The following is a 97605-nucleotide window of genomic DNA, read 5'->3' as shown; positions in this document are numbered from 1 at the left end:
CCCGCTCACGCCCCGACCGCCTGACCCCGACCGCCACCGGCGGCCCGGCCCCGACCGCCCGGCCCCGACCGCCACCGGCGGCCCGGCCGACGAACCCGCCCGTCCACGCCCCGACCGCCCGGCCTCGACCAGCACCAACGACGGCCCGGCCGGACGAACCGACCCGTTGCCCGTCGTGGGCCACCACATCAGCCACCCACGACCCGACCGCGCGAACCACCGCACCGGCCACGAGCCACCCGCGGTTCAGCCGGTCAGCGGTTCACCGATCGACCGGTGACGGCCCAGCGCGCCACCACGCCATCAGCGGCGAGCGTCCGCGCAAACCCGCCGACCCCACCCGACAGTGACGACCCACCGGGCCACCACGCCGTCAGCAACGAGCAACCCCACGAACCCGCCACACGACCCCGCCCGACGGCGACGGCCCAGCGCGCCACCACCCCATCAGCGGGCGAGCAACCCCCACGAACCCGCCACACCAACCACCCAACGGTGACGGACCGCCCGTGAGCGGCCCGTCACCAGGGCACCAGCGCGGCCCGCGGCTCTAGCTGTAGGCCGAGAGAGGAGGGCAGGAGCAGACCAGGTTGCGGTCGCCCTTGGCACCGTCGATCCGCCGCACCGGCGGCCAGATCTTCGGCGCGTCGACACCGGCCGGGAAGACGGCGGTCTCGCGGCTGTACGGGTGGTTCCACTCGCGGGCGACGGAGGCCGCGGTGTGCGGCGCGTTGCGCAGCGGGTTGTCGTCGGCGGGCCACTCGCCGGAGGCGACCTGGTCGATCTCGCGGCGGATGGCGATCATCGCGTCGATGAAGCGGTCGATCTCGCCGAGGTCCTCGCTCTCCGTCGGCTCGACCATGAGCGTGCCCGGAACCGGGAACGACATGGTCGGGGCGTGCAGGCCGTAGTCGGCGAGGCGCTTGGCCACGTCGTCGACGGTGACGCCGGTGGCCTTGGTGATGCCGCGCAGGTCGAGGATGCACTCGTGGGCGACGAAGCCGCCCTCGCCGGTGTAGAGGACCGGGTAGTGCTCGTCCAGGCGGCGGGCGACGTAGTTGGCGGCGGCGACCGCGGTCAGGGTGGCGCGGCGGAGGCCGTCGGCGCCCATCATGCGGACGTACGCCCAGGAGATCGGCAGGATCGACGCGGAACCCCACGGGGCGCCGCTGATCGGGCCGACGCCGGTCGCGGGACCGGCCAACGGCTGGAGGGGGTGGTTGGGCAGGTACGGGGCGAGGTGCGAGCGGACGCCGATGGGGCCGACGCCGGGGCCACCGCCGCCGTGCGGGATGCAGAACGTCTTGTGCAGGTTGAGGTGCGAGACGTCCGAGCCGAACTTGCCGTACTGGGCGAGGCCGATGAGGGCGTTGAGGTTCGCGCCGTCGACGTACACCTGGCCGCCCGCGTCGTGCACGAGGGCGCAGACCTCGCGGACGGTGTCCTCGTAGACGCCGTGCGTGGACGGGTAGGTGATCATGATCGCGGCGAGGTCGTCGCGGTGCTCGTCGACGGTCTGGCGCAGGTGGCCGAGGTCGATGTTGCCCTTGTCGTCGCACTTCACCACGACCACGCGCATCCCGGCCATGACGGCGCTGGCGGCGTTGGTGCCGTGGGCGCTGGACGGGATGAGGCAGACGTCGCGGGCCGCTTCGCCGCGCCCGCGGTGGTAGGCGCGGATCGCGAGGAGTCCGGCGAACTCGCCCTGGCTGCCCGCGTTCGGCTGGATGCTGACCGCGTCGTAGCCGGTGACCTCCGCGAGCCAGTCCTCCAGGTCCTTGACCAGTGCCAGCAGGCCTTCGGCGTCCTCGGCCGGGGCGAACGGGTGCAGGTCGGCGAACTCGGGCCAGGTGATGGGCTCCATCTCGGCCGTGGCGTTCAGCTTCATCGTGCAGGAGCCGAGCGGGATCATGCTGCGGTCGAGCGCGACGTCCTTGTCGGACAGCGCGCGCAGGTAGCGCAGCAGCGCCGTCTCCGAGCGGTGCAGGTGGAACACCGGGTGCGTCATGAACTCCGAGGTGCGGCGCAGCTCGGCGGGGATGCCGTCGGCGGTGTCGGCGTCGAGCGCGTCCACGTCCGGCACCTGCACGCCGAAGGCCTGCCACACGTCGACCAGGTTCGCGCGGGTGGTGGTCTCGTCGCACGCGATGGCGACGGTCGAGTCGTCGACCAGTCGGAGGTTGATGCCGAGCGCTCGCGCGGCGTCGACGACCGCTGCCGCGCGCTCGGGCACGTGCGCCTGCACCGTGTCGAAGAACTCGCCGTGCAGGACGTCCACGCCGCCCTCGACCAGGCCGGCGGCCAGCACCGTGGCCATCCGGTGGGCGCGCGTGCCGATGGCCCGCAGGCCGTCGGGGCCGTGGTAGACGCCGTACATCGAGGCGATGACGGCGAGGAGCACCTGCGCGGTGCAGATGTTGGAGGTCGCCTTCTCGCGGCGGATGTGCTGCTCGCGCGTCTGGAGGGCCAGCCGGTAGGCGCGGTTGCCGTCGGCGTCCTCGGACACCCCGACGAGCCTGCCGGGGAGCTGCCGCTCCAGGCCGGTGCGCACGGCCATGTAGCCGGCGTGCGGTCCGCCGAACCCGATCGGCACGCCGAAGCGCTGGGTCGTGCCGACGACGACGTCCGCGCCGATCTCGCCGGGCGGGCGCAGCAGCGTCAGCGCGAGCAGGTCGGCGACGACGACCGCGTTCGCGCCCGCCTTGTGCACCTCGGCGATCACCGACTCGTGGTCGCGGACCACGCCGGACGCACCGGGGTAGGACAGCAGCACGCCGAAGAAGTCTCCGCCCAGGCCGAGTCCTTCGATGCCCTGCGACAGGTCCGCGACGACGATCTCGATGCCCAGCGGCTCGGCCCTGGTCTCGATCACGGCCAGCGTCTGCGGCAGCGTGTCGGCGTCGACCACGAACTTCGTCGACTTCGACTTGCCTGCGCGGCGCACGAGCGTCATCGCCTCGGCGGCGGCGGTGGCCTCGTCCAGCATCGACGCGTTCGACAGCGGCAGCGCCGTCAGGTCGCCCACCATCGTCTGGAAGTTCAGCAGCGCTTCGAGCCGCCCCTGCGAGATCTCCGGCTGGTACGGCGTGTAGGCCGTGTACCAGGCCGGGCTCTCCAGCACGTTGCGGCGGATGACCGGCGGCGTGATCGTCCCGTAGTAGCCGAGGCCGATCATCTGCGTCATCGGCCGGTTGCGCCCGGCCAGCTCGCGCAGCTCGGCCAGCGCCTCGGTCTCGGTGGCGGGCGCGGGCAGGTCGAGCACCAGGTCGCCCTCGCGGATCGACGGCGGGATCGCCCGCTGCGCCAACTCCTCCAGCGAGCCGACACCGATGACATCGAGGATCCGGGCCAGCTCGGCGGGCCGGGGGCCCACGTGGCGGTCGGCGAACGGGGTGCCGTGCTCGAGAGCGGCGAGAGGAATGCGGTCCTGCGTCATGGAAGGCGCCTCCGGCGAGGGTTGGGCTACGGACACACTTCTGCCGTCTGCCCTCCCCCTCTGTCTCCAACCCGCTCGGCGGGCGCCTGAGAGCTTCACCCGGCCGAAACCGGGCTTTCACCGTCGGCGGGACCGAAAAACCGGCCCACTTTCCAGAGGCGTCTATCCCGTGCGGTCCTTGCGCCTGAGAGGTTCCGGGGAGGATTTGCTCCTTCGGCGCCGAACCTCGCCGGGTCCGGACTCTCCCGCACGGGGTCATGCGACTACCGGCCGATCGTACCGCCTGGCACCGCACGGGTAGCGCGGGCGCGACGCGGATCACCGCACGTCACACCCGGACGCGGCGGGACGAGGGGGTGGGCGGGGCGTTGGACGGGGCTCGGCGGCGGCCACCGCGGACGGGCTCACCGGCCGAGGGGCCACCGCGCCCCGGCCTCACCGGCGAGTGCGATGGTCCCCGTGAGCGGGTCCACCGGGCGAGGAGCCGTCGACTCAACCCGACCACGCGGGGCCACAAGAAGCCGTCGGGCTCGACCGCGCGGGGCGACAAGAAGCCCCCGGACTCGACCGGCCCGTACTGGGCCACAAGAAGGCGTCGGGCTCGACCGCGCGAGGTGACGAGGAGCGGCGACGACACTGCTTCCACGAAGCGGAAGGACTCCGGTGCGTCAGCGGACGCGCGACACCGGAGTGGTCGTTCGATTCGTGACGAAACCATCCGCGGTCGACCCGGTCCGGATCGACCGTTCCCCCTGGGACGAGCGGGCCGCGGCGGTGTGGGGAGCCACGGCCGCGGTCGTGAAGACCAGCGGCGTTCGGGCGCTTCCGACACCACCGCGGTCCGACGGGTTCCGGACAGCTAGCCGATGGCCCGGTTGCGCCTGCGCTGGGACAGTTCGTCGTTGCCGACGGCGTCGACCTCCACGCCGTCCGCGCGTTCCGCGGGGAACTCGTGGATGGTGCCGCTGATCTCCCGCATGGCGCCGCTCACCGCGATGCCGAACACGCCCTGACCGCCCTGGAGGAGGTCGACGACCTCCTCGGGGGACGTGCACTCGTAGACCGTCGTGCCGTCGCTGAACAACGTGATCCTGGCCAGGTCCTGCACGCCGCGCTTGCGGAGGTGGTCTACCGCGACCCTGATGTTCTGCAACGAGACACCGGTGTCCAGCAGCCGCTTCACCACCTTGAGGACGAGGATGTCCTTGAACGAGTACAGCCGCTGGCTGCCCGACCCCTGCGCACTCCTTATCGTCGGGTTGACCAGTCCGGTGCGCGCCCAGTAGTCGAGCTGGCGGTAGGTGATGCCCGAGATCTGGCACGCGGCGGGCCCGCGGTAGCCGACGTACTCGTCTGGCAGCGAGGAGTCCGGGAACAGCTCACCTTGTTCCCCGGATCCGGCCCGGATGGGCGCTTCCTCTGCCACGCCTGCCTCCCCTCGGCCGGCCTGACGACCGGCGACCGTCACCGGCGGTCCCGTGGTCGGGGAACACCGGCCGTGAAGGGCCACGCTGTGGAATCACACCGTCGCAATTCACTCGAGTTCGACGGTAGGACCGGGTTGAGGGCAGGTCAACGCGACGCGCGGTACACGAATTTCCTCACCCTCAACCAGAGGGTGAGAGAAAGCGCTCGCATGACCCGTTCGAGTGACGTTTAGTGATCGTTTAGCCCAACGCCCATGACCTTGGGTAGCACGGCCGTGGGACACCTCAAAGTGCGGTCTCCCCCACGGTTGTCACGGTGCGTCGCGACCCAGGACGCACGAAGGGCCACTCACCAGACTGGTGAGTGGCCCTCTCGGCACGAACAGGTCGTGTGCTCAGGTGTCCGCCCCGCGGAAGTCCTCCGGCGAGATGGAGTCGAGGAACTCGCGGAACTTCTCGACCTCGTCCTCCTGCTCGTCCGGGATGATGAGCCCCGCTTCGGCGAGCACGGACTCGTCGGCGTGGATCGGCACCCCGACGCGCAGCGCGAGCGCCACCGAGTCGCTGGGCCTGGCCGACACCCGCACGTCGCCGTCGAACACCAGCTCCGCGAAGTAGGTGCCCTCCTGGAGGTCCGTGATCCGGACCTGTTCGAGCTGGCGCCCGAGTGCGCCGATGACATCTTTGAGGAGATCGTGGGTGAGGGGGCGGACGGGCCGCACGCCCTGCTGTTCCAGCGCGATTGCGGTGGCTTCGACCGAGCCGATCCAGATCGGCAGGTAGCGTTCGCCCTCGGTTTCACGCAGCAGCAGGATCGGCTGGTTGGCGGGCAGTTCCACCCGCACTCCCACGACGCGCATTTCGCTCATCGGGTATCGCCTCCCTCAGCGCGCTGAACCACGGCGTCCCCGTACGACTACGAGGATCCTCCACGTACATCCTCGACGCTACCCGCCAAGCGGGCCCAGTGCTCCACCGGTATCCCCCCGGACATCACGATGCGGACACCGGCGACGAATCGCGGCGAGGCCTATCCACCTGCGACTCCGCGCAGTCCGGCCTTGACCAGCAGCGTGTGCAACGTGACGGAGAGCACCGCCAATTCCCGGAGCACCTCCTCCGCGCGACCGCGCGAATCCGGACCGCGCTGCCGGTAGAGCGGCGTGACGATCTGCTCCAGCAGACCGACTTCGCGATCGGCGGACGCCCGAAATGCCCTGAGATGTCGGGGTTCGATACCGAATTCGGCCATCGCCCGCACGGTTTTCGCGACGAGCACCGCTTCGGGGTCGTAGAAGCCCGCGGCACCGGGGCGCACGACCCCGTACTGCTCCAGGTCGGCGAGCATCGTCTTGCTGATGCCCGACTGCGCCAGCAGTTCCTCGCGGGTGAGGCGGCGAGTGGTCGCGGCCTGGTCGAAGTGCTCGACCGTCGGAACGCCCTCGACGGCGGCCAGCGCCCGTCTCGGCGGTTCGTCAGCCGAGTCGAGCTGCTGCTTGATGACCTTCAACGGGAGGTAGTGGTCCCGTTGGGCGGCCAGGACGAAGCGCAGGCGCTCGACGTCCGCTGAAGCGAACTGCCGGTAGCCCGAGGCAGTGCGTGCCGGGCGGACCAGTCCTTCGGATTCCAGGAAGCGGATCTTCGAGATGGTCACGTCGGGGAACTCGGGACGGAGCTGTGCCAGCACCGCCCCGATGCTCAACCCACCGCGCTGTGGCCGCCCGGCAGCCGTCACTGCTGCCCCTGGCCCCCGGCTCCCGGACCGGTCAGGAACACGAGGCGGAACTTGCCGATCTGCACCTCGTCGCCGTTCGCGAGAACGGCCTGGTCGACCGGCTCGCGGTTGACGTAGGTGCCGTTCAGGCTGCCGACGTCGATCACCACGAACTCCCCGCCTTCACGGCGGAACTCGGCATGGCGCCGGGAGACCGTCACGTCGTCGAGGAAGATGTCGCTGTCGGGGTGCCGACCCGCGCTGGTGGTGTCGCGGTCGAGCAGGAACCTGGACCCCGCGTTGGGGCCGCGCTTCACCACCAGGAGGGCCGACCCGGCCGGGAGAGCGTCGACTCCCGCGACCGCGGGTTCCGGCGCTGGTGCCTCGGCACCCTCCACGTCGGCGAGGAAATCCGCCCGGAAAACGGAGGTCCGCTCCGGGGACTGCTCTGGCGGAACGCCTGGCCCGTCGTTCGTGCTCACCTGAGCTCTCCTCCTGCTGCTGGAACCGTCGAGACCACTAGAACCTATCGTGCCCGATTCCTCACGCGAGGAGCGGCTCCCGAACAGGCCGAGAAGACGTCGGAAGATCGTCGTCACTCCCCCGCCGCCAGCTCCTGGTACGCGGCCGCGTCCAGCAGGTCGTCGACCGCGGTCGGGTCCGCCAACCGCAGCTCGATCATCCAACCCTCGCCGTACGGATCGCTGTTGACGAGGTCGGGCTGCTGGTCGAGCGAGTCGTTGCGGGCGACCACCTCGCCGGCGAGCGGCGCGTAGATGTCCGAGACGCTCTTGGTGGACTCGACCTCGCCGAGCGTCTGCCCGACGTCGACGGTTTCGCCGAGCTCGGGGAGCTGGACGAACACGACGTCACCCAGCTGCTCCTGGGCGTAGTCCGTGATGCCGATGCGCACGGTGGCCTCACCTGTGCGCTGCACCCACTCGTGCTCCTCGGTGTACTTGAGCTCCTCGGGAATCACCGCGGCGCGCTCCTTCATGGTGGTCTTCCCCGCTCGCCCGGATGGACGAGTCCGTCATGTCGAAGGGTGATCTTCGCACGCAGGATCTTCCCACGTGGCTCACCCGTTCAGGCAGCCACCACCCCTGGGGATCGACGCATGGCGAGCACCAGTTGCCAGAGGTACAGGCCGGCGGACCACAGGTACAGCGCACCACCCCAAAGCATGAACGCGTACGCGATCGGCCGGGCGATCTGCGCGGCGGTCGACCCGCCCTGCGCGAGCAGCAGGACCGGGAACGCGTAGAGCAGGTTGAACGTCGCCGCCTTGCCGATGTAGTTGACCTCGAACGGCCCGTAGCCGTGGTGGCGGAGGACCAGCAGGAAACCCCCGACCAGCAGTTCCCGGCCGACCAGGATCGCCGCGAGCCACAGCGGCACGATGTCGCGGACCACGAAGGCGAGCAGGGTCGCGAAGATGTAGAGCCGGTCGGCCGCCGGGTCGAGCAGCTTGCCCAGGTCGCTCGTCTGGTCGAGCCACCGCGCCAGCTTGCCGTCGAGCCAGTCCGACGCGCCCGCGAGCGCGAGCACCACCACCGCCCACCCGTCGGCACGGGGGCCGAGCAGCAGGTAGAGGAACACCGGCACCCCGAGCAGGCGCAGCACGCTCAACGCGTTCGGAACGGTCACCCACCGGTCACCCGGATCCTGACCTGTCTCGGCCACGTCACTCACACTCCCCCGTCGGCGCGCCGCCCGCACCGGGTGGTCACGCGGGAATGCTAATGCCGCAGGTCGAACGTCACCCGGCCATGTCGGCCACGGGTGGTGCCGGGTGCTTCGGGTGAGTGGGTGGCGGAACCCACGACGGGTCCTACCTGCTGAGGGACGACGAACGCCCCGGAACTGCCGGACCCCGGTCGCGGTGGTGAACTCCGGGGCCTACCCGGTCGGGGGACCTTGGTTCGGCTCCGACAGCCGACTCGGGCGGCGAGTTCCAGCGGTCGGCTCGGGCATCACCTTCGGCAGCGGGCTGCTCGGGCGTCAAGTTCCGGCGGTCGGCTCGGGCGTCACCTTCGGCAGCGGGCTCCAGCGGTCGGAGTTGTTCGTCCAGACTCGGCACGCCCGTGAGAATCGGCGAACCGGTCGACTCGCGCGGGTGGGGAATCGACTCCTGGAACAGCCGGATGTCGACAGGCGGGCCGGCGTCCGCAACCTCGGCTCTCGGACACTCGATCGTCCGAGAGCGGCCCGTTCGCGTCCAGGGCCCGACCGACGCGCCCCGTGGCGCATCCCCTGGCGCGACCCATCGATCCGCGGCCCGACCAGAACGGTCAGTTGCTCCGCGTGTACGTCCAGCCGCGGCGCTGGAGGTCCGCCCCGGTGAACGCCTGCGGGCGGCCCCGGTCGTCGACTCCCACCCAGCGGGCGCGGAAACCCTCGAGCACGTAGGCGTGGCCCTTGCTCCAGACGACGCTGCACGGTGCGGTGGGCAGCGCGCTGGTGCTCGTCGTGCGCGCCGCCCTCGGCATCGCGGGCTCGGGCTTGGTTTCCGTGGTGGTGCTCATCTGTATCCCTCCACTGGGACTGTCGTCGACGTGGTGTTCGGCGTTATCCACGTCTCACTGATTCTGCGGGACTGTGGCGGGGGACACCCGTTGTTCCAGGGGGTCGCGCGCCCACCGAGCACCTGTCGGCGCTGAGCTGTCGGCCGATTACGCCGGGCCGTCGGCAGACCGGTCGAGCTGACAACCGTTCACCGCGCGGGGAGCGCCGCACGTCGTTCGACGAACTACACCCGCACTGATCAACTTCACCATCACCGCAGGTCACGGCATCAAGCGGCGGACAAACTCGATCGCCGCGACACCGGTGAGGGCGACCACCAGGGCCGTCGAGACCGAGCCGGCGTTGGTCGGGTCCAGCTCGAAGAACGAGCGGCCGAGCGGGGTCAGCAGGGCGGTGAGGAACAGCGCGGCCATGGTCGCGACGAGCGCGAACTTCCACCAGACGAGTGGTCGTGCGACGACGAGGAGGACCCACAGCGCGAGGGTGAAGAGGGTGATGACGGCGGTCGTGCTGTCCTGCGCCTGGGTGGTGCCGTTGTCGACCGCGCGGGAGGTCCAGTAGGCCGCGAACGTCGCCACGGCGGCGATCGAGCCCACCGGGGCGGCCGTGCGCAGCACCCGGCGGACGAAGCCGCCGCGGGCGCGGTCGCCGTTCGGCGCGAGCGCGAGGAAGAAGGCGGGGACGCCGATCGTGAGGCCGCCGATGAGGGTCAGGTGCAGCGGCTGGAACGGGAACGGGAAGCCGACGACGCCGATGAGGATCGCGAGCAGCACCGAGTACACCGTCTTGACGAGGAACAGGGTGGCGACGCGCTCGACGTTGCCGATGACGCGGCGGCCCTCGGCGACGACGAACGGCAGCGTGGCGAACCGGTCGTCCAGCAGCACGATCTGGGCCACGGCCCGCGTCGCCGGGCTGCCGGAGCCCATCGCGACGCCGATGTCGGCGTCCTTGAGCGCGAGCACGTCGTTCACGCCGTCACCGGTCATCGCGACGGTGTGGCCGCGGGCCCGCAGGACGCCGACCACGTCGCGCTTCTGCGCGGGGGTGACGCGGCCGAACACCGCGCCCTCCTCGACCTCGTCGCCGAGGGAGGCGGGCAGCCGCCGCGCGTCCACGGGCGCGGTGGCCCCGACCAGCCCGAGGGACGCGGCGACGGCGCCGACGGCCACCGCGTTGTCGCCGGAGATGACCTTGACCGCCACCCCCTGCTCGGCGAAGTACGCCAGGGTCTCCGCCGCGTCCGGCCGCACGCGCTGCGCGAGGACGACGAGCGCCACCGGCTCGACCCCGCCGGGCGCGGTGGGGGCGTCGACCGGCACGGACGCGCGGGCCAGCAGCAGCACCCGCAGGCCCCGCGCGCCCAGGTCCTCGGCGGTCGCCAGCGCGGCGGAGCCGGGCGGCAGGAGGACGTCGGCGGCCCCCAGCACCCAGTTCCCGGCGGGGCCGAAGCTCGCGCCGCTCCACTTGCGGGCCGAGGAGAACGCGGCGAACGCCGTGACCGGCCACCCAGGGGGGCGCGGACAGGCCTCGGCGACGGCCTGGAGGCTGGCGTTGGGGCGGGGGTCGGCCGCGGCGAACGCGGCCAGCACCTCCTCGGCGTCGACCCCGGCGAGCAGCGGTCGCACCTCGGCCAGCCGCATCCCGTTCTCGGTCAGCGTGCCCGTCTTGTCCGCGCACACCACGTCGACGCGCGCCAGTCCCTCGATGGCGGGCAGCTCCTGGACCAGGCAGTCGCGCCGCCCGAGCCTGACGACGCCGACGGCGAAGGCGACGCTGGTCAGCAGCACCAGGCCCTCCGGGATCATCGGCACGAGCGCCGCGACCGTCCCGCGCAGGGCGGAGCGCAGGTCCTCCTGGCCGTGGAGCTGGCTGTAGGTGATGAGCGCGCCCGCGGGCAGCAGGATCCACGTGACGAACCGCAGGATGCGGTCGATGCCCGTGCGCAGTTCGGAGCTGACCAGGGTGAACCGGCTCGCCTCCTCGGCGAGCTTCGCGGCGTAGGCGTCGCGGCCGACCCCGGTGGCGCGGTAGCGGCCGGTGCCCGCGACGGCGAAGCTGCCGGACATGACCCGGTCGCCGGGCCGCTTCACGACCGGGTCGGCCTCACCGGTCAGCAGCGACTCGTCGACCTCCAGCGCGTCCGCGCCCACGACCACGCCGTCGACCACGACGGTGTCGCCCGCGCCGAGTTCGAGGACGTCGTCGAGCACGACCTCGTTCGCCCCGACCTCGACCTTCGCGCCGTCGCGCCACACCACGGGCTTGGCCTCGCCGAGGACCGCGAGGCGTTCCAGGGTCTGCTTGGCCCTCAGCTCCTGGACGATGCCGATCAGGCTGTTGACCACGATGAGCAGGCCGAACAGGCCGTCCTTGAGGGGGCCGACGACGACGATCACGGCGAACAGCGCGCCGAGCACCGCGTTGAAGCGGGTGAGGACGTTGGCGCGGACGACGTCGCCGAGCGTGCGCCCGGCCCGTGCAGGCACGTCGTTGGTCCGGCCGTCCGCGACGCGGTCCCGCACCTGCGCTGCCGTGAGCCCGTGGTCCAGGTGCGTCGCGTCCGGCATGGGCCGAGCGTAGATCCGCTCCGGCGCCCCGGCCTGCCGGACGTGGACGGGTGGAAACCGGTGCCCCCTGCCCGTCGGGAGGGCCACCCGGCCGCGGCCCACGCCCGTGTCGATTCGTCCTACGGGTGTCAAAACACACACCTTGACCAGCGAGGACGGTCGGCGTGGCGGCGCGCGGGACCGGGCCGGACCGGGCCTCGAAGGCCCGACCTCGGCTACCGTGGGTGTCGACCGCTGGACACGGGGCCGTCCCCCGTGCGGACCGCGGTCAGGCTGATGAGGTGCTGCGTGACCGGTGTCAGACGGTTGAGCACGACCGACCACTTGGAGATCCGCCGCTGGGCGGAGAGCAGGGAAGCGGCGCCGATCGCGCACCGCGCGAAGGGCCTCGGGTTCGACTTCCCCGACTACGACGACGACATCGACCCGATCACCTGGGACCGGTGGTTCGAGGAGTTCGACGCCCGTGACCTGGAGTTCGTCTACCAGGTGAGCGAGACGGACCGGCCGACGAACCACTTCCAGCTCAGGCCGAGGGACCCGGACCGCGCACCGACCTCACCGGACTCGCGGGTACCCCGGTCCTTGTGATGGTTCATCACGTTACGTACGGTAGGTCTCGCAGCGGTTGAGCCAACAGCCGCGCCGGGGAGTTCCGGCGGGCCCGCACGGCCATTTTTCGCTGCACACACGCGTAGCGTCGCGTCGCTTGTGCCCCCAGGACTCCCCACACCATCCACACGGGCACAACAAGAGGGAGATCCCACGTGACGGTCCAGGATCCGAACGTCGTGGACGCGAGCCGCAACGAGCAGGCCATCGGCCTCGCGGTGAGCCACCCGGCGCAGGATGTCACCGTCGTGTCGGTCTCGGGCGAGATCGACATGCTGTCGGCTCCGGCTCTGCGCACGTACGTCCACACCAACCTCGTCGACGAGGGCACGTTCGTGCTCGACCTGTCGGGGGTGTCGTTCCTCGGATCGGCGGGACTGGCCGTGCTGGTGGAAGCCGCGCAGGAGAGCAGAACCAGGCGGATCGCGTTCCGCGTCGTCGCCGCCGACCGCGCCGTGACCAGGCCCATCGTGGCCACCGGTCTCGGTGAGGTGTTCGCGGTGCACGCCTCGCTCGACGAGGCGCTCGGCTGACGCGTCACCTCCCGGTGGGCGACACCACGTCCGCCACGAGCGGCACCCCGGACTCCGCGAGCGCCGTCCACGCGGGGGTGCCCGGCTCGGCGAGCACGACGAGGCGGTTGCCCGCCGCGCACGCCGCGTCGGCGACGGAGAACACCGCGTGCACGGCCCCCGCCGTCTCCGCGCCGATCCCGCCGAGGTCGACCACGACGGGCACGCTGCCGCCGCGGGCCGCGGTGAGCAGGGAGCGGCGCAGCGCGGCGCCCGCGCTCGCGGGCACGTCGCCGCGCACCGTGACGCGCACGCCGGACCCGCGTTCCTCGACCAGCACCTCGTGGCCGTCCGGCGGGGCTTCCAGTGCCTCGGAGCGCCGGGGGCGCGGCGAGCGGCACAGGCTGACCGACGTGCCCGCCGAGGTGCGGTCGACGACGACCTGGTCGACGTTCTCGCGCATCAGGAGCAGGCCGCGGCCCCGGCCGGACAGGGCGGCGGGTGGCACGCGCCACCGGCCGTCGTCGGACACGACCACGCACACCGCGCCGTCGGACGCCAGGGTGGCCTTGACCAGCACCGTGCCGTCGACACCGGGCGGGTAGGCGTGCTCGATCGAGTTGGACACCGCCTCGTTGAGGGCGAGGAGCAGGTCGTAGGCGACGTCGTCGTCGACACCCGCACCGGTCAGCCAGGCGTCGAACGACCGCCGCATCCGCGCGAGGCTGTCGGAGCGCGTCCGGAAGTCGAGGGCGAAGCGCTCGGCGGCGCCGTCGACGTGGTCCACGGATCGCTCGGCAGGCGGTTGGGCGCGCATCGAAACGGGCTTCCCGCGCGAGACCGTTCTTACACGTGTGAAACGGGTCGGATTCGGGTAGTGCTAGGACCATGGCCAGAACTACAGGACGGACTACGAGGTGAGCGTGTCGCAAACGGAGCCGCACCGCGGTGAGTCGGAAAGCACCTTGCAGGGCGTTGAGCTGCGCATGGCGGCCAACCCCACGCAGCTGTCGATCGTGCGGGCGGTGGCCGCTGACATCGCGATGCGGCAGGACTTCGACCTCGACTCCATCGAGGACCTCAAGCTCGCCGTGGACGAGGCGTGTTCCACGCTGATCGCGCTGGCCGCGCCGGACGCGGTGCTGAGCGCGCGGTTCGTGGTGACCGACGGTGTCGTCCAGGTGTCGACGCAGGTGGCGTCGAAGCGGTCGTCCCCGCCGGACCGCGACAGCTTCGGCTGGCGCGTGCTGAGCGCGCTGGTGGACTCGGTGACGACGTGGGTCGCGCCGCAGGCCGGTGAGGACGAGTACGTGGTGCACATCGACCTGGTCAAGCGCGGGTTGGTGGATGCGTGACCGAAACCGGCGCGGAGACCACTCCGGAGACCGCGGTCGCGGTCTCGACCAGCGGGGACGCGACGCCGTCCTCCAGCACACGGGGTGACTACGACCACCTGGCACCGCTGTTCGTGACGCTGGCGGCGACGCCCGCGGACGACCCCCGCCGGGAGCGGCTGCGCGATGAACTGGTGACCGAGCACCTGCCGGTCGCCAAGCACATCGCGCGCAGGTTCGGCAACCGGGGTGAGCCGCACGACGACCTCGTGCAGGTGGCGACCGTGGGTCTGATCAACGCGGTCGACCGGTTCGACCCGGAGCGCGGCAGCGACTTCCTGTCGTTCGCCGTGCCGACGATCATGGGTGAGGTCCGGAAGTACTTCCGCGACTCCAGCTGGTCGGTGCGGATGCCCAGGCGGCTCAAGGAGCTGCACCTGGCGATCAACGCGGGGTCGTCACGGCTCTCGCAGACGCTGGGCAGGGCGCCGACGCCCAGCGAGCTGGCCGCTCACCTCGGCTTGACCCGCGAGGAGGTCCACGAGGGGCTGGCTGCGGGCAACGCCTACCACAGCGCGTCGCTGGACGACATGCTGCTGGCGGACGACAGCTCGATCTCGCTCGGCAACACGCTCGGCGCCGAGGACCCGGAGATGGAGGTGATCGAGCAACGGGAGGCGCTGCACCCGCTGCTCGAACAGCTGCCGGACCGGGAGCGCAAGATCGTGGTCATGCGGTTCTTCGGGAACATGACGCAGACCCAGATCGCCGACAAGATCGGCATCTCGCAGATGCACGTGTCGCGGTTGCTGGCGAAGACGCTCCGCCAGCTTCGCGACGGCCTGGAGGAATAGCGGGAACAGCCTGGACGGCTCAGGCGACACGGAGGCGACGACGGGTCGACGCGATGATCTTGCGTCGCTCGTCCTCGCCCATCCCGCCCCACACGCCGTACGGCTCCTGCGCCTCCAGCGCGTGCTGGCGGCACTGCTCCAGCACCGGGCACGCGGCGCAGATGCGCTTCGCGTGGTCCTCGCGCGCGGAGCGGGCGGAGCCCCGCTCGTTGTCCGGGTGGAAGAAGATCGCGCTGTTCGCGCCCCGGCAGTGTCCTTCCATCTGCCAGTCCCACACGTCGGCGACCGGCTTGGGCAGGCGGGTGGTGCAGGTCATCACGGTCTCCTCAGCGGTAACTGTTCGGCGACCCTGAACTACCCGGCGCCCGCCGGGGCGCAAACCTGTCCCATACCGCTTTTTGCCGGTTCTCACCGATCGGGCTACGGGTGACGTTCGGTTCCTCCCGCCTCAACCGTTCGACCAGGGAGTTTTCCGCCCGCCGCCGAACCGCCCCGATCCCGCGGTGACGAAGCGGACCCCGGCGGTCACACGTCGAGCAGGAGCAGCCCGCCGAAGTAGAGGCAGGCGAGGGCGACCGCGCCGAACACCAGCACCCACAGGGTTCCGGGGACGCCGGTGAGGCGGGCCAGCTGGTCGGCGTCCGAGCTGGGGGCCCGGCCGCGCACGCGCTTGCGCTGGAGCTCCCACACGGGGCGGACGCCGCCGAGCAGCAGGAACCAGCAGAACAGGTAGCCGAAGGCGTTCTGGACGTCCACGGTCGCGAACCAGGACACGGCGAACACGATCGCGCCCGTGACGACGACGGAGATCACGCCGAAGACGTTGCGGATCATCACCAGCATCGCGATCAGCAGTGCGGTGCTGCCCCACAGCATCGGCCGGATCTGGTCGACGGCCACCAGCGCGGCGCCGCCCAGGCCGAGCAGCGACGGGGCGACGTAGCCCGCGAACCCGGTCAGGACCATGCCGAACCCGGTCGGGCGACCCCTCGACACGGTGACGCCCGAGGTGTCGGAGTGCAGCGTGATCCCGGACAGCCTCCGACCGCTGAGCAGCGCGAACAGCGCGTGTCCGCCCTCGTGGGCGATGGTCACGACGTTGCGGCTGATCCGCCAGATCCCCCTGCTGAGCACGAGCACCAGCGCCACCAGCGCTGACCCCAGGACGACCGCGGCGTCCGGCTTGTCCCACAACTCGGTGATCGTCGGCACCGGACCAATACTGCCAGTCAGCACTCGCGGGCGGCCCGGCGGACGATGTCCAGGGCCTCCTCGACGTGCGTGCGGTGCGTGCGGTGGCTGAGCACGCACAGCCGCAGCGTGTGCTTCCCGTCCAGGCGGGTGCTGGACAGGAAGATCCGCCGGGTGCCGTTGATGCGCTCCAGCAGCCGCTCGGTGGTGGCGTCGCCGAACGGCGAGCGGAACACCGTCACGGTGAGGTCGGGCGCGAGCGGCACCTCCAGGTTCCGGTCGGCCGACAGCTCCCGGTGCACCAGCGCGGCCAGGTCGAGCTTCTCGTCCAGTTCGGCGCGGAACGCGGCCACGCCGTGCAGGTGCAGCGGCAGCCACAGCCGCAGCCCGCGGTACTCCCTGGTCAGCTCGGGCCCGAGGTCGGCGTAGTCGGGCAGGTCGTGCTCGCGGTCGAGGTCCTGGAGGTAGTGGCCGTCGGCGGCGTGCGCCCTCCGCAGCCGGTCCTCGTCGCGGACCAGCAGCAGCCCGGTGCCGTAGGGCAGGAACAGGCCCTTGTGCGGGTCGAGGGTGATCGAGTCGGCCCGGTGCACGCCGCGCAGGACGGCCCGGCCGCGGTCGGTGAGCTGGAACGAGCCGCCGTAGGCGCCGTCGACGTGGAACCACAGGTCCTCGCGCCGCGCGAGGACCCCCAGCCCGTCCAGCCCGTCCACGGTGCCGGTGCTGGTCGACCCCGCCGTGCCGACCAGGAAGAACGGCTTCAGCCCGCGCTCGCGGTCCTCCGTGATCAGGGCCCGCGCCGCGGCGAGGTCCATCCGCAGGCCCTCGTCGACCGGCACCACGCGCACCTGGGCCGAGGTGAACCCGGCGATCCTCGCGGCCTTCGCCACGCAGTAGTGGGTGTGCTCGGTGACGTAGATCGTGCCGAGCGGGTCGGGTCCGCCGAGCCGGTCCTCGCGGGCGGCGGTCAGCGCGGCCAGCGTCGCGATCGACGCGCCGGACGTGATCACGCCGCCCGCGCCGTCGGGCAGGTCGAAGCGGCGGCAGAACCAGCGGACGACCGCCTGCTCCATCGCGACCAGGGCAGGCGCGGTGTCGGCCACGCCGGTGAAGCGGTTCACCGCCTGGGCCAGCGTCTCGGCGAGCACGGAGCTGAGCAGCCCGCCCGCCGGGAAGTAGCCGAGGTAGCCGGGACCGGCGGTCTCCACCGCGTAGCCCGCCGCCCGGCCGAAGGTCGCGAGCAGCTCGTCGAAGGTGCCGGGCCGCTCCGCAGGCTCCGCGAGGAACTCGCGCAGGTCCGCGGGCCCCGGTTCGGAGGCGGGCGCCTTGGCCAGCCCCGCGACGAAGTCCTCCACGAACGCGCCCACCGCGTCGGTCCACGCACGCCGGGTCTCCCGGTCCGGTTCCAACATGGCGGCAGGCTAGGTCGGGGCGTCAGGGCCGATCTTGTACGTTCTTGCGCCGGTAGTGGCCGGGCGGGACCCCGACGATCCGCCGGAAGTGCCGGGCCAGGTGCGACTGGTCGGTGAACCCGACCTCCACGGCCGCCCGCGCGACGGGCGTGCCCTGGTCGAGCAGCGCGCACGCCCTGCGGACCCGCAGCTGGTTGAGGTACGCGTGCGGCGGCAGCCCGTGCCGGGCGCGGAACGCCCGCAGCAGCGCGAACTGCCCGGTGCCGACCTCGGCCGCCAGTTCCGCGAGGCTGGGCGGCTCCGCCAGCCGCTCGTGCAGGATCTCCCGCGCCGCCTCCACGTCCCGGCCCCCACCCGCGGGCACCGGCGACCGTTCGCCGCCGTACGCGCGCAGCAGGGTGGACAGGGCGTGCCCCAGCAGGGAGCCCGCGGCCAGCGGGTCGGCCGACTCGGCGGCCCGGTGGGCGGCGACGAGCGCGGCGGCGGCGTCCGCGTCGTAGACGACCTGCTCGGTGAACCACGGGTTCGGGGTCCCCGCGACCTCGGCCACCACGTCGACGTCCGGGTAGAAGACCCGGTACGCCCACCCGCCCTCGTCGGCGGGCCGCCCGGTGTGCACGACGCCGGGGTTGATCATCACGAGCCCGCCCGGCCGCACCCGGTGCACCTGCCCGCCGAGCCACAGCTCCTCCACGCCGGTGGTCGCGACGCCGAGGACGAACGTGTCGTGGCTGTGCCTGCCGAAGCCGTGGTTCACGTAGTGCGCGCGCAGCAGGTGCACGCCCGACACCGCGGGGTGCCGCCAGTAGCGCACGTCGTCGACAGCGGTCATCCGGCCACAGTAGGCGGCGGGAGCTGCCGTGCCGCGGTACCGGACGAGGGCATAGGGCTGCCCTATGGGCCTGGGCGGACGGGGTGATCGGTCAGGCTGCGCCGAACGCCTCGACGCGCCGCGCCAGCTCCCTGGCGCCGTCGTGGTCGGGGCGCGCGCTCGCCGCCCTGCGCAGCGGCGCCATCCGGTCGGCGGTGCGCGCCGAGCGGATCGGGACCGCCTGGCCCACGGCCTCGTTGCCCGCTTCGACGCCCGCGTCGACCTCGCCCGCGAGGAGGGTGCTGACCGCGAGCTCGATCATGCCGAACACCCGGCTGCGGGCCATGTCCTCGCCGTAGCCGTTCACGGCCTCCCGCAGCGCGGGCACGGCCTGCTCGACGTGCCGGACGTCGCCCGCCTCGGCGAGGCTCGCGTGCACGGTGCCGGTCATGCCGGTGAGGTCGGCGGCGCTGAAGAAGCGGGCCCAGTCGGGCGCGCGCTCCGGCTCGGCCGCCGCGAACGCGTCGTGCGCGCTCGCCAGGAACCGCTCGGCCTGCTCGGCGTCACCGCGCTTGGCGTGCGCCCAGGCGCGGTTGGCGTCCACGATGGCCAGTTCCAGCTCCGCGCCGGAGGCACCGGCCACCCGCGCGGACGCGTCGAACTCGCTCAGCGCGTCGGCGATCCGGTCGTGGTGCAGGTGGACCCGGCCGAGCCGGTAGTGCACGTTCGCCGCGAGCGACTGGTTGTCCGCGGCGTCGGCCAGGTCCAGCGCGGCGTGGAAGTGGGCCTTGGCGGCCTCGGCCCGACCGAGGTCGAACGAGATCCAGCCCGCGAGGTTGTGCAGGTCCGCCAGCGCGAGCTGGAGCCGCGCGGCCACGTCGGGGGACACGGTGTCGCCGAGCAGCCGGCGGCCGGTCGTCAGCTGGGCGAGCACGGCGGAGGCGCATGCGCCTCCGCCGTGCTCGTAGTCCAGCGCCCTCAGGGTGCGGGTGGCCGCTTCCAGTCGGGCCGCGTCCGAGGCACCCAGCCGGGTCAATGACCCACCCGGTGGCTCTTCACGTCCGTCGGGGTGGTCGGGATCGGCTTGGTGCCGTGCTCGGGGGTGTGCTGCACGGGCACGGGGTCCGCGTGCGGCTCGGTGACCGCGTGGCGGTCGCGCACCGCCGGGTCGTGCACGTCGTGGTCGGCAGGACGCTCGGGCACGATCCGGTCGTGCGCCGGCTCGCCCGCGGGCCGCTCGACGAACTCGGGCTCGGGCTCGTCGACGATGACCTTGCGGCGGGCCGGGAGCACGGCGATCAGCAGGCCGACCGCGGCGAAGCCGAGGTGCAGCCAGTTGTCGTTGGAGTTGAGCGCCAGCGGGTTGCCCAGCCCGGACACGGGGTTGGACGAGATGACGCCCGCGAGCATCAGGCCCCAGACGAACACCGCGCCGTAGGCGATGAACAGCACCCAGCCGTACGTGCGGGCCAGGGCGGAGCTGCCCGCCAGCAGCAGGCCGAGCACGCCGAACGCCAGGTGGACGACGTTGTGGAGTGGGTTGACGGCGAACCCGAGCAGCATCGCGTGGTCCTCACCCGCGAAGTCGCCGAAACCCGTGCGAAGGAAGCCCACCACGCCCGCCGCGATGAACAGCAGGGACATGAGCGCCACCAACACCTGTGCCGGTTGCAGGCCGGCGACCTTGACCTTGACACGCCCAGCAGTCGAGTTCCTCATGACGGGCGGTTACCCGGATCACACACCGAACAAACACGCTGGGTGAAACCGGGTGAATCGATGTTTGGGGAGATCGGTGGGACTCGAACCCACTCGCACCGGGCTCACAACCCGGCCCCTCGTCCACTTCGGGATCGATCTCAGCACCTCCGGCGCGAGTCGAACGCGCACCGCCCACCCCTCCTCAGGGGCCGCGGAGGCCTGGTCCGGACGGGGAGCGGGCGAGCACGGACCCGCTCCCCGCCGGTACCGGACAGGAGTTCAACCAGCAGACCTCGCCGTGCCGAGGTGTACCCGACCCACCCCATGAAGGCCGGGCAGCAGCGCGTACGGGAGTCGAACCCGTGTTTCCGGAGTGAGAGTCCGACGTCCTGACCACTGGACGAACACGCCTGGTCGCCGAACCCGCGAAGAAGGAGCGGCTGATGACGCCCGCACCCCTTCCCCGAACTCGTCGGCAGCATCCCAACCTGGATTCGAACCAGGGACCTCGGCATTCGTAGTGCCGCGCTCTGTCCAGCTGAGCCATTGGGATATCCGAATTGTCACGAATGCAGAAGAGCCGCCGACCGGTTTCCCGATCGACGGCTCCCCGTCGCGACCTAACCGCAGGTCACCACCGGAAGCGCCGATCGCGAACGAGATGCCGGAATCGCGTCGCCGCGCCGGTCCACTCCTCTTCCCGCTGCTTCATGATCCCCACCTCCGTTCGTCGTGTGGCACAACTATGAACGACGTCCGCGCTATCGGCAAAGCATTTATTCAGCCTGTTCCGGAACGGGCCAGCCGGGTGGCAGCCAGTTGATCGCGCACCACAGGTCGGTGCGGTGCTGGGCGAGCGAGAGGTCCAGCCCGAGCGCGCGTTCGACGTGTCCCATGCGGTGCCGGACGCTGTTGCGGTGCACGCCGAGCGCGGCGGCGCTGCGGTCCCAGTTGCCGTGCTGGGCGAGCCACGCCCGCGCCGTCTCGACGAGTTCGGCGGCGGACGGCGAGCGGTGGTCGGCCAGCGGCGCGAGGAGCCTGCACGCGAACCGCTGGGCGCTGGCCGGGTCGACCAGGGTGGCGATGCCGGTGCCCTCCCGCGCCCACTCGGACCGGCCGGTGGCGCGGGCCTGGCGCAGCAGCGCGGCCGCCTCCCGCTCCGCGGCGGGGAGTTCGGCCGCGGTCGCGGGCGCGCTCACGCCGACGACCAGGTCGGGGCCGGTCACCGAACCCGAGGCCACGACGGCGCGGAACCCCTCGGGGAGCACGTCGACGAGCGGGGTGCCGAGGGTTTCGGCCAGCCGCTCGTACCGCTCCTCCCCCGCTCCGGCGACGACCTGGAACGACGAGTCGCCCACCAGCCGCTCCAGCAGCTCGGCCGGGTCGCCGCCGAACACCAGCCTGGCCGCCAGCCGGGCGGCCGGGTCGGGGTCGTGGCCCAGCAGCGCGAGCAGGGCCAGCGCCACCGCGACCACGGCCCGGTCGGCCACCGACAGCGCCCGCGCCCGACCGATCACCAGCACCGACGGGCGCCGCCCGATCTGCTCGACCGGGGTCAGCACGACGTGGTCGGCGTCGACCCTGGTGCCCGCGCTGCGCGGTCCCCGCCCGGCGCCGACCCGGTCGGCCAGGCCCAGCACGTCGTCCGTGGGCGCGGGCGCCCCCGAGGTCCTGGCCAGCACCTCGCCGTCGGCGTCGAGCAGCAGCGCCCAGCACCCCAGCGCCTCGGCGAGCGCGGCGAGGGTGCCGTCGACCGGCCCCGGCCGGACCGCGGCCCTGGTCATCGCGCGCTGGCTGTCGGCGAGCAGCCGCAGCTCCGCGTTCTGCGCCTCGGCCAGCGCGGCGCCCACGGCCTGGCTGACCGCGAGGAACGGCGTCCCCGGCGGCACGGCGACCAGCGGCAGCCCGTGCGCGCGGCACGCGGCGACCAGGTCGGCGGGCACGGCGTTGTGGACCGGCGTGACCCCGAAGCCGAGCGCGGAGACACCGCGGCCGACCAGCCCCGACACGTAGGCGTCGAGGTCGTCCGGGAGGGTCACCCCCGCGGTGAGCAGCAGTTCCTGCCCCAGCAGGTACGGCACCGGGTCGACGAGTTCGCTGACGTGCGCCCAGCACACCGGGCGGTCCAGGTCGTCCTCGCCGACGAGCACGGTGAGCCCGAGGTCGGCGCGGTCGACCAGTGCGGCGAGCGGGACGGTGCGCATGACCATGGCTTCCTCCGAAGTGCACAACGGACTGCTCCGCGTTGTGCGAATGGTCCACTTACCGCCCAAGCGTGCGCTTCCTATGGTCTGGAGCACAACGGTTCAAGGGGAGGACTGCGACGTGGTTCCGGTGCACGGCACGGCGCGGCCCCCCCTGGGTCCGGTGGACTCCTCGGTCGTGCCCCGGTTCGCCGGGCCCGCCACGTTCGCCCGCCTGCCCCGCCTGGACCAGGTCCCGCGCGCGGACGTCGCGGTCGTCGGCGTCCCGTTCGACACCGGCGTCTCCTACCGCCCCGGCGCCCGCTTCGCCCCCACGGCCGTGCGCGAGGCGAGCCGCCTGCTGCGGCCCTACCACCCCGGTCTGGACGTGTCGCCGTTCGAGGCGTGCCAGGTGGTCGACGCGGGAGACATCGCCTGCACCCCCTACGACATCGGCGCGGCCGTCGCCGAGATCGAACTCCAGGCGTCCGGTCTGATGGACGCGGGCGCGACGCTGGTGACGATCGGCGGCGACCACACCGTCGCGCTGCCGCTGCTGCGGGCCGTGGCGCTCCGGCACGGCCCGGTGGCGCTGCTGCACTTCGACGCGCACCTGGACACGTGGGACACCTACTTCGGCGAGCCGTACACGCACGGCACGCCGTTCCGCCGCGCGGTGGAGGAGGGCCTGCTGGACACCGAGGCCCTCTCCCACGTCGGCACGCGGGGACCGCTGTACGGCAAGCGCGATCTGGACGAGGATCGACGGCTCGGGTTCGGTGTCGTCACGTCCGCCGACGTGATGCGACGAGGGGTGGACGAGGTGGCGCACGCCCTGCGCGAGCGGATCGGCGACCGGCCGCTGTACGTGTCGGTCGACATCGACGTGCTCGACCCCGCCCACGCCCCCGGCACCGGGACACCGGAGGCGGGCGGCCTGACGAGCAGGGAACTGCTGGAGATCCTGCGCGGCCTCGCGGGGGCGAACGTGGTCGGCGCGGACGTCGTCGAGGTCGCGCCCGCCTACGACCACGCCGACATCACGTCGGTCGCCGCCGCGCACGTCGCCTACGACCTGGTGTCCCTGGTGGCGCTGAACGAGATGGGGAGGTGCCGGTGAGCGAACGCACCGGAGGGGACGTGCTGGCCGAGGCGCTGGTGGCGCTGGGAGCCCGCACCGTGTTCGGCCCGCTGGCGCTCGGGCCGTTCGAGGCGGTCGGGCGGTCGAAGCTGCGCTACGTGGACGGCCCCGACCCGGCGTTCACCGCCGACGGCCACGCCCGCCTCACGGGTGACGTGACCCCGCTGCTGCTGCCGGGGACCGTGGACGCGCTCATCGGGTCCGCGGCCGTGCTCGCGGTCGGCGTGCGGGAAGCGCCGGTGCCGGTGAAGCACAGCGAGACCGTGGCGAACGCCGCCGAGATCGCGGAGGCGGTGGCGCGCGCGTGGGACGTGGCCGCGACCGCGCCGTTCGGCCCGGTGTGGGTGCGCGTGCCCGAGGAGGTGCTGCGCGGACGGGCCTCGACCCCGTCGGTCGCGGCGATCGTGTCGTGCCCGGACGCGGTCGTGCCCGAGCCCCGTCGGGTCGAGGAGGTGGCGCGGCGGCTGGACGGGGCGGAGCGGCCGGTCGTGGTCGCGGGCGGCGGCGTGCTGCGCGGGGACGCGCGGACGGAGCTGCTGGCGCTGGCGGAGACGCTGGGCGCGCCCGTGGTGACGACGTTCGGCGGCAAGGGCGCGTTCCCCTGGGAGCACCCGCTGTCCGCGCAGTCGTGGCTCTCCGACGAGCACACCACCCGGTTCCTGGAGGAGGCCGACCTGCTGCTCGTGGTCGGGTCCGGGCTGGACACCCCCCGCGACAACGTCGTCCGGGTCGACGTCGACCCGGAACGGGTGGGCGAGAACGGCGTGCACGGCGACGCGCGGTTCGTCCTGGCGGGACTGGCGGAGACCGTGCGGCCCAGGACCGGCGACGCCGGGGAGGCCGCGGTCCGGGCCCTGCTCCACCTGGTGCGGCGGCCGGAACCCGAGCTGGAGGCGATCCGGGCCGCGGTGCCCGACGACTCGCCGACCTTCTGGGACCGGACGGTGTTCGGGGACAGACCCTGGTCCGCCTGGGACCCGCGGGACTCCGCGATGTGCGGGACGCCCGACGGCGTGGGCTACGCCCTGCCCGCCGCGCTGGGGGCCGCGGTGGCGCTGGGGGACCACGTGCCGGTGCTGGCGGTGTCCGGGGGCGACACCGCCGCCCTGGGGTTGAGGGAACTCGCCACGGCCCGGCGGCACGACCTGCGGGTGACGTGGCTCGTGGTGGACGGGGAAGCGGACCTGCTCGGCATCTCGCACGCGCTGGGCGTGCCCGCGACCGGCAGCACCCCCTCGACGGTGCGCGAGGACCTGGCCGAGGCGCTGGCCTGGCAGGGGCCCCACGTCGTGGTGCTGGGGCTCCCCTGGGGCGTGGACCGGTAGGCCGTGACGCGTCCGACGTCGTGGTGGCCGCGGGGGCGGCCGTCTTACGCTGCACCGGAGTGGTCCACGCCGAGGAGGCACCCCGTGACGCCGAGTGCCGAACTGCTGTCCCGTCCGCTGCTGGACCACACCTCCGTGGACCTGGAGGGTGCCGAGCGCGTCACCTACGTGCTGGAGCAGAGCTTCCACTACGGCTACGACCGGCCGATCGACCGGCTCGACCACCGGCTCGTGGTCGTTCCGCCCGCCCGGCACGGGAACCAGCACCGCCGCGCGCACCGGCTGGACGTGACGGGCGCGGCCGTCCGGCGCCGGTCCCGGCGGGACGGACACGGCAACACCGTGGTGCGCGTCCGGGCCGACCGCGTCGAGGAGGGTGTGCGCTTCGGCGTCGTCGCGCTGCTGGAGCGGGTCCGGTCGGACGGTCCGGTCCACCTGCCCGCGTCCGTGCTGCACGACCCCCGCCTGCTGCGCCCGACCCGGCTGACCGCACCCGACGACCGCCTGCGCGACCTCGCCGCGGGCGTGGGCGGGGGCACGCCGCTGGAGCGGGCCGAACGCGTCTGCGCGCTGGTGCACGAGGCCCTGCGCTACGAGCCCGGCACGACGACGGTCGAGACGACGGCAGCCGAGGCGCTCGGCGGCGGTCGCGGCGTCTGCCAGGACTCGGCGCACGTCATGATCACCCTGTGCCGCCTGCTCGGCGTGCCCGCGCGGTACGTGTCCGGCCACCTGCTCGGCGAGGGCGGGACCCACGGCTGGACGGAGGTCGTCGTGCGGCACGGCGACGCCGCCGTGGCCGTCCCCTTCGACCCGTGCAACGGCGGGCGCGCGGGCGCGGACTACCTGACCGTGGCGACCGGCCGCGACTACGCGGACGTGCCGCCGACGTCGGGCAGCTACACGGGCACGCCCGGCAGCACGCTGACGACGAGCAGGCGGGTCGGGGTGCTCAGCGCGGCCTGACGGCGTCGGGGGATCCTTGACCTCCACTTGACTGGAGCTCCTACGTTCGGGCGACCACCGGACAGAGGAGACCTCCGTGCACGCCATCCGCCAGCACGCCTTCGGCCCCGCCGAGAACCTGCGCCTCGTCGAGGTGCCCGACCCCGTGCCCGGTCCGGGCCAGGTGCGGATCACCGTGTCCGCCGCCGGGGTGCACGTGGTCGACACGACGATCCGGGCCGGGGTGGGTCGGGGTCCGTTCCCGCCGCCCGCCCTGCCGATGACGCCGGGGCGGGAGGTGGCGGGTGTCGTGACCGCGTTGGGCGACGGCGTCGACCCGGCGTGGCTGGGCGGCAGGGTCGTGGCGCACCTCGGCCTCGCGAGCGGCGGGTACGCGGAGCTGGCGGTGGCGAACGTCGAGGCGCTGCACGCCCTGCCGGACCACGTGTCCGACGACGTGGCGGTGGCGATGATCGGCACCGGCCGGACCGCGATGGGCGTGTTCGACGGCGCGGGGATCCGGCCGGACGACGTGGTGCTGGTGCTCGCCGCGGCGGGCGGGATCGGGGCCCTGGCGGTGCAGGAGGCGCACGCCGTCGGGGCGCGGGTGGTGGGCGCGGCGGGGGGACCGGAGAAGGTCGAGCTCGTCCGGAGCCTGGGCGCCGACGTGGCCGTCGACTACACCGAACCCGGTTGGGACCGCGACCTCGAAGGGGTCACGGTCGTGCTCGACGCCGTCGGCGGGGCGATCGGCCGGGCCGCGTTCGACCTGCTCGTGCCCGGCGGCCGGGTGGTGCTGTTCGGCTGGGCGCTGGGGTCGGAACCGACGAGGTTCACCAGCGACGAGCTGTTCACGCGCAGCCTGACGGCGGTCGCGGCGCTCGGGCCGAACGTCCTGGGGCGCCTGCGGGAACTGGAGGAACGGTCGCTGGCCGCCGCCGCGAGCGGCAGGCTCACGCCGGTGGTCAGCTCGACCTTCCCGCTGGCCGACGCCGCCCGCGCCCACCGGGCGCTGGAGAACCGGGAGACCGTCGGCAAGGTCGTGCTGAAGCCCTGAAGCCCTGACGCCCTGAAGCCCTGACGCCCTGACGCCCTGACGCCGTGGAGCCCGGTGCCCCGTGCCGCCTCCCCTGCAGAGGCGGCACGGGGCGCCGGGCGGTCCGCGCCCGAGAGCGCGGTTGCCGTGCGCGCCGCCTCCCCTGCGGAGGCGGCGCGCACGTGGCCTAGACCTTGACGCTGACGAACTTCTTGCCGTCGAAGTTCTCGACCTCGACAGCGGCCACGTCGTCCGGGGCGATGAGGGCGGAACCGTCGAGGTTCGTGCCCTCGGCCTCCCCGGCCTTCGAGACCAGCCAACTACCAATCTCCTCGCGGTGGCCGTCCTTCGCCACGACGAACAACCGGCACTTCTCGTTCTGCGGGATCCCGCCGATGCCCGCGTTGACCCGGACCCAGCCCGCAGCGGGCTTGACCTGGACGGTCATCCGGGCGCCGGTGGACGGGTCGGCGAACGTGGCGACCTTCGTACCCGCGGGGGGCGTGGCGGCCGACGACGTCGGACCGGGCAGCGCCTCCGTGACGGGAGCGGTGCTGCGGCCGACCACGACACCGCTGCCGAGGACGACCGCGGCGACGACGGCCGCCGCCGCGCCGAGTGCGAACTGCCTGCGCCGGACCGCGCCACCGCGTTCCGTCCGCATCTGCCGCAGCGTGCGCTGGAGCAGCAGGTCACCGCCCTCGGGCGGTCCGTCGAGCAGCGCCTCCGGCGGGACGTCGCCGAGCGTGGCCTCGATGGCCCTCAGCTCGTCGAGCTCGCCCCGGCACGCCGGGCAGCGGGAGAGGTGGTCCTCCACGGCCCGCGCCTCCTGCTCGTCAAGGGCTCCCAGCACGTAGGCGCCCAGCAGTTGTGGTTCGTGCTGCGTGGTCATCCGGCCACCCCCTTCAAGGCCACCTGTTGTCCGGCGAACGTCTCGCGCAGGGCGCGCAAGGCGTAGTGCGATCTGGATTTGACCGTTCCCGGTGGCACGCCCAGCGCCTGGGCGGCCTCCGAGACGCTGCGCCCGTTGAAGTAGATCTCCCGCAGGACGTCGCGGTGGTCGGAGGAGAGCTGGTCGAGCGCTTCGAGCACCACGACGGAGTTCACCACCGACTCGGCGTGGTCGCGCTCGACCGGCGGTGTCGCGGGCGATTCCGCGACCTCCTGCGGTCGGGCGGCCTTCGCCCTGATGCGGTCGGTCACGATGTTGCGGGCGACGGTGAGCAGCCAGCCGCGCACCGATCCCTTCCCGTTGACGAGCGCGTCGGGGTGGCGCCAGGCCCTGAGGAGGGTCTCCTGGACCACGTCCTCGGCAGCCGCCCGGTCGCCGGTCAACCGCGTCGCGTAGGCCAGCAGAGCCCGACCGTGCTCCTCGTAGAGCGATCGGATCAGCGCCTCGTCGGCCGCGGCCTCCCGTTTGCGGGACCACAGTGCCGCCATCCACCCACTCCTCTCATCAACCCTGTCCCCGCACACACGGCTGCGGGGCCGCCGTGGTTCACGGGATCGGCGAGAACTTCCCGGATCATTCTGGGCCGCACGCGCGCCCCTCGTTCACACACCCCGCCAGGCGGGTCATCGCGTCGTCGGGGAACACGTTCACGAACATCGCGTGGTCGGTGATCGGGTCGCGGTGCTCGTCGGGGAAGCTGTCCACGGCGAACGGCCTGCCGGACGGCACGTCGTAGGAGACCACCAGCCGCAGGCGCGGCACCGGGAACGTCGTCGGCGGGCACGCGCCGTTCGCCGAGGCGGGCACGAGGTGGTCGCGGTGGGAGGTGCTGTCGACGTTGCGGCCGTCCCAGCAGCCGGGGAAGTCGAACGTGCGCAGCACCCTGCTGCCCGCCGGGCAGCGCGGGTACTTCGCCGTGAACCGGTCGACGAACCCGGAGCAGCCCCACTTGGCGTTGGCGTTGAGGCCGCCGCTGGTGGCGGCGGACGGGTTGCCGGTGATCGTGCGCAGGAACCGGGGCAGGGGCACGACCTTGCTCACCGGGTTGCCGCTGAACGTGATGGTCACCGACTCCGGCGGCAGCACCTCGCCGGTGTTGCCGTGCACCCCGCCGCCCTCGGCGTGGTCGTCGTGGCCGACGACGTCGGTCAGCCGCAGCACCGGCCAGAAGTAGGAGGACAGGTCACCGCCCGCGCACGTGGTCGTCGCGGCGGCGAGGCTCTCGGGCGTGGAGAACGCGTCCGTGGACAGGTTGCCGACGTACTCGTGGGTGTGGTGCGCGCCGTTCGGCAGACCGGGCGAGATGACGGCGTTGTCGGCGTTGAGGTGGCGCTCGGCGTTGCGCCCGCACGACGACGTCACCACGCCCGTGGACGCGTCGGGGCCGGGAGCGGCCCCACCCGAGGAGGCCTGGACCTGTTCGATCCGGACGAAGTGGTCGTCGGCGGGGGTCGTACCCCGCGTCGTGCACGCCGCCAGCAGGACCACGGCCAGGAGCGGCATCGTTCGGAACACCACGACAGCTAACCAACACGCCGCACCACCGCCCCGGCTACCCCCGACGGCGATCCGCGACCTACGCGCGGGCGGTCACCAGGACCCGGCCGTCGACCGACTCGACGTTCACGGCCTCCAGGTCGTCGGCGGCGACCAGCGCCGACCCGTCGAGGGTGACGCCCCGGCCGGGCTCGCCGGTCCCGGCGATCCAGCTGCCCACGACGAACCGCCCGCCGTGCACGTCGGTGACCACGAGCCTGCACCACTCACCCGCGCGCACGCCCTTGACGGTGACCCGCAGCCGCGACCAGCCGTCGGCGGGCGTGACGACGGCGCTCAGGCTCGCGCCGTTCGCGATCCCGCCGACCACCAGCGCGGTCGGCTCGCCGGCCAGGTGCCTGCCGATCACCACACCGCCCGCGAGCGCCGCGGCCAGCAGGCTCGTCGACACCACGACGGCGAAGGTCTGCCGCCGTCTGCCCTCGCGCGCCTTCTCGTGCCGGACGCGGCCGAGGGTGCGCTGGAGCAGCAGGTCGCCGCCGTCGGGGCGGCCGTCGAGCGCGGCCTCGGGCGGCAGGTCGAACGGTGGGTCTCGATGCATCGTCGTCTCGTTCAGCTCGGGCTCCTGGGGTGACCACGGCGGCACGCGGACGTCAACGGCCATGGTCGGGGACGATCGCGACGGCCGCCGGTTCGGGTAGATCGCGGTTCGTGCGCACGAGCGGCCCTCCTGGACGTTCGGGAAGGCCCGCGGTTCCACGTGACCTGCACCTGGGAAACGGGGCTCCCCCGGATTCGGTTCAACGGCACCCCAATCGCGAGCTTTCGTCACAATTGCGGTTGGATGGGCGACCGTGACGATCACCATCCGCGATGTGGCACGCCGGGCTCACGTGTCCGTGGCGACGGTGTCGCGCGCGCTGTCCTCCCCCGACCTGGTCCGCCCCGACACGAGGTCGCGGGTGCTGGCCGCCGCCGCGGAACTCGGCTACCAGCCCAACCGCGCGGCCCGAGGACTGATCACCGGCAAGACCGGCAACATCGGCATCGTCGTGCCCGACCTCGACAACCCCTTCCACACCGGCATCCTGAAGGCGGCGCAGGCCCGCGCCGCCCAGACCGACCACGCGGTGTTCGTCGCGGACAGCGACGAGGACCCCGCCGCCGAGATCAAGCTGGTGCGGGCCATGGCCAAGCAGGTCGACGGCCTGCTCCTGTGCTCACCGGGCCTGACCGACGCCCAGATCACCTCGGTCGCGGCCACGACACCGCTGGTGCTGCTGAACCACCGGCTGCCCGGCGTCCCCAGCACCGTGATGGACGGCGCGGACGGCGTGCTCCAGGTGGTCGCGCACCTCGTCGCGCTCGGCCACTCGCGCGTGGCCTACCTCAACGGCCCGCGCACGGCGTGGTCCAACGCCGAACGCCGCCGCGGTCTCGCGGACGCCGTGGCGGAGCACCGCGTCGACCTCGTCGAGCTGGGCCCGTTCGCCCCGCGCTACGAGGGCGGTCTCCAGGCGGCCGACCTGGCGCTGGCCGCCGAGGTCACCGCGATCATGGCGCACAACGACATCATGGCCCTCGGCGTGCTGGCCAGGCTCCGCGACCGGGGGGTCTCCGTGCCGGGTGACGTCAGCGTGACGGGCTTCGACAACCTGACCTACGCGGCCCTCACGTCGCCCGCGCTCACCACGGTCCGGATGCCGCTCGCCCCCGCGGGCAGGACGGCGGTGAACATGCTGCTCGACTGGCTCGACACCGCGGGCGACCCCGCGCCGCGGGTCACGCTGCCGACGCAGATCATCGTCCGAGGCACGACCGCGCCACCGCCGGGGAGGACGTGAGCCCGCACTAGGCGTCCGCCCACATCCTCGTCAGCGCGGCGTGGGCCTGCGCAGCCGCCTCGCGCAGCTCGCGCCACTGGGCCGCCTCGCCGAGCGCGGACTCCGTCCACAGTGGACCTGGACTGGGCGGCAGGGCGTCGACGTGCTCGCCCACCCGTTCGATGAGCCGGAGCTCCTCCTGGCCCAGCAGGCCTTCCCGGTTCTTGGCCTGGGCGGTGACGACGGCGTCGTCCAGCTCCAGCACGAGCTCGTCCACCCCCACCCCGACGGAGCGGAGGTAGCGGATCTGGCGGATGGAGTCGGCGCCGACGCCGTCGAGGACGGCGAGGATCCAGCGGCGGAACTCGGTCAGGTCTTCGGGCATGGTCACGCGACCGTACCCGTGTGGTCCTCGAAGGACGGCAGGAACGACAACTTCGGCCCCAGGCTCTCGGCGCGCGTCCCCCCGGACGCGCGGACACCCGAGCATCCCCCGTTGATCAACTTCGCACAACGGTGACGCTGGGCACACCGGCGTGCGCCCAGCGTCCGCGCGACTACGAGTACAGCTCCTGGTACAGGCCTTCGTGGACGGTGTGGACGACCTTGCGCTTCACCTTGAGGGTCGGCGTCAGCTCACCGTCCTCCTGCGACAGGTCTCGGTCGAGGATGGCGAACCTCCTGATCTGCGAGTCCTTCACGAAGTGGGAGTTGGCCTCGTCGACGATCCCCTGGACGAGGGTGACGACGTCGGGGTGGCGGACCAGGTCGGCGTAGCCGCCGACGATCCCCTGCTTCTCCGCCCACGGCAGCAGTTCCTCGGGGTCGAGCGTGATGAGCGCGACGAGGTAGGGGCGGCGGTCGCCGAAGACCACGGCGTGGGAGATCCAGCGGGACTGGCGGAGCTGGTTCTCGACGTTGGCGGGAGCGATGTTCTTGCCGCCCGCGGTGATGATGATGTCCTTCTTGCGGCCGGTGATCCGGACGAAGCCGTCCTCGTCGATCTCGCCGAGGTCGCCGGTGTGCAGCCAGCCGTCCCGGAGGACCTCCGCGGTGGCCTCGGGGTTGCGCCAGTACCCGGCGAACAGGTGCGGGCCGCTCATCAGGATCTCGCCGTCCTCGGCGATCCGGACGTCGAGACCGCCGACGCCGAACGCCCCGACCGAGCCGATGCGGTAGCGGGACAGCGTGTTGGTGGTGCCGACGCCGGTGGACTCGCTCATGCCGTAGCCCTCCAGCACCGGGACGCCCGCGGCGAGGAAGAAGTCCAGCACCTCCGGCGAGATCGGGGCCGCGCCGGACAGCGCCTGCCGCAGCCTGCCGCCGAACACGCCGCGCACGCGGGCGAAGACGGCGTCGACCTGGGCGAAGGCCGCCGCCAGCTCCGGCGGGACCGGGTGGCCCGCCTCGACCAGCGCCCGGTGCTTCAACCCCACGCCCACGGCCTGCTGGAGCTGCTCGGCGGGGATGCCCGCGGTGGCGATGGTGTAGATCTTCTCGAAGATCCTGGGCACGGACGGCAGGAACGTCGGCCTCACCTCGGCCAGCTCCGGCACGATCCGCTTCGCGTCACCGCCGTAGAACGCCAGCGTGGCGCCCATGTAGAGCGCGGAGAACTGGACGATCTGCGCGAACACGTGGGCCAGCGGCAGGAAGAGGTAGACCGTGTCGTCCGCGACGACGTAGGACAGCTCCTCCGTGAGGTGGCACATCGCGAGCCAGTTGCGGTGGGTCAGCACGCAGCCCTTGGGCGGGCCGGTCGTGCCCGAGGTGTAGATGATCACGCTGGGGTCGTCGGGGGACTGGCCCGCGCGCCGGGTCTCCAGCTCCTCCGCGGCGGGAGTGGCCCTGCCCTCCGCCGCGAGGTCGGCGGTGGTGCGGCCCTCCCCCTCGATCAGCACGATCCCGCGCAGGTCCTCGACGGAGTCCACGTCGACCTTCGCGGCCTGCGCGGGGTTCTCGGCCACGAGCAGCACCGCGCCGGAGTCGCCGAGGATGTAGGCGACCTCCTCGGGCGAGCTGCTCGCGTAGATCGGCACCACCACACCGCCCGCGGCGAGGATCGCGAGCCCCGCGGTCGACCACTCGTAGCGGGTCTCGGAGAGCACGGCCACCCGGTCGCCCGCCCCGACGCCCGCGAGCACCAGGCCGGAGGCCAGGTCCCCCACCGACGTCGCGATCTCGACGAACGTCTTCTCGTGCCAGGAGTCGTCGGCGCGGTAGCGCCAGGCCACCCGGTCCCGGTGGACCTCGGCTGCCACGAACGGGAGTTCCGAGACGACGCGCGCGGAACCGACCGTGGGGACGGACATGGGCTCTCCTCTTCAGATGGCGGCGGGGCTGACGGTCACGCGAACGCCGTTGAGGACGGCGGTTCCGGACAGCGGGTCGATCCTGAGGTCGTCGGTGAGCAGGTTGACGTTCACGCCCGCGTGCGCGGCGGCGGTGGTGAGCCGGGTGCCGGGCTGGTCGTGGCCCCAGCCGTGGGGCAGGCTCACGACGCCCTCGGCGATGTCGTCGGTGACCTCCACGGCCACCTCGACCTTGCCGACCCGCGAGGACACCCGCGCCACGCCGCCGCCGACCAGTCCGAGCCTGCTCGCGTCGGCGGTGTTGACCAGCAGCGTGCAGAGGTCCTTGCCCTTCACCAGCGCAGGCACGTTGTGCATCCAGGAGTTGTTGGTGCGCAGGTGCCTGCGGCCGACCAGCAGCAGGTCGTCGTGCCGCTCCTCCAGCGCCGCGAGGACGCGCGGGACGTCGGCGGCGATCTGCTCGGGGCACAGCTCGACCCGGCCGGACGGGGTGCGCAGCACCTCGGGGAGGCGCGGCTCCAGCGGACCGAGGTCGACGCCGTGCGGGTTCGCCAGGAGCCTCGCCATCGACAGGCCGTCGGGCACGGCGCCGAACCAGTCGCCGTAGGCGCCGGTGCGCAGCTTGAGGTCCAGCAGCCGTTCCTCGCGGGTGTCGCCGACCAGCGCGGCCCGCAGCTCGGCGACGTCGCGGCCGTGCAGCGGACCGCCCTGCTGCCCGACCAGCGCGGCGAGCTGGGCGGTGAGCTGCTCCTCGGCCAGCTCGTCGAGGTCGGTGTCGGGGTCGAGACCGCCGAGGATCGCGGTGAGGCGCAGCAGGATGTCGGCCTCGGGCACGGAGCCCTCGTCGAGCGGGATCACCGGCGGGGAGAACTTGGCGACGTTGCGGACGGCGAACCCGAGGAACGCGATGTCGTAGTGCGGTCGCCTGCTCGGCGGCGGGGGCGGCAGGACCACGTCGGCGTGCCGGGTGGTCTCGTTGAGGTACGGGTCGACCGACACCACGAAGTCCAGGGTGGACAGAGCGGCGCCGAGGCGGCCGGAGTTCGGCAGCGACAGCGCGGGGTTGCCCGCGATCGTCACGAGCGCCCGCACCCGCCCCTCGCCGGGCACCTCGATCTCGTCGGCCAGCGTCACGGCGGGGAACTCGGCGGCCACCTCGGGCAGGCCGCGGACCCGGCTGTGCCAGCGGCCGGTGGTGAAGCCCCGCCCCGATCCCCGGCCCCTGCCCAGGTGCGCGGGCATCGGGAACATCGACCCGCCCGGCCGGTCCAGGTTGCCGGTCAGCACGTTCAGCACGTCCACCAGCCAGCTCGCCACGGTGCCGAAGTCGACGGTCGTGGTGCCGATCCTCCCGTACACCGCGGCCCTCGGGGCGGCGGCGAGGCGGTGGGCGAGGTCGCGGGTGGTCGCGGCGTCGATCCCGCACCTGGCCGCCACGGCCTCGGGGGTGAACGGCTCGACCAGGGTCCGCACGCGCTCCACGCCGTTCACGTGCCGCTCCAGCCCGCCGAGGTCGACGAGCCCGGCGGCGAACAGCTCGTTCGCCAGCGCCAGCAGCAGGAACACGTCCGTGCCCGGCGTGATCGGCACGTGCTGGTCGGCCGCCGCGGCGGTCCGGCTGCGGCGCGGGTCGACGACGACGAACGACCCGCCGCGCGCCCGCAGCGCCTTGAGCCGCTTCGGCATGTCCGGCGCGGTCCACAGGCTGCCGTTGGAGGTGTAGGGGTCCGCGCCCAGCATCAGCAGGAAGTCCGTGCGGTCGATGTCCGGCACGGGGATCGTGTAGATGCCGCCGTACATCAGGCCCGACGACACGTGCTTCGGCATCTGGTCCACGGTGGACGCGGTGAAGACGTTGCGGGAGCCGAGCGCCCGGCGCAGCGCGCCCGCGTACAGGCCGCCGGCGAGCGAGTGCACCATCGGGTTCCCGAGGTACATCGCCACGGCGTCGCGGCCGTGCTCGGCGATGATCCCGGTCAACCGGCGCCGCACGACCTCGAACGCCTCGGCCCAGCTGACGGGCACGTGCACGCCGTCGCGCTTGAGCATCGGGGTCGTGAGCCGGTCGGGGTCGGCGTCGAGGGCGCCGAGCGACGCGCCCTTGGGGCAGAGGAACCCGCCGCTGAACTCGTCCTCGCGGTCACCGCGCACACCGGTGATCCGGTCGTCGGTGATCGTCAGTTCGAGGCCGCACGTCGCCTCGCAGAGCGGACAGGTGGTCAGTGCGGTCCTGATGGTCATGCGGGCCTTCCACTACGGGCGCGGTTCGACCGCGCGCCTCCTGACAACGGGTACTCGTCACCGACGGGTGGCCGCAAGCGGCCTGCCGAGGTCAACCCCATCAGCTCACTGAGCGCGCGGGCCACCATCTCAGGTCGCCCGAGGCAATCGCCCGACCAGAAGCCGATGACGGCGCGGGAACCCTCGATCGGCCCAACGGCCTCGGTCACCGGCGACTCCCCGTGCACGACGATCCGGCCGAACGGCGCAAGGGCCGCCAACGACCGCCGGAACACCGCGCCGCCGACCGGGCACAGCACGACGTCGACCGGGTGGCCGCCGTTCACGGCGAGCAAGCGCTCGCGCAGCCCGTCCGGCTCGGCGTCCACGGCCACGTCCGCGCCGAGCGCGAGGGCGTGCTCCCGCCGCGCCGCCGTGTCGGCGACCGCGACGACCCGGCCCGCGCGGAAGTGCCGGGCCAGCTGCACGGCCAGCGCGCCGACCTCGCCCGCGGCCCCGTGCACCACGACCGCCTCGTCCGGCCGGAGGTGCGCGCACGTGCGGAGCAGGTGCCACGCCGTCACGCCCGGCCCGGCCAGCACCAGCGCCTGGACGTCGCTGATCCCGTCCGGCACCGGGAACAGCAGCCGCTCCGGCGCGCTGACGACGTCCTCGGGCTCGGCGGCGACCCCGAGCGCCACGACCCGGCGCCCGTCGGAGGCGGTCCCGACGACGCCGTGGGGTCCCACCGAGCCGACCAGGACCACCTCGTGGCCGGGCGTCGTCGCCCGTGTCGCGCACATCCCGCGAGCCAACCGCGTGACCGGCGCCACCGTGAAGTACGGAGACCACGACAACTAAGGCATCGCGTCCAGGACGCGGGCGAGTTCGAGGCGGGAGGAGACGCGCAGCTTGCCGAAGACCCGCGACAGGTAGACCTCGACCGTCCGGGGGCTGTAGTGCAGCGCGGCGGCGATGTCGCGGTTGCGCATCCCCTGCTGCACCAGCCTGGCCACGTTGTCCTCGGCCGGGGTCAGCAGGCCCGGCGCCCTGGTCCGCGCCCTCGGCACCTTCGCGCCCAGCTCGCGCAGCCGCGCGCCCGCCCGCCTGCGCGGGCCGTGCACGCCGAGCCGCTGGAACGTCGTGTACGCCTCGGTCAGGTCGTCCACCGCGGCGCCGTCGACCAGGCCGAGCGCGAGCTGCGCGCGGGCCTTCTCGAACTCCAGCCCGCCCGTGGCCGCCTCGTCCACGGCGCCGCGCAGCAGGTCGGCGTCCCGCTCGACCGTTCCCGTGACGCGCAGGAACGTCGTCCGCGTCCACGGCGCGCCGCGCAGTTCGGAGACCTCCCGGAAGCGGTCCAGCACCCGCCGGGCGCCGTCGGCGTCGCCGCGCGCCAGGTCGATCTCCATCATCCGGCCGAGCAGCACGCAGCTGTAGGCGGCCTTGCCGAGCGCGTCCACGGCCGTCTCGACCACGTGCCGGGCGCCGTCGACGTCGCCGCGCGCGGCCAGGTACCCGGCGAGCGCCATCGCGTAGAGCCGCGACATGGTCGGGCTGACCGGTGGGGCCGTGGCCGCCAGCCGGGCGGCGAGGTCGAGTTCACCGCGCCACGTCCTGATCTCCAGCTCGATCGCCCGCACGCCCTCCAGCAGCATCAGCTCCTGCCGGGTGCCCAGCTCCGCGGTGGCGCTCCCCAGCCGGTCGACGCACGCGTCCCACCGGCCGCCGAGCCAGTCGAGCGCGACCCCGGTGACCTGGAGCTCGCCGCGGAACGCCGTCTCGCCGATGTCGTCCACCAGCAGCTCGGCGCGGCGCAGCCGCCAGTCCGCGTCGTGCACCAGCCCGGACAGGGCCGCCGTCGACGCGCACACCGCGAGCGCCTGGAGCTCCAGCACCGGCTGGCCGTCGCTGGCCCGCAGCGCGCGGTTCGCGTACTCCACCGTCTTCTCGTGCTGGAACAGCATGGACGCCACCATCGCCAGCTGCTCGAACACGACCACGCCCTCGGCAGGCGCGAACGCGGGCAGCGCCTCGATCCGCTCGCTCTCGGCCAGCGCGTCGTCGTAGCGGCCGGTGAACACCAGCAGCAGCGCCCGCTGCGCCAGGATCGCGGGCGCCGCGGCTCCCGCGCGGATCTCGTCGTCGGCGAGCGCCAGCGCCTCGTCCAGCCTGCCGACGGCGAACAGGCTGGAGAGGACGGCGGTCGTGACCCGGTCGCGGTCCGGACCGGCGGGCAGCGCGGCGAGCGCGGCCAGTCCCGGTTCGACCGCCGCCGCGGGCCGCGACGCCCGCGCGAGCACCCGGCACCGCAGCGCCAGCAGTTCGGCGTGCCGCGGTGAGCCCGCGGGCACCAGCGGCAGGGCGCGCTCGCACAGCGAGGCCGCCGTCTCCGGTGCCGTCGCGCGGGCCAGGGCCGCCGCCTCGGTCAGCACCCGCACGGCCACCTCGTCACCGGGGTCCGCGGACTCGGCCAGGTGCCACGCGAGCCGCACGAGGTCGACCGGCAGGCCCCTCTCCCGGTCGGCCAGCAGCCGCGCGCCGACCAGTCCGTGCAGCCGACGCCGTTGCGCCGGACCGACCTCCTGGTACAGCGCCTCGCCGACCAGCTCGTGGGAGAAGCGGTAGCCGCGGTCGTCGTCGCGCACCAGGACGTGCGCGCGCAGCAGGTCGTCGAACGCCCGCGCCACCGTCGCGCCCGGCAGGGACGCCACGGTGGCCAGCAGGCCGATCTGGTCCAACCGCACGCGCCGCAGGATCGACACCGCCCTCGCCACCGCGCGGGTGTCCGGTTCGAGCGGCGCGACCCGGCGCAGCACGGCGTCCGCGCGGGTGAGCCGGATGTCGTCCGGCGCCGCGGTCAGCCGCGCGGTGTCGCCGTCGATCGCGACGAAGTCCAGTTCCCGCAACGACCTCGCGATCTCCGTGGCGAAGAACGGGTTGCCGTCCGCGCGCTGCCGGACCTCCCGCGCGAGCGCCTCGTCCACGGGCGAGTCCAGCACCTCCTCGACGACGTGGCCGATGTCGTCGTCCGACAGCGGTTCCAGCGCGAGCGCGCGCACCTCGGCGTGCCGGTCGAGGCGGTCCACGAGGTCCGAGCGGTCGTGGGAGCGCGCGGCGGCCAGCACCGCCAGCGGCGCGGACGACAGCCTGCGCAGCACCACGGCGAGCAGGGAGAGCGAGTCGTCGTCCACGTGGTCCAGGTCGTCCAGCACCAGCGTGACCGGTCCCGAGCCCACCAGCAGCCGCTCCACCAGCTCGCACGAGCGGCCGAACGTGCTCGGTTCGGTCAGGTCCATCGCCGCCAGCGCGGCCCGCCGCACCTCGTCCAGCTCGGCGGGCAGGTCGTCCGCCGCGCGCAGCGCGCTGGTCAGCGCGGCGTAGGGGATGCGGCGGCCGAGGTCGTCCGACTCCGCCACGAGCACGCGGCGGCCGTCCTCGCGCAGCCTGCGGACGGCCGCGCCGAGCAGGCTGGACTTCCCGATGCCCGCCTCGCCGGACACCAGCACGGCGATCACGCCGGTCGCGGGCACCCGGTCGACGGCGTCGAGCAGCACCGCCAGCTCGGCTTCCCGACCGAAGATCGACGGCACGACGACGACACCTCCCAGCTCCGCTGACGGGCACTCACACCCTACGGCCTCGTACGATGGTCGCCGAGGCGGTGAGGCCGGTGATCGAAGTCGTGCGCAGCGGGCGGGTGGCCGCGTCGCCGGAACGCGTGTGGCGCCTCGTGTCCAGGCCGGAACGCGCTCCGGAGCGGCTCAGCCCCACCGAGGGCGTCGACATCATCTCGGGCAGCGGGTGCGGCCAGCGGTGGCGCGGGCACGGCCGGTGGGGCGAGCGGCCGTCCGAGGTCGACGCCGAGGTGGTCGAGCACCGCAGACCCCTGGTCGTGGCGTGGCGGCACCTCGCCGAACGCGTGGACGGCGAGCCCGCACCCGTGTTCGCGGCCAGCACGGTGTTCCGGGTCGAGCTGGAGCCGTCGGGCGGGGGAACGCTGGTGCGGCCGCGGTCCGTCCAGGAGCCCGCGTCGGCGGTGCGCGGGGTGCTGGTCAAGCTGTTCGGCAGCAAGGAGATCGCCTGCGGCGTGGAACGCGCGCTCGCGCGGCTGGCGGACGTTCTCCGACCACCGGGCAAACTGGTCCCGTGATCCCTCGTGGGGCAAAACCCTTCTGAGCACAGCGTTCCACGGACGGGACCACGAGCGTCGACGGCGTGGAGGGCACCGCGCGCCGGACACCGCGCTTCCCGCGCACCGGGCGGTGGTGCGCGGCTCGACGTGCGTGACCGGGCCGGTGCCTGCGTTCCCGGCGCTCCGGTGGACGACGTCCCTACCGACCCCGCGCTGACGCGGTGCCGTAGACCGACCGCAGCCAGACCGTCGTCAGCGTGTCGACGAGCCTGCGGTCCCGCACCGGCGAACGGCGGGACAGCGACTGCGCGTAGCAGGCCTGCTCGTTCATGTGCTCCAGGACGGTCACCAGCGACCGCGCGTCCGGCGGTCCCGGCAGGGCGACCCCGGCCGCGCGTTCGCGCTCGATCTGCTCGGCCGCGGCGTCGACGAAGCGGCGGCCGACGTCGGACCAGAACTCCTGCATCCGGGGGTTCACGTCGCGGGCGCGCATGGCGGCGCGCAGCACCGGGCCGTGGTGGCGCCACAGCGCGACCGTGGCGGTGAGAGCCCGGCGGATCGCGTCCTCCGGCGGCTCGCTTCCGCGCCGCAGCCACAGGCCCGCGCACCCGTGCAGCTCGACGGCGACCTGTTCGGACAGCGCGTGCAGCACGGCCTCGCGCGACTCGAAGTGGAAGTAGAACGTGGACCGGGACACGCCCGCGCCCGACGTCAGCTCGTCGACCGCGATCTCGTCGAGCGACCGGGACTCCAGCAGCCGCTCCGCGGTGTCGAGGATCGCCTGCGACGTCAGGTCGCCCTTGCTGCGCTTGCGTCTCGACGCGACCTGGTGCACGGGTGTGCGTGGGGGCATGGCGGCCATCCTGGTCCACTCGTCGCGGCACGGCAACGGTTTCACCAGCACGTTCGATTCAGAAGGCCTGGCGCGGCCACAGGAGACGGAGCGGTCGTCCCGAGTGGATCCCGGCGCGTGGCCGACGACGTCAGACGTGGGCGGGACTTCTCGGTTCCGCCACGGTGAAGCGGACCTCCGTGGCGAGCACCAGGTCGCCTTCGGACGACCGCGCCGCCTCGATCTCGGCGAAGGCCGCGGCCCGCGCGCGGGGCAGGTGCCCGGCGGGCACGCGGGCCAGCAGGTCGCGGCCCCCGTTCGCCCACACCCACTCCAGCCAGTGCTCCGGATCGCGGAACCTGATCTCCCGCACGTCCTCGGTGATCACCACCCGCTCGTACCCGTGCCCGGTGACGAACCCGCGGATCGACGCCTCGTCGTGGAACGGTCCGCGCCGCGCGCCCACCTCCGGGGCGAAGCGGCCGATCGCGGCGAGTGCGCGGGTGAAGGCGGGGTCGGGCGCGGCGACGGTGCTGAACGCGATCCGCCCCGCGGGCCGCAGCAGGGTCGCGTAGTGGCGCAGCGCCGCAGCCGGGTCGGACAGCTGGACGATCATCAGGTCGGCCAGCACGACGTCGAAGGAGCCCGGCTGGAAGTTCGGCTTCCCGGCGTCGTCCAGGCGCACGTCCGACCCGTTCCAGTGCCGGGCGCGGACGCGGGCGCCCGCGAGCTGCACCATGCCGGGCCGGTGGTCGACGCCCATCACCGAGCCGTTCTCCCCCACCGCGTCCAGCGCGGCCAGCAGCGTCGAGCCCCGGCCGCAGCGGACCTCCAGGACGTGCTCGCCGTCCCGCAGCCCCGCGCGCTGCACGAGGACCGCGCCCATGGCGGGGGAGCTGTCGACGGCGAAGCGGTCGTGCCCGCGCGCCGACAGGTCGAACGCCGCGACGGTCGACGACTCCAGCAGCTCGGACGGTCCCACGGACCGATTGTCCCGCTCGCACGTTTCGGGCGTGTTGCCCGCGACGGGTGCGCCCTGCCGCCGAACGGGTGGACACTGGGGGTGTGGATCCCCTCCGGGCACTGCGTCAGGTCGCGTTCCGGCTCGAACGCGCGGGCGAACCCACCTACCGGGTGCGGGCGTTCCGCCGGGCCGCGGACATCGTCGCCGGGCTCCCCGCCGGTGAGGTGGACCGCCGGGTCGCCGCGGGCACGCTGACCGACCTGACCGGCATCGGCAAGGCCACCGCGAGCGTGATCGTGGACGCCGTGGAGGGCCGGGAACCCGCCTACCTCGCCAAGGTCGGCGCTCCCGAGCCGGTGTCCGGCGGCCACGAGCTGCGCGCGGCGCTGAAGGGCGACTGCCACACCCACTCCGACTGGTCGGACGGCGGCAGCCCGATCCGCGAGATGGCCGAGGCGGCCCGCGACCTCGGTCACGAGTGGGTGGCGCTGACCGACCACTCGCCGAGGCTGACCGTGGCGAACGGCCTGACCGCCGACCGGCTGCGCAGGCAGCTGGAGGTCGTGGCCGAGCTGAACGTGGAGCTGGCGCCGTTCCTCGTCCTCACCGGCATCGAGGTGGACGTCCTCGACGACGGCTCGCTGGACCAGACCGACGAGCTGCTGGAGCGGGTCGACGTCGTGGTCGCCAGCGTGCACTCGAAGCTGCGGATGCCGGAGCCGGAGATGACCGAGCGCCTCCTGACGGCCGTGGCGAACCCGCACGTCGACGTCCTGGGCCACTGCACCGGCAGGCTCGTGGTCGGCAAGGGCCGTCCCGAGTCCACGTTCGACGCCGACGCGGTCTTCGAGGCGTGCCGCGAGCACGGCACGGCGGTCGAGATCAACTCCCGCCCCGAACGCCGCGACCCGCCGACGCGCCTCCTGCGACTCGCGGTCGCCACCGGCTGCGACTTCGCCGTCGACAGCGACGCCCACGCCCCCGGCCAGCTCGACTGGCTCGTCCACGGCTGCGAGCGCGCCGAGGCCAACGGCGTCACCGCCGACCGCGTGATCAACACGCGGTCGGCCGCCGACCTGCTGGCCCGCTGACCCGCTACCCCCGCAGCGGCACCCGTGCCCGGACCTCGGCGAGACCGGCGAGCGGCCAGGAGACCAGCAGGTCGAGCACACCGCCGTCGGGCCGGGTCACGACGAAGGTGCTGCGGTCGTGGAACCGGCCCGGCCCGCTCCCACCGCCGACGGAGCCGCCGTGGGGTCGGAGCAGGTGAGCGCCCCGGCCGCGCACCTCGGCGACGGACGCCCGCACGCTCGCGCCCTCCTCGCGCGGCGGCGGACCGGTTCCGGGGAAGGCGCGCAGGCCGACGGCGACCGCCGTGGTGCCCCGCGCGATGCTCAGCACGTCCAGGGTCAGCACCGGACCGACGACCGTCACGCCGGCGAGCACGACGACCGCGTCGGCGGAACCGTGCAGCACGACGGGCGCCGCCACGGCCACGCCCTCCTCGACCGCCAGGTCGAGCGGACCGGCGTCGGCGAGGTGGCGCTCGAACTCCTCCGCCACGGGCACGCCGACCCGCGGCCCGTCCCAGACGGACGTGCCCGCCGCCGCCACCAGTGCCCGCGACGGCAGGGGCAGCGGGAGCACCGCCTCCGGAAAGCCGATCTCCGGCCAGGCCAGCACCAGCGACACCTCGTCGAACAGCGGCGGCAGCAGGTAGACGCCGCGGTGGACGGCGGGAGCGGTGGGCGAGGTCGAGCGCGTCTCGGACACCACGTACTCCCACCGCGCCCGATCGTCCGGCCCGAGCCACCCCACCCGCAGGTCGAGGCCTTCGTCGTAGGCGGGCAGCAGGTGCCGCGGCGCCACCGGGGGCCGGACCGCGACCTCCCGTGCGACGCGCGAGAGCAGTTCCAGCGTGAGCCCGGTCGGTCTGGCCACCGCCCGCACCACACCGACGCTCAGCTCCGGCCGCCGCACCAGCACCCCGCCGGGGTGCGCCACCACTCCCAGGACCTCGATCGGTTCCACCCGTCCACCTTGCCCGCCGGCAGCACCCGGCGGTGTCGCCCGACCGTGCGACAGCGGGCGTCGTGGTCGCCACCGGCCGACCGTGGTCCAGACCCTTCGCGACCGACAGAATCCGCTCACGCTCCGTGACAACACCTCGGGCCTGCCACGACTGGGTCGTCACGTCCTGTGTGGACCTGATCAGGTCGATGTGTAGACGTCGAACCTCTGGGTACTCCGCTCCCGACGGCAACCGAATCCCCAGGAGGTTCTGGTGACCACCATCGAGAAGTCGGTCGGCGTCCGGGGCCCGGCGAGCACCGTCGAGCACACCGCGGAGGACACCCCGCACGACGGCGTCGTGACGTCCAACCGACCCGGCGAGCGGACCGACGAGGTGAACCCGACCACGACGGTGCCCGACGTCGTCGCGCACGACCGCACCGGACCCGGCGTCCTGGGCGGACCGGGATCGCCCACCGCGGGCGGGCCCAGAGAGCACCGCGCCGACGACGGACAGCACATGGCGTGATGAACGCACAGGAGCAGGGCCCCGCCACGACGTCGGACCTCGACGTCCGCGTCCCGGCGGGGCCCGCTCATCTCCCCAGCATCCGGATCGTCACGGCGGGCATGGCGGATCGAGCGGCGTTCGACGCCGACATCGTCGCCGAGCTCGTGCTGGCGGTCGACGAAGCCTGCTCGCTGCTCATCCGCCGGGCCGCCGAGGGCGCCCGGCTCACGTGCCACTTCGCCGTCGAGCACCACGTGCTGCTGTTCCGCGCGCAGGTGTCCTCGCCCAGCACCTGGGTGCCGAAGACGACGTCGTTCTGCTGGCGCGTGATCAGTTCGCTCGCCGACTCGGCGTCCACGATGGTCGACGCGGACGGCGTGCTGCACATCGAGCTGCGGCGGCGGGAAGCGGCGTTGCGATGATCCAGTACCCCGCCATGGAACCGGTGTTCCGCGAACTCGCCAAGACCGACCCGGAACGACCGAGGTTCCAGGAGCTGCGCGACCTGCTCGTCACCTCCCACCTGCCGGTCGCCGACCACATCGCCGACCGCTTCGCCGACCGCGGCGAGAACCCCGAGGACCTGCGGCAGGTCGCGGCGGTCGGCCTGATCCACGCGGTGGACCGGTTCGACGTCGGCCGCGGCATCGAGTTCCTGGCGTTCGCCGTGCCGACCATCACCGGCGAGATCCGCCGCTACTTCCGCGACCTGTGCTGGACCGTCCGCGTGCCGCGCAAGCTGAAGGAGCTGTGCCTCGCCATCGACGCCGCCCGAGCCGAGCTCGGTGAGCTGCTGGGCCGCGCGCCGACCCCGAGCGAGGTCGCCCGGCACCTCGGCGTCAGCGTCGAGGACGTCTACGAGGGACTGCACGCCGGCAGCGCGTACCACCTGCTCTCCCTGGACGACCTGCCGGACGAGGAGCTGGACGACCAGCTCCAGGCGGACGACCACGAACTGGAGATCGCCGAACTCCACCACGCCCTCAACCCCATGCTGCGCGGCCTGCCCAAGCGCGAGCGCCGCATCGTGATCCTGCGGTTCTTCGAGGACAAGACGCAGACCGAGATCGCCCGCACCGTCGGCGTCTCGCAGATGCACGTCTCCCGCCTGCTGGCCCAGTCGCTGGAGAGGTTGCGGAACCTGCTGGAAGAAGGATGAGCGCTGGTGGTCCCCTGGTGGTAGGACTGGGGTTCTCCTCCAGGATGGGGTGGTGGCCGTGGCGGACTCCCGGTTGACCGAGTTGGCGTGGCCGCAGCGCGCGGCCCTGGGGCTCAGCGTCCTGCTGCTGCTGTTCGGCCTGGCGGGCTTCGCCGTCACGGGCTTCGACGACTTCACCGGCGCCGGCCCCGACTACGTGCTCGGCCTGCGCGTGAACCCCTTGCAGAACACCATCTACCTGATCACCGGCCTGATCGGCACCACCATGTGCTGGCGCCCCCGCTCGGCGCGCGTGTTCGGCGCCCTCATGGCACCGGTGTACCTGGTCGTGTTCGCGATCGGCGCCCCCTCGGGCGAGGTCGCGGGCACCGGCCCGTTCAACGCCAACAGCGCGGCCGGGTTCGTCCACCTGGCGATAGGGTTCGCCGCCGTGGTGATCGCCCAGGCCTGCGTGCGCGTGGAACAGCTCAAGCGCCATCACGAAGCGTGAACACCCACCCCGCGGGGTACCTCACACGGGAACCGATCTGAGGAGCACCGCCATGGACACCGGAGATCTACGAGGACTGGTCCACGGCAGCGGACCGTTCACCTCCGTGTACTACGACGCGTCGAGCCTGGTCGACCTGCGCTGGCGCGCCATGCGAGACCAACTGGAAGCGCAGTCCGCGACCGACCAGACCCTCGCGGTCCTCGCGGAAGCCGTCCTGACCACCCCCACCCCGCAGGGCTTGGCGGGCCGGGCCCTGATCATCGCCGACGACGGCATCGTGCTGGACCGCTACCTCCCCCTCCCCCCGAACGGCTACACGGCCCGACTCTCCCCCCTCCCGTACCTGCTGCCCCTGGTGGACCTGGCGGAACCGATGGTCCCCCACGTGATCGTGCACCTGGACCACCTGGGAGCGGACCTCAGAGGCGTCGACCACTCCGGCCGCTCGGTCGCGGTGGCCACCGTGGGCGGCAGGATCCCCCCGACCGGCGAACGCCTGCGAGCGGCCGAACTGTCGGACATCACGGAGGAAGCGATCCGCCTGGTGACCTGGCTGCACGCCCCGCTGCTGATCCTCGCGGGCCCGCTGCGCGCACGCCGCACCCTCAGGAACGCCCTGCCGGCGGGCCACAACCACATCATCGTGGAGGTCGAAGCCACTCCCCGCTCCGGCAACACGAACCTGGACAACGTCGTCCACCACCTGGCCAGCCGCCGCAACCACGACCAGCACAGGACCATCGTCGACCGCTTCCGCGACGAGTCGAGCCGCCTGACGGGCACAGCGGTGCACGGCCTGCGAGCCGTCTCGGCGGCACTGAGCGCGGGCGCGGTGGACACGCTGCTGCTCAGCGACACGGTGGTGGGCGAACGAACACTGTGGGTGGACCCGGCAGGCAACCAGATCTCCGCGACCCCGCACACGGGCTTGATCAAACAACGAGCAGACGAAGTACTCCCCCACGCGGCAGTGGCCACGCACGCGGACATAGTCCTGGTGGGCGACCGCCTCAACCTGCACGAGGACGTAGGCGCACTACTGCGCGACTGAAGCAGTCCAGAACCACAACGCACGCAAGACGCGAGAAGACCCGCCCCACAACGAAATCGAGACCACTGCCCGAAACCGTGGCCGATTCTACTCGGGGGATTTGCCCCTTGCGCTGGTGGATCGGGCAGGCCACCGCCTCTGCCCGCAAGCCCGATCAAGGGGCGAACCGAGGGGCCCCCGAGTCAAATCGGCCACCCCGCTGGAACCAGCGGCCACCCCGTCCAACGGGACCGGCAGCCACCCCGACCGACAGACCCAGCAGCACCGCCCTCCGACAGGACCGGCAGCCACCCCATCCAACGGGACCAGCAGCCACCCCGACCGACAGACCCAGCAGCACCGCCATCCGACAGGACCGGCAGCCACCCCATCCAACGGGACCAGCAGCCACCCCGACCGACAGACCCAGCAGCACCGCCCTCCGACAGGACCGGCAGCCACCCCATCCAACGGGACCAGCAGCTACCCCATCCGACGGGACCAGCAGCTACCCCATCCCCGAGGACCAGCACCACCCCGACCCGGCAGCCGCGCGACCCGACGGACCACCTCACCCCGACCCGACGGGACCAGCAGCCGCACCACCCGACAACCTCACCCCTTCAACAACCGCACCACAGCCCTCTCCACCGCACTCCGCCCCTCCCCCGTCTCCCACTCCCCACCAACCTCCCGCACGACGTCCCCCACGGTCCGCCCCTCCTCGAACCCCTCCACCACCCGAGGATCCACATAGGACTTCCGAGCCACGGCGGCCGTGTTCCCCAGCTCCTCGGCCACTTCCCGCATCACGGCCGCCTCCACCCTGGCCACCCCCCGCCCGGACCCCGGCCTCTCCACCCGCCCGAACGCCACAGCGGCCAACACCGTCGCGTGCCACGTGCGGAGGTCCTTGACCGAGTACCCCTCCCCCACCATCTCCTTGAACCGCTCGTTCACGTCGTCCGACCGCACCTCGCACCAGTCCCGCCCGCTCCGGTGCACCAGCAACCGGTCCGACCCCGACCGGGACCTCCGCAACGACCGGACGACAGCGGCCAACGCGGAATCCTCCAGGCACCGCGCGAACTCGACGCCGCTCTTGGCCGGGTAGCGGAACTCCACCACGTCCTTCCGCACCGCGACGTGCGACCGCAGCAGCGTGGCGACGCCGTGCGACCCGTTGTCCTGCTGGTAGCTCTCCCCACCGACCCGGAAGATCCCCCGGTCCAGCAGGTGCAGCGCGACCGCCAGCACCCGGTCGCGCCCCAACCCGGAACCGCCCATGGCACGGGCCACCTCCTCGCGGAACGCGGGCAGCGCGGGCGCCAGCTCCAGCACCCTCGCGTGCTTCTCCGCGTCCTGCTGCTCCCGCCACGCGGGGTGGTAGAGGTACTGCCGCCGGCCTGCGTCGTCGGTGCCCACCGCCTGGATGTGCCCGTTGGGGTGCGGGGAGATCCACACGTCCCGCCACGCGGGCGGGATCGCCAGCGACGTGACGCGCTCGCGGGCGTCGGCGGCGACGGTCGCACCCGCCTGGTCGGTGTAGGTGAAACCGCGACCGCGCCTGGCCCGCCGCCAGCCGGGACCGGTCACGTCGCTGCGCCGGAGTCTCATGATCGACCTGTGCCCACCCGTGCGGGATCCAAACCCGGATCGGGGGTTGGCGGTCCACCCGAACGGGTACAGGCAACCATGACCCCCCTTTGGACCGTCGGTGTCGAACAGGAACTCTTCCTGGTGGACCCCGTGTCTCGACGTCCGGTGCCCCTCGCGCCCGAGGTGGTGGCCCAGGCCGGTGACACCTTCGACGTGCAGCGCGAGCTGACCCCGTTCCAGATCGAGGTTGCCACACCGGTCTGCGAGACGCCTGGCGAGCTGCTCGACCAGATCCGCGCCGGGCGTGAGCACCTCGCGAAGGCCGCGAAGTCCGCGGGCTGCCTGCTCATGGCCTCGGCGATCCCGCCGCTCGGGAAGGCGGGCCCGCCGCCGGAGTCCGACGACCCCCGCTACCGGCTGATGGAGGCCTCGCACCGCAAGCTCCTGGGCGGCCAGGGCGTGTGCGGGTGCCACGTGCACGTCGGCGTGCCGGACGCGGACACGGCGATCACGATCTCGAACGCGATCCGGCCGTGGCTGCCGACGCTGCTCGCCCTGACGGTGAACTCGCCCGTCATGGACACCGAGGACACCGGCTACGCGAGCTGGCGCGCGATGATCTGGTCGAGGTGGCCGGGAGCGGGCGCGCCGCCGCACTTCGAGTCGGCCGCGCACTACGAGCGGCTGGTGCGGGCCCTGATCGCCTCGGGCGCGCTGCTGGACAAGGGGATGGTGTACTGGGACATCCGCCCGTCCGCCAACCACCCGACCGTGGAGGTCAGGGTCGCAGACCTGCCGCTGACCGTGCGGGAGGTCGCCGTGTTCGCCGAGCTGGTCAGGGCGCTCGCGATGACCGCCGCGGAGAACCCCCCGCGGGACGAGCCGGTGGACCCGGTGCTGCTCCGGGCGGCGACGTGGCGCGCGGCGCGGGACGGCATCGACGGGCGGGGCGTCGACACCCGCACCGGCGAGCTGGTGCCCGCGCACGACCAGGCGGCGCGGCTCGTCGCCCACACGGCGGACGCGCTGCGCCGGACGGGTCAGCTGTCCACTGTGGAAGAGCACCTGGCGTGGTTGCGCGCCAACGGTTCCGCGGCCACGAGGCAGCGCGCGGCGCTCCGGCGCGACAGCGACCCGCGAACGCTGGTGGACCAGTTGGTCTCGTGGACCCTGGACTAGGGATGACCACCCGCCTCCAGCGGGTCTACCGTAGGTGGACTGCCGGAACCGGCAGCCCGAACTGAGAGGAGACCGGTGTGCCCGACCCCACAGCGACGGGAGCGACCGCGCCTCAGCCCGCCGTCCTGGCTTCTGTGCGGCTGAACAGCGCGGAGCCCGGAATGGTGGTGCTGCACGTGTCCGGCGAGCTGGACACGACGAGTGCCCAGGAGCTCGCCCTGCCGCTGCAGGACCAGTTGACCGAGGGCAACAGGACCGTGGTCGTCGACCTCGGTGGTGTGCGCTTCCTCGGCTCGGCCGGACTGGAGGCGCTGGTCGTCGGCCAGCAGCGGGCGTCCGAGCTCGGCATCGCGTTCATCGTCGTCGCGTCCAGCCGCGCCGCACTGCGGCCGATCGAGGCCACCGGCCTCGATTCCGTGTTCACGCTGGTCAGCAGCGTCGAAGAGGCCGCTGCGAAGCACTCGCGCTAGACCAGCGAGCGCCTGACCGTCCGGATGGCGCAGCGCACCGCCCCCACCGTGGGCAGTGCGCTGCGCCCCGGCTCGACCACCCAGCGCGCCGCGCCGGTCTCGATCCGCCGCGGCCCGTCCCAGCAGCGCACCGCGGGCGGCAGGACGTAGCGCTGCCGCGGCTCCGGCTCGGGGTCCGCGAGGAACAGCCAGCGGGACCGCGCCGCCGCCAGGATCGGCCCGAGAGGCCCCGCGAACGTGAGCTGGTGACTCACCTCCCCCGCCCACCCGGCGGGCACCTCGACCGCCACCACGCCCTCGTCCAGCAGCAGTTCCCCACCGTGCCATCTCCACATGCCGGGTGATCTTCACCAGGGCACGTGTCCGGAACGTGTCGTGCCGCGACGCGGCGTGTTACGGGGTGTTTCAGCCCGTCCCGCCGTCCTCGCCGATGTCCTCGAACCACAGCTCGGGCCGCTTCTCGATGAAGTCCGTCATCAGCGCCACGCACTCCGGGTCGTCCAGGACAGCGATGTCGACGCCGTGCTCGGCGAGCCAGTCGTGGCCGCCGGAGAACGTGGTCGCCTCGCCGATCACGACGCGCGGGATGCCGAACTGGCGCACCAGCCCGCTGCAGTACCAGCACGGCGACAGCGTCGTGACCATGATCGTGTCGCGGTAGCTCGCCCGCCGCCCCGCGTTGCGGAACGCGGCCGTCTCGCCGTGCGTGGACGCGTCGCCGTCCTGCACCCTCCGGTTGTGACCGCGGCCGAGCAGCGTCCCGTGCGCGTCGAACAGCGCCGCGCCGATCGGGATCCCGCCCTCCGCGAGCCCCGCCCTGGCCTCCTCGACGGCTACCGCGAGCATCTCCTGTGCGTCCATCGGCCCACGCTAGCGCTCACCCGGCGCCGAAGCAGACGAAGCCGACGCTCGCCGAGTACGCCGTGTCGCCGCCGTCCGAGTGCTCCCGCTGGGCCTGGGCGAGGGCCACGGCCGGCGACACGCCCTCGCCGAGCCTGCGGTGCAGGTCGACCATGAGCGGCGTGGTCATCTCGGTCGGCACGGGCATGACCGGCGCGATCAGCGTCGCCGTGCCCAGACCGAGGAGCGCGGCGGTGAACCCCATCAGCTCGTCCCCCGGTCGCACCGCGGACATCCCCGAGTCGCACGCCGACAGCACCACCCGCGCGGGCGGGGTGCGCAGCCGTTCCAGGTCGTAGACGGTCAGCGGTCCGTCGGCCAGCTCCAGCGCGGAGAACAGCGGGTTGTCCGCGCGGAACGAGCCGTGCGCGGCCACGTGCGCCAGGGGCGCGCCGTCCATCGCGGCGGCGACCTCGTCCACGGTCGCCCTCCCGTCCACCAGCACCCGCGCGCCCGGCACGTGCTCGGCGACGGCGCCGATCTCGGTCGGCGCGGCGGGCAGGCGCGGCCCGGCGGCCAGCACGGACCGGTCGGACGGGCGCGGCACGCGCGACTGCGTGGCCGCCCGCAGCCACACCGTCGCCGACGGGGCCACGGTCACCGAGCGGCCCTCGTTGCCCGGCAGCACGGACCACGGCAGGCCGTTGAGCACACCGGTCGGCGCGATCACCAGCGCCCGGCCGTCGACCCGGCCGCGCAGCGGCGCGAGCAGCCGGTCCGCGAGCCGCCGGGCGGCGTGCGCGGAGGTCGACCGCAGGTGCGACCGGTCGACCGACGTCGGCAGCGTCACCATGCGGTGCAGCGCGAAGCGCAGCAGCCGGATCTCCCGCACCGCGCCCTCGACGTCGCCGATGCGGTGCAGCGACGCCCGACCGCCCGCCACGACGACCGCGAGCAGCTCGTCGTCGAGGTGCACGTACTCCACCAGCGCCGCGTCGCCCAGCGCCCACGCCAGGTCCCGCACGGCGGGTGGCCGGTGGATCGCCCCTCCGCCGCTGACCTGGCGGCTCAGGTCGCGGACCCGCTGCTCCATCCGCACCTGCCGCTGCCGCAGCGCCCCCGACGCCCTGCCCGCCAGCAGCGCGCCCTCCAGGTCGGCGGTCACGGCCCGCAGCTCGGCCAGCGCGTCGGCCACCGCCGAGTCCTCGGGGGGCCGCGCGGGCGTCATCCGCAGCGCGCCCGCCCGCCAGCTCTCCGCCCAGCTCAGCACCTTCGCCGCGTGCCCGGTCGAGACCGCTCCCCGCAGCCCCGCCAGCGCCAGCTCCTTGCCCTGCGCCCCGGACAGCGCCCGCAGCTCCGCCGCGCCGAGGGACACCCGGTACTCGTCGAGCAGCGCCAGTCCCCGCCGCAGCGCCGTCTGCGCGCCGCGGGTGTTGCCGTCCAGCTCCCGGCGCAGCGCCTCGGCGTACCAGCCCTGCGCGCGGTTGGCCGCCGTGCCGCCACGCCGGGCCGCGCCCGCGACCTCCAGGTGCTCGCGCGCCAGCGCGGTGTCGCCCAGGTCGCGGGCGATCAGCGCCGCGTCGACCCGCGCCTCCAGGCCCGGTGTCCGCCAGCCGAGCCCCTCCAGCCGGTCGGCCACGGTCGCCATCGCCGTGCCCAGCCGCCGCGACCTCCTGCCGCTCAGGTACGCCGCGTGCAGCTCCGCGTGCCGCGCGCCCGCCTCCCAGACCTCGCGCTTCTCCCGCCGGAACCCCTTGCGCGCCTGTGCCGCGAACTCGACGGCCTGGTCGAGGTCGCCCTCCAGCAGGGCGATGCGGGCCCGGTAGAACAGCGCCTCCGACCGGCCCAGCACCAGGTTGCGGCCGCTCATCTCGGCCAGCGCCCGGTCGGCGGCGGCCCGCGCCTCCTCCACCAGCGGCACCGACACCAGCAGCTCCAGCCGGTTGATCAGCAGCAGCGGCCGGGGCACCTCCAGCCGCCGGTACTCCAGCTCCGCCTCGGCGAACATCGTCAGCGCGCGCGGGATGTCGCCCGCCCGGACCGCGGAGATGCCCGCGTTCCACCGCACGTCCGCGACCGCCAGGTCCTGCCCCAGCTCCCGGTAGAGCAGCGCGGACCGGTCGAAGTCCTCGTCCGCCGCCCGCAGACCACCGGTGTACGCCCGCAGCAGGCCGCGGTTGTTCAGCACGCGCGCCTCGGTGAGCCGGTCGTCGAACCGCCGCACGACCTCCACGGCCGCGTTGTACTCGCGCAGCGCCTCGTCGTAGCGGCACAGGTAGTGCAGCACGATCCCGCGGGTCGTCCGGCCGCTGCCCGCGTCCTGCCCGTGCAGGTCCGGCAGCGCCGCGGTGATCGCGCGCAGCGCCTGGGCGTGGCGGCCGGTGTTGGACAGCACGAACGCCAGGCTCATCCGCGCCAGTGCGGTCAACCGCGCCGAATCCGCATTTTTCGCGATCCGGATCGATCGCCTCAGGTGGCGTTCGGCGGCGTCGAAGTCGTGCAGTTCCCGGAACGACAGCCCGATGGCGCGTTCGGCCAGCGACGCCTCCTCGGCGTCCCCCTCCGTTCGTGCGCGACGCAGCGCCGAACGGCCCATCTCGATTGCCGCGTGCGGATCACGTTGTCGCGCGTCCAGCGCATCAGCGGCGGAAACATCGGCCACCCGCGTACTTTATCGGTCCCATGATTGGGAACGTCGTTGTGGTAGCTTGATCACGCTGTTCGGTTGCCGCATGTCCACCTCCGCGACGTTGTTGTGAGGCTTTGGTGTCAAAATCGTCGGACCGCGCCGAGCTTTACCTGAAAGCACTTGACCAGCTCATCGCCAAGGATGAACGCATTCGGCTGCACGCCGAGCCGGGTCGGGAGTTCCTGTTCCGTCCGGGCCAACTGCTGGTCACCACCGAGGACCTCCAGCGGGTAATCGCCAAACTCCGCGAAAACGGGTTCCGATTCGAATTGGGCAAGGGCTTCCTCGGTTTGGAACGGGTGATTCTCCCCAACAATCGCGACGACATTCCGCGGATCGTGCGACTGCTGCGGGACCCGAAGACCTGGCCCGGCGAGCGCATCCCGCTGGTCCAGCCGCACCACCTCACCGTCGGGCACGGCGGCAACATGCACGGCTGCCCCGGCGACCGCCCCCGGCCGACCGACCCGCTGCCCAAGCCGGGCAAGCCGGACCGCGGCAAGGGCGTGACGATCGGGGTGATCGACACCGGCATCTCCGCCACCGCCGCGACGGACCACCCCGACTGGCTCGCGGGCTGGTACACCCCGCAGGCCGACGACGTCGACACGGCCTACGACCACGGCGACTTCTTCGCGCTCCAGGGCGGGCACGGCACGTTCGTCGCGGGCGTCGCGCGGCAGGCCGCTCCGGGGGTCCGCTTCGACCCGGAGGTCGCGCTCGACCCGAACGGCCTCGGCGACGAGGAGTCGCTCGCCACCGCCATCACCGGGCTCGGCCAGGGCGTGCAGATCGTCACCATGTCGCTGGGCTGCTTCACCCTGGACAACGTGGCGTCCGAGCCCGTCCGGCGCGCGGTCAACCTGCTGCCCAAGGACGTCGTGGTCGTCGCGTCCGCGGGCAACCAGGGCACCGAGCGGCCGAGCTGGCCCGGTGCGCTGGCCAACGTCGTCGGCGTGGCCGCGCTGGCCCAGAACGGCGACGGCTCGATCGTCCCGGCGTGCTACAGCAACCACGGCCACTGGGTGGACCTGTGCGCGGTCGGCAACCGCAGCAGCACCTACCTCAAGGGCGAGTGGCAGCTGCCCGGCGAGCCGACGCCCGAGGTGTTCGACCGGTACGCCTACTGGGCGGGGACCTCCTTCGCGACCCCGCACGTGTCCGGGACGATCGCCGCGCTGATGACCGCGAACGGGATCAGCGCGCCGCAGGCCCGCGACCTGCTGCTGGCGGGCCCGGAATTCCACCCCGGCTACGGCGTCCAGGTCCCCTGATCGGTCGAAAGACGACACCGACGTGTATCTGACGAGCGCTTGGGCGCTCCGCACCCTGTGGCAGCATTTCGAAGGTCCCCGGCTGCGGAGCCGGCCATCAGACAGGCACGTCAGTCCCTGCTGAACAAGAGGAGGGGACGTGACCCCTGCATCCCCGATCGCCGCGCTCGTCGAGGCGGCGAGCGCGGGCGACCAGCGTGCCTGGAACGAGATCGTCGACCGCTACACGCCGCTGGTGCTGTCGGTGATCTACCAGCACCGGTTGCGCCCGGCGGACGCGGCGGACGTGAACCAGACGCTCTGGCTCCGGCTCGTGGAGCAGATCGGCAGGCTCCGCGAGCCGGACGCGCTGCCCGGCTGGATCGCGACCACGACCCGCAACGAGTGCCTGCGCATGCTGAAGCTCCAGCAGCGGACCCAGCCGTTCGACCCCCAGGCGACCGACGAGCAGTCGGTGGCCGTGGACCAGGGCGACGTCGAGGCCGAGCTGCTGGCGGCCGAACGGCGGCAGGCGCTGCGGGACGGGTTCCGGATGCTGTCCGAGCAGTGCCGGGAGCTGCTGGCGAAGCTGATGGCCGACCCGCCACCGAGCTACGCCGACGTCAGCGCCCAGCTCGACATGCCGATCGGCAGCATCGGGCCCACGCGGATCCGCTGCCTGAACAAGTTGCGCAAGACGCCCGCGATCCTCGCGTTCACGGGCGCCACCCCGGAGGGAGGTGTGCTCGGTGCAGCACTGGGACAGCGATGAACGCCTGCTGGGGGACCTCCACGCCGCGCTGACCGAAGCGGCCTCCGTGCCCGCCTCGTACCTGGAGGCCGGCCGGGCCGCGTTCGCGTGGCGGACGATCGACGAGGAGCTGCTGCTGCTCACCAGCTACGACTCGATCCTCGACACGGAGCTGGCGGGCCGGGCGCGGGCCGTGCTGACCGCCAGGCAGCTCGTGTTCGACGCGGACGGCTTCTCGTTGCAGGTGGAGGTGACGGAGGCCGGGATCGCGGGCCAGCTCATGCCGCCGAGCCGGGCCGTGGTCGCGCTGCTCACCCCCGGCGGTCCCGCCGAGGAGACCACGGCCGACGAGTTCGGCTCGTTCCTGCTGGGCCCGCCCCCGCCCGGCCCGATCCGCCTGCGCTGCACCGTCGACGGCACCACCGCGCAGACCGACTGGATCTGCGTCTAGCCCCGTCGTGTTCCCCCCGCGGTCCACGACGGGGCTGCCGTGCTCCTCGACCGCGTCAGCCGGTGTTCTGCCGCGCAGAAGGGTGAACCGCCCTGTCATCCGTTCGGGCGATGGAATTGGTCAGTAAGGTGATTCCCGTTCGCGATATCCGGGTGAGGGTGGGCGGTGCGGGATGGTCGACCGGGTGAGCTGGGTGCCCGAAGGGGTCAACGTCGATCTGCCCAGTTCGGCGCGGATCTACGACTACCTCCTCGGCGGCGGCCACAACTTCGCCGCCGACCGCGACACGGCCGAGCAGCTCATCAGGGTCCTCCCGGTGCGGGACATGGCCCGCCTCAACCGCGCCTACCTGCGCCGCGCGGTCCTCGAACTCGTGGACCTCGGCATCCGCCAGTTCCTCGACCTCGGCTCGGGCATCCCGACCGTCGGCAACGTGCACGAGGTCGCCCAGGAGGCCGACCCGACGTGCCGCGTCGTCTACGTGGACTTCGAGCCGGTCGCGATCACGCACGCCGAACTGCTGCTCGCCGACGACCCGAACGCCACCGCCGTCCTCGCCGACCTGCGCGACCCCGCCGCGGTCCTGTCCGCGCCGGAGACGCGGCGGACGCTGGACCTCGACCAGCCGATCGGGCTGCTCGCGGTCGGCGTGCTCCAGTTCATCCCCGACGAGGACGACCCGTGGGGCGTGCTGGCCCGCTACCGCGACGCGCTGTGCTCCGGGAGCTACCTGGCGCTGTCGCACTTCACCCCGGACCGGATGCCCGAGGCGATGGCCGCGGGCGCCGGTGTCTTCCGGAACACCGCCGAGCCGATCACGCCGCGCACCGCCGAACAGGTGCTGCGGATGATGGACGGCTTCGACGTGATCGAACCCGGTCTGGTGATGACGCCCGAGTGGCGTCCCGAATCACCGGACGAGGTGGGCGACGACCCCGGTCGCGCCAACCTCTACGCGGTGGTCGGCCGGAAGCCCTGACACCCGGCCGCTCCTCCCCGCCAGTCCGGACGACGCCCACCGAGAAACGACGATGAGCACGATCCCAGGTGCTGCGCAGCCCTCGGACGGTCCGCCCCCGCCCGAGGTCGGCCCCGCTCACCCGCCCACGGGTGAGCGGTGGTCCAGGGCGCTCGCGCGCACGGCGTACTCGCCCACGTCGCGCCGGAGGATCCGGCGGCACGTGGACGGCCACGTGACCGCGCTCGTCGCCCTGCTCGGGGCCGAGGACTTCACCGCCGAACCCGCGCACGCCATCGGCGCCTGGCTGGTGGAGTCCCGCTACACCGGGCCGCACAGCCTCCAGACCACGGTGGACGTCCTGGGGCCCGCCCTGCGCACGCACCCGGACCTGGTGGACGTGCCCGACCTGGAGGACCGCGTGGTGTTCGTCCTGGGCGCGCTGGCCGCGGGGTACGCGAACGCCGTGCGGGAGCAGATCTTCGAGGAGCAGGAACGGGTCCGCAACGCGCTGCTGCTCACCCTCGGCGAGACCCAGCAGAGCCTGCACGACAGCGAGGCGCGGTTCCGGCAGGTGTTCTCCAGCTCCGCCGTCGGCATCGCGATCCTGGACCTCGCGGGCGCGCTGGTCGAGGCGAACCCGGCGCTGGCGCGGATACTGGGTCACGAGGTCGACGCCCCCGACGAGGTGTTCGCCCCCGAGGACCTCGACGCGCTGCGGACGTCGAGCCACGCGATGCTGGCGGCGCTGGACGACACCACCAGGTCCGAACGCCGGTTCACCGGTCCGGCGGGCGACGAGATCTGGGCGAACGTGGTGCTGTCGGTGGTGCGCGACAGCGACGAGCGGCCGAAGTACTTCGTGGCCGTGCTGGAGGACGTGACCGATCAGCGACAGCTCCGGGAGTACCTGCGGTTCCAGGCGCTGCACGACGTGCTGACCGGTCTGCCGAACTGGCAGAGCTTCCTGCCGCACCTGGAGAAGGTGCTCGGCAAGCTCCGCACCCCGAACACCGTGACCCTGTGCTACCTCGACGTGGACAGCACGGCGCTGCTCAACGACGGCCTCGGCTACCGGGCCGGGGACCGGGTCCTCACCGCGGTCGCCCGCAGGCTGAGCGCCGCCGTGGCGGACGAGGCCGCGATGGTGGCCAGGGCGGGCGGCGACGAGTTCGTCGTGCTGATCGAGGACTCCCCCACCACACCGAGCATCTCCGAGCTGGCCGCCCGGATCGACGCCGCTCTCACCGAACCGGTCGAAGTGGACTCGACGCGGACCACCGCGGTGTCCGCGGGCATGGGCTTCGTCCGCACCTCGGCGCGCGGCGCGGACGCCATGACCCTGGTGCGCCAGGCGCACAGCACCCTGCGGCGCGCGGAGGCCAAGGGCAAGCGCCAGTGGGCGTACTACGACCACGACCTGGACGCGCTGGACCGGCCGCGCCTGGAACTGGTCGCCACGCTGCCCGGCGCGCTCGCGGCGGGCGAGGTCTACACCGAGTTCCACGCCGTCGACGACGTGGTGCTGACCGCGCGGCTCCGCTGGGAGCAGCCGGACGACACCGTCGTCACGCACAGGGAAGTCCTGCTCCAGGGCGATGAACTGGGCCACACCATCCCGCTGGGCGACGCGCTCCTGACGCAGGCGTGCGCCAGGGCGGCCGAGCCGGGCGAGCACCTCCCGGTCCTCGTCCGCCTGTCGCCCGACCACTCCCGCGACCCCGACCTGACCGCCACCGTCGGCCGCGCGCTGACCGGCTCCGGTCTGGCCCCTGACCGGTTGTGGCTCAGCCTGTCGCTGCGCGGGCTCCACGGCGAGGAGGGTCAGGACAACCTCGCGGTGCTGGCCGACCTCGGCGTGAAGGTGTTGCTGCACGACCTTTCCGGCGCACTGGCCGAACTGTCCACAGTGGAGTCGTCGAGACCGCACGCCGTGGCGCTCGGCCCGGTGCCGGAGGGCGCGCTGGCCAGGGCCGCCGCGACGGCCCTGGTCCCGCTGCTGCGCGCGACGGGCGCGCTGGTGATCGCCGACGAGACGACCGGCGAGCAGGACGAGTGGCTCCGCTCGGTCGGCGTCGACCTCCTGCTGCCACCGCAGCCGGAGATCGAGGAGTACTAGCCGGGAGCGTGCTCCACCTGTTCGGCGGACGGCCGGCCGGGTGGCCGCGTGGACCGCTCCCGCGGAATACCGCGACCGCGAGACGCCTGCCAGGGCCCGGAAAAGCCCCGGCGCCCCGCTCCGCAGGAGGAACGGGACGCCGGGGCGGTGGGACCGGTTAGTCCACGAACTCGCGAGCCCAGTCGGCGGTCGCGCCGATCCTGGCGGTGCTGAAGGCCGCCTCGACCTCCGACTTCTCCCGCGCGTTCGGGTACGGGTTCGTGCAGGACACACCCGCGCTGCTGCCCGACATCAGGCTGGTGCACGGGCCGGGCTTGCGGTCCGGCTGGCCCAGGATGTGGCCCAGTTCGTGCGAGGCGATGCGGATGGCGTTGTAGCCCTGGTCGGTGGCCTGGCGGCCCATCCAGACGCGGCCGTTGCCGAGGCTGGTCGTCTGCGCGCGCGGCCAGCCGTCGTCGGCGATGATGCGGATGTTGGCGGAGCTGGACGTGGTCGACACGAGCCGGACGTTGACCACGCTGGAGTTCCAGATCTGGGCGCCCTGGTCGACGGCGGCCTTGAACTCCGCGGCACCGCTGGCGTTGTAGGTCAGGGTTCGGACAGCGGCTACCTCGACGTCCGGCGTCGCGGAGGCGGTCGGGGCGTGCAGGCTGATGAGCCCGACGGCGACCACCAGCGCACCCGTGAGTTTGCGCAGCACGGTGATTCTCCTCGTTGCAGGGTGGATCATGCAGGGAATTCGACCGTAACGACGTCGCGGAGCAGACCGCAAGAACGGTTAATGTGATTCAGCGGCGGAACGGACCGCTGACCTCGTAGGTGATCCCACCGCCGCTGCTGCCGCTCGTGCCGCGCTGCGAGGAGAAGTAGAGCCGGTCGCCCGCGGGGGTGAAGGCGGGTCCGGTGATCTCCGAGGAGGACTGGTTCGGCACCCGCAGGAACGGTGCCACGACACCGTCCGGCGTGATGAGGCAGATCTCCAGGTCGCCGCCGTCCTCGGCGACGAAGAGGTCGCCGGAGGTCGAGCGGGTGACGTTGTCGACGCCCGTCAGCGGCGCGGTGCCGGAGGCGACCAGGGAGTCGTCGTAGGTGAGGCCGATCGTGCTCGCGTCCGCGTCGTAGGCCCAGACGCGGTTGTCGCCCTTGGTGGTGAACCAGCACGTGCCACCGGCGTAGTAGCACCCCTCGCCGCCGTTGAACCGCTTCGCGCCGGACACCTGCGAGCGGGTCGCGGTGGGGCTGCCGTCGGGGTCGGGGACGGCCTTCCACGTCACCGGCCCCGAGGTCTGCGAGGTGGGCCCCACCATGACCTCCAGCGTCCCGGCGGACAGGTCACCCCAGGCCGTGGGCTTGAACCGGTAGAAGCACCCGTCGCTCACGTCCTCCGTCAGGTAGACGTAGCCGTGGTCGGCGTCGGCCGCGCAGGCCTCGTGCTTGAACCGCCCCATCGCGGGCCGGGCGACCGCGGCGGTCACGCCCCGCGGGTCGGTCTCGAAGACGCGCCCCCGGTCCACCTCCTCGCAGGAGAGCCAGGTCCCCCACGGGGTGGCGCCGCCCGCGCAGTTCACGTTCGTGCCGGAGAGGGTGCGGTAGGCGTCGGTGATGGCGCCCGTGGAGGAGAAGCGGATCGCCCCGACACCACCGGTCGTGGGCACCTCGCTGTTGGAGACGTAGATCCACCCGCTGCCGTCGGGGAAGCACGCGCCGCCGTCCGGGGCGGGGTGCCAGGTGTAGGACGTGCCCGCGACCCGCTGGCCGCTGCGGGCCACGACCCGGCTGGTGAACCCCGCGGGGAGCATCAACCCGCCGGCGTTCACGGCCTGCGGGAGGCCGTAGGGGCTCGGCCCCGGCTGGGCGCCCGCGGCGAAGGCTTCCGCCCACGAGGCGCCGCCGAAGGCCGCGGCCGCCGTTCCGACGACCGCGACCCTCAGGAAGTTCCGACGTTCCACCGTTGTTCTCCGTTCACCCGAGAAGGCCGACCTCATCGGCCAGCCTTCTCGGAACAGCGGACAACGGTGGTTCACACCACCTGAACAAGTAGCGAATTCACGCGTAGGTGGGTTGGCGCAACGCGTGCTCCACCAAGGTGATGAGCGTCTGCTTGGTCGATTGGCGGTTGCGCGCGTCGCAGGGGACGATGGGCACGGACGGCTCGATGGTGAGCGCCTCGCGGATGTCCTCCACCCGGTGGTGCATGAGGCCGTCGAAGCAGTTCACCCCCACCACGTACGGCAGCTCGCGGTCCTCGAAGAAGTCGATCGAGGCGAACGCGTCGTCGAGCCTGCGGGTGTCGACCAGCACGACGGCGCCGATCGCGCCGCGCACCAGGTCGTCCCACATGAACCAGAACCGGTGCTGACCCGGCGTGCCGAACAGGTACAGGATCAGGTCGCTGTCCAGGGACACGCGGCCGAAGTCCATCGCCACGGTGGTGGTGACCTTGTTCGGCGTCGCCGACAGGTCGTCGATGCCGACGCTGGCCTCGGTCATCACCGCCTCCGTCGTCAGCGGCACGATCTCGGACACCGACCCGACGAAGGTCGTCTTGCCCACGCCGAATCCACCAGCCACGACGATCTTCGTCGACATGGTGGGCTTGGCGGGCGACCCCGGTCGTCCGAGAGCACCAGAGCTCATCGCTGGTCTGCTTTCCCTTGAGTAGTTGGTCAGCCGCGCATCGACACGTGCAGTTGCGAGCGGATCTCCGGCGTGAGCTGGATGCCGACCCGCTCCACGAGCCGGGTCATGGCGTAGCCGATGAGCCCGATGTCGCAGTTGGGGGCGGCCAGCACCGCGAGGCAGGACCCGTCGCTGATCGACATCAGGAACAGGTAGCCCCGTTCCATCTCGACCACGGTCTGCTTCACCTCACCCGCCTCGAAGCAGCGCGCCGCTCCGAGGTTGAGGCTCACGAGGCCCGACGCCACGGCGGCGAGCTGTTCGGCGCGGTCGATCGGGAGACGCTCGGAGCCCGCCAGGAGGAGTCCGTCCGCGGACACCACGATGGCGTGCGCGACCCCGGCTACCCTGCTGACGAAGTCCTCGACCAGCCAGCTGAAGTTGTCCAGTTCTTCGGACGTGGTGGTCACCGCTGCTCCTTCTGTGCGCTCGTGTCCCCTGAGGTGCTACCGAACAAGGGACTGTCCCACGACTCGATGTCGTCGAGGGATTCGCGTCCCAACTGCACGCCCCGCTGGTAGGTCGCGAACTGCTGGCGCAGCCGCTCGGCGGACCGCCGCCGCGTCGGGGCGACCGCGGTCGCGACCGAGGCGGTCTGCCCGCCACCCTGGCCGCTCTGGGCCTGCTTGGCGGGCGCGGAGGCCTGCTTCGCGGGCGAGCCGGGGATGAGACGGGCGTTGGGGACCCGCTTGGGCAGCCCAGCGGTCGTCTTGTCGTCCACCGCGGTCTTCAGGACCTTGTTGGCCGTCTGCCAGCCCTCGTCCGCCACGCCCCAGTCCGCCTTCGGCGACTTCTTGCGCGCCGGGACGGGCGGGGTGGTGTCGGAGAGCTCGCGCTTGGGCAGCTGCGGCGAGGACGTCCGCTGGGCGGGCGGCTCGGCCGCCGCGGCGGGCGCGAGCATCTCGGTGGCCTCGGCGCCCTTGGTGTGGCCGTTGCCGTTGCCGTTGGTGTGCCCGTTGCCGCTGCCGGGCGCCTCGGAGGTCTCGCCGCCCTGGAACCAGCGCGACAGCACGTCCTCGTAGATCGGCAGCCGCTCGGTGACCGGCTCGACCTTCGGCTTCGGCGCGGGCTTGCGCGGCAGCACGGTCCGCTCGGCCGCGGGCGGGTAGGAGTAGTCGATCGGGTCGACACCGTCCGGCTGCACGGGTTTCATGCCCTGGACGGTGGCGGTGAACAGATCCTCGGTGGACGTGCGCTCGACCAGGTGCTCCGCGTGCGGGTCCTCGTCGGGCGCCGACATCACCTGCGGGAACTGGCCCGAGTCGACCTGACCGGGAGTCCACTTGGGAACACCGGCGATGACGCCGACACCGGTCTGCTCGACCTGGCCGGACAGGTGGTCCTCGAAGCTCGACGCGGTCGACCGCGCGGGCGGCGCGGGCGGGAGCTGCGAGACACCCTTGTGCAGCAACGAGGCAGGCAGGACGACCTGCGCGGTGACGCCACCCTCTATGTCGTCGTTGTTGCTCAGCGTCACGCGGATCTCGTGGCGCTTGGCGAGCTGGCCGACCACGTACAGGCCCATCTCGCGGGCGACGGAGACGTCGACCTCCGGGGGCTCGTTGAGCTTGTGGTTGGCCTCCACGATGTCGTCCTCCTGCATACCGACACCGCGGTCGTGGATGCGGATCGCGATCTCGCCGCGCCGGGTCTCCGTCGCCCGCACCGTGACCTTGGTGGTGGGCTTGGAGAACGCGGTCGCGTTGTCCAGCAGCTCGGCGATGAGGTGCGCGAGGTCGTTGACGACCCGGCCCTGCACCTTGATCTCCGGGCCCGGCGCGATCTGGATCCGGGCGTACTTCTCCACCTCGGACACCGCGGCGCCGAGGACCTCGGACACCGGGACGGGCCGGGTGACGCGGCGGTTGACCGTCGTGCCGGAGAGCACCAGGAGGTTCTCGCTGTTGCGGCGCATCTGCGTCGCGAGGTGGTCCAGCTCGAAGAGGCTCGCGAGCTGGTCCGGGTCCTGCTCGTCCTGCTCCAACCGGTCGATCACGCCGATCTGGCGCTCGACGAGCGCCTGGCTGCGCCGCGACAGGTTGATGAACATGTCGTTGACGTTCGCGCGGAGGGCCACCTGCTCGACGGCGAGGCGGACCGCTTCGCGCTGCACCGCGTCGAACGCGCGGGCCACCTGGCCGACCTCCTCCGTCGTGTTGATCGGCACGCGGAACAGGGCTTCCTCGGCGGCCAGCTCCGGGTCGCGGTGCTGGCGGATCCGCTGGATGGCCTCCGGCAGGCGGTTGCGCGCCACGTCGAGGGCCGTGCGGCGCAGGACCCTCAGCGGGATGACCATGGAGCGGGCGACGATCGCCATGAGGCCGAAGGCGACGAGCAGGGCGACGAGCACGAGGGCGGCGTCGCGCCAGGCGCCCGCACGACCCTCGGCGATCAGCTCGTCGGAGGTGACGCGGATCTGGCTCTCGATGTCGCGCGACACCGTGGTGATCAGGCCCGCGGTGTCCTCGCCGAGCCGGAGGACCTCCGCGTCGGAGATGGTGACCCGCTGGTCGTCGTCCTCCTCCTGGCTGATCTCCTGCTGCACGAGGGCCAGTTGGACGAGCCGGTTGCGGCCGTCGACGGCGCCGCCGGACACGACGTCCTGGAAGCGCTGCCGGTTCTCCTGCGAGGCGGAACCGGTGAAGTCGACGAGCGCGGCGTCCAACCTGGACTGCGCGGCGCGCAGGGCGTTGACCTGTCCGGGCGCGAACTCGCCGCGCTTGGCCGTGGCCACCAGGATCGCGTTCTGCTGCGACATCTGTTCCCGCGCGCCGTAGAGCGCGAGGTTCGCCGACGACAGCGGGGTCAGCCGCGAGTTGCTCACGCCGCCCGCCGCGATCCGGTGGACCTGGTTCACGGCGGTGAGGATCTGGCTGTACGCGCTGAGGACGGAGGCGTCCGGGTAGCGCGTGCTCAGCATCGTGTTGCGCAGGGAGCTCAGGTTGTCCAGCGACTGCAAGGACTTCTGGAACGCGTCGGCCACCGCGGGGTCGACGCCCTCGGTGGAGACGGCCACGTCGCGGTACTTGCCGACCTCGACGTCGACCTTGGCCGCGCGGGTCACCTGCTCCGCGCTGTTCTCCTGCCGGTTGCCCGCCACGTAGTGGACGGCGGCGTCTCGTTCGAGCTGGAGCGCGTCGGACACCGACGCCGCCTGGGCGCTGAGCGCGAGTTCGCGCTGCACCTTGCCGAACTGCGCCACGTCGTCGAGCTGGCTGTTCAGCCGCAGTCCGGCGAGCGCGAGCGTGCTCAGCGCGGGGACCAGCAGAACCACGGCCAGCTTGCTGCGCAGGCGCCAGTTGGTGAGGCGCCAGCGTCGGATGCCCCCTGGCACGACCAGGGCCTCCGTGTCTGCGCGAGCATCCCGGCCGCCGGCAGCGGGACGGGATGACGCGGAATTCGCGGTCGGAACCGAGTTGGCGGGTCTACCGCTCTCGGCATCCGACTCTTGTCGGGCTCGCTCCGGATCGGATCCGGACGCGGGGTCACCGTGACCGCGCACCGTCAGCACACTCCCCAGCTTCCAAGCCGATGAAAGGAAACTTATCTACAAACCTGGTGGATCTTCGAGTAAAAGCGGCCGAAGTGATACCGCCATTTGGCGGACTTCGCAGGTAGTTCACAAATCAACCAGTATGACTGATCGCTGTGAGAAGGCCACTAAACAGACACTAACAGCGGCGGTTCACGACATTTTCACCGATGAGACGGGTGTGAAACAACTGCGGGGAGCCGAAGAGGCTCCCCGCAATCGCCTGATTCGTCAGCTACTGGGGGCGATGAGCATCGGCTTGACGTCCATCTCCTTCTCCAGCAGACCGTAGGTCTTCATCAGCGTCGCGACCCTTTGCAGGCGCGTGGCGTCCAAAGTGGTGGGGAACTCACCGAAGTGGACGAGGCTCGCGGTTTCCTTGTCCACCTTCGCGTACTCCTGGAGCAGCGGCTCGACCGTGGGGCGGTCGGCGGCGTCCTTCTGCCCCTTGGCCATGGCGCGCTGGAACGCCGCGACGGTGTTGGGGTTCTCCTTGGCGAACTTCCCGCTGGTCGCGTAGCCGGCGATCGGGATGTTGTCCGTCGGGCCGCTCGCGGCGTCCAGGGCGGTCACGGAGCCGATGGAGCGCTGGGCGCGCGTGATGAAGGGCTCGACCATGAACGCCGCGTCAACGGTCTTGTTCTCGATCGCGGCCTGCATGTCCGGGAACGCGAACTCCTTGAACGTGACGCTCGCGGGGTCGACGTCGTTGGCCTCCAGGGTGGCCTTCGCGGTCAGCTCGGCGATGTTCTTGAACGTGTTGATCGCGATGGTCTTGCCCGCCAGGTCCTTGGGGGACTTGATGGGCGAGTCGGCGGTCGTCACGATCAGGAACATGTCGGGCTTGGCCTGGTAGCCGTCCGACACCAGCTTGATGCCCTCGACGGCCTTGGCGGCCTCCTTGGACTCGGCGGCGAAGAACGAGACCCAGTTGCCGAAGGTCAGGTCGAGGTCGCCGCTGATCAGGCCGGGGATGGCCGCGGCGCCGCCCTGGATGACCTTCAGGTCGACCTCCAAGCCCTCTTCCTTGAAGTAGTCCTTCTTGATCGCCACGTGGACCGAGGCCACGTCGAGGATCGGAAGCACGCCGAGCGTGATCTTGCTCTTCTCGACCTTGCCGTTCGCGGGCTTCTCGGCGGCGGGGGTTTCCGACGAGCCTCCCAGAGCGCCGCAACCTGCGACGGAGGCGAGCAGCGCGAGGACGGACAAACCGCCGACGATCATGCGTGCGTGGCGGCCGACTCTTCGAGTCATCTGAAGCACTCTCCTGGTTGGAGCGGGGCGTTCGTTGCGGGGGATTCTCGATCGACCAGACGCGGCGAAAACCACTCAAAGTGACACTCGCGGTTCACTAGGACCCCGGTCGACCGACACTCGAAGGCTGTATCCACTACCTTCGGTGAGCATCTTTGCACAGGCCGTCCAGAGGCAGGGGTACACGGTGAGAGAAGCTCATCTCGAATGGACCATTCAGAGCACAGCCCGTCCCGTGGTCGTCATCGGCGCCGGACCTGCGGGTTTGATGACGGCGAACCTGCTCCAGCGGGCGGACGTGCCCTGCGTCGTCCTGGAGCGGGGCACACGCGAGTACATCGAAACGAGACCTCGCGCGGGAATGCTCGAAGACCGCTCGGCGCGGATGCTCGAACGGCACGGTCTGGCCGACCGATTGCTCACGGAAAGTGACACTCACACAGCGTGCGAATTCCGCATCGACGGGAAAGCGCACGAGCTGAACTACTCCGAGCTGTCCGACGGCAGGACCCACTTCGTCTACCCGCAGCAGGAGGTCGTGACCGACCTGCTGGGGCAGTACCTGGCAGGCGGCGGCGACATCCGCTTCGAGGTCTCCGACGTCGAACTCCACGACCACCTGGACGAGATCCCGTCGGTGTCCTGGACATCGTCGGGCGGAACGCGGGAACAGCTCGACTGCTCCTTCATCGCCGGGTGCGACGGCTTCCACGGCGTGAGCCGGAAGAGCATTCCGGCGGGTGCGGTCAAGGAATTCACCCACCAGCACGGCATCGGGTGGCTCAGCATTCTCGCCGAGGCGCCGCCGTCGACCGAGAAGGTCATCTACGCGCTGCACGCGGACGGATTCGCGGGTCACATGCTCCGCAGTTCTACGGTCAGCCGCTTCTACCTCCAGGTACCGGTCGGGGAGAACGTCGACAACTGGCCGGACGAGAAGGTCTGGACCGAATTGCACAAGCGCCTGGCGCTGCGCGACAGCGACTGGACGCTCACCGAAGGAAAGATCATCGAGAAGCGGGTGCTCGACATGCGCTCGCACGTGGTCGAGCCAATGCGCTACGGGCGGCTCTACCTGTTGGGCGACGCCGCCCACATCATCACGCCGATGGGCGGGAAGGGAATGAACCTCGCGCTGAACGACGCCGAGGTCTTCGCCGACGCCATCGCCTCCTACTACAACCACAAGTCCACCGCGGGCCTGGACGACTACTCGGCCGTCTGCCTGCGGCGCGTGTGGCGTGCGCAGGAGTTCTCGCAGTGGATGGTGGACCTGGTCCACCGCAACGAGCAACCGTTCCTGAGCCGATTGGGCCACGCCCGGTTGCAGCACTTGATCCAGTCGCGCGAGGCGGCTGCCTCCTTCGCCCAGATGTACGTCGGGGCGAACTGACCGTTCCAGCCCACGAGGAGGATTGTCCATCTCGCGAATAACACGGAGTCGCCGTGCGCGGTGAACCGATATTTGCCGATTTAACGAGCCCCTGATCCCCGCGGTGCCACAAGGGGATCAGGGGCTCGTCCGCTCTCCGCGCGAGGGTCGTCCGCGCATTGTCCCGACGAGAGTTCCACGGTGGCGGACGCCCGTGGCGCGGGCGTGAATTCGGACCGCCGCCGCCCCCTGTTCCACACCGGTGGATCGATACCGATTCCCGAAGCGCGAACCGCTCCCGCTTTGCCCGGCTCCCGCGCGTTCCCGTCCCACCCGCCTGTTGAGACCGGGTGCATTGACGAGCGATCCACCCTCACCGCGCGGTAGAGGTCCCCGACGAGGTCGGGACCACTCGCGCGAACGCCGCCCGACCGCGACGGGGAGCCCTCTCGGGGGACCGGATCGGGGAAATCCGCGACAAGGCGACAGGAAGCGTTTTCCGGTCAGGTCGGCGCCCTTCGGGGACGTTCCCACCACAAGCCCCGGAACGGGCCGCGCACACGCGATCAGAGGGGCGTTCGGACCACTCGCGCAACCGTCCCGGCAGGGCCGCCCGGCAGACGCCCAGCACCCGGTTCACGACCTTTGTGGACATCCGGCACGAGATCGCCCGGACCGCCGGAACGCGTTCAGCGACACCGGGAAGGACCGATCGCAGTGTCCACATCGACCTGGAATTCCGGAGGACCGGACGGTCTTCGGCAACGTTCGGTAACCGGCGCACGGGCCGAGGCCTGCGAGCACGCGTCCGAACGGGGGACGCGCGCGAAGTCCACCCGACGGGGCCCAAGTGGACAAGGGCACGATCCGGTCACGCTTCGAGAGTGGCCGGAGCCCTCTCCGCGAAGTGAGCACGCTGACATTCCACGTGACGACTATTTCGGGGAAAAATCCGAAAGTCACCAATTGAGACACGGCTGGATCTATCCAGAGCCCTCGGGAAACCCGGCAGCAGAAGGAAAACGGCCTGAAACGCCGCAGGCGCCCCTGGACCCCCGAAGCGGGAGTTACCAGGGGCGCCCGTTTTTCGGCGCTACCGGGGGAACTCAGTTGGTCGCGCGGTCCTCCGCGTGGGCCTCGCGCAGCGCGGCGCGCTCCGCCTCGGCCCACTTCGCCGCCACGGCGGCCTCCGCGGCGACCTTGCGCCGCGCGGTGGGCCTGCCGACGTTGAGCAGCCGGGCCACCTCCCCGCGCAGCGTCACGAACGCGTCCGACTCGCGCGTGGTGATCTGGTCCCGCACACCGGGGAGGTCGACCCTGAGGTCGGCCACGACCGCCGCGGGCGACCCGGACAGCACCAGCACGCGGTCACCGAGGTAGACGCTCTCGTCGATGTCGTGCGTGACCACCAGGACCGTGGTGTTCTGCTCCCGCTTCACCTTCAGCAGCAGGTCTTCCAGCTCGAACCGGGTCTGCGCGTCCACCGACGCGAACGGCTCGTCCATCAGCAGCAGCGCGGGCCGGTACGCGAGCGCCCGTGCGATGGAGACGCGCTGCTGCATGCCGCCGGAGAGCTGCCACGGGTACTTGCCACCCGCCCCGCCCAGCCCGACCAGTTCCAGCGCCTCGGCGGCGCGCGTGCGGCGCTCCTTGCGACCGAGGCTGCGGCGCAGCGGGAACTCCACGTTGCGCTGCACCGAAAGCCACGGGAACAGCGATCGGCTGTAGTCCTGGAACACCACGGCCAGGTCGTCGGGCACACCGTCGATCTTGTTGCCGTGCAGGCTGATCCCGCCGTCGGTCGGCTTCACCAGACCGCAGATGGTCCTCAGCAGCGTCGACTTGCCGCAGCCGGACGGACCGACCACGCACACCAGCTCACCCGCGCCGACGGTGAACGTCAGCCCGTCGATGGCGCGGTGCGCCCCGTCCTTCGCCTGGTAGGTGTGGCCGAGTCCGGCCACCTCGAGCATGGCGGTCATGTCAGTCCCCTGCCGTCGCGAGTTGTGCGGGTTTGGTGTGCTCCTGCTTGGGCTGCCACCCGAGCACCCGGCGTTCCACGGCCAGCAGCACGGTGTTCAGCACGTAGCCGATCACGCCGAGCAGGACGATGCCCGCCCACATGTTCGGGAAGTCGAACTCCCGTTGTGCCACCAGGAGTTGCGACCCGATGCCGTTGTCGGTGCCGACGAGTTCGGACACCACCATGAGCACCAGGGACAGCGACAGCGACACCCGCAGGCCCGCGAAGATCTTCGGTGCCGCCGAGGGCAGCACGACACCGAGCACCCACTGCCACTTGGGCACGCGGAACACCGCGGACGTCTCCTGCTTCAGGGTGTCGACCGAGCGGGCGCCGTCGATCGTGTTGAGCAGGATCGGCCACAGGACGCCGAAGACGATGGTGGCCAGCTGCATCGAGGTGCCGACGTTGAACAGCAGCAGGAACACCGGGACCAGCGCGGGCGGCGGGATGGACCGCATGAAGGTCAGCAGTGGACCGGCGAACTCCAGTGCCGTCCGCGACCGTCCCAGCGCCACGCCGAGCGAGATGCCGATGACCGCGGCGATGGCCCAGCCGCCGATGAGCCTGGCAACACTGGGGATCAGGTGTTCGAACACGATGTCCGTGAGGAACAGCTGCTCCAGCGGACCGGAGAGCCAGAGCGTCCACGCCGCTCCCGCGATCTCCGTCGGCGGTGGGAAGAACGTGTCGTCGGCCAGCACGGTGGCGATCTGCCACACCGCCACGAGCCCGACGAAGACGATCCACCGCTTGAAGAAGTTGGTCATGAGCGACCTCCGGTGGCCGCGCTCCAGCCGACCCAGCGGCGCTGGGCGCGTTCGAGACCCTCGTTGAGGAGGTAGCCGAGCACACCGGCGACCACGGTGCCCGCGAGCACCATGTCCATCCGCCCGGCGCCGCTGCGGGCCAGCATGATGAACTGCCCGAGCCCACCGCTGCCCCCCGCGAGCAGTTCCACGCTCACCAGGACCACGAGGCTCGTGGTGGCAGCGAGGCGGATGCCGGTGAGGACGAACGGCAGCGCGTTGGGCAGCGCCACCGAGAACAGCACCCGGACCCGTCCGGTGCCGAAGACCTTGGCGGTCTCGACCAGCAGCGGGTCCAGTTCGTCGAGCGCGTAGATCGTGTTGAACAGGATCGGCCAGATCGCCGCGTACACCGCGAGCACGATCTTCGTTTCGGGACCGATCCCGAGGAACACGATGGCCAGCGGAATCAAGGCCACGGAAGGAATGGGACGCAGGAACTCGACCACGGCCCTGGTCGCGTACCGCACCGCGGGCACGCTTCCCAGGACCAGGCCGAGCGGGACCGCGATCCCAACGGACACACCGACTGTGATCAGCAGAGCCAGAACCGTCGCGAGCACGTCGCGGAGGAACAGCTGATCACCCAACAACTTGCCGAGCTCGCCGAAAACCACACTGGGTGGCGGCAGGTATTCCGCGGAGACGAGCCCGGACCGGCCGAACAGCTCCCAGACAAGCAGGAACCCGACCACGCCGAGCACACCTCGGGTGAGGGCACGCACGCCGAACGCCTCTCCGATTGATCATCATCAGGACGACCCGGACCAATCTAGAGACAGGTGACCCCGCGCCACAATGAGTGGCGAGGAAACTTCGCAAAGTCACACGCCCGTACTGGATGCGGCGCGGTTCACGCGGAAGGCCGCGGAGAGGCGGGAATTCCGGCCACGGACGGTGTCGAGCCGCCCACGCTGAGCCGATTGCCGCAACGCCCTGCTGCGGCGGGCCCAACCGCGGGTCGCCGGAAGGGTGCGGCCGAGGGCACGCCCTTCCACGTCAAGAAGAATTCCGTTGATCGGAAGATCTTCCCCGGTGATCACTCCCACTCGCGGAATTGACGGCCGTGAAAAAACCGATCGTCGAGAACCGGAGTTCTCGACGATCGGTCAATTGAGGGGGTGGGAACTCGTCACAGCCCCACGAGCTTGTAGAGGGAGCCGACCTCCTGGCGGTTGAGCACCCGCATCGAACCCGGCCGCTGGTTGCCCAGCTGGACCTCGCCGATGTGGGTGCGCACCAGGCTCGCCACCGGGTAGCCGACGTGGTCGAGCAGGCGGCGCACGATGTGCTTGCGGCCCTCGTGCAGGACCACCTCGACCAGGGCCTTGCCGGGCATCGAGTCGACCAGCTTGAACGAGTCGACGCGGGCGAAGCCGTCCTCCAGCTCGACGCCCGCGCGCAGCCGCTTGCCGACGTCCTTCGCGACCGGCCCCTGGACCTCGGCGATGTAGGTCTTGGGGACCTCGTAGGACGGGTGCATGAGCCGGTGGGCGAGGTCGCCGTCGTTGGTGAGCAGCAGCAGGCCCTCGGTGTCCGCGTCGAGCCTGCCGACGTGGAACAGCCGCTCGCGGCGCTCGTGCAGGTAGTCGCCGACGCACGGGCGGTGCTGGTCGTCGTGCATGGTCGACAGCACGCCGCGCGGCTTGTTCAGCACGAGCGTGACCACGTCGTCCTTGAGGACCACGCGGACGCCGTCGACGTGCACGACGGCCGTCTCCGGGTCGACGCGGCGACCCTGCTCGGTGACGACCTCACCGTCGACGGTGACGCGGCCGAGTTCGATCAACTCCTCGGAGACCCGCCGCGAGGCGATGCCCGCCTTGGCGAGCACCTTCTGCAACCGGATCCCCTCGTCGTTGGGGTTGGGTCGCGCGGAACGGGTTTCAGACATCGTCGATCGCATCCACTTCGGGCAACAGGGGAGCGATCGGGGGCAGGTCCGCCAGGGACGACAGGCCCAACCGCTCCAGGAACAGTTCGGTCGTGCGGTAAAGGATGCCACCAGTGTCGCTGTCGGTACCGATCTCGCTGATCAGACCCCGTGCGACGAGCGTGCGGATCACGCCGTCCACGTTGACCCCGCGGACCGCGGCGATCCGCGCCCTGGTGACCGGCTGCCGGTAGGCGATCACGGCGAGCGTCTCCAGGGCGGCCCTGGTGAGCTTGGCGCGCTGCCCGTCGAGCAGCAGCTTCTCCACGTAGGGCGCGTACCGGTCTCGCGTGTAGAACCGCCAGCCGTCTCCGATTCTACGCAGGTCGATGCCGCTGCCCGACTCGGTGTACCTCGCGGACATCCTCTTGAGGGTCTGGGTGACCCGCTTCACGGACTGGCCGAACACCTCGGCGAGCAGCTTCTCGCCCGCGGGGGAGTCGATGACGAGCAGCACCGACTCCAGCGCGGCCTCCAGCTCCGCGTCGTCGGAGAGGTCGGGGCCGGTCTCGACGACCTCGGCCTCGGCCTCCTCCGGGAGGTCCGGCTCGGCAACCACCGGTTCGCTCACCCGTACTCCTCGTCCTCGTCGAACTCGACCACCGGCGCGTCCTCGTCGCCGATCCAGCGCACGACCAGCTCGCCGAGCGGATCGGGCTGGTCGAACGCCAGCACGGTCTCGCGGTACAGCTCCAGCAGCCCGAGGAACCGGGCCACGACGTCCAGTGTCTCCTCGCAGTCGGCGACCAGCTCGCTGAACGTGAGCTGACCGGCCGCGATCAGCCGTTCGCGCATGACGTTGACGTGGTCGCGGACGGACACCCTGGCGACGTGCAGGTGCGTCAGCGACACGGTGCGCGGCGGCTTGGGCCGGAACACCGCGGCGGCGATGTCGGCGAACCGCTTGGGCGTGACGCCGAGCATGACCTCGGGCAGCAGGCCCTCGTAGCGCGGCTCCAGCGCGACCGACCGGGGGTAGCGGCGCTGCGCGCCCTTCTCCAGCTCGCCGAACAGGGCCGCGACCTGCTTGTACGCCCGGTACTGGAGCAGCCGCGCGAACAGCAGGTCGCGCGCTTCGAGCAGCGCCAGGTCCTCCTCGTCCTCCACGTCGCCCTGCGGCAGCAGCCGGGCGGCCTTGAGGTCGAGCAGGGTGGCCGCGATGACCAGGAACTCGGTCGTCTCGTCCAGGTCCCACGCGTCGCCCATCGCCCGGATGTAGGCGATGAAGTCGTCGGTCACGGTGTGCAGGGCGACCTCGGTCACGTCGAGCGTGTGCGCCGAGATGAGCTGGAGGAGCAGGTCGAACGGGCCCTCGAAGTTCGTGAGCTTGACCTTGAAGCGACCGGACGTCCCGTGGTCGGCGGGATCGGCCCGCTGCGCTGGATCGACCTGCGCCTGCTCGGTCCGCGCCGGCTCGGTCCGCGCGGGGGCCGGTCCCGGCGGTACCGGTTCCGCCGGTTCCCGCCGGGTCGCGTCGGGAGTGGTCACCGCCTGCGCAGCCTCCGCACGAGCTGCGACCGCTCCCCGTGCTCCTCGAAGTCGGCCAGGAGCACCGCGATGGCCTCGCGGACGATCCGGCCGCGGTCGACGCCCAGGCCGAACGCGCCGCGCAGCGACAGCCGCGCGTGCTCCAGGGCCAGCAGCTCCTCGTCGGAGACGTACACCGTGATCTTGGTGTCGTGCTTCTGCCTGCCGGTGCTGGGGCGGTCGGGGACGGCGGCGGGCGGAGCGGGCTCCGGGGCGAGGCCGGGTTCGGGGTCGACAGGGCGTACGAGACTGGTCGGGCGGAACAGTTCGGACGCGCCGGGCAGCGAGGCGCGACGGGTCACCTGGCGATCACCTCGCGCGCCAGTGCGCGGTAGGCCTTGGCGCCCGCGGAGCGGGGCGCCCACTTCGTGATCGGCTCGCCGGCGACCGTGGTCTCCGGGAACCGCACGGTGCGGTTGATGACCGTGTCGAACACGATCTCGCCGAACGCCTCCACGACCCTCGCCATGACCTCGCGGGAGTGCAGGGTGCGCGGGTCGTACATGGTGGCGACGATCCCGGTGATCTCCAGCTTCGGGTTCAACCGCTCCCTGACCTTCTCGATGGTGTCGATGAGCAGGGCGACCCCCCGCAGCGAGAAGAACTCGCACTCCAGCGGGATGAGCACGCCGTCGGCCGCCGCGAGGGCGTTGACCGTGAGCAGGCCGAGCGAGGGCTGGCAGTCCACCAGCACGTAGTCGTAGTCCTCGATGACGGGACGCAGCGTGCGCACCAGCGTGTGCTCGCGGCCCACCTCCGACACGAGCTGGATCTCCGCCGCCGACAGGTCGATGTTGCTCGGCAGCAGGTGCATGTTCTCGACGCCGGTCTCCATGATCACGTCCTGCACGCCGACCGCGCGCTCCATGATCACGTTGTAGATCGTCTGGTCCAGCTGGTGCGGGTGGATGCCGAGGCCCACCGACAGCGCGCCCTGCGGGTCGAAGTCCACCAGCAGCACCTTGCGACCGTACTCGGCCAGCGACGCGCCCAGGTTGATCGTGGACGTGGTCTTGCCGACCCCGCCCTTCTGGTTGCAGATGGCGAGGATCTTGGCGGGCCCGTGGACGGCGACCGGCTGCGGCTCGGCGGTGAAGCGGAGCTCACGGCCGGTGGGGCCGATCTCGCCGACCTCCTGCTCCGCCGCGTCCTCGTCGTGCGGGGCGGCGTGCGGGGCCAGGCTCAGCTCGACGGACGCGCGGGGCACACCGGGCGACGGCGGCGGCGGAGCGTCGTACGCCCTGCCCTCCACGTGCTCCGGTGTCGACATCGCAACCTAACTCCTCGTAGTCCTCGACCTGGGCGCAGCCTAAGGCCGTGGCCGAGCGGCGGCAACGCGCCTCGCCGTGGCGGCGCGCACCGTTTTCCGCCGGTCGTGGACCGAACGGTTCAGTGCACGGCCTCCATCCGGGCCGCGGCCGACAGGACCACGTCGAGCAGTCCGGGGAAGAGCTGTTCCAGGTCATCGCGGCGCAGCGACACCCAGCGCTGGTTGCCGCAGCAGCGGGTCCGGGTGATCCCGGCCTCCCGCAGCACGCGCAGGTGTTGGGACAACGTGGATTTGGCCACGTCCACGGCCATCGCTCCGCACAGGCGCTCCCCGTCGGCCTCGATCTGCTGGACCACCGCCAGCCTGGTCGGGTCGCTCAAAGCGTGGAGCACCGCCGAGAGCTCGATGGCCGGGGGCTCCGGCTCGTCCAAGTTCGGCACGGTTCGCGGTACCTCCCGCTCCGGTGGGACTCAAGTGCGGACACCGTACCCGCGGCCGCCGAAAGATCGCCCGTGTTCACGAAACCCTCATTGTCACGAAGTGGCGTCGTCACCCGGCGCGGTCGGGGAGTTCTTGCGCGACAGGGACATCCGGGTCGGACGGGGGCGCGGACGGTCGCGAAATCGCCGTCTCGAATGCCGGGTGGGAGGGGTGGGGTGGTGAGGGGGGCCGTGCCGCTTCGCCGGGCCGCGTCACTTCGCCGGGCCGCGTCGTCGGAGCAGGTGTCGTCGGGGTCGCGCCGTCAGAGGTCGGCCAGTGAGCCGTGGCGCAGGCCGTGCGCGAGGGCCACCTCCGGCAGGACCACCGTCCCGCGCACCACGTTGACCCCCTTGGCCAGCGCCGGGTCGTCCAGCACCGCCTGGCGGAAACCCTTGTCGGCCAACGACAGCGCGTAGGGCAGGGTCACGTTCGTCAACGCCCAGGTCGAGGTGTGCGGGACCGCGCCGGGCATGTTCGCCACGCAGTAGAACAGCGACTCGTGCACCCGGTAGGTCGGGGCGTCGTGCGTGGTCGGCCGCGAGTCCGCGAAGCAGCCGCCCTGGTCGATCGCGATGTCCACCAGCACCGAACCGGGCCGCATCGCCGCCACCAGGTCGTTGCTCACCAGCGACGGGGCCTTCGCGCCCGGCACGAGCACCGCGCCGATCACCAGGTCGGCCCAGCGGCAGGCCTTCTCGACCTCGTAGGCGTTGGAGGCGACGGTCTGGAGGTGGCCGCGGTAGGTGAAGTCGATCTGCCGCAACCGGTTGACGTTCGTGTCCAGCACCACGACCTCGGCCTGGAGCCCGACCGCGATGGCCGCCGCGTTCAGGCCCGCGACCCCGGCGCCGATCACCGCGACCTTGCCCGCGGGCACACCGGGCACACCGCCGAGCAGCACGCCGCGCCCTCCGGACGCCCGTTCCAGGCAGTGCGCGCCGACCTGCGCGGCCATCCTCCCCGCGACCTCCGACATCGGCGCCAGCAGCGGCAGCGAGCCGTCCGGGAGCCGCACGGTCTCGTAGGCGATGGCGTTGATCCCGGACGCGACGAGCGCGCGGGTGCAGTCCGCGCTCGCGGCCAGGTGCAGGAAGGTGAACAGCGTCTGGCCGGGCCGCATCCGGTGGTGCTCCTCCGGCACCGGCTCCTTGACCTTGAGGACCAGCTCGCACTCGCCCCACACGTCGTCCGCGGAGGGCGCGATCCGCGCGCCCGCGGCGACGAACTCGCCGTCGGGGATGGACGAGCCCGCACCCGCGTCGGTCTCGACCAGGACCTCGTGACCGCGGCGTGCCAGCTCCACGACCCCGGCGGGCGTCACGGCCACCCGGTACTCGTGGTTCTTCACCTCGCGCGGAACGCCGACCAGCACCGGTCCAGAGTAGGCCCGTAGTGGTGTTCCGGCGCGTTTCGGCAGTGCTCACCAGGCCTCATCGACTACCGTTCCGGCCGTGTCAGGACCTTTCGAGCCGAACCCCGTGCGCATCGGCAACCAGCAGCGCGAAGAAGCCATCCGCGCCCTCAACGACCACTTCGCCGCCGGGCGGATCGAGATCGGCGAGTACGAGCAGCGCGTCTCCTACGCGTCCGCCGCCCAGACGGTCGCGGAACTGGGCTCGCTGTTCACCGACCTTCCCCAGCCGCACCCGCCGTTCCTGGCCGAGCAGCCTCCGCCGCCGTACGCGCCGCCGCCGTTCGGGGGTGCGCCCGATCACGGGACGTCCGGCTACGGGACCTCCGGCTACGCGCAACCGGGGTACGGGCAGCCGGGGTACGGGCAGGGCTACGGGACCGCGCCCGGTTACCAGGTGCCGTACGCGCCGTACGGGATCGATCCGTTGACCGGGTATCCGCTGTCGGACAAGTCGAAGGTCGTCGCCGGGGTTCTGCAACTGTTCATCGGGACGTTCGGGATCGGGCGTTTCTACACCGGGCACACGGGAATGGCCATCGCGCAGTTGTTGACGTGCGGCGGATGTGGGATCTGGGCTTTGGTCGACGGCATTCTGCTGCTCGTCAACGGCGGCACGGACGCCCAGGGGCGACGGCTACGCGATTAGGTTCCGGGTGATGGCCCAGGTGAGGCCCACCGCTATCACCACTTGCCCGACCCGAGGGGGCAGAGGGGTGGTTCTGGCGCCTTTTCGATCGGCCCGGAACCACCTCAGCCACAGCCAGGCCAGGAACGGGAGGCCCGCTGTGAGCATCACCGGGTTGTAGTGCCAGGCGGCCGACAGGTCTCCGTGGAGCAGGGCGTAGACCATGCGGGTCGAACCGCAGGCCGGGCAGTCCAGGCCGGTGAGGAAGTTGAACGGGCACCTCGGGAGCCAGGAGCCGGGGTTGGTCGGGTTGGTGAAGTAGAGGGCCGTGGCGGCTGCCGCTGCCGCTACCGCTGTGGCCACGGGGCCGGTTGCGGCTTTCCTCAGGCGGGTCGGGGTCATGGGCTTGGCCTCCCTCCGGTGGTGAGTGTGGCGCATGGCGTTGTCGAGTTCCAGCGGTGGTGGCTGAGGTGACTCGGGAACCTCTGGATCGACGAGGGCAAGGGTCAATCCCCCGAGCAAAATCGGCCACAGGTTCAGGGCACAATGCGGAGATCCCAGTTCATGCGGCAATGATGACTTGCCAAGACGTGACGCCGGTAGCCTGGCTGAGATTTCCAACAAATGCGCACCAGGCAGCCAGAACGATTGGCCCACCATCCGGCCATGAGGTTGTGCGCCGCCAACTCGTCGAACTGTGCGACTTTTCAGTTACCCGACGGCCTGATCACCAACTCGCCGCCAACCACCGAACCAACCCGCCGCAAGACCCCGCCGGAGAGAATGATTGCATACAGTATCCTGAATGCAGAAGCTCGCATCCAGTTAGCACAAAACCCGTGGCCACACCGCCCTGCTCCACATCGCCTTGCCCTACCCGCGCCACCCGACACCGTTCCGCGCGGCGCCACCCCGGCCGACACCGTCCTGCCGGCGCCACCCCGGCCGACACCGTCCTGCCAGCGACACCCCGGCCGACACCGTTCCGCCCGACACCGTTCCGGCCGACACCACCCCGCGCGACCCTGCCCCGCGCGACCCTGCCCCCTGCACCAACCTGCCCTGCCCGGCACCACCCCGACATCACCGCCCGCCCTACCGAGCACCACCTCACACCGCGGCCCCCGTACGCAGTCCCCCTCCCCCGCGCATACCCTTCATGAAGATTGCATACAGTATCCCGAACCCTCGTAAAACAAACTCGGGGCCACCAACGGCGGCCCCGAGTTCGGGAAGGATCAAGCCTGCGCGCGTGCCGCAAACGTGTGCGGGCGGTCCGGCCACGGTGCGTCCGCGGGCCTCGCCTCAGCTCCCGCCATCACCGCCTGCGCGGCCAGCAACCCGCCCACGGCCGCGCCGTTGACGATCTCCCCGGCCAACGCCATCCGCACCGCCTCCGCCAACGGCACACGACGGATCACCAGATCGGCTTCCTCGTCCCCCTGCAACTCCCGATCCACAGTGGACAATCCCTGCGCCAGGAACACCCGCACCACCTCATCGGTGAAACCGGGCGACGCGGCAACATCGACCAAAGTGGACCATCGGGACGCGGCCAGGCCCACCTCCTCGGCCAGTTCCCGCCGCGCACCCTCGACCGGCTCCTCGTCCGGGGAGTCGAGCAGACCTGCGGGCAGCTCCCACAGGCGGTGCCCGAGCGGATGGCGGTACTGGTGGATGAGCGCGACCTGGCCGTCGTCGTCGAGTGCCACGACGGCGACCGCGCCCAGGTGCTCCACGACCTCGCGGAGCGCCGTGCCGCCGCCCGGCATGGCCACCTCGTCGACGCGGAGCCCGACCACGCGACCGATGTGCACGTCCCGCGTGGCGACGGTGCGGAACTCGTGCGCTCCCGCGGCGGTCACTTGGCACCCGCGGTGGTGACCTCGGCCAGCTCCACCGGAAGGCGGTCGGCCAGCCGGTAGTCCAGGGCCGCCTTGACGAACGCCGCGAACAGCGGGTGCGGCTTGGTCGGCCGGGACTTCAGCTCCGGGTGGGCCTGGGTGGCGACGAAGAACGGGTGGACGTCGGCGGGCAGCTCGACGAACTCCACCAGCCTGCCGTCGGGGGACGTGCCGGAGAAGACCAGACCCGCCTTGGACAGCCTGTCGCGGTAGGCGTTGTTGACCTCGTAGCGGTGCCGGTGGCGCTCGGACACCTCGGTCGAGCCGTACGCGCGGGCCACCACGGAACCGGGGGTCAGCTTGGCCGGGTACGCGCCGAGGCGCATGGTGCCGCCCATGTCGCGCTCACCGGAGACGACGTCCTGCTGGTCGGCCATCGTGGAGATGACCGGCGTGCCGCCCTCCTCGAACTCGGCGGAACCCGCGTCCTCGATCCCGGCGAGGTTGCGGGCCGACTCGATGACCATGCACTGGAGCCCCAGGCACAGGCCGAGCACGGGGATGCCCCTGGTGCGGGCGTAGGTGATGGCGCCGATCTTGCCCTCGATGCCGCGGACGCCGAAGCCGCCGGGCACGAGGACGGCGTCCAGGCCCGCGAGGGCGTGCGCCGCGCCGGACGGGGTCTGGCACTCGTCGGACGGCACCCACACGACCTCGACCTTGGCGCGGTGGGCGAACCCGCCCGCGCGCAGGGCCTCGGTGACCGACAGGTAGGCGTCGGGCAGGTCGACGTACTTGCCGACCAGCGCCACCCGCACGGTCTCGGTCGGGTTGTGGACGCGGTCGAGCAGGTCGCCCCACACGGTCCAGTCGACGTCGCGGAACGGCAGGTCGAGCCTGCGCACGACGTAGGCGTCGAGGCCCTCGCCGTGCAGCACCTTGGGGATGTCGTAGATCGACCGGGCGTCGACGGCCGCGACGACGGCCTCGTTGTCGACGTCGCACATGAGGCCGATCTTGCGCTTGAGCGCGTCCGGGATCTCCCGGTCCGCCCGGCACACGATCGCGTCGGGCTGGATGCCGATGTTGCGCAGCGCGGCGACGGAGTGCTGCGTCGGCTTGGTCTTCAGCTCACCGGACGGCGCCAGGTAGGGCACCAGCGACACGTGCAGGAAGAACACGTTGTCGCGGCCCACGTCGTGGCGCACCTGCCGCGCGGCCTCCAGGAACGGCAGCGACTCGATGTCGCCGACCGTGCCGCCGACCTCGGTGATGACGACGTCCGGCACCAGGCCCTCGGCGTCCGGCTCGGCCATCGCGCGGATGCGGCGCTTGATCTCGTCCGTGATGTGCGGGATCACCTGCACCGTGTCGCCCAGGTACTCGCCGCGGCGCTCCTTGGCGATCACCTCGGAGTACACCTGGCCGGTCGTGACGTTCGCCTCGCCGGACAGGTCGCGCGCGAGGAAGCGCTCGTAGTGGCCGATGTCCAGGTCCGTCTCGGCACCGTCGTCGGTGACGAACACCTCGCCGTGCTGGAACGGGTTCATCGTGCCGGGGTCGACGTTGAGGTAGGGGTCGAGCTTCTGCATGGTCACCCGCAGACCACGGGAAGTCAGCAACTGGCCGAGGCTGGAAGCGGTGAGCCCCTTGCCCAAGGAGGACGCGACGCCTCCGGTGACGAAGACGTGCTTGGTTGTACGTGCTTGAAGCACCAACGAGGCTCCCGTGGTCTGAAAGATTTCCGAAAGGGGATAACCCCTGTCCACGGGCCACAACGCTAACATGCGCGCGCCGGGCCCCACCGCACGCACCACGCGAGCACTTCACTCGAATGGGTTAATCAACCGGCCTGACCTGGTGCCGGGGACTCGGCGTTGCCCGCCACGCCGTAGCGGCCGGACTTGCCGTCGAGCTGCTCACGCAGCGCGAGCACCGTGACGACGCGGCCCGCCGCCGAGTCGGCGTTGTCGACGGTCGACAGCACGGAGGTGGCCGCGGTGTCGGCCCGGACGATGCCGATGCCGCCGGTGCCGTCGGCGGAGCCCGCGCCGCCCGCGAGCACGGCGCCCGCGCCGGAGCGGTCGAGCTGGATGGCGAAGCGGGCGACGGTCGCGGCGCGGTCACCGGCCGAGTCGCCGACGGCCGCGCCGCCGGTGAGCACGACGGCGAGCTGCGCCGGGCGCAGGCCCTGGCCGGGTTTCACGAAGCCCGCGCCCGTCAGCCCGCCGAGCGCCGAGGCGATCTCGTCCGCGGTGGCCTGGGGTTCGTCGCTGTCCTTGCCGAGCAGCAGCAGGGTGCCCAGCAGGCCGCCCGCGCGGGTGCCGGGGTCGGACGCGGTGGGCAGCTGGGTGCCCGCGGGTTGCAGGCGGGCGACCAGGTCGCGGAGCTGGTCGGCCTTGCGGGGGTCGGCGAAGGAGTCGGTGAGCTGGAGTTCACCGGTGACCGACGCGCCTGCCGCGCGCAGCAGCGCGGCCAGCGAGTCGCGGTCGCCCGGACGCGCGTCGGCGGTGGTGACCAGCACGACCGTGCGGTCGGCGAGCTGGCCCTTGACCGACAGCGGGCCGACGGAGGTGGCGAAGCGGTCGGCCTCGGACAGCCTGGCGTTCAGCGCGTTGCGCTCGGACTGGAGGTCGACGACCTGCTTGCCCAGGGCTCCGTTGTCGTCGCTCAGGCCGGACAGCAGCCTGCTGCTGATGGCGGTCGACCCGAGCACGACGCCCACCGCGAGCGCCAGGAAGACGGCCGTGATCGAGACGATGTGGTAGCGCAGGGAGATCACGAGAACAACCCCTTCGACCAGTCGGAGACGGTGCGGAACGCGTCGACGGCGATGTCGACGTAGACGTGGCCGACGCCGGAGACGGCCACCGCGGCGACCATCGCGAGCACGGCGGCCAGCACCAGCAGGAGGATCACGCCGAACGAGACCCGGCTGCGGTGCAGGGCGACGACGGCCTCGCCGTCGACCAGCTTGCTGCCGAGCTTGAGCCGGGTGAGGAACGTGGACGGGTTGGAGCCCGAGTGGCCGCGGTCGAGGAACTCCCGCAGGCCCGCCTGGACGCCGACGGTCACGACGAGGCCCGCACCGTGCGCCTCGGCGATGAGCAGCGCGAGGTCCTCGGCGTTGCCGGAGGACGGGAACGTCACCGCGCCGATGCCGAGGTCCTGGATGCGCTCCAGGCCGGGCGCGTGGCCGTCGGTCTGCGCGGGCACGACGACCTCCTTGCCCGCCTTCAGCGTGGCGGTGCCGATGCCGTCCGGGTCGCCGACGATGACGTCCGGCTCGTAGCCCGCGTGGAACAGCGTGTCCGCGCCCGCGTCGACGCCCACCAGCACCGGCCGGTACTCGCGGATGTACTTGCGCAGCCGCCGCAGCTCGTCGGCGTGGCTCGGGCCGCCCGCGACGACCAGCACCTGCCGGTCGCGCATCGGCACGTACAGCTCGGGCACGCCGATGCCGTCGAGCACCAGGGCGCGCTCGCGGCGCAGGAACTCGATGGTGTTGGCGGAGAACGCCTCCAGCTGCGCGGCCATGCCCGCCTTGGCCTCGATCATGGCGTCGGCGATGGACTCGGCGTTCTGCTCGTCGCCGCGCGCGACCTCGGTCTCGCCGACGTAGACGACGCCGTCGAGCAGCCGCAGCTTCGTGCCGTCCTTGACGTCGCGCAGCACCGCGCTGCCGACGTTGTCGATGAGCGGGATGCCCGCCTCGATCAGCAGTTCCGGCCCCAGGTTCGGGAACCGGCCGGAGATCGACGGCGAGGCGTTCACCACCCCGACCACCTCGGCGGCGACGAGCGCCTCCGCGGTGCGGCGGTCGATGTCGACCTGGTCGAGGACCGCCACGTCGCCGGGGCTGAGCCGCCTCAGCAGGTCGCCCGCGCGGCGGTCGACCCGAGCGACGCCGATGGCACCCGGCAGGTCGTGGTTCGTGCGGCTGAGCAACCCGGAGAGCTTCATGGACCCGATGGTGGCTGATCCACGGGCGAGCGCACCGGAGCCACGCCGACCGGTCTCAGCAGCTCAGCCGGGTGATGATTCCTCTGTGGACACTGATGGGTGAATCGGTGTCCCCATCGGAGGGGTATCGGTGTCGTCGTCGAACGGAACCTGGTAGGCGACCGCGGGCTCCGGCCGCCGCTGGACCAGCAGGGCACCCGCCACCGCGACGAGGGCCGCGATCAGCAGCAGCACCATCCCGGAGCCCACCACGGTCACGGCGCTCCCCCCGATGGGGTCTTCCCGCGAAATCGCCGACAGGACCATCTGCCACATGCTCCACACCGTGCCGACGAGCAGCGCGGCGGCCACGACCGCGGCCACCCCGACCGCCGGTGCCGCGCGGGCCGGGATCCGCGCCGAGACGAGTTCCAGGACCGCGACGAGCACCAGCAGCACCGCCGCCACGACCGACGGCACGCCGAGCAGGATCGGGAACGGGTCGACCTCGACCGCACCGCCGGGGGTGGTGTACTCGCCGCCCCACGGGGTCAACCGCGCCCCGGACCGGTACCCGCTGTCGAAGCGCTTCGTCTCGTACAGCGGCCGCGACGACGCCGCCGCCGTCAGCACCGCGCCCGCGAGCAGCAGGACCACGCCGGCGATCCGCTTCACGAGCCACCCCCGGCGGTGCCGGGAGCGGGGGTCCCGAACGGCGGTGTGGGCGTGTCCGCCTCGTCGTCGGGCAGCCGGTAGACCACCGCTCCCGCGGGTTCCGGTCGCGGCGCGCGCTCCCGCGCCGACCACGGCTGCACCAGCAGCCCTCCCGCCAGCGCGACGACGCAGGCGAGCACCAGCACGCCCGTGCCCGCACCGACGACCGTCTCCATCCCCTCGTCCGCGCCGCCGCCCATGCCCCGCACACCCCTCAGCACGACCTGGCCCACGGTCCACACGGAGCCGGTCAGCACGGCGGCCGACCCGATCGCGGCGACGGCCACGGGCCGGGTGATCCCGACCGGGAGCCTCGGCGCGGCCAGCACCAGCAGCGCCGACACGGCGAGCAGCACCGCCGACGCGACCACCGGCACCCCGAACTCGATCCCGCCCTCGTCCAGCTCGATGGTGTCGATCGACGACTCGTAGCCCCAGAGGGTCATCGAGAACGTCTCCCGACCGGGGGTGAAGATCAGGATCTGCTCGAACACCGGCAACGTCGCCCCGACGGCCGCGAGCACCGCGCCCGCGCCCAGCGCCGCCGCGCCCACCACGAACCTCACCCGCGTCGTCTCCCCGCTCCCGCGCGCAGGACCTCCCCCGACGTCCGCCTGTTCCACCGCGCCCCCACTCGACGGTCCGAGCTCCACTCGTCCCCCACTCTGCCCGAACGCCGGTCGGGGACGCACAGCACTACGAGACCTGCTCGCGGTCCTCCGCGTCGGGCAGCCGGTGGACCACCGCGGCCTCGGGGTCCGGCTCGGGCTCGGCGCGGTCCGGCACGCGCTGCACCAGGACACCCCCGGCGAGGGCGACCAGGCAGGCGAGGCCGAGGATCCACAGGCCGAGCCCCGGCGAGGTGAGGGTGATCGGGTCGACGCGGCGGTTGCCCTCGGCCAGCCGCAGGTACACCTGGAGCACGACCCACACGGCGCCGACCAGCATCAGCGGCACACCCGCCGCGAGGAACCGCGCCGCCGCACCGAGCCGGCGGTGACCCAGGAACAGCGCGGCCAGCACGAGCACCGCGGCGGCGGCGGCCAGCGGCACGCCGTACTGCACCGAGGACCGGAACTCGTCGCTGTCGGGCTGCGGCCCGGTGATGGTGCGGACGTTCCAGGCCGTCACCTCGAACTCCAGCTGCTCGGCGAGCCGGTAGGCCTGGCGGTACAGCGGCAGCAGCGACCCCACCAGCACGAGCACCGCGCCCGCCAGCAACGAGAACACGCCGAGCCGCTGCCTCACGAGCGACGGGGCGGGTCGACCGGGTCGAGGGTCACGCGGGTGGTCGGCTCCGGCTCGTCCTCCGGGCCCTGCGGCCCGAACTCCTCGGGCGGGAAGCCGTACGACTCCGGTTCCTCCGGTTCCGAGGGACCGAACTCGGCGGGCGGGAAGCCCAGCGGCGGGGTGTCCACGTCGTCGACGGACACGTCCGGCAGCTTGTAGATGACCGCCTCGTCGTTCTCCGGCTCCTCGTCGCGTTCCCGCAGGGCGTGCCTGCGCCGACGGCCGGACGCGGAGCGCGCGGGTTCCCGCTCGCGTTCCGGCTCGGGGTCGCGCGCGGGCGTCCGGACCGTCTCCCGCGACTCCTCGGGGGCGCGGACCCTCTCGCGGACGCGCTCGGCGCGTTCCCTCAGCTCCGCCTGGGCCGTGTCCGCCTCGGGCAGGTCCTGCACGAGGACGGCGCCGAGCGTGCCGACGACCCACCCGACGCCGAGCAGCACCAGGCCGACGTCGAGCGTCTGCACGAGCTGCCCGCCCGGTGGCACGGACACGACCGCGACGGCCGCCTGGTTCGTGACGAACAGGTAGACCGACCAGGCCACGCCCAGCAGCACGGCGGCGCCCGCGATGGCCGTCATCCGCCCGAGCGGCGTCGACGGGGTCTCGCGGAACACCAGCGCGGCGGCCACGAGCAGCAGGAGGGCGGCGAGCACGAGCGGAACCCCGAAGCCGGGGCTGGACGCCCCCGCGCCGGTGCTGCCGAACGCCGTCACGACCAGGGACGAGTTCTGCCCAGGGAAGGTCCGGGTCTCCCGGTAGAGCGGCAGGAGGACGCCACCGATCGTCGCGACCGCGCCCAGCGCCAGCGCGACCGCTCCGATGAGGCGTCGGTTCATCCCGGCTGGATTCATGTGACCTTTTTACGCGTCTTGCGCCGCACGACCGGGGCGCTGTCCTTGTCCGCCTTGGCCGCCGCGAGCAGTTCCACGGCGTGCGCGCGGCCGGTGTCCGTCGAGTCCATGCCCGCGAGCATGCGGGCCAGCTCCACCACGCGCTCCGACTCGTCCAGCACCCGGACGCCGCTGCGCGTGAGGATCCCGTCCGCCGTCTTGTCCACCACCAGGTGCCGGTCCGCGAACGCCGCGACCTGCGGGAGGTGGGTGACGACGATGACCTGGTGGCTGCGCGCCAGGCGGGCGAGCCGCCTGCCGACCTCCACCGCGGCCCGACCGCCGACCCCGGCGTCGACCTCGTCGAACACCAGCGTCGGCACCGGGTCGGAGTGCGAGAGCACGACCTCCAGCGCGAGCATCACCCGTGACAGCTCACCGCCGGACGCGCCCTTGTGCACCGGCAGCGCGGGGGCACCGGGGTGCGCGATGAGGCGCAGCTCGACCTCGTCCACGCCGCTGGCACCCGCGTGCAGCAGCACCTTCCCGACCTGCAACGCCTGCGCGTCGCCCTTCTCGGCGGCACGGGGGTGCACGGCGACCTCGATGTTCGCGTGCGGCATCGCGAGCCCGGTCAGCTCGTCCGACACCTCCTTGCCCAGTTCCTCGGCGGCGCTCGCGCGCGCCTCGGACACCTGGGTCGCGTACACCGCGAGTTCGGCGGCCAGCTCGTCCCGGCGGGCGGCCAGCGCGGCCAGCGCCTCGTCGGAGGTGTCGAGCGTCGACAGCCGCTCGGTCGCGTTCTCGGCCCACGCGATCACGCCGTCGATGTCGGCGGCGTACTTGCGGGTCAGGTGCTTCAGCTCGGACTGCCGGGCCAGCACCGTCTCGAGGCGGTTCGGGTCGGCGTCGAGGTGGTCGAGGTACGAGGTGATCTCGGAGCCCACGTCGGCCAGCACGGCGGCGGCCTCGATCAGCCGCGCCTCCAGCCCGCGCAGCGCCGGGTCCTCCGACGTCGCCACGCGCCTGCGGGCCTCACCGATCAGCCCCAGCGCGCCGGGGTTGTCCGGGTCGCCGTCGGCCGCGCCGCTGACCGCGTACTGCGCGCCCGTCGCGGCTTCGCGCAGCTGGTCGGCGTCCGCGAGCCTGCGGGCCTCGTCGACGAGTTCGACGTCCTCCCCCGGCTTGGGGGCGACCGACTCGATCTCGTCGAGCCCGTGGCGCAGCAGGTCCGCCTCGCGGGCCAGTTCACGGGAGCGCTCGGAGCGCTCGGTGAGTTCGTTCGCGACGCGCAGCCACTCCTCGCGCAGCCGCTGGTACTGCCCGAGCGGCTCGGCCACGTCGTCGCCCGCGAACCGGTCGAGGACCGCCCGCTGCTCCGACGGCCGCAGCAGCCGCAACTGGTCGTTCTGCCCGTGCACGGCGAGGAGCTGCTCCGCGAGTTCCGCGAGCACGCCGACCGGCACCGAGCGACCGCCGAGGTGGGCCCTCGACCTGCCGTCCGCCCCGACCGTGCGCACCGCGATCACGGTGCCGTCCTCGTCCGGTTCGCCGCCGACCTCATCGGCGACCTTCGCGGCCGGGCTGCCGGCGGGTGCCCTGAAACGGCCCTCCACCACGGCTTTGTCGGCACCGGTGCGCACTCTCGACGCCTCGGCCCGACCACCACCCAGCAGGTGGAGCCCGGTCACGACCATGGTCTTGCCCGCACCGGTCTCGCCGGTCACGACGGTGAACCCGGCATCGAGTTCCAGGGTTGCCTCATCGATCACACCGAGGCCTTGGATGCGCATCTCGGCCAACACAGGGCGAACCCTAGCCGCACGCACCGACAGAGGGGTGCCTCGGGAGGCGAATCCGGTCACGACCGCGTGTCCCAGCGGTGCCGTCAGCCGACCGATGGTCCGCGCCAGCCCTGCACCGGCAGCGAGAACTTCTCCACCAGCCGGTCGGCGAACGGTCCCTCCCGCAGCCGCACGAGCTTGATGGGCGTCTCACCGCCCGCGACCTCGACCCGCGTCCCGGCGGGCAGGTCGTAGGTCCGGCGGCCGTCGCAGCACAGCACGGCGGGGTGGCCGTTGGGGTCGACCTCGAACGCCACGGTGGACCGCGGCGACACGACCAGCGGCCGGGCGAACAGGGCGTGCGCGTTGCTCGGCACCACCAGCAGCGCCTGCACGTCCGGCCACACGACCGGCCCGCCCGCGGAGAACGCGTAGGCGGTCGACCCGGTCGGCGTCGCGCACAGCACGCCGTCGGTGCCGAACGCCGACACCGGGCGGCCGTCGATCTCCACCACCACGTCGAGGATGCGCTCGCGGGAGCTCTTCTCGACGCTGGCCTCGTTGAGCGCCCACGTCCGCACCAGCTCGACGCCGTTGACGGAGGCGGTCACGTCGACCGTCATCCGCTCCTCGACGTGGTACTGCCGGTCGATCACGTGCGTGATGGCCTCGTGCAGCATGTCCGAGTCGGCCTCGGCGAGGAACCCGACCCGGCCGAGGTTCACGCCCAGCACCGGCACCCCGGCCGCGCGGGCGAGTTCGGCCGCGCGCAGCAGCGTGCCGTCACCGCCCAGCACGAACACGAGTTCGGTGCCCTCGGCGGCCTTGTCGTCGGCGGGCACGATGCTCATGGAGCAGCACGGGTAGAGCTGCGGGGCCTCCTCGTCGAGGAGCCTCAGCCGCACCCCCGCCTCCGCGAAGCGCAGCGCCACTTCCATGGCCAGCTTGATGTTGCTCTGCCGCCCGGTGTGGACGACGAGGAGCACTTCCCGATCGGTCATTGGGGCCCTTCCGCGACAGCGGTTCGGACGAGCGCGGCGGCGGCTTCCGCGTCCAGGGGGTCGCCCAGCCGCAGCCGGACGAAGAACTCGACGTTCCCGGACGGCCCCGGCAGCGGACTGGCGATGACGCCGTGCAGGCGCAGCCCCAGTTCGGCGGCCGCGGCGACCACGGTGAGCACGGCGTCGGCCCGCAGTTCGGGGTCGCGGACGACCCCGCCGGACCCGAGCCGCTCCTTGCCGACCTCGAACTGCGGCTTGACCATAGGCACGAGGTCGCCGTCCGGCTCCAGGCAGGACTTGAGCGCGGGCAGCACCAGCTTGAGGGAGATGAACGACAGGTCGGCGACGATCAGGTCGACCGGCCCCCCGACGTCCTCCGGCGTGAGCGCGCGGACGTTCGTCTTGTCCTTCACCACGACCCGCTCGTCGGTGCGCAGCCGCCAGTCCAGCAGCCCGCGGCCGACGTCGACGGCCACGACCTGCCGCGCGCCCGCGCGGAGCAGCACGTCGGTGAAGCCGCCGGTGGACGCGCCCGCGTCCAGGCAGCGGGCGCCGTCCACGGCGATGTCGGAGAACGCCTCCAGCGCGCCCACGAGCTTGTGCGCGCCCCGTGACGCCCAGTTCGGGTCGTCCACGTCGGCGCGCACGACCACCGCGGCGTCGATCTCGACGGCGGTGGCGGGTTTCGTGGCGACCGTGCCGCGCACGGTGACCCGACCGTCGGTGACCAGTTGGCTGGCGTGCTCACGGGACCGGGCGAGGCCGCGCCGCACCAGCTCGGCGTCGAGCCGAGACCTACGAGGCACCGGATCAGACCTTGTCGATGCTCGACAGCGCCGCGGTCAGCGCCGTGTGCGCGATGTCGAACCTCGCCACGTGGTCCACGATCTCCAGGTGCTCCAAGCCCTCCAGGCCGGCGATGGCCGAGTCGATCCCCACCACGGGGTCGACCGGCGGACCGGGCAGGGGAACGTCGACGTTCACGCGTTCACGGTAGCTGATCGGCGTGCGGGAACACGCGCGAGAGTGGCGTAGGGCGCTTCCCGCGCCGGGGGTGAACCGACCGGGCGCGGCCCACGTAGAAACGGGGGTGAACCCTGTGCGGGCACGGGGTGTCGAGCGGGCCTCGGCGGGGTGGACGGCCCGTCGACCCCGGCGTGCCGAGCCCGCCGCGGTCAGCTCGCACCGGGGAGGGCCATGGTGAACACCGCTCCCCCGCCCGGCGCGGTGGTGACGGTCAGCCGACCGCCCTGCGCCACCACGAGCGTCTTCGCGATGGCCAGCCCGAGACCGGCCCCTCCGCCGTCCACCCGGCTCCGGGACCCGTCGGTCCGGTAGAACCGCTCGAAGACCCGGTCGACCTGGTCGTCGGACAGCCCCGGTCCCGTGTCGGCCACCTCGATCACGCCCCAGCCGTCGACCGTGCCCACGCCGACGCGCACGGCCGTCCCCGCGGGCGTGTGGTGGACCGCGTTGCCGACCAGGTTCGTGACGACCTGGCGCAGCCGCGCCTCGTCGCCCAGCACCGGCGCCGGTCCGACCGCGCCCCCGCCGGGACCGGTGAGCGTCGTCGGCCGGGTCGGGTCCAGCGCGCGCAGGTCGTGCAGCGCGTCCACGGCCACCGCCCGCAGGTCCATCGGTTCCAGGCGCGGCACCGGCGCGGCCTCGTCGAAGCGGGCCAGCAGCAGCAGGTCGTCCACCAGCCGCTCCAGCCGCCGCGACTCCCGCTCGATCCGGTCCATCGTGCGGTCCACGTCCGCCCGCTCCGGCAGCGCCCCCATCCGGTACAGCTCGGTGGACCCGCTGATGCCCGCGAGCGGGGTCCGCAGCTCGTGGCCCGCGTCGGCCACGAACCGCCGGGTCCTGGCCTCCGACTCGGCCCGCGCCTCCGCCGCCCGGTCGAGGCGGTCCAGCATCCCGTTGACCGTGGCGGCCAGGCTGCCGACCTCCGTCGTGGGTGCCGCCACGGCGGGCACCCGGCGACCGGTGTCCCCTGCCGCGATGGCCGCCGACGTGGCCTCGATCTGCCGCAGCGGCCTCAACCCCGCGCGCAGCACGAGGTACCCCAGCCCCGTGAGCAGCGCCAGCAGCACCGATCCGATCAGGTAGCAGGTCGTCCGGACCCGGTCGACGATCGCGTCCACGTCCCGCAGCGACCCGGCGACGGTGACGGTCACGCCGTCACCCCCCTGGTAGCGCGCGGGCACGGCGACGACCCGCCACTCGTCGGGGTCGAACGCGGCCACCGGCGGGTCGGCGCCCGCGGCCCCGATCCGGAACGCCCGGTCCGGGCGGCCGTCCGCGAACGAGTAGACGACGGTGACGTCGGACACGAGGTCCAGGGCGCTGGTCGTGCTCGCGGGCACCTCCGGCCGCAGCGCGCCGATCGCCTCCGGCGAGAACCGCGACACCAGTTCGGCCGCCACCCCCACCTGGCTGTCCACCCGCGCGACCAGCGGTTCGCGCAGCGACGCCAGCACCAGCGCGCCCGCGGCGACCATCCCGACGGCCAGCAGCGCCGACGTCATCACCAGCAGGCGGGCGCTGAGCGGGACGCGGCCGAGCACGGTCACGGCCTCGGGGTGCGCAGGACGTAGCCGACGCCGCGCACGGTGTGGATCAGCTTCCGGTCGCCGCGGTCGACCTTCCTCCGCAGGTAGCTGACGTAGGACTCGACGATGCTCGGGTCGCCGCCGAAGTCGTAGTTCCACACGTCCCGCACGATCCGCGACTTCGCCACGGTCTGGTCGGCGTGCTCCATGAGGTACCGCAGGAGCTTGAACTCGGTCTGCGACAGCTCCACGCGCTCACCGCCGCGGGTCACCAGGTGGGCGTTCGGGTCCAGTTCCAGGTCGCCCACGGCGAGCGGGGCGCCGACGGCCCGCGCCGACCGCCCGGCGCGGCGCAGGACGGCGTGGATGCGGGCGATCAGCTCCTCCAGCCGGAACGGCTTGGTGACGTAGTCGTCCCCGCCCGCCGACAGGCCCTCGACCTTGTCCTCCGGGGTGTCGCGGGCGGTGAGGAACAGCACGGGCAGGTCCTCGCCGTGCGCGGCGCGCAACCGCCGCAGCACCTGGAGACCACCGATGTCGGGCAGCATCACGTCCAGCACGACGAGCGCGGGCGGCTCACGCCCGGCCAGCTCCAGGGCTGCCGCGCCGTCGACCGCCGTCGCGACCTCGAACCCGGCGAACCGCAGGCTCGCCGCGAGCAGCTCCCGCAGCGTCGGGTCGTCCTCGACCACCAGCAGCCGGGTCGCCCGCTGCCCGTGGTGTTCCCTGGACGCCATCCGCAACTCCCCCGAAGACTTCCCCCGAGCCGGTTCGACCAGGGTACGGGCCGTCCGCGCGCCGGACGGCGACCAGCAGCAGCGCGCCGAGGGCACCGGCCGACGCGCCCGCGACCAGCCCCAGCGCCACCGCGGTCCAGACCGGTCCGCCCACGCCGGCTGTGGTCTCCAGGAAGACGAACCCCCGCGCCGACACCAGCAGGTCCAGGTCCGGCGACGCCGCCAGCACCATCACGGCCGACGCGGCGCCGAAGACCAGCCCCAGCGCGGCGGCGTTGCGCAGCACCAGGTCCGTCGCGCCCGAGACAGGTGCCCTGGCCGCGGCCACCGTCCCGCACACCAGCAGCAGCACGCAGGCCAGCGCGGTGAACGGCCAGGTCGGCAGGTCCGTCGACGGCAGGTCGGGCAGCACCCCGCCGAGCAGCCCGGTGACCCGCGGGTCGACGTCGACCGACCAGGGCACGCCGAGGCCCGCGGTGATCGCCGCGAACAGCGCGCTCGGCCCGCCCAGCAGCACGGCCCCCACGGCGCGGGCGTCCTGGCGCTGGGCCACCACGGCACCGGCCGCGGTCGTGACCACCGCGGCCACGCCCAGCACCAGCGAGGTGGCCGAGAGGGCGGGGCGCAGCGCCGAGGGCGCGCGGCAGAGCGCCCAGACCGCGACGACGCCGAGACCGGCGAGCAGCACGGCGGACAGCGGCTCGGCGGACAGCGGCTCGGCGGACAGCGCGGCGCTCGCCGTCGCCGCGGTCGAGGAGCCGACCAGCACGGCGACCGCGGCGGCGGCGCCGACCATCGCCCCCGCACCCGCCTGACGGCGGAAACCCAGCACGAGAACCAGGACGCCGACCGCGGCGACCCCCGTGGCGACGGCGTGGAGCCGCACGTCGACCTCCAGCGCCGTCCCCGCGCGGGGCAGGTTCGGCACCAGCGTCAGCGGCGTCCCGACGGCCGACGCCACGACGGCGACCGCGTGGCCGACGACCGACCCGACACCGAGCAGTGCCACCCCGACAGCGGCCACGACTCCCGCGGCGACGAACGCCAGCACCCCGGTCACCGCCCCGGCCAGGACTTCCTGTGTCTTCCCGTTTCCCATGGGGGACAACGTATGCGCGCCGAATCGCGCTCCCCTGGGCGTTTCCTGGGAGTCCGCTGGGAAACCGGCGCGAACCCCGTGGACGAGCGCCGGGAGCCCAGCCGGGCAGGGGGGAGTTCCCAGCGAACTCCCGGGTCCCACCGCACGACGACGGGCAGCTCCCGACAGTCCACCGTGGTCGGACAAGCACAACCGCCCTGGTCTGGTGTGGACGTGTCCACACCAGACCAGGGCGGTCGGATCAGGGCTACTGGCCCAGCAGCACCGAGAGGTCGGCGGCGATGTAGGTCGGCCTGCGGTCGGCGGGCAGCGCCAGCGCCTCGGCCTCGGTGGAGACGCCGGTGAGCACGAGCAGCGAGTCCATGCCCGCGTTGACGGCTCCCGCGATGTCGGTGTCGAGGCGGTCGCCGACCACGAGGGGCCGTTCCGCGCCGAGCGACTTGGCGGCCTGTTCCAGCAGCGGGGTGGCGGGTTTGCCCGCGATCAGCGGTTCGCGGTCGGTGGCGGCCTTGAGGGCCGCGACGAACGCGCCGCAACCGGGCAGCAGGCCGCGTTCCGTCGGGAGGGTGACGTCCGCGTTGCAGGCCACCCACAGGGCCCCTCGGCGGATCGCGACGCAGGCTTCGGCGAGTTCGCGCCAGCCCATGTCGTGGGAGAGGCCCTGCACGACGGCGGCCACCTCGTCGGTGACCTCCCGCACGGGGCGCAGGCCGACGGTGCGGACCTCGTCCGCCAGGGCCTCGGTGCCGAGGACCAGGACGGCGGTGTCGGCGGGCAGGCGTTCGGCCAGCATCGCCGCCGCCGCCTGCGCGCTGGTGCTCACCTCGTCGAGGGCGGCCTGGAAGCCGATCTCGACGAGGTGGTCCACCACGGGCTGCGGAGCGCGCGAGGCGTTGTTGGTCACGTACCTGATGCCGACGCCCTGCGAGCGGGCGAAGGCGACGGCGTCAGCCGCACCCGGTACCGGTTCCCTGCCCCGGTACACGGTGCCGTCGAGGTCGAGCAGCAGGGCGTCGTAGCGTGCCAACAACGTCTCGGTCACTGCTCCGCGTTCTCCTCGTCGTCGTCTTCTTCGATGATCCCGAGCCCGAACGCGCGCTCGGCGGCGTCGGTCTCGTTCTCGTCGTCGGCTTCCGCCGCGTGGAGGAACCACTGTACGGATTCCTCGGCGCGACCCGCCGCTTCCAGGTTGTCCGCGTAGGCGTAGAACAGCCGGGCGCTCCACGGGTCGCGGCGCTTGGCGTCGAGGTCGGCGCCCTGGAGCGCGACCACGGCGGCGTCGAACTGGCCCATGTCGCGACGGGCGCCCGCCGCGACGATCCGCAGCTCCACGGCCTCGTCCGGCGACAGCGGCTGGCCCTGGACCTCGCGGGCGAGTTCCAGCGCCCGCTCGGGGCGGCCGAGCGCGCGTTCGCAGTCCGCCATCACGGCGACGTGGCCGGTGCCGGTGGACATGCGCCGCGCGGCACGCAGCTCGGACAGCGCCTCGGCCCATTCGCCCGCGTGGTACGCGGTGAGGCCGGCGGCCTCGCGGATGACGCCGATGCGCGCGGCCTTGCCGCGGGCGTAGCGGGCGTGCTCCAGCGCGAGCACCGGGTCGGTGTCGACCAGGAGGCCCGCGGCGGCCAGGTGCCTGCCGACGATCTCCGCGAGACCCTTGGGCAGGCCCCGCAGCTCGCCCTTGATCTCCGGGTCGAGCGCCGAGATGTCCGCCTCGGGCGGCAGCTCGGGCGCACGCGCCCGCTGGTAGCCCTCCTCGGCGGCGGGAGCGGCGGGAGCGGACTCCTGCTCGGGCGCCTCGACGGCGTCCACGCCCTCGACGTCGGCGTCCGCCGCTACGGCGACGGGCGTCTCGTCCGACCCGGTGGCCTCGGACGCCTCACCCGACCCGTACTGGGGGGTGCGCTCCTGGAACCGGGCGGCCCGCTGACGGCTGCGCTCGTCGCGCTTGTCGTCCTTGCGGTCCTCACGGGGGGAGTCCTCGCGGGGCTTCGTGTGCCGCGGCTTCTCGTGCCGGGGACGGTCCTCGCGAGCCGGGGACTCGCGACGCTCGCCCGCGCGCTCGTAGCGCGGCTTGTCGTCCCGCTGGTAGCTGCTCGGGCCGCGGTCGTCACGGGGCTTGTGCTCGCGGCGCTCGCCACTGCCCGAGCGGTCGTCGCGCGGCTTGTAGTCCGAACGCTCGCCACCACTCGCGCGGTCGTCGCGCGGCTTGTGCTCGCGGCGCTCGCCGGTGCCCGCACGGTCGTCCCGACGCGGGTAGCCGCCACCGCCCTCGGTGCGCGGCTTGTGCTCGCGGCGCTCGCCACCGCCGGAGCGGTCGTCCCGACGCGGGTAGCCGCCGCTGCCCTCGGTGCGCGGCTTGTACTCACGACGGTCGCCACCGCGGTCCTCGCGGGGCTTGTACTCGCGCCGCTCACCGCCCGCGGACTTGTCGTCGCGGTACTGGTAGCCGCTGCGACCGCTGTCGTCACGACGCGGAGCGCTGTCGCGGGCCGGGTACTCGCGACGCTCGCCGCGGTCGTCCCCCGACTTCTCGTAGCGGGGGCGGTCGTCACGCTGGTAGCCGCTGGAACCGGTGCGGGGCTTGAACTCCCGACGGTCGCCGCCGCTGGAGCGGTCGTCGCGCGGCTTGTCGTAGCGCGGCTTGTCGTCCGTGCTGCGGTAGCGGCTGTTGCCGTTGCTGGAGATGCCGCCGCGCTCGTCCCGACGCGGGTAGCTGGTGCTGCCCTCGGTGCGGGGCTTGTACTCGCGGCGCTCGCCGCCGCCGGAGCGGTCGTCGCGCTTGAAGCTGCTGCCGGATCCCGTGACGCGGGGCCGGAAGTCGGGGCGGCCGTCGCGGTTGTCGCGCTGGTGGGTGCCGCCGTTGCGCGAGCGGAAGTCCGGACGGCTGTCGCCACCGCGGTCGTCGCGCTTGTAGGAGCTGCCCGACCCACCGGAACCGCCGGCGCGCTGGTAGCCGCCGCCGCGCGGGGCGTCGTCCTTGCGGTAGGTGCTGCCACCGCGGTCGTCACGCGCCTTGTCGTAGCGGGGACGGTCGTCGCGCGGCTTGTACTCGCGGCGTTCACCGCCACCGGAACGGTCGTCACGGGGCTTGTACTCGCGCCGTTCGCCACCGCCGGAGCGGTCGTCCCGACGCGGGTAGCCGCCGCTGCCCTCGGTGCGCGGCTTGTACTCACGACGCTCGCCGGAACCGCTGCCCGCGCGGTCGTCGCGACGGGGGTACCCGCCACCACTGCCGGAGCTGCCGGTGCCACGAGGCTTGTCGTAGCGCGGACGGTCGTCGCGGGACTTGAAGTCGCGACGGTCACCGCCGCCGGAGGACCCGCGCTGGTCGCGCTTCGGCCGATCGGCCGAGCTGGGGGCGTTCTTGTCATCGCGCCGCGGATAACCCGCCGCGCGCTCTGCACCGGTCGCACGACCACCACTGGATGGCTTGCGATCGCTCTGGGCTGGACCACCATCGGAACGGCGCGGTCGGTCTCCCTGGCCACGCTGACGGTCGCCGGGACGTTCCCCGAACCTGGACACCTGATTCCTCCTATGGACACGCCGAAAAGGGCTTGTGATTTGAGCACATACGATGTGCCCCCATCACAAGCCCTTTCAGGGAATAATAGTCCCGCAGCGACCTACTCTCCCACACCGTCACCAGTGCAGTACCATCGGCGCAGGAGGGCTTAACTACCGGGTTCGGAATGGGACCGGGTGTTTCCCCTCCGCTATGACTGCGGAAACACTATGAAATTACCAACCCGTAGGCACACAACCCACAGACCCCTACAGGCCTGGGACCATGTGGTCCGGTTCGGTTCTTTCAGAACCGCACAGTGGATGCGTAGCACCTTCGAAAACAAGTCCTCGGCCTATTAGTACCGGTCAACTCCACCCATTACTAGGCTTCCATCTCCGGCCTATCAACCCAG

At 72.3% G+C, this 97605-nt stretch carries 92 protein-coding genes, 3 tRNA genes, 1 rRNA gene, 2 pseudogenes and 1 riboswitch; of the genes and pseudogenes, 26 read left to right on the top strand and 72 right to left on the bottom strand.

All coding sequences use genetic code 11. From position 1 onward, the window contains the following. Positions 1 to 280, top strand: a pseudogene (locus AC156L_RS24345) (hypothetical protein); the annotation flags it as partial. A 270-nt stretch (positions 281 to 550) separates the two neighbouring features. Here the strand turns inward: AC156L_RS24345 and gcvP are convergent. The 9 genes from gcvP to AC156L_RS24300 form a co-directional block, all read right to left on the bottom strand. Continuing rightward, on the bottom strand, positions 551 to 3436 hold the full coding sequence (gene gcvP, locus AC156L_RS24340) for an aminomethyl-transferring glycine dehydrogenase (RefSeq protein ID WP_330874186.1): 2886 nt from the start codon (positions 3434 to 3436) through the stop codon (positions 551 to 553). Between the two features lie 162 nt (positions 3437 to 3598). Further along, positions 3599 to 3694, bottom strand: a riboswitch (glycine riboswitch). A gap of 601 nt (positions 3695 to 4295) precedes the next feature. After that, entirely contained in the window at positions 4296 to 4862 is a 567-nt protein-coding gene (locus AC156L_RS24335) for a MerR family transcriptional regulator (protein ID WP_330874185.1), read from the bottom strand. A gap of 396 nt (positions 4863 to 5258) precedes the next feature. Next, positions 5259 to 5732, bottom strand: coding sequence for a bifunctional nuclease family protein (locus tag AC156L_RS24330; RefSeq protein ID WP_259627294.1), 474 nt, complete (start codon positions 5730 to 5732; stop codon positions 5259 to 5261). A gap of 161 nt (positions 5733 to 5893) precedes the next feature. Then, a complete protein-coding gene (gene ftsR / locus AC156L_RS24325; protein ID WP_330874184.1) occupies positions 5894 to 6598 on the bottom strand; it encodes a transcriptional regulator FtsR in 705 nt (234 codons plus the stop codon). Next, complete coding sequence (gene garA / locus AC156L_RS24320; protein ID WP_330874183.1) at positions 6595 to 7059, bottom strand: glycogen accumulation regulator GarA; 465 nt, start codon at positions 7057 to 7059, stop codon at positions 6595 to 6597. The genes ftsR and garA overlap by 4 nt, the downstream gene beginning before the upstream one ends. Before the next feature lie 113 nt (positions 7060 to 7172). Further along, entirely contained in the window at positions 7173 to 7574 is a 402-nt protein-coding gene (gcvH, locus tag AC156L_RS24315; protein ID WP_330874182.1) for a glycine cleavage system protein GcvH, read from the bottom strand. An 89-nt stretch (positions 7575 to 7663) separates the two neighbouring features. Further along, positions 7664 to 8269, bottom strand: coding sequence for a cardiolipin synthase ClsA (gene clsA / locus AC156L_RS24310; protein WP_330874181.1), 606 nt, complete (start codon positions 8267 to 8269; stop codon positions 7664 to 7666). Positions 8270 to 8868: 599 nt separating this feature from the next. Next, positions 8869 to 9102 carry a hypothetical protein gene (locus AC156L_RS24305; protein WP_330874180.1) on the bottom strand — a complete coding sequence of 78 codons (234 nt, stop codon included), beginning with the start codon at positions 9100 to 9102 and terminating at the stop codon, positions 8869 to 8871. 261 nt (positions 9103 to 9363) lie between these two features. Beyond that, entirely contained in the window at positions 9364 to 11673 is a 2310-nt protein-coding gene (locus tag AC156L_RS24300) for an HAD-IC family P-type ATPase (protein ID WP_330874179.1), read from the bottom strand. 288 nt (positions 11674 to 11961) lie between these two features. On the opposite strand from AC156L_RS24300, the gene AC156L_RS24295 reads away from it, so the two are divergent. Next, on the top strand, positions 11962 to 12264 hold the full coding sequence (locus AC156L_RS24295; protein WP_330874178.1) for a hypothetical protein: 303 nt from the start codon (positions 11962 to 11964) through the stop codon (positions 12262 to 12264). A 176-nt stretch (positions 12265 to 12440) separates the two neighbouring features. Continuing rightward, positions 12441 to 12818 carry an STAS domain-containing protein gene (locus AC156L_RS24290; RefSeq protein ID WP_330874177.1) on the top strand — a complete coding sequence of 126 codons (378 nt, stop codon included), beginning with the start codon at positions 12441 to 12443 and terminating at the stop codon, positions 12816 to 12818. Between the two features lie 4 nt (positions 12819 to 12822). On the opposite strand, the gene AC156L_RS24285 is transcribed toward AC156L_RS24290, so the two are convergent. Then, on the bottom strand, positions 12823 to 13584 hold the full coding sequence (locus AC156L_RS24285; protein WP_330874176.1) for an ATP-binding protein: 762 nt from the start codon (positions 13582 to 13584) through the stop codon (positions 12823 to 12825). A gap of 136 nt (positions 13585 to 13720) precedes the next feature. Between AC156L_RS24285 and AC156L_RS24280 the strand changes: the two genes are divergently transcribed. Then, complete coding sequence (locus tag AC156L_RS24280; protein WP_330874175.1) at positions 13721 to 14152, top strand: ATP-binding protein; 432 nt, start codon at positions 13721 to 13723, stop codon at positions 14150 to 14152. Beyond that, complete coding sequence (locus AC156L_RS24275) at positions 14149 to 14985, top strand: SigB/SigF/SigG family RNA polymerase sigma factor (RefSeq protein WP_330874174.1); 837 nt, start codon at positions 14149 to 14151, stop codon at positions 14983 to 14985. The genes AC156L_RS24280 and AC156L_RS24275 overlap by 4 nt, the downstream gene beginning before the upstream one ends. Before the next feature lie 19 nt (positions 14986 to 15004). Here AC156L_RS24275 and AC156L_RS24270 read toward each other — a convergent pair whose 3' ends face one another. The 10 genes and pseudogenes from AC156L_RS24270 to AC156L_RS24225 form a co-directional block, all read right to left on the bottom strand. Further along, entirely contained in the window at positions 15005 to 15301 is a 297-nt protein-coding gene (locus AC156L_RS24270) for a WhiB family transcriptional regulator (protein ID WP_330874173.1), read from the bottom strand. A gap of 209 nt (positions 15302 to 15510) precedes the next feature. After that, the gene (locus tag AC156L_RS24265) at positions 15511 to 16197 is read right to left on the bottom strand and encodes a M50 family metallopeptidase (RefSeq protein WP_330874172.1); all 687 of its coding nucleotides are present in this window, start codon (positions 16195 to 16197) and stop codon (positions 15511 to 15513) included. Between the two features lie 17 nt (positions 16198 to 16214). Continuing rightward, on the bottom strand, positions 16215 to 17585 hold the full coding sequence (locus AC156L_RS24260) for a pyridoxal phosphate-dependent decarboxylase family protein (protein WP_330874170.1): 1371 nt from the start codon (positions 17583 to 17585) through the stop codon (positions 16215 to 16217). A 22-nt stretch (positions 17586 to 17607) separates the two neighbouring features. Beyond that, on the bottom strand, positions 17608 to 18417 hold the full coding sequence (locus AC156L_RS24255) for an AraC family transcriptional regulator (protein WP_330874169.1): 810 nt from the start codon (positions 18415 to 18417) through the stop codon (positions 17608 to 17610). A 91-nt stretch (positions 18418 to 18508) separates the two neighbouring features. Then, positions 18509 to 19732 (bottom strand): NsdA family TPR-like regulatory protein, encoded by a 1224-nt coding sequence (locus AC156L_RS24250; RefSeq protein WP_484407290.1) that lies wholly within the window; start codon positions 19730 to 19732, stop codon positions 18509 to 18511. Positions 19733 to 19746: 14 nt separating this feature from the next. After that, positions 19747 to 20040, bottom strand: a pseudogene (locus AC156L_RS24245) (DUF4383 domain-containing protein); the annotation flags it as partial. A gap of 140 nt (positions 20041 to 20180) precedes the next feature. Continuing rightward, positions 20181 to 20257: transfer RNA gene (locus AC156L_RS24240), tRNA-His, on the bottom strand. Positions 20258 to 20436: 179 nt separating this feature from the next. Further along, positions 20437 to 20508, bottom strand: a tRNA-Glu gene (locus AC156L_RS24235). 68 nt (positions 20509 to 20576) lie between these two features. Further along, positions 20577 to 20650: transfer RNA gene (locus tag AC156L_RS24230), tRNA-Arg, on the bottom strand. Between the two features lie 223 nt (positions 20651 to 20873). Further along, complete coding sequence (locus AC156L_RS24225; protein WP_330874166.1) at positions 20874 to 22301, bottom strand: PucR family transcriptional regulator; 1428 nt, start codon at positions 22299 to 22301, stop codon at positions 20874 to 20876. Between the two features lie 121 nt (positions 22302 to 22422). Between AC156L_RS24225 and speB the strand changes: the two genes are divergently transcribed. The 4 genes from speB (at position 22423) to AC156L_RS24205 (ending at position 26748) form a co-directional block, all read left to right on the top strand. Then, a complete protein-coding gene (gene speB, locus AC156L_RS24220; protein ID WP_330874165.1) occupies positions 22423 to 23400 on the top strand; it encodes an agmatinase in 978 nt (325 codons plus the stop codon). Next, positions 23397 to 24746 (top strand): thiamine pyrophosphate-dependent enzyme, encoded by a 1350-nt coding sequence (locus AC156L_RS24215; protein WP_330874164.1) that lies wholly within the window; start codon positions 23397 to 23399, stop codon positions 24744 to 24746. Before speB ends, AC156L_RS24215 begins: the two co-directional genes overlap by 4 nt. A gap of 84 nt (positions 24747 to 24830) precedes the next feature. Continuing rightward, positions 24831 to 25712, top strand: coding sequence for a transglutaminase family protein (locus AC156L_RS24210; protein WP_330874163.1), 882 nt, complete (start codon positions 24831 to 24833; stop codon positions 25710 to 25712). A gap of 76 nt (positions 25713 to 25788) precedes the next feature. Beyond that, entirely contained in the window at positions 25789 to 26748 is a 960-nt protein-coding gene (locus tag AC156L_RS24205) for a zinc-binding dehydrogenase (protein WP_330874162.1), read from the top strand. A gap of 166 nt (positions 26749 to 26914) precedes the next feature. Here AC156L_RS24205 and AC156L_RS24200 read toward each other — a convergent pair whose 3' ends face one another. The 4 genes from AC156L_RS24200 to AC156L_RS24185 form a co-directional block, all read right to left on the bottom strand. Then, entirely contained in the window at positions 26915 to 27619 is a 705-nt protein-coding gene (locus AC156L_RS24200; RefSeq protein ID WP_330874161.1) for an anti-sigma factor family protein, read from the bottom strand. Further along, positions 27616 to 28167, bottom strand: a complete 552-nt coding sequence (locus AC156L_RS24195; protein ID WP_330874160.1) for a sigma-70 family RNA polymerase sigma factor — start codon at positions 28165 to 28167, stop codon at positions 27616 to 27618. The genes AC156L_RS24200 and AC156L_RS24195 overlap by 4 nt, the downstream gene beginning before the upstream one ends. A gap of 85 nt (positions 28168 to 28252) precedes the next feature. Next, a complete protein-coding gene (locus AC156L_RS24190; protein WP_330874159.1) occupies positions 28253 to 29182 on the bottom strand; it encodes a DUF1996 domain-containing protein in 930 nt (309 codons plus the stop codon). Positions 29183 to 29255: 73 nt separating this feature from the next. Next, on the bottom strand, positions 29256 to 29840 hold the full coding sequence (locus tag AC156L_RS24185) for an anti-sigma factor (RefSeq protein ID WP_330874158.1): 585 nt from the start codon (positions 29838 to 29840) through the stop codon (positions 29256 to 29258). Between the two features lie 190 nt (positions 29841 to 30030). Here AC156L_RS24185 and AC156L_RS24180 point away from each other — a divergent pair, with 190 nt between their 5' ends. After that, positions 30031 to 31020, top strand: coding sequence for a LacI family DNA-binding transcriptional regulator (locus AC156L_RS24180; RefSeq protein ID WP_330874157.1), 990 nt, complete (start codon positions 30031 to 30033; stop codon positions 31018 to 31020). Positions 31021 to 31027: 7 nt separating this feature from the next. Here AC156L_RS24180 and AC156L_RS24175 read toward each other — a convergent pair whose 3' ends face one another. From AC156L_RS24175 to AC156L_RS24155, 5 genes are all read right to left on the bottom strand, one after another. Continuing rightward, complete coding sequence (locus AC156L_RS24175) at positions 31028 to 31384, bottom strand: hypothetical protein (RefSeq protein WP_330874156.1); 357 nt, start codon at positions 31382 to 31384, stop codon at positions 31028 to 31030. A gap of 172 nt (positions 31385 to 31556) precedes the next feature. After that, on the bottom strand, positions 31557 to 33311 hold the full coding sequence (locus AC156L_RS24170; RefSeq protein WP_330874155.1) for an AMP-dependent synthetase/ligase: 1755 nt from the start codon (positions 33309 to 33311) through the stop codon (positions 31557 to 31559). A gap of 12 nt (positions 33312 to 33323) precedes the next feature. Then, positions 33324 to 35552: a molybdopterin-dependent oxidoreductase gene (locus tag AC156L_RS24165; protein ID WP_330874154.1), complete on the bottom strand. Its 2229-nt coding sequence runs from the start codon at positions 35550 to 35552 to the stop codon at positions 33324 to 33326. Then, positions 35549 to 36334, bottom strand: a complete 786-nt coding sequence (locus tag AC156L_RS24160; RefSeq protein ID WP_330874153.1) for a zinc-binding dehydrogenase — start codon at positions 36332 to 36334, stop codon at positions 35549 to 35551. Before AC156L_RS24160 ends, AC156L_RS24165 begins: the two co-directional genes overlap by 4 nt. 54 nt (positions 36335 to 36388) lie before the next feature. Continuing rightward, positions 36389 to 39121, bottom strand: coding sequence for an ATP-binding protein (locus tag AC156L_RS24155; protein WP_330874152.1), 2733 nt, complete (start codon positions 39119 to 39121; stop codon positions 36389 to 36391). Positions 39122 to 39201: 80 nt separating this feature from the next. On the opposite strand from AC156L_RS24155, the gene AC156L_RS24150 reads away from it, so the two are divergent. Continuing rightward, complete coding sequence (locus tag AC156L_RS24150; protein WP_330874151.1) at positions 39202 to 39681, top strand: SRPBCC family protein; 480 nt, start codon at positions 39202 to 39204, stop codon at positions 39679 to 39681. 181 nt (positions 39682 to 39862) lie between these two features. Here the strand turns inward: AC156L_RS24150 and AC156L_RS24145 are convergent, their stop codons facing one another. Further along, complete coding sequence (locus AC156L_RS24145) at positions 39863 to 40516, bottom strand: TetR/AcrR family transcriptional regulator (RefSeq protein WP_330874150.1); 654 nt, start codon at positions 40514 to 40516, stop codon at positions 39863 to 39865. A 130-nt stretch (positions 40517 to 40646) separates the two neighbouring features. Then, positions 40647 to 41477, bottom strand: coding sequence for a class I SAM-dependent methyltransferase (locus AC156L_RS24140; RefSeq protein ID WP_330874149.1), 831 nt, complete (start codon positions 41475 to 41477; stop codon positions 40647 to 40649). Between the two features lie 83 nt (positions 41478 to 41560). Here AC156L_RS24140 and AC156L_RS24135 point away from each other — a divergent pair, with 83 nt between their 5' ends. Next, the gene (locus AC156L_RS24135; RefSeq protein ID WP_330874148.1) at positions 41561 to 42550 is read left to right on the top strand and encodes a PHP domain-containing protein; all 990 of its coding nucleotides are present in this window, start codon (positions 41561 to 41563) and stop codon (positions 42548 to 42550) included. 4 nt (positions 42551 to 42554) lie between these two features. Here the strand turns inward: AC156L_RS24135 and AC156L_RS24130 are convergent, their stop codons facing one another. Beyond that, the gene (locus AC156L_RS24130) at positions 42555 to 43490 is read right to left on the bottom strand and encodes a hypothetical protein (RefSeq protein ID WP_330874147.1); all 936 of its coding nucleotides are present in this window, start codon (positions 43488 to 43490) and stop codon (positions 42555 to 42557) included. A gap of 253 nt (positions 43491 to 43743) precedes the next feature. Between AC156L_RS24130 and AC156L_RS24125 the strand changes: the two genes are divergently transcribed. Genes AC156L_RS24125 through AC156L_RS24105 form a run of 5 tightly spaced genes read left to right on the top strand, consistent with a single transcriptional unit; the run spans position 43744 to position 46686 of the window. Beyond that, positions 43744 to 44001, top strand: a complete 258-nt coding sequence (locus tag AC156L_RS24125) for a hypothetical protein (protein WP_330874146.1) — start codon at positions 43744 to 43746, stop codon at positions 43999 to 44001. Next, a complete protein-coding gene (locus tag AC156L_RS24120) occupies positions 44001 to 44405 on the top strand; it encodes an ATP-binding protein (protein WP_330874145.1) in 405 nt (134 codons plus the stop codon). Before AC156L_RS24125 ends, AC156L_RS24120 begins: the two co-directional genes overlap by 1 nt. Further along, positions 44402 to 45142: a SigB/SigF/SigG family RNA polymerase sigma factor gene (locus tag AC156L_RS24115; RefSeq protein WP_330874144.1), complete on the top strand. Its 741-nt coding sequence runs from the start codon at positions 44402 to 44404 to the stop codon at positions 45140 to 45142. Before AC156L_RS24120 ends, AC156L_RS24115 begins: the two co-directional genes overlap by 4 nt. A gap of 52 nt (positions 45143 to 45194) precedes the next feature. Then, the gene (locus AC156L_RS24110; protein ID WP_330874143.1) at positions 45195 to 45632 is read left to right on the top strand and encodes a DUF4383 domain-containing protein; all 438 of its coding nucleotides are present in this window, start codon (positions 45195 to 45197) and stop codon (positions 45630 to 45632) included. 52 nt (positions 45633 to 45684) lie between these two features. Beyond that, positions 45685 to 46686, top strand: a complete 1002-nt coding sequence (locus AC156L_RS24105; protein WP_330874142.1) for a baeRF2 domain-containing protein — start codon at positions 45685 to 45687, stop codon at positions 46684 to 46686. A gap of 594 nt (positions 46687 to 47280) precedes the next feature. Here AC156L_RS24105 and AC156L_RS24100 read toward each other — a convergent pair. Continuing rightward, positions 47281 to 48282, bottom strand: coding sequence for a DNA topoisomerase IB (locus AC156L_RS24100; RefSeq protein WP_330874141.1), 1002 nt, complete (start codon positions 48280 to 48282; stop codon positions 47281 to 47283). Positions 48283 to 48360: 78 nt separating this feature from the next. Between AC156L_RS24100 and AC156L_RS24095 the strand changes: the two genes are divergently transcribed. Together AC156L_RS24095 and AC156L_RS24090 are read left to right on the top strand one after the other, a co-directional pair. Beyond that, positions 48361 to 49443, top strand: a complete 1083-nt coding sequence (locus tag AC156L_RS24095; RefSeq protein ID WP_330874140.1) for a carboxylate-amine ligase — start codon at positions 48361 to 48363, stop codon at positions 49441 to 49443. A gap of 77 nt (positions 49444 to 49520) precedes the next feature. Continuing rightward, a complete protein-coding gene (locus tag AC156L_RS24090) occupies positions 49521 to 49913 on the top strand; it encodes an STAS domain-containing protein (protein WP_330874139.1) in 393 nt (130 codons plus the stop codon). On the opposite strand, the gene AC156L_RS24085 is transcribed toward AC156L_RS24090, so the two are convergent. From AC156L_RS24085 to AC156L_RS24070, 4 genes are all read right to left on the bottom strand, one after another. Next, on the bottom strand, positions 49910 to 50248 hold the full coding sequence (locus AC156L_RS24085; RefSeq protein ID WP_330874138.1) for a hypothetical protein: 339 nt from the start codon (positions 50246 to 50248) through the stop codon (positions 49910 to 49912). The genes AC156L_RS24090 and AC156L_RS24085 overlap by 4 nt on opposite strands. Positions 50249 to 50318: 70 nt before the next feature. Next, positions 50319 to 50774, bottom strand: coding sequence for a nucleoside deaminase (locus AC156L_RS24080; protein ID WP_330874137.1), 456 nt, complete (start codon positions 50772 to 50774; stop codon positions 50319 to 50321). A 16-nt stretch (positions 50775 to 50790) separates the two neighbouring features. Further along, on the bottom strand, positions 50791 to 53415 hold the full coding sequence (locus tag AC156L_RS24075) for a CHAT domain-containing protein (protein WP_330874136.1): 2625 nt from the start codon (positions 53413 to 53415) through the stop codon (positions 50791 to 50793). A 107-nt stretch (positions 53416 to 53522) separates the two neighbouring features. After that, a complete protein-coding gene (locus AC156L_RS24070; RefSeq protein ID WP_330874135.1) occupies positions 53523 to 53861 on the bottom strand; it encodes a hypothetical protein in 339 nt (112 codons plus the stop codon). 9 nt (positions 53862 to 53870) lie between these two features. Here AC156L_RS24070 and AC156L_RS24065 point away from each other — a divergent pair, with 9 nt between their 5' ends. The 5 genes from AC156L_RS24065 to AC156L_RS24045 all read left to right on the top strand — a co-directional run bounded on the left by AC156L_RS24065 (position 53871) and on the right by AC156L_RS24045 (position 58974). After that, positions 53871 to 54716 carry a S8 family peptidase gene (locus AC156L_RS24065; protein WP_330874134.1) on the top strand — a complete coding sequence of 282 codons (846 nt, stop codon included), beginning with the start codon at positions 53871 to 53873 and terminating at the stop codon, positions 54714 to 54716. Between the two features lie 139 nt (positions 54717 to 54855). Further along, on the top strand, positions 54856 to 55467 hold the full coding sequence (locus tag AC156L_RS24060) for an RNA polymerase sigma factor (RefSeq protein ID WP_330874133.1): 612 nt from the start codon (positions 54856 to 54858) through the stop codon (positions 55465 to 55467). Beyond that, complete coding sequence (locus tag AC156L_RS24055) at positions 55445 to 55897, top strand: hypothetical protein (protein WP_330874132.1); 453 nt, start codon at positions 55445 to 55447, stop codon at positions 55895 to 55897. The genes AC156L_RS24060 and AC156L_RS24055 overlap by 23 nt, the downstream gene beginning before the upstream one ends. Before the next feature lie 184 nt (positions 55898 to 56081). Further along, the gene (locus AC156L_RS24050) at positions 56082 to 56876 is read left to right on the top strand and encodes an SAM-dependent methyltransferase (RefSeq protein WP_330874131.1); all 795 of its coding nucleotides are present in this window, start codon (positions 56082 to 56084) and stop codon (positions 56874 to 56876) included. Between the two features lie 52 nt (positions 56877 to 56928). After that, positions 56929 to 58974, top strand: a complete 2046-nt coding sequence (locus AC156L_RS24045; RefSeq protein WP_484407284.1) for a diguanylate cyclase domain-containing protein — start codon at positions 56929 to 56931, stop codon at positions 58972 to 58974. A gap of 157 nt (positions 58975 to 59131) precedes the next feature. Here AC156L_RS24045 and AC156L_RS24040 read toward each other — a convergent pair whose 3' ends face one another. The 6 genes from AC156L_RS24040 to AC156L_RS24015 all read right to left on the bottom strand — a co-directional run bounded on the left by AC156L_RS24040 (position 59132) and on the right by AC156L_RS24015 (position 66439). Next, positions 59132 to 59674 carry a snapalysin family zinc-dependent metalloprotease gene (locus tag AC156L_RS24040; protein WP_330874129.1) on the bottom strand — a complete coding sequence of 181 codons (543 nt, stop codon included), beginning with the start codon at positions 59672 to 59674 and terminating at the stop codon, positions 59132 to 59134. A gap of 88 nt (positions 59675 to 59762) precedes the next feature. Next, entirely contained in the window at positions 59763 to 60923 is a 1161-nt protein-coding gene (locus AC156L_RS24035; RefSeq protein WP_330874128.1) for an alkaline phosphatase PhoX, read from the bottom strand. Between the two features lie 97 nt (positions 60924 to 61020). Then, positions 61021 to 61611, bottom strand: coding sequence for a GTP-binding protein (locus tag AC156L_RS24030; RefSeq protein ID WP_330874127.1), 591 nt, complete (start codon positions 61609 to 61611; stop codon positions 61021 to 61023). A 29-nt stretch (positions 61612 to 61640) separates the two neighbouring features. After that, the gene (locus AC156L_RS24025; RefSeq protein WP_330874126.1) at positions 61641 to 62063 is read right to left on the bottom strand and encodes a roadblock/LC7 domain-containing protein; all 423 of its coding nucleotides are present in this window, start codon (positions 62061 to 62063) and stop codon (positions 61641 to 61643) included. Next, the gene (locus tag AC156L_RS24020; RefSeq protein ID WP_330874125.1) at positions 62060 to 64987 is read right to left on the bottom strand and encodes a sensor histidine kinase; all 2928 of its coding nucleotides are present in this window, start codon (positions 64985 to 64987) and stop codon (positions 62060 to 62062) included. The genes AC156L_RS24025 and AC156L_RS24020 overlap by 4 nt, the downstream gene beginning before the upstream one ends. Positions 64988 to 65416: 429 nt before the next feature. After that, the gene (locus tag AC156L_RS24015; protein WP_330874124.1) at positions 65417 to 66439 is read right to left on the bottom strand and encodes an ABC transporter substrate-binding protein; all 1023 of its coding nucleotides are present in this window, start codon (positions 66437 to 66439) and stop codon (positions 65417 to 65419) included. A gap of 145 nt (positions 66440 to 66584) precedes the next feature. On the opposite strand from AC156L_RS24015, the gene AC156L_RS24010 reads away from it, so the two are divergent. Next, complete coding sequence (locus tag AC156L_RS24010; protein WP_330874123.1) at positions 66585 to 67832, top strand: 4-hydroxybenzoate 3-monooxygenase; 1248 nt, start codon at positions 66585 to 66587, stop codon at positions 67830 to 67832. A gap of 1085 nt (positions 67833 to 68917) precedes the next feature. Here the strand turns inward: AC156L_RS24010 and AC156L_RS24005 are convergent. From AC156L_RS24005 to ald, 10 genes are all read right to left on the bottom strand, one after another. Then, complete coding sequence (locus AC156L_RS24005) at positions 68918 to 69793, bottom strand: ABC transporter ATP-binding protein (protein WP_330874122.1); 876 nt, start codon at positions 69791 to 69793, stop codon at positions 68918 to 68920. Between the two features lies 1 nt (position 69794). Beyond that, positions 69795 to 70604 carry an ABC transporter permease gene (locus AC156L_RS24000; protein WP_330874121.1) on the bottom strand — a complete coding sequence of 270 codons (810 nt, stop codon included), beginning with the start codon at positions 70602 to 70604 and terminating at the stop codon, positions 69795 to 69797. After that, a complete protein-coding gene (locus tag AC156L_RS23995) occupies positions 70601 to 71368 on the bottom strand; it encodes an ABC transporter permease (RefSeq protein WP_330874120.1) in 768 nt (255 codons plus the stop codon). Before AC156L_RS23995 ends, AC156L_RS24000 begins: the two co-directional genes overlap by 4 nt. Before the next feature lie 407 nt (positions 71369 to 71775). Next, positions 71776 to 72537: a pseudouridine synthase gene (locus AC156L_RS23990; RefSeq protein ID WP_259627360.1), complete on the bottom strand. Its 762-nt coding sequence runs from the start codon at positions 72535 to 72537 to the stop codon at positions 71776 to 71778. Continuing rightward, positions 72530 to 73204 (bottom strand): SMC-Scp complex subunit ScpB, encoded by a 675-nt coding sequence (gene scpB, locus AC156L_RS23985; protein WP_414719795.1) that lies wholly within the window; start codon positions 73202 to 73204, stop codon positions 72530 to 72532. The genes AC156L_RS23990 and scpB overlap by 8 nt, the downstream gene beginning before the upstream one ends. Then, positions 73144 to 74064 (bottom strand): segregation and condensation protein A, encoded by a 921-nt coding sequence (locus AC156L_RS23980; RefSeq protein WP_330874118.1) that lies wholly within the window; start codon positions 74062 to 74064, stop codon positions 73144 to 73146. Before AC156L_RS23980 ends, scpB begins: the two co-directional genes overlap by 61 nt. Further along, a complete protein-coding gene (locus AC156L_RS23975; RefSeq protein WP_330874117.1) occupies positions 74061 to 74405 on the bottom strand; it encodes a hypothetical protein in 345 nt (114 codons plus the stop codon). Before AC156L_RS23975 ends, AC156L_RS23980 begins: the two co-directional genes overlap by 4 nt. After that, the gene (locus tag AC156L_RS23970) at positions 74402 to 75373 is read right to left on the bottom strand and encodes a ParA family protein (protein ID WP_330874116.1); all 972 of its coding nucleotides are present in this window, start codon (positions 75371 to 75373) and stop codon (positions 74402 to 74404) included. Before AC156L_RS23970 ends, AC156L_RS23975 begins: the two co-directional genes overlap by 4 nt. A gap of 119 nt (positions 75374 to 75492) precedes the next feature. After that, positions 75493 to 75813 carry an ArsR/SmtB family transcription factor gene (locus tag AC156L_RS23965; protein WP_330874115.1) on the bottom strand — a complete coding sequence of 107 codons (321 nt, stop codon included), beginning with the start codon at positions 75811 to 75813 and terminating at the stop codon, positions 75493 to 75495. Positions 75814 to 76115: 302 nt separating this feature from the next. Then, positions 76116 to 77225: an alanine dehydrogenase gene (ald, locus tag AC156L_RS23960; RefSeq protein WP_484407282.1), complete on the bottom strand. Its 1110-nt coding sequence runs from the start codon at positions 77223 to 77225 to the stop codon at positions 76116 to 76118. Positions 77226 to 77304: 79 nt separating this feature from the next. On the opposite strand from ald, the gene AC156L_RS23955 reads away from it, so the two are divergent. Next, positions 77305 to 77913 (top strand): NINE protein, encoded by a 609-nt coding sequence (locus tag AC156L_RS23955; RefSeq protein WP_330874113.1) that lies wholly within the window; start codon positions 77305 to 77307, stop codon positions 77911 to 77913. On the opposite strand, the gene AC156L_RS23950 is transcribed toward AC156L_RS23955, so the two are convergent. The 19 genes from AC156L_RS23950 to rrf form a co-directional block, all read right to left on the bottom strand. Beyond that, positions 77902 to 78255 carry a DUF2752 domain-containing protein gene (locus AC156L_RS23950; protein WP_330874112.1) on the bottom strand — a complete coding sequence of 118 codons (354 nt, stop codon included), beginning with the start codon at positions 78253 to 78255 and terminating at the stop codon, positions 77902 to 77904. The genes AC156L_RS23955 and AC156L_RS23950 overlap by 12 nt on opposite strands. 875 nt (positions 78256 to 79130) lie before the next feature. After that, the gene (locus AC156L_RS23945; RefSeq protein WP_330874111.1) at positions 79131 to 79757 is read right to left on the bottom strand and encodes an NUDIX hydrolase; all 627 of its coding nucleotides are present in this window, start codon (positions 79755 to 79757) and stop codon (positions 79131 to 79133) included. Continuing rightward, positions 79754 to 81454 (bottom strand): CTP synthase, encoded by a 1701-nt coding sequence (locus AC156L_RS23940; protein ID WP_330874110.1) that lies wholly within the window; start codon positions 81452 to 81454, stop codon positions 79754 to 79756. The genes AC156L_RS23945 and AC156L_RS23940 overlap by 4 nt, the downstream gene beginning before the upstream one ends. A 125-nt stretch (positions 81455 to 81579) precedes the next feature. After that, positions 81580 to 82518 (bottom strand): copper transporter, encoded by a 939-nt coding sequence (locus AC156L_RS23935; protein WP_330874109.1) that lies wholly within the window; start codon positions 82516 to 82518, stop codon positions 81580 to 81582. Then, positions 82515 to 83699: a putative cytokinetic ring protein SteA gene (steA, locus tag AC156L_RS23930; protein ID WP_330874108.1), complete on the bottom strand. Its 1185-nt coding sequence runs from the start codon at positions 83697 to 83699 to the stop codon at positions 82515 to 82517. The genes AC156L_RS23935 and steA overlap by 4 nt, the downstream gene beginning before the upstream one ends. Before the next feature lie 63 nt (positions 83700 to 83762). Further along, positions 83763 to 84353, bottom strand: coding sequence for a hypothetical protein (locus AC156L_RS23925; protein ID WP_330874107.1), 591 nt, complete (start codon positions 84351 to 84353; stop codon positions 83763 to 83765). Continuing rightward, positions 84350 to 84958, bottom strand: coding sequence for a hypothetical protein (locus AC156L_RS23920; RefSeq protein WP_330874106.1), 609 nt, complete (start codon positions 84956 to 84958; stop codon positions 84350 to 84352). Before AC156L_RS23920 ends, AC156L_RS23925 begins: the two co-directional genes overlap by 4 nt. Before the next feature lie 130 nt (positions 84959 to 85088). Further along, positions 85089 to 85640: a hypothetical protein gene (locus tag AC156L_RS23915; protein WP_330874105.1), complete on the bottom strand. Its 552-nt coding sequence runs from the start codon at positions 85638 to 85640 to the stop codon at positions 85089 to 85091. Continuing rightward, complete coding sequence (locus tag AC156L_RS23910; protein ID WP_330874104.1) at positions 85637 to 86515, bottom strand: hypothetical protein; 879 nt, start codon at positions 86513 to 86515, stop codon at positions 85637 to 85639. The genes AC156L_RS23915 and AC156L_RS23910 overlap by 4 nt, the downstream gene beginning before the upstream one ends. Positions 86516 to 86526: 11 nt before the next feature. Next, the gene (gene recN, locus AC156L_RS23905; RefSeq protein WP_330874103.1) at positions 86527 to 88314 is read right to left on the bottom strand and encodes a DNA repair protein RecN; all 1788 of its coding nucleotides are present in this window, start codon (positions 88312 to 88314) and stop codon (positions 86527 to 86529) included. A gap of 83 nt (positions 88315 to 88397) precedes the next feature. Further along, complete coding sequence (locus tag AC156L_RS23900; protein ID WP_330874102.1) at positions 88398 to 89294, bottom strand: NAD kinase; 897 nt, start codon at positions 89292 to 89294, stop codon at positions 88398 to 88400. After that, entirely contained in the window at positions 89291 to 90100 is an 810-nt protein-coding gene (locus AC156L_RS23895) for a TlyA family RNA methyltransferase (protein ID WP_330874101.1), read from the bottom strand. Before AC156L_RS23895 ends, AC156L_RS23900 begins: the two co-directional genes overlap by 4 nt. A gap of 4 nt (positions 90101 to 90104) precedes the next feature. Continuing rightward, on the bottom strand, positions 90105 to 90278 hold the full coding sequence (locus AC156L_RS23890) for a hypothetical protein (protein ID WP_330874100.1): 174 nt from the start codon (positions 90276 to 90278) through the stop codon (positions 90105 to 90107). A 191-nt stretch (positions 90279 to 90469) separates the two neighbouring features. Further along, positions 90470 to 91867 carry a sensor histidine kinase gene (locus tag AC156L_RS23885; RefSeq protein WP_330874099.1) on the bottom strand — a complete coding sequence of 466 codons (1398 nt, stop codon included), beginning with the start codon at positions 91865 to 91867 and terminating at the stop codon, positions 90470 to 90472. Beyond that, positions 91864 to 92538 (bottom strand): response regulator transcription factor, encoded by a 675-nt coding sequence (locus tag AC156L_RS23880; RefSeq protein ID WP_330874188.1) that lies wholly within the window; start codon positions 92536 to 92538, stop codon positions 91864 to 91866. The genes AC156L_RS23885 and AC156L_RS23880 overlap by 4 nt, the downstream gene beginning before the upstream one ends. After that, positions 92423 to 93682, bottom strand: a complete 1260-nt coding sequence (locus tag AC156L_RS23875; protein WP_330874098.1) for a hypothetical protein — start codon at positions 93680 to 93682, stop codon at positions 92423 to 92425. Before AC156L_RS23875 ends, AC156L_RS23880 begins: the two co-directional genes overlap by 116 nt. 247 nt (positions 93683 to 93929) lie before the next feature. Then, positions 93930 to 94724 (bottom strand): HAD-IIA family hydrolase, encoded by a 795-nt coding sequence (locus AC156L_RS23870; protein ID WP_330874097.1) that lies wholly within the window; start codon positions 94722 to 94724, stop codon positions 93930 to 93932. After that, positions 94721 to 97210: a hypothetical protein gene (locus AC156L_RS23865; RefSeq protein ID WP_484407279.1), complete on the bottom strand. Its 2490-nt coding sequence runs from the start codon at positions 97208 to 97210 to the stop codon at positions 94721 to 94723. Before AC156L_RS23865 ends, AC156L_RS23870 begins: the two co-directional genes overlap by 4 nt. Before the next feature lie 88 nt (positions 97211 to 97298). Continuing rightward, positions 97299 to 97415: ribosomal RNA gene (gene rrf / locus AC156L_RS23860) — 5S ribosomal RNA — on the bottom strand. Between the last annotated feature and the right edge of the window lie 190 nt (positions 97416 to 97605).

The organism is Umezawaea sp., assembly GCF_057122925.1.
This window is presented reverse-complemented; position numbering and strand designations above follow the sequence as displayed.

Excerpts from the sequence above, each read along its gene's own strand:
- gcvP (WP_330874186.1), bottom strand. The coding sequence starts at position 3,436 with ATGACGCAGGACCGCATTCCTCTCGCCGCTCTCGAGCACGGCACCCCG.
- AC156L_RS24330 (WP_259627294.1), bottom strand. The coding sequence starts at position 5,732 with ATGAGCGAAATGCGCGTCGTGGGAGTGCGGGTGGAACTGCCCGCCAAC.
- gcvH (WP_330874182.1), bottom strand. The coding sequence starts at position 7,574 with ATGAAGGAGCGCGCCGCGGTGATTCCCGAGGAGCTCAAGTACACCGAG.
- AC156L_RS24305 (WP_330874180.1), bottom strand. The coding sequence starts at position 9,102 with ATGAGCACCACCACGGAAACCAAGCCCGAGCCCGCGATGCCGAGGGCG.
- AC156L_RS24300 (WP_330874179.1), bottom strand. The coding sequence starts at position 11,673 with ATGCCGGACGCGACGCACCTGGACCACGGGCTCACGGCAGCGCAGGTG.
- AC156L_RS24270 (WP_330874173.1), bottom strand. The coding sequence starts at position 15,301 with ATGACCTGCACCACCCGCCTGCCCAAGCCGGTCGCCGACGTGTGGGAC.
- AC156L_RS24260 (WP_330874170.1), bottom strand. The coding sequence starts at position 17,585 with ATGTTGGAACCGGACCGGGAGACCCGGCGTGCGTGGACCGACGCGGTG.
- AC156L_RS24255 (WP_330874169.1), bottom strand. The coding sequence starts at position 18,417 with ATGACCGCTGTCGACGACGTGCGCTACTGGCGGCACCCCGCGGTGTCG.
- AC156L_RS24225 (WP_330874166.1), bottom strand. The coding sequence starts at position 22,301 with ATGCGCACCGTCCCGCTCGCCGCACTGGTCGACCGCGCCGACCTCGGG.
- AC156L_RS24200 (WP_330874161.1), bottom strand. The coding sequence starts at position 27,619 with ATGACCACGCAGCACGAACCACAACTGCTGGGCGCCTACGTGCTGGGA.
- AC156L_RS24195 (WP_330874160.1), bottom strand. The coding sequence starts at position 28,167 with ATGGCGGCACTGTGGTCCCGCAAACGGGAGGCCGCGGCCGACGAGGCG.
- AC156L_RS24190 (WP_330874159.1), bottom strand. The coding sequence starts at position 29,182 with ATGCCGCTCCTGGCCGTGGTCCTGCTGGCGGCGTGCACGACGCGGGGT.
- AC156L_RS24185 (WP_330874158.1), bottom strand. The coding sequence starts at position 29,840 with ATGGCCGTTGACGTCCGCGTGCCGCCGTGGTCACCCCAGGAGCCCGAG.
- AC156L_RS24175 (WP_330874156.1), bottom strand. The coding sequence starts at position 31,384 with ATGCCCGAAGACCTGACCGAGTTCCGCCGCTGGATCCTCGCCGTCCTC.
- AC156L_RS24170 (WP_330874155.1), bottom strand. The coding sequence starts at position 33,311 with ATGTCCGTCCCCACGGTCGGTTCCGCGCGCGTCGTCTCGGAACTCCCG.
- AC156L_RS24165 (WP_330874154.1), bottom strand. The coding sequence starts at position 35,552 with ATGACCATCAGGACCGCACTGACCACCTGTCCGCTCTGCGAGGCGACG.
- AC156L_RS24160 (WP_330874153.1), bottom strand. The coding sequence starts at position 36,334 with ATGTGCGCGACACGGGCGACGACGCCCGGCCACGAGGTGGTCCTGGTC.
- AC156L_RS24145 (WP_330874150.1), bottom strand. The coding sequence starts at position 40,516 with ATGCCCCCACGCACACCCGTGCACCAGGTCGCGTCGAGACGCAAGCGC.
- AC156L_RS24120 (WP_330874145.1), top strand. The coding sequence starts at position 44,001 with ATGAACGCACAGGAGCAGGGCCCCGCCACGACGTCGGACCTCGACGTC.
- AC156L_RS24115 (WP_330874144.1), top strand. The coding sequence starts at position 44,402 with ATGATCCAGTACCCCGCCATGGAACCGGTGTTCCGCGAACTCGCCAAG.
- AC156L_RS24105 (WP_330874142.1), top strand. The coding sequence starts at position 45,685 with ATGGACACCGGAGATCTACGAGGACTGGTCCACGGCAGCGGACCGTTC.
- AC156L_RS24100 (WP_330874141.1), bottom strand. The coding sequence starts at position 48,282 with ATGAGACTCCGGCGCAGCGACGTGACCGGTCCCGGCTGGCGGCGGGCC.
- AC156L_RS24095 (WP_330874140.1), top strand. The coding sequence starts at position 48,361 with ATGACCCCCCTTTGGACCGTCGGTGTCGAACAGGAACTCTTCCTGGTG.
- AC156L_RS24085 (WP_330874138.1), bottom strand. The coding sequence starts at position 50,248 with ATGTGGAGATGGCACGGTGGGGAACTGCTGCTGGACGAGGGCGTGGTG.
- AC156L_RS24080 (WP_330874137.1), bottom strand. The coding sequence starts at position 50,774 with ATGGACGCACAGGAGATGCTCGCGGTAGCCGTCGAGGAGGCCAGGGCG.
- AC156L_RS24065 (WP_330874134.1), top strand. The coding sequence starts at position 53,871 with ATGCACGGCTGCCCCGGCGACCGCCCCCGGCCGACCGACCCGCTGCCC.
- AC156L_RS24045 (WP_484407284.1), top strand. The coding sequence starts at position 56,929 with ATGAGCACGATCCCAGGTGCTGCGCAGCCCTCGGACGGTCCGCCCCCG.
- AC156L_RS24030 (WP_330874127.1), bottom strand. The coding sequence starts at position 61,611 with ATGAGCTCTGGTGCTCTCGGACGACCGGGGTCGCCCGCCAAGCCCACC.
- AC156L_RS24015 (WP_330874124.1), bottom strand. The coding sequence starts at position 66,439 with ATGACTCGAAGAGTCGGCCGCCACGCACGCATGATCGTCGGCGGTTTG.
- AC156L_RS24005 (WP_330874122.1), bottom strand. The coding sequence starts at position 69,793 with ATGACCGCCATGCTCGAGGTGGCCGGACTCGGCCACACCTACCAGGCG.
- AC156L_RS24000 (WP_330874121.1), bottom strand. The coding sequence starts at position 70,604 with ATGACCAACTTCTTCAAGCGGTGGATCGTCTTCGTCGGGCTCGTGGCG.
- AC156L_RS23990 (WP_259627360.1), bottom strand. The coding sequence starts at position 72,537 with ATGTCTGAAACCCGTTCCGCGCGACCCAACCCCAACGACGAGGGGATC.
- AC156L_RS23970 (WP_330874116.1), bottom strand. The coding sequence starts at position 75,373 with ATGTCGACACCGGAGCACGTGGAGGGCAGGGCGTACGACGCTCCGCCG.
- steA (WP_330874108.1), bottom strand. The coding sequence starts at position 83,699 with ATGAAGCTCTCCGGGTTGCTCAGCCGCACGAACCACGACCTGCCGGGT.
- AC156L_RS23910 (WP_330874104.1), bottom strand. The coding sequence starts at position 86,515 with ATGAACCGACGCCTCATCGGAGCGGTCGCGCTGGCGCTGGGCGCGGTC.
- AC156L_RS23900 (WP_330874102.1), bottom strand. The coding sequence starts at position 89,294 with ATGACCGATCGGGAAGTGCTCCTCGTCGTCCACACCGGGCGGCAGAGC.
- AC156L_RS23875 (WP_330874098.1), bottom strand. The coding sequence starts at position 93,682 with ATGGGAAACGGGAAGACACAGGAAGTCCTGGCCGGGGCGGTGACCGGG.